This window comes from Serratia sp. CY32780 (genome assembly GCF_052169135.1).
In the GTDB taxonomy this organism is placed as follows: Bacteria; Pseudomonadota; Gammaproteobacteria; order Enterobacterales; family Enterobacteriaceae; genus Serratia; species Serratia sarumanii.
In genome coordinates, this window is sequence record NZ_JBJNLI010000002.1 from 56,073 (window position 1) to 171,415 (window position 115,343).

Below are 115,343 nucleotides of genomic sequence, written 5' to 3' on the forward strand. Positions count from 1 at the left end.
GGGTTGGCGAATTCAGCGGCGACTTCACGGATGATATGGATACTCTCCGCCTCCAATTGCCGCAAATGAGTGAGTCGTTTTTCGTCCATAACAGATCCTTAAAAGCCTTGCCTATGCCAAATTCACGACGGCCGGGCGCGCGGCCCCTTCCGTCTGCGAGTGATGCCCGAACCAGGCGATTTGATGGTGCAGTTCCACCACTTCGCCAATCACCAGCAGCGCCGGCAGCGGCGCCCGTTGGGCCAGATGTTCCAGTTGATCCAGCGTGCCGATCTGCACCTGCTGATCGGCGCGCGTGCCGCGGCTGATCACCGCCACCGGCGTATCGGCAGCGCGGCCGTGGGCGATCAGGCGTTGGCTGATGTCCGCCGCCTTCATGGTGCCCATATAGATAGCCAGCGTCTGCCGCGCCCGGGCCAGATCGGCCCAGTCCAGGCCATCGCCGTCGGGGCGGCAGTGGCCGGTGATAAAGGTCACGCTCTGCGCGTGGTCGCGGTGCGTCAGCGGAATGCCAGCGTAGGCGGTCGCCCCCGCGGCGGCCGTGACGCCCGGCACCACTTGGAACGGGATGCCGGCGGCGGCGGCCACCTGCAGCTCTTCGCCGCCGCGGCCAAAGATGAACGGATCGCCGCCCTTCAGGCGCACCACGCGTTTGCCCTGCTGCGCCAGCTCCACCAGCAGCCGGTTGGTCTCTTCCTGGATCACCGAGTGCGCGCCGGCGCGCTTGCCCACGCAGATGCGTTCGGCGTCGCGGCGCACCAGATCGAGGATCTCGCCGCTGACCAGGTGGTCATACAGCACCACGTCCGCCTGCTGCATCACCTGCAGCCCGCGCAGGGTCAACAGCCCCACGTCGCCTGGCCCGGCGCCCACCAGGGCTATCTCGCCCTGCGCGCCTTCATCGCCTGCAGCGAAACTTTGCAAATCCTGCTCCAGCTGCCGCTCCGCCTGCGCCGTCTGGCCGTTGGCCACCAGCGTGGCGAAACGGCCGCCGAAGGTTTTCTCCCAGAAACGACGACGTTCGCCGATCGAGGCCAGCCGCTGTTTGGCCTGGCCGCGCCAGCGGCCCGCCACCTGCGCCATCTGCCCCAAACTGGCGGGCAGCAACGCCTCCAGCTTTTCGCGCAGCAACCGCGCCAGCACCGGAGCCTGGCCGCTGGACGACACCGCCACCACCAGCGGCGAGCGATCGATGATCGACGGGAAGATGAACGAACAGCGCGGCTGATCGTCCACCACGTTGGCCAACACCCGGCGTTTATCCGCCTCGGCGAACACCGCGGCATTCAGCGCGTTGTCGTCCGTGGCGGCGATCGCCAGAAACACGTCGTCCAGCTGCGGCGGGTCAAAGGTTTTCCCCAGCCAGAGCAGTTGCCCTCGCTGACGTTGTTGTTCCAGTTCCGGTGAGAGCGACTGCGCAACTATCCGTATTTCAGCCCCGGCGCGCTGAAGCAGATCGACTTTGCGCGCAGCCACGTCACCGCCGCCAACGACCAGCACCGGACGTTGTTTCAGGTCGGCAAATATTGGTAGATAGTCCACAACAGCCTTTTCATATAACAGAAAGATAGTGTGACTATACGGGCTGAGATTTAGCCTCTGAAATGACGAAAAGGAATGATTAGTTCCTTTATGGAATATAGGTCGCAACGCCAGAGGCAAACGGTGATAACTGCGGCGACGGTTTGCGCATTCGCGCGAAAATTAAGAGACGGGGAAATTGTGTAATGCCGCCCGGCGTCTCATACTGGGTGCCGAAGAAAAATGATCGGCAGCGCCGATAGCAAAGAAGGATTTTTCGGTATGTTTTCCCGTTTTTACCTGAAGACCAGCCTGCTGGCCCTCGCACTCGGCGGCGTCTTCAGCGTTTGTGCCGCACAGCCCGCAAAAGACGCGCCAATGGGCCGTTTCGCCGCCGAACAGACCCGCCACATCGCCACTTACTTCCCCGGCCGCATGGCGGGCAGCCCGGCCGAATTGCTCACCGCCGACTACCTGAAGCAGCAGTTCAGCAAGATGGGTTATCAAAGCGATATTCGCAGCGTCAACACGCGCTATCTCTACACCAGCAAAGACGGCAAGAAGAATTGGAACAACGTCACCGCCAGCTCGGTGATCGCCGCCCGCAACGGCGCCAGCCCGAAACAAATAGTGATCGTCGCCCACTTCGACACCTACACGCCGCAGAGCGACGAAGACCTGGATAACAACCTCGGCGGCCTGACGCTGCAGGGCGTCGACGACAACGCCTCCGGCATCGGCGTGATGCTGGAACTGGCGGAGCGCCTGAAAAGCATCCCCACCGCCTACGGCCTGCGCTTCGTCGCCACCAGTGCCGAAGAGATCGGCTCGCTGGGCGCACAAAACTACCTGCAACGCATGAGCGCGGAAGAGAAAAGCAACACCGTGCTGGTGATCAACCTCGACAGCCTGATCACCGGCGATCGTCTGTACTTCAACGCCGGGCGCAACACGCCGCCGCAAATGGCGAAACGCTCCCGCGATCGCGCGCTGGATATCGCCCACCGCTACGGCATCGCCGCCGCCAGCAATCCGGGCAGCGCCCAGCATCCGAAGGGCACCGGCTGCTGCTCCGATCAAGAGGTATTCGACGCCGCAGGCATCCCGGTGCTGTCAGTGGAGGCCACCAACTGGTCGCTGGGCGACAAGGACGGCTACCAGCAGCGCGCCGTCAGCCCGCACTTCCCGCAGGGCATCACCTGGCACCGCCCGCAGTATGACAACCTGCAGTACCTGGATCGCTACCTGCCAGGGCGGATCGACAAACGCAGCCGCGAAAGCGTGCAGATCCTGCTGCCGCTGATCAAAGAGCTGGCGCAGGCGCACCCGCCGAAAGCACAGAAGAAAAAGTAGCCCGCAAAAAACAGGGCCCAGCATTGAACTGAGCCCTGTCATGTTGATCGCGCCGTTTAGCCTTCGTGTAGACCGCACTCGCGCTTCAGGCCGAAGAAACGCGTCTCTTCCTCGCTCATGCCCGGCTCCCACTTCTGGGTGGTGTGGGTATCGCCTACCGACAGGTAGCCCTGCTCCCACAGCGGGTGATAGCTCAGCCCATGTTCGGTCAGGTACTGGTAAATCTTGCGGTTGTCCCAGTCGATGATCGGCAGGATCTTGAACACCCCGCGCTGCACCGCCAGCACCGGCAGATTGGCGCGACTGCCGGACTGCTCGCGCCGCAGGCCGGCAAACCAGCTCTGCGCCCCCAGCGTCTCCAGCGCGCGGTTCATCGGCTCGACCTTGTTGATCTGGTTGTACTTCTCAATCCCTTCCACGCCCTGCTCCCACAGTTTGCCGTAGCGCGCCTCTTGCCAGGCGGGAGACTGTTCGGCGCGGAACACCTGCAGATTCAGCTTCAGCTGGTCGGTCAGTTGATCGATAAAGCGGTAGGTTTCCGGGAACAGGTAACCGGTGTCGGTCAGGATCACCGGGATATCCGGCCGGATGCGCGTCACCAGGTGCAGGCATACCGCCGCCTGAATGCCGAAACTGGACGAGAGTACGAACTCGCCGGGCAGATGCTCCAGCGCCCATGCAACGCGCTGTTCGGCGCTGAGGGTCTCCAGTTGGCCGTTGACCACCGCCAATGCCAGCGCCTGCCCGGATTTGGGCAACGCGTTCAGCGCCGCCAGATCGAATTCAGCCATGTTGTCTCTCCTGCTACTTGAAATTACCTGTGCGGCCCCTCTGCCCCAGGGGCCGCCCGGCCTCACTCCCAGAAATCTCGCGCCGGATCCAGCACCGGTTTGACGATGCCCGCGCGGATGGTGAAGTCGCCGAAGCCTTCGCCGGCGTTGCGCTCCTTCGCCCAGCGCCCCACCAGCAGGTCGATCTCGCTCAGGATCTCGTCTTCGTTGATGTTCTCGCGGTACATACGCGGAATGCGCGTGCCTTCGCGGTTGCCGCCCAAATGCAGGTTATAGCGGCCGACCGCCTTGCCCACCAGCCCCAGCTCCGCCAACAGCGCGCGGCCGCAGCCGTTTGGGCAGCCGGTGATGCGCAGCACGATATGCTCGTCACCCACCCCGTGCCGATGCATGATCCCTTCCACCTTGGTGACGAACTGCGGCAGGAAGCGCTCGGCCTCCGCCATCGCCAACGGGCAGGTCGGGAACGATACGCAGGCCATCGAGTTCTTGCGTTGCTCGCTGATCTCGTCGTCGATCAGGCCATGATCGCGCGCCAGGGCTTCGATCTTCGCCTTCTCGCTTTCCGGCACGCCGGCGATGATCACGTTTTGGTTCGCCGTCAGACGGAAGTCGCCTTTATGGATCTTGGCGATCTCCGCCATGCCGGTCTTCAGCGGACGCCCCGGATAGTCCAGCAGGCGGCCGTTCTCGATAAACAGCGTCAGGTGCCATTGATCGTCGATGCCCTTCACCCAACCGATGCGATCGCCGCGGCCGGTGAATTCATACGGCCGGACCGGCGCGAAGGTGATACCGGCGCGCTTTTCCACTTCGGCGCGGAAAACGTCCACCCCGACGCGCTCCAGCGTGTATTTGGTTTTGGCGTTCTTGCGATCGGTGCGGTTGCCCCAGTCGCGCTGCGTGGTCACCACCGCTTCCGCCACCGCCAGCGTATGCTCGAGCGGAATGTAGCCGAATTCGCTGGCCTGCCGCGCGTAGGTCTTCTTGTTGCCGTGTTCGATGGACAGCCCGCCGCCCACCAGCAGGTTGAAGCCTACCAGCTTGCCGTTTTCGGCGATCGCCACGAAGTTCATGTCGTTGGCGTGCAGATCGACGTCGTTCTGCGGCGGGATCACCACCGTGGTTTTGAATTTGCGCGGCAGGTAGGTCGGCCCCAGAATCGGCTCTTCGTCGGTGGTGGCCACCTTCTCCTGATCCAGCCACACCTCAGCGTAGGCGCGGGTGCGCGGCAGCAGGTGTTCGGAGATCTTCTTCGCCCACTCGTAGGCTTCCTGATGCAGCTCGGATTCCACCGGGTTGGAGGTGCACAGCACGTTGCGGTTGACGTCGTTGGCGGTCGCCAACGCGTCCAGCCCCAGGCGGTTCAGCAGCTGGTGCACCGGTTTGACGTTGCCTTTCAGAATGCCGTGAAACTGGAACGTCTGGCGGTTGGTGATGCGAATGCTGCCGTACAGCGTGCTCTCCTGCGCGAACTTGTCGATGCCCAGCCACTGCTGCGGGCTGATGATGCCGCCCGGCAGGCGGCAGCGCAGCATCATGGCGTGGCGCGGCTCCAGCTTCTGCTCGGCGCGTTCGGCGCGAATATCGCGGTCATCCTGCTGATACATGCCGTGAAAACGGATCAACAGGAAGTTGTCGCCGTTGAAGCCGCCGGTCAGGCCGTCGTTCAAATCTTCGGCGATGGTGCCGCGCAGGAAGTTGCTCTCCTTCTTCATGCGCTCCGCATCGGCCAGTTTGCCTTCGACTACCAAAGGCCCGGGGTGTTTATCACTCATCAGTAAACATCTCGCTGATAACGGCGCTCAAGGCGCAGCTCACTTAAAAATTCATCCGCCTGCTCGGTATCCATGCCACCGTGCTCGGCCACCAGTTCCAGTAATGTGTTTTCCACGTCTTTCGCCATGCGATTGGCATCGCCGCAGACGTAAATGTGCGCGCCTTCCTGAATCCAGCGCCACACTTCCGCGCCCTGTTCGCGCAGTTTGTCTTGTACGTATATTTTATGTTGCTGGTCGCGGGACCAGGCCAGATCGATGCGGGTCAGCAGGCCGTCTTTCACGTAGCGCTGCCATTCGACCTGATACAGGAAATCTTCGGTGAAGTGCGGGTTGCCGAAGAACAGCCAGTTTTTGCCGCCGGCGCCGTCGGCGTCGCGCTGCTGCATAAAGGCGCGGAACGGCGCGATGCCGGTGCCCGGGCCGATCATGATCACCGGCGTTTCCGGGTTGGCCGGCAGGCGGAAGTTGTCGTTGTGTTCGATAAACACCCGCACGTCGCCGTCTTCCTCCAGGCGATCCGCCAGGAAGCCGGAGGCGCCGCCGCTGCGGGCGCGCCCGTCGATGTCGTAACGCACCACGCCCACGGTGATGTGGACTTCGCTTTCGTTCTCCGCCTGCGAAGAGGCGATGGAGTACAGACGCGGCGTCAGCGGGCGCAGCAGGCCGACCAGCTGTTCGGCGCTCAGATCCGCCGGCGCCTGACGCACCATGTCGACGATCGGCGTGTTGTGCGCGTACTGCTGCAGCGCGGCTTTATCCGCCAGCAGGCCGATCAGCGTTTCGTCGCGCGACAGCGCGGCGTATTTATCGACGATCGGCGTGGTGTTCTGCGTCAGCTCGAAATGGCTGCGCAGCGCCTGCGCCAGCGGCAGGGTTTGCCCTTCCACCTCGACCGGCTCGTCGCCTTTCAGCCACAACAGCTGCACCAGTTCGTCCACCAGCGCCGGATCGTTGTCGAACCATACGCCGAGCGCATCGCCCGGCTGATAGCGCAGGCCGGAGTCGCCCAGATCGATTTCGATATGACGCACGTCTTTATCCGACGCGCGGCCGGTAATTTTCTGATTGACCGCCAGCTGGGCGGTAAGCGGTTGTTCCTTGCTGTACGGGCTGCTGTCGATCAGATCGACCGCGCCGCTGGCCAACACGCCCGGTGCGGCGCTTTCCGCCGGCGCGCGCGCCTTCAGCACCGACACCACCTGTTTACGCCAGGCGACGGCCAGTTCCTGGTACTCCACGTCGGCGTCCACGCGCTCCACCAGGCGCTCGGCCCCCAGCTCGGCCAGCTTGCCGTCGAAATCCTTACCAGACTGGCAGAAATTCTCATAAGAGGTGTCGCCCAGCCCGAACACCGCAAAAGCGGTGTCATTCAGCTTCGGCGCCTTCTTCGAGAACAGGAATTTATGCAGCGCCACCGCTTCTTCCGCCGGCTCGCCTTCCCCCTGCGTAGAGGCGACGATCACCAGCAGGCGCTCTTGAGCTATCTGCTTGAACTTGTAGTCGCCGGCGCTGATCAGCGTGGCGCTCAGATTGGCGGCCAGCAGATCGTCGCGCAGCTGCTCCGCCAGGCGGCGCGCATTGCCGGTCTGCGAAGCGGAAATGATGGTGATGCCGGCGGCAGCCGCAGGGGCGACAGGCGCAATGGCCACGGCTCCGGGCTGTTGATTGACCATGCCCCAAAAATAGCCGGACAGCCACGCCAGCTGCGTCGGCGAATAGTCGCCGATCGTCGCCTGCAAGCGCGCCAGCTGTTCGGGCGTCAGCGGGAGCAAAGATGTTGGAGGAGCCTGAGTCGTCATTGCTGTACTTATTTCCTATACTTAGCGCCTTTCCTGCCAGGCGCGCGCCAGTGTCAGTCGCTGTCTCTTCGCTGCGTCGGGTGTGCGGAAAAGATCAGGAGAGTTTGTAAGGTTACCGAGCAGAATAGCAACGATTAAATAAGGGATAGCAATAAATCATAACCAAAATGACTAAGCTGTTTTTCCGGTAAGGGATAACGCTTAAACCGTTAAACAAAGTTTTTTATCCAGATGAAATTAAAGCGCTTTTTTTCATCGTTTTTTCACCGTTCAACATTTCGGCTCATTACCCCAGCCGATAGGTGCCGCAAACACCAAACAAAAAAAGTGTTAACCGGGCGCGGTTATCGCGGCGCTAGACCATAACGGTATAAATGGCAAGCAGACGCGCTTTCCGGTACTATGCGGCGGTTTTTGAGTCAATGAGGCCGTAATAATGGCAACCACGCTGTTTAAAGATTTTCAGTTTGAAGCCGCACACCGTTTGCCCCACGTGCCGGAGGGCCATAAATGCGGCCGTCTGCATGGGCATTCGTTTATGGTGCGTCTGGAAGTGACCGGTGAAGTGGATCCCCACACCGGTTGGGTGATGGATTTCGCCGAGCTCAAGGCTGTGTTTTCCCCGATCTGGGAGCGGCTGGATCACCATTATCTGAACGATATTCCAGGATTGGAAAATCCCACCAGCGAAGTGCTCGCCGCCTGGATTTGGCAGCAGCTCAAGCCCCAGTTGCCGGAACTGACTGCGGTGATGGTGAAAGAGACCTGTACTGCGGGATGCGTATATAAAGGTTAAAAGAAAGGGCGCCCAAGGGCGCCCTGATTTTAGGCGATGTTCAGATACTTGTGGGTCTGCATCGACAGCCGCCAGTTGCGCGCGATGCAGGTTTCGATGCACAGGCGGGTCGCCTCTTCTTTCTGGCTGATCGGCTGCAGCGCAATAATGCGCGCCTTGTCGTCCTGCAGCGTCGCCAGCAGCGCGTCCAGCGCCTCGATGTCGCGCTCGCGCGCCACCGGATGCTTCACCTCGTCGGCGCGCCGCAGCGCCTGATCCAGCACCTTCATGCCGCCGCGCATATTCACCTTCGGCGAAACCGTCACCCAGGTGTTGGCGGAACAGCGCACCTCGTGGGTGCCGCTGGTCTCAATCTGGCAGCCATAACCATGCTGTTCGAACAGCTCGGTCAGCGGCGCCAGATCGTAGATGCAGGGTTCGCCGCCGGTGATCACCACATGGCGCGCGGTGTAACCTTGTTGGCGCATCACCGCCAACAGCTGCTCGGCGCTGGCGTTGCCCCAGGCGTCGCTCTCTTCTGTTTTGACCAGGATCCGTTGCAGGTCGACTTCCCGATTGGCTTCCTTTTCCCAGGTATGTTTGGTATCGCACCAACTGCACCCTACCGGACAGCCCTGCAAGCGGATAAAAATGGCCGGCACGCCGGTGAAAAAGCCTTCGCCCTGCAAGGTTTGGAACATCTCATTGATCGGGTACTGCATCGGTTTCTCAATCTGGAAAAGTAAAAAGCGATTATCGCAGATTCCGGCCCGGCGACCAAACGGCCAACATTGTATTAAATTTTATTCTCCGCGCCGCCGCCAGCATATCTCACCACCCACGGCGTTCATTTAATTTGTGAGTCGGGCTTTGGCCTTTCATTCACGGTGTAACCTGCTTCGCAAAAACAACATTTATTTAACGCATAAGATAAATATATTTGACATAAAGCGCCGACGCGCAGATGTATATACAAGCAAACACAAGCCGAGCGTCAGTTTCGGCCACGTTCCATCCATCACGACTACATCTGCGTTTAGAGGGTGCCATGACTCATTCCACCAGCGAGTTGAACATTCAGCAGGCCATCGACGACAGCAAGTTTTCGCTGTTTCACTGGACCCTGATCATTCTCGGATTCCTGATCCTCGCCATCGACGGTTTCGATACCGCCGCCATGGGCTATATCGCCCCCTCGGTCGCCAAAGACTGGGGCATCATCAAACAGGATCTGGGGCCGGTGCTGAGCGCCGCGCTGCTGGGGCTGTCGCTCGGCGCGCTGATCGCCGGGCCAATCTCCGATCGCATCGGCCGCAAGCGCGTGCTGGTGTTTTCCTGTCTGTTCTTCGGCCTGTCGAGCCTGGCCACCGCCTACGCCGGCTCGCTCAATAGCCTGACGCTGTGGCGTTTCCTCACCGGCCTCGGGCTGGGAGCGGCGATGCCCAATGCCATCACGCTGATCTCCGAATACGCGCCGCAGCGCTGCCGTTCGCTGGCGATCAACACCATGTACTGCGGTTTCCCGCTGGGCGCGGCCGGCGGCGGCGCCATTTCATCGTGGCTGATCCCGAGCTACGGCTGGCACAGCGTGCTGCTGCTCGGCGCCATTGCGCCGCTGGCGTTGACGGTTTTGCTGATCCTGCTGCTGCCGGAATCAGTCAAATACATGGTCAACCGCGGGCAGGATGCGGCGAAGATCAAGCGCATCGCACAGCGCTTCGTCAGCCAGAGCCTGGACGGCGTGACGCGTTTTTACCTGTACGAAGAGAAGCTTACGCACACCAAGACCAGCGTCGGCCTGCTGTTCAGCCGCCCTTACCTGCTCGGCACGCTGATGCTGTGGCTGACCTACTTTATGGGGCTGGTGATCTACTACGTGTTGCTGAGCTGGATGCCGATCCTGATGCAGGGACTGGGTTACCAGCTGGAGCAATCGGCGATGCTCACCTCGCTGTTCACCTTCGGCGGCACGCTCGGCATCCTGGTGGCCGGCTGGCTGATGGATCGCTGGAACGCGCATAAGGTGGTCTCGAGCGGCTTTGTCGCCACTGCCCTGCTGATCGTGGCGATGGCGACCGAAGACAAACACATCGTGCTGCTGGGCGCCTTCATCTTCCTGATGGGCGTCACCATGAACGGCGCGCAGTCCGGGCTGCAAACGCTGGCGGCCACCTTCTACCCCACCCACAGCCGCGCCACCGGCATCGCCTGGATGCAGGGCATCGGCCGCTTCGGCGGCGTCGCCGGCACCATGATGGGCGCCCAACTGCTGGCGATGCAGTGGGAGGTGCAGAGCATCCTGATGTTCCTGTGCGTGCCGGCGCTGATCGCCGCCATCGCCACGGTATGCAAAATGAGCCGCAAACCGACGCTACAACCGGCGGCCTGACCCTGGCAAGCCCGCCACCGACGGCGGGCTTTTTCCCCTGCGGCGATAGGGTTTGTTTATCCCCTGGCCGCAACTGTAATCAGTCTGTAAAAATATTGTGACTAGCCGCCCAAAAATGAGTCATTTTTAATTCATTTTTGCCGAACAGCTCACTTTTCTCCGGCTTTCCATACATGAAGCCGGCGATAAAAAATCGCATATCAGACTGATATAAAAAGAAAATAACTTTTTCTTATGCCACTTTTAAGCGGCAACTGGTCAGTGTTGCATATGCTTGTACATACAAGTATATGTTAATAAACCCTACGCATTGTTATGCCGTGGTACTCATCCCCCACCGCGGCATGGAATCTGCACCGATACTGTTTGAGGAAACTGCTGTGACTACAAATAACAAAGTTCGCAATGTCGATGTACGCGCGCCACGCGGCACACAATTAAACGCAAAAAGCTGGCTGACCGAAGCGCCGTTACGCATGCTGATGAACAACCTCGATCCTGAAGTTGCGGAGAACCCACACGAGCTGGTGGTGTACGGCGGCATCGGCCGCGCCGCGCGCGACTGGGATTGCTACGACAAGATCGTCGAAACGCTGAAAACGCTGGAGGAAGACGAAACCCTGCTGGTGCAGTCCGGCAAGCCGGTCGGCGTCTTCAAAACCCACAGCAACGCACCGCGCGTGCTGATCGCCAACTCCAACCTGGTGCCCCACTGGGCAACCTGGGAACACTTCAACGAGCTGGACGCCAAAGGCCTGGCCATGTACGGCCAGATGACCGCCGGCAGTTGGATCTACATCGGCAGCCAGGGCATCGTTCAGGGCACCTATGAGACCTTCGTCGAAGCGGGCCGCCAGCATTACGACGGCAGCCTGCAGGGGCGCTGGGTGCTGACCGCCGGTCTGGGCGGCATGGGCGGCGCGCAGCCGCTGGCCGCGACGCTGGCGGGCGCCTGCTCGCTGAACATCGAATGTCAGCAGAGCCGCATCGATTTCCGTCTGAAAACCCGCTACGTCGATGAGCAGGCCAAAGATCTGGACGACGCGCTGGCCCGCATCAAGAAATACACCTCAGAAGGCAAAGCCATCTCCATCGCCCTGTGCGGCAACGCGGCGGAAATCCTGCCTGAGCTGGTGCGCCGCGGCGTGCGCCCGGACATGGTCACCGATCAGACCAGCGCCCACGATCCGCTGAACGGCTACCTGCCGAAGGGCTGGAGCTGGGAAGAGTATCGCCAGCGCGCCCAGACCGAGCCGGCCAAGGTGGTCGCCGCCGCCAAGCAGTCGATGGCCGATCACGTCAAAGCCATGCTGGCGTTCCAGCAGATGGGCGTGCCGACCTTCGACTACGGCAACAACATTCGCCAGATGGCGAAAGAAACCGGCGTCGACAATGCCTTCGACTTCCCGGGCTTCGTGCCGGCCTACATCCGTCCGCTGTTCTGCCGCGGCATCGGGCCGTTCCGCTGGGCGGCGCTGTCCGGCGATCCGCAGGACATCTACAAAACCGACGCCATGGTGAAAGAGCTGATCCCGGATGACGAACACCTGCATCGCTGGCTGGACATGGCGCGCGAGCGCATCAGCTTCCAGGGCCTGCCGGCGCGCATCTGCTGGGTTGGCCTCGGCCAGCGCGCCAAGCTGGGTCTGGCGTTCAACGAGATGGTTCGCCGCGGCGAACTGTCCGCCCCGATCGTCATCGGCCGCGACCACCTGGATTCCGGCTCCGTTTCCAGCCCGAACCGTGAAACCGAAGCGATGAAAGACGGTTCCGATGCGGTTTCCGACTGGCCGCTGCTGAACGCCCTGTTGAACACCGCCAGCGGCGCCACCTGGGTTTCCCTGCACCACGGCGGCGGCGTCGGCATGGGCTTCTCCCAACACTCCGGCATGGTGATCGTCTGCGACGGCACCGACGAAGCCGCCGAGCGCATCGCCCGCGTGCTGCACAATGACCCGGCTACCGGGGTCATGCGTCACGCCGACGCTGGTTACGATATCGCTATCGACTGCGCCCGCGAGCAAGGCCTGAACCTGCCGATGGTTGCCGCGACCCAAGGAGAAAAAGCATGAAAGCGCTGACTATTCGCCCGGGCAAACTGACTCTGGCCCAGCTACGCGACGTCTATCAACACCCGGTGACGCTGACGCTGGACGACAACGCCTACGCGCCAATCCAGCAGAGCGTGGCCTGCGTGGAACGCATCGTTGAAGAAAACCGCACCACTTACGGCATCAACACCGGGTTTGGCCTGCTGGCTTCGACACGCATCGCCCGCGACGATCTGGAAAACCTGCAGCGTTCGATCGTGCTGTCGCATGCCGCCGGCGTGGGCGAGCCGACCGACGACAACCTGGTGCGCCTGATCATGGTGCTGAAGATCAACAGCCTGTCGCGCGGCTTCTCCGGCATTCGTCTGGAAGTCATCCAGGCGCTGATCGCGCTGGTCAACGCCGAAGTTTATCCGCATATTCCGCTGAAGGGCTCGGTCGGCGCCTCCGGTGACCTGGCGCCGCTGGCGCACATGAGCCTGGTGCTGCTGGGCGAAGGCCAGGCGCGCCATCAGGGCCAATGGCTGCCGGCGACTGAAGCGCTGGCCAAGGCCGGCCTGAAACCGCTGACGCTGGCGGCGAAAGAGGGCCTGGCGCTGCTGAACGGCACCCAGGTCTCCGCCGCCTTCGCGCTGCGCGGCCTGTTCGATGCCGAAGACCTGTTCGCCGCCGCGACCGTGGCGGGCAGCCTGACGGTGGAAGCGGCGCTGGGCTCTCGCAGCCCGTTCGATGCGCGCATCCACGAGGTGCGCGGCCAGCGCGGCCAGATCGACGCCGCCCTCGCCTACCGCCACCTGCTCGGCGCGCGCAGCGAAGTCTCCGACTCGCATCGCAACTGCGAAAAAGTGCAGGATCCTTACTCCCTGCGCTGCCAGCCGCAGGTGATGGGCGCCTGCCTGACGCAGATCCGCCAGGCCGCCGAGGTGCTGGAAATTGAAGCCAACGCCGTCTCGGATAACCCGCTGGTGTTCGCCGAACAGGGCGACGTGCTGTCCGGCGGCAACTTCCACGCCGAGCCGGTGGCGATGGCCGCCGATAACCTGGCGCTGGCGTTCGCCGAAATCGGTTCGCTGTCCGAGCGCCGCATCTCGCTGATGATGGACAAGCACATGTCGCAACTGCCACCGTTCCTGGTGGAAAACGGCGGCGTGAACTCCGGCTTCATGATCGCCCAGGTGACCGCCGCGGCGCTGGCCAGCGAAAACAAAGCGCTGGCGCACCCGTCGAGCGTCGACAGCATTCCGACCTCCGCCAACCAGGAAGACCACGTTTCCATGGCGCCGGCCGCCGGTCGCCGCCTGTGGATCATGGCGGACAACGTGCGCGGCATTCTGGCGGTCGAATGGCTGGCCGCCTGCCAGGGCCTGGATTTCCGCAACGGCCTGAAGACCTCGGAAGGTCTGGAGCAGGCGCGCCGTCTGCTGCGCGAGCATGTCAGTTTCTACGACAAGGATCGTTTCTTCGCCCCCGACATTGAAGCCGCCAGCCAACTCTTGGCGGCCGGTCACCTGACATCGCTGCTGCCTGCGGCGCTGCTGCCTAGCCAGGCATAATCATCACACACTGAATCACGCAGTTTGTTCTGCCCCGCCGGGTGCGTTCCACCCGGCGCGGGCAGCGCGTGCCTGTTCGGCAAACACTTAACGGGAAGCAACATGCGTAACGAAACAACACAACTCAGACGCGGACTAAACGCGCGGCACATCCGTTTCATGGCTCTCGGCTCGGCGATCGGCACCGGCCTGTTCTACGGCTCCGCCGGCGCCATCCAGCTGGCCGGCCCGGCCGTGCTGCTGGCCTACCTGGTGGGCGGCGCGGCGGTGTTCATGGTGATGCGCGCGCTGGGTGAAATGGCGGTGCACCAGCCGGTTTCCGGCTCGTTCGGCCACTACGCCAGCCACTATCTCGGCCCGCTGGCCGGGTTCCTCACCGGTTGGACCTACACCTTCGAAATGGTGATCGTCGCTTTGGCGGACGTCACCGCCTTCGGCATTTATATGGGGTTGTGGTTCCCGGACGTCGCCCAGTGGGTCTGGGTGCTCAGCATCATTCTGTTTATCGGCGCGCTCAATTTGTGCAGCGTCAAGGTGTTCGGTGAGCTGGAGTTCTGGCTGTCGCTGGTCAAGGTCGCCGCCATCGTGGCGATGATCGTCGGCGGCGCGGCGGTGATGCTGTTCGGCTTCGGCCAAGCCCAGCACGCCACCGGTATCAGCAATCTGTGGCAGCACGGCGGCTTTATGCCTAACGGCATCGGCGGCGTGGTCGCGTCATTGGCGGTGGTGATGTTCGCCTTCGGCGGCATCGAGATCATCGGCATTACCGCCAGCGAGGCGAAAGACCCCGCCAAAGTGCTGCCGAAAGCGATCAACGCCGTGCCGGTGCGCATCCTGCTGTTTTACGTGCTGACGCTGACGGTGCTGATGGCGATCTACCCGTGGAACAGCATCGGCCAGAACGGCAGCCCGTTCGTTGAGATCTTCAGCAACCTCGGCATCAGCTCCGCCGCCAACGTGCTGAACGTGGTGGTGATCACCGCCGCCATCTCGGCCATCAACAGCGACATCTTCGGCGCCGGCCGCATGATGTACGGCATGGCGCAGGACGGCCAGGCGCCGCGCAGCTTCACCAAACTGACCGCCAGCGGCGTGCCGTGGATGACGGTGCTGGTGATGTCGGTCGCCCTGCTGCTGGCGGTGGTGCTCAACTACCTGATCCCGGAGAAGGTCTTCATGATCATCGCCTCGATCGCCACCTTCGCCACCGTCTGGGTGTGGCTGATGATCCTGCTGTCGCAGATCGTCATGCGCCGCACGCTGTCGCCGGAAGAAACTCGTCAGTTGAGCTTCCCGGTGCCATGGTGGCCGGTGGCGCCGGCGCTGGCGACCGCCTTTATGGCATTCGTCATCGGCCTGCTCGGCTACTTCGAAGAGAGCCGCATCGCGCTGTACGTCGGGCTGGTGTGGATTGCTTTACTCACCGTGGCTTACTGGCTGTGGGTGCGCAAGAAAGGCGGGGGTTCGCCGGTGACCGCGGCAACGCAGCAGATGTAACGCTCGCTTCTGATAAAACCCGCTGCGGCGGGTTTTTTAATGCGCTTTTGGCCAAACGCTGGCCATAAAAAAACCCGCCGCAGCGGGTTTTTATTTAGCAACCGAATCGGTCGAACTTACTGGCCTTTAACTTCTTTCAGGCCGTTGAATGGCGCACGGTCACCCAGCGCTTCTTCGATACGGATCAGTTGGTTGTACTTGGCAACGCGGTCAGAACGGCTCATGGAACCGGTTTTGATCTGGCCAGCCGCAGTCCCTACCGCCAGGTCGGCGATGGTCGCGTCTTCGGTTTCACCGGAACGGTGAGAGATCACCGCGGTGTAGCCGGCGTCTTTCGCCATCTTGATAGCCGCCAGAGTTTCGGTCAGAGAACCGATCTGGTTGAATTTGATCAGGATGGAGTTAGCGATGCCTTTCTCGATGCCTTCTTTCAGGATCTTGGTGTTGGTAACAAACAGATCGTCGCCCACCAGCTGGATTTTGTCGCCCAGAACTTTGGTCTGGTAAGCGAAGCCCGCCCAGTCGGATTCATCCAGGCCGTCTTCGATAGACACGATTGGGTACTGTTTGGTCAGATCTTCCAGGAAGTGAGTGAACTCTTCGGAAGTGAAGGCTTTGTTGCCTTCGCCGGCCAGCACGTATTTACCGTCTTTGTAGAATTCGGAAGCCGCGCAGTCCATCGCCAGAGTGACGTCTTTGCCCAGCTCGTAGCCCGCCGCTTTTACCGCTTCAGCAATAACCGCCAGCGCTTCGGCGTTGGAACCCAGGTTTGGCGCGTAGCCGCCTTCGTCGCCCACGGCGGTGTTCATGCCTTTGGCTTTCAGAACTTTCGCCAGGTGGTGGAACACTTCAGAACCGATGCGCACCGCTTCTTTCAGGGTTTTCGCGCCAACCGGCTGAATCATGAATTCCTGAATATCGACGTTGTTGTCAGCGTGCTCGCCGCCGTTGATGATGTTCATCATCGGCAGTGGCATGGAGAATTTGCCTGGGGTGCCGTTCAGTTCAGCGATGTGCTCGTACAGCGGCATACCTTTAGAGGCTGCAGCCGCTTTCGCTGCTGCCAGGGAAACCGCCAGAATGGCGTTGGCGCCGAAGTTGGATTTGTTTTCGGTGCCGTCCAGCTCGATCATGATCTTGTCGATGTTCGCCTGGTCTTTGGCATCTTTACCCAGTACTGCCTGAGCAATCGGACCGTTTACTGCAGCAACGGCTTTCAGTACGCCTTTACCCAGGAAACGAGACTTGTCACCGTCACGCAGTTCCAACGCTTCGCGGGAACCGGTAGAAGCACCTGACGGCGCAGCAGCCAAGCCGACGAAACCGCCTTCCAGATGAACTTCGGCTTCAACAGTCGGGTTACCGCGGGAGTCGATGATTTCACGACCGATGACTTTAACGATTTTGGACATTAGGTTTTCCTCAGTACAAGTTAAACTAAAACTCCAGACAAACAGCGCGCGGTTCTCACCGCGCGCCGCCTACCAAATATTTTATTTCACCTGGCGCTTCTGATGCTCGCCTGCGGCTTTCACGAAGCCGGCGAACAGCGGATGCCCATCACGCGGCGTAGACGTAAATTCCGGGTGGAACTGACAGGCTACAAACCACGGGTGATTCGGCAGTTCAATGATCTCGACCAGCTTGTTGTCGGCGGAACGACCGGCGACACGCAGCCCTGCGGCTTCGATCTGCTTCAACAGCATGTTGTTAACTTCGTAACGGTGACGGTGACGCTCGACAATGGTCGGTTCGCCATACAGCTGACGCACCAGGCTGTTGTCGATCAGGTTGCACTGTTGGCCACCTACGCGCATCGTGCCGCCCAAATCGCTTTCTTCGCTGCGCACTTCGACGTTGCCGTCTTCGTCGCGCCATTCGGTGATCAACGCCACCACCGGGTACTTACAGTCTGGCATAAACTCGGTGGAGTTGGCGTTTTCCATGCCCGCCACGTTGCGAGCGAACTCCATCAGCGCCACCTGCATGCCCAGGCAAATGCCCAGGTAAGGAATGTTGTTCTCGCGCGCATAGCGTGCGGTCATCACTTTGCCTTCCACGCCGCGGTAACCGAAGCCGCCCGGGATCAGGATCGCGTCCAGCCCTTTCAGCACTTCCACGCCGCGGGTTTCCACGTCCTGCGAGTCGATCAGCTTGATGTTCACGGTCAGACGGTTTTTCAGCCCGCCGTGCTTCAGCGCTTCGATCACCGACTTGTAGGCGTCCGGCAGCTCAACGTATTTGCCGACCATGCCGATGGTCACTTCGCCGCCCGGATTGGCTTCTTCGTAGATCACCTGTTCCCATTCGGCCAGGTTGGCTTCCGGTGCGTTCAAGCTGAATCGTTTACAAATATAATCGTCCAGCCCCTGAGATTTCAATAGGCCTGGGATTTTATAAATAGAATCAACGTCTTTCAGAGAGATAACCGCTTTTTCCGGCACGTTGCAGAAAAGCGCGATTTTAGCGCGTTCGTTAGCAGGAACTGCGCGATCGGAACGGCAAATCAGCACATCAGGCTGAATACCGATGGAAAGCAGCTCTTTTACGGAATGCTGGGTCGGCTTGGTTTTCACTTCGCCGGCCGCCGCCATGTACGGCACCAGCGTCAGGTGCATATACAGAGTGTGCTCGCGGCCCACTTCCACCGCCATCTGACGGATAGCTTCGAGGAACGGCAGCGATTCGATATCGCCGACGGTGCCGCCGATTTCCACCAGCACCACATCGTGGCCTTCGCCACCTTCGATGATGCGCTCTTTGATCGCGTTGGTGATGTGCGGAATGACCTGCACGGTCGCACCCAGATAGTCGCCGCGGCGTTCTTTACGCAGCACGTCGGAGTAGATGCGGCCGGTGGTGAAGTTGTTGCGACGCGACATTTTGGTGCGGATGAAGCGCTCGTAGTGACCCAAATCCAGATCGGTTTCTGCGCCGTCTTCGGTGACGAAAACTTCCCCATGCTGAATCGGGCTCATGGTGCCCGGATCCACGTTGATGTACGGGTCCAGTTTCATGATGGTAACGTTGAGGCCACGGGCTTCAAGAATAGCCGCCAGAGAGGCTGCGGCAATGCCTTTACCCAGAGAGGATACGACCCCGCCGGTCACAAAAATATAATTAGTTGTCATGCTGAACCTGAGAGTTTAGGTTTAAAGACGATGGAAGAACCAGGACGGGAAAGTAGTATACCCGAACCTCTCCTGACCTACAAACGATCGTTTTGCTGTCCATCATCTCGGCCGCCCTCCCGTGTTCATCAGGGTTTACTCCGCCGGCGGCGCCTAAACCCTCCAGGTAAAACAAAGAGTTAGCAGAGAAAATTTCTTTTTACCGCCCCTCAGGAGCGATAAAACGCCTTAGATTTCAGTTTGTTGCCCTTTTGCTGCCGCCGGCAGCCATGCGCCTCTAACCTGACCGAAAGCTTAACCGTTTCAGCTTGAGCGAACCTTGTCGGCGATCAACATTGTCGCGGCGATTCAACTTTCCTGACGTTTCACCTGCTGCCAGGCCTCTTCCATCTGCTCCAGCGTGGCGTCTTCAAGCCGCAGCCCGCTTTGCTGGACAATCTCTTCCACCTGGCGGAAGCGGCGCTCGAACTTGCGGTTCGCCGCCTGCAGCGCGTTCTCCGCCTTGTGGCCTAAATGGCGCGACAGGTTCACCGTGGCGAACAGCAGATCGCCGATCTCCTCTTCCAGCTTGCTCTCGTCGACCACCGCCTGGCGGGCTTCGTGCATCACTTCGTCGATCTCTTCGTACACTTTGTCCAGCACCGGGCCCAGGGTATTCCAGTCGAAGCCGACCGAGGCGCAGCGTTTCTGGATCTTGTGCGCTTTCATCAACGCCGGCAGCGCCTGCGGAATGTCGTCCAGCACCGAGTGCAGCGCTTTTTCGGCGCGCTCGCCGGCCTTCAGCTGCTCCCAGCGCGCCGCCACGGCTTCGCTGTCTCCGCCCTCGGCGTCGCCGAAGATGTGCGGGTGACGGCGCTCCAGCTTGTCGCTGATGGCGGTGCACACCTCATCGAAATCGAACAGCCCCTGCTCCTGCCCCATCTGGGCGTAGAACACCACCTGAAACAGCAAATCGCCCAGCTCGTCGCGCAGATCGGCGTAATCCTGCCGCTCGATGGCGTTCAGCACTTCGTAAGTCTCTTCCAACGTATAAGGCGCAATGGTGGCGAAGGTTTGCTTGCGGTCCCACGAGCAACCGATCTGCGGGTCGCGCAGCGTTTTCATGATGTTCAGCAGACGCTGCAGCGGAGTGGATTGGGTCATAAAAAATCTCTGAGAAAGAATGGAAGCGCATGGGGGCGCACGCCGAATTCGGGCCGTATCCGCTATCGATACGGCCCGAAGGCGATGTGAGCTTAGTTGCCGTGCAGACGCTTGGCGTCTATCACGTCCGGCAGCTGGTTCAGCTTCGCCAGCACCCGGCTCAGCACCTGCTGGTTGTAGATTTCGATATCCATGTCGATGGTGGCCAACTGCTTCTTGGTGTCGCTGCGGCTGGCGACGCCCAGTACGTTGACCTTTTCGTTGGCCAGAATGGTGGTAATGTCGCGCAGCAGCCCGCTGCGATCGTTGGCCATCACGCGCACCACCAGCGAATAACCGCTGGAGTAGCTTTCACCCCATACCGCGTCGACGATGCGCTCCGGCGCGTGCGATTGCAGATCGACCAGCTGATCGCAGTCCGCACGGTGGATCGAAATACCGCGCCCCTGGGTGATAAAGCCGACGATGTCGTCGCCCGGGATCGGCTGGCAGCAGCGGGCGATGTGGTGCATCAGGTTGCCCACGCCCTCCACCACCACCCGGCCATTGTCCTTGTTGCGGGCCGGCGGCGGCGCTTTCTGCTGCACCAGCTGGCGCAGCGCCTCGCGATCCTGCTCTTCGGCGCTCGGCTTGTTGAACTTGCCCTGCAGGTAATTCACCATCTGGTTCAGGCGAATGTCCCCACCGCCGATCGCCGCCAACACCTCGTCCAGCGAGTTCATGTTGTAGCGCGGGATCAACAGCTTCTCGGCCTCTTTCAGGCTGATGCCGAGATGCTCCAGTTCGTTGTCCAGCATCTGACGACCGGCGAGAATGTTCTTGTCGCGATCCTGCTTGCGGAACCAGTTATGGATCTTCGAGCGCCCGCGGCTGGTGGTGACATAGCCCAGGTTCGGGTTCAGCCAGTCGCGGCTCGGGTTCGGCTGCTTCTGGGTGATGATCTCAATCTGATCGCCCATCTTCAGCTGATAGGTAAACGGCACGATGCGGCCGCCGATCTTGGCGCCGATACAGCGGTGACCGACGTCGCTGTGAATGTGGTAAGCGAAATCGAGCGGCGTGGAGCCGGCCGGCAGATCCACCACGTCGCCTTTCGGCGTAAACACATAGACCCGATCGTCGAACACTTGGCTGCGCACTTCGTCGAGCATCTCGCCGGAGTCCGCCATCTCTTCCTGCCAGGCGATGAGCTTACGCAGCCAGGCGATGCGTTCTTCGTAGCCGGAGCGCACGGTCACGCCCGCGCCCTCTTTGTACTTCCAGTGCGCGGCCACGCCCAGCTCGGCGTCTTCATGCATTTGCCGGGTGCGGATCTGAATCTCGACGGTTTTGCCGCGCGGCCCCAGCACCACGGTGTGGATCGACTGGTAGCCGTTGGGTTTCGGGTTGGCGACGTAGTCGTCGAACTCGTCCGGCAGATGGCGGAAATGGGTATGCACGATGCCCAACGCCGCATAGCAATCCTGCAGGCGCTCCGCCACGATGCGCACCGCGCGCACGTCGAACAGTTCGTCGAACGCCAGGTGCTTTTTCTGCATCTTGCGCCAGATGCTGTAGATGTGTTTCGGCCGGCCGTAGATCTCCACCCGAATGCCTTCGCTGGCCATCTCGGTGCGCAGCCCGGCGACGAAATCGTCGATGAACTGTTCGCGATCGATGCGGCGCTCATGCAACAGCTTGGCGATGCGCTTGTATTCTTCCGGATGCAGGTAGCGGAAGCAGAAATCCTCCAGCTCCCACTTCAGCTGGCCGATGCCGAGCCGGTTGGCCAGCGGGGCGTAGATGTTGGAACATTCCTTCGCCGCCAGCACGCGTTCGTCTTCCGGCGCGTCTTTCACCTCGCGCAGATGGGCGATGCGCTCCGCCAGCTTGATGACCACGCAGCGGAAATCCTCCACCATCGCCAACAGCATGCGGCGCACGTTGTCGACCTGCTCGGAGGCCATCGAATCGTTTTGGGTGGCTTTCAGTTGGCGAATGGCGTCCATGTCGCGCACGCCGTGCACCAGCGCGACGATGCCCTTGCCGAACGCTTCGGTCAGGGTCTCTTCCTGCACGATGCCGGCGTCCACCAGCGGGAACAGCAGCGCGGCGCGCATGCTGTCGTTGTCCATGCTCAGCGTCGAGAGGATTTCCACCATCTCCAGACCGCGCCACAGCAGCAGCGAGGCGTCGGGATGGTTCTGGGTCTGCTGCTCACAATAACGCCAGGTTGCGGCCAATCGCTCACATGACTGCGGGTTAGGTAGCCCCAAGCCAGCGATCCACTCATCGAGAGCGAATTCACCCGCCGTATTCAGATGTGCACTTCTTACCGCAACCATAACTTCTCCCTACTTTGCAGCGACCTCTGGCGCGCGCTCGTTGATAAACAGCGCCATTGATTCAAGATGCCCCGTGTGCGGAAACATATCCAACATCCGCACGCGCGCAAGACGATAACCGGCGCTCAACAGCACTTTGCTGTCGCGAGCCAGCGTGGTGGGGTTACAGGAAACATACACCACCCGCGCCGGCGCCAGTTTTACAATGTGTGACATCACCCCGGCCGCACCGGCACGGGCGGGATCCAGCATCACCTTATCAAACCCTTGTGCTGCCCAAGGTTGCCGCGCAACGTCGTCCTCCAGATTCTCGTGGAAGAACGATGCATTATTCAGCTTATTCTTATGTGCATTATATTGCCCATTCGCTACCAGCGTGGCAACACCTTCGATGCCCACCACCGCAGCGGCGCGGCGCGCCAACGGCAGGGTGAAGTTACCCATGCCGCAGAACAGGTCCAGCACCCGATCATTGGGTTGAATATCGAGCCATTCAAGGGCCTGCGCCACCATTTGTTGGTTTACGACGTCATTGACCTGAATAAAGTCGCGCGGACTGAAGTCTAAGCGTAGCCCGTCAACCTGATAATACGGCGTGTCACCGCACAGTTTCTCCACGCGATCGCTGTCCGGCGCCAGATAGACGGCGACGTTTTCCCGCTCGCCAAACGCCAACAGCGCCTGCCGATCCGCCTCTTTCAGCGCGTCGAGATGGCGCAGCACCAGCAGCGGGCCGTTGTCCGCCAGCACCAGCTCCACATGCCCCAGCCGCCGTACCGCCTGCAGCCCGCTCAGGCAGGCGCGCACCGGCGCCAGCAGCTGTTCCAGCTCCGGCCGCAGCACCGGACAGTGCTCCACCGCCACCAGCTCGCTGGAGGCCGCCTGTCGAAAACCCATCATCAGGCGCTGCAACTTCGGCTGCCATGCCAGGCTCAGGCGAGCGCGGCGGCGATAGCCGTATTCCGGGCCGGCGATCACCGGTTCCTGCTGCGGGGTCACCCCGGTTTCGCGGGCGATCATGCGCACCAGCGCCGCCGCCTTGCTCTGCTGCTGCAGCGCTTCATCCGCATGCTGCTGCTGGCAGCCGCCGCAGACGCCGAAATGCGGGCAACGCGGCGCCACCCGCTGCGGGCTGCGGCTCAGTAAGCGTTTGAGCTTGCCTTTGGCGAACTGGCGCTTGTCTTCGGTCAGCTGGATTTCCGCCTGCTCGCCCGGCAATACGCCCGGCACGAACACCGCTTTGCCGTCGTGGCGCGCCACGCCCTGGCCGAAAGGATCGAGATCGCTCACCGTCACGGTGAAGATTTGTGAGCTCTGCCGGGTCGTCACGCGGCGTTTGGGAGAGTAGAATTGCGCCATATTTGTCGATTGTGTGCTGGTTCATTAAGCTAGTGTCAGCTGTCAATTCTCCCACATTGGAATCCCATGACCAAATACAGCCTGCGTGCGCGCATGATGATCCTGATTCTGGCCCCGACCTTGCTGATTGGTTTGCTGCTCAGCACCTTCTTCGTGGTGCACCGCTATAACGAGCTGCAGGAGCAATTGGTCGACGCCGGCGCCAGCATCATCGAGCCGCTGGCGGTGGCCAGCGAGTACGGCATGACGTTCCGCAGCCGCGAATCGGTCAGGCAGCTGGTCAGCCTGTTGCACCGCCGCCATTCGGACATCGTGCGTTCGATCACCGTGTTCGATGCGCAGAATAATTTGTTCGTCACCTCCAATTATCATCACAACTTCGCTCAGCTACAGCTGCCGAAAGGCGTGCCGTTGCCCACCGAGCTGATGCTCACCCGACGCGGCGATTCGCTGATCCTGCGCACGCCGATCCTGTCGGAAAGCCAGTATCCGGATGAAACCGCCGACGGCGGCAGCCACCCCGACAACAACCTGGGCTATGTGGCGATCGAGCTGGATCTGCAGTCGGTGCGGCTGCAGCAATATAAAGAGGTCTTCGTCTCCACCCTGCTGCTGTTGCTGTGCATGTGCATCGCCATCCTGTTCGCTTACCGCCTGATGCGCGACGTGACCGGCCCGATCCGCAACATGGTGAACACCGTCGACCGCATCCGCCGCGGCCAGCTCGACAGCCGCGTGGAGGGTTACATGCTCGGCGAACTGCACATGCTGAAGAACGGCATCAACTCGATGGCGATGTCGCTCACCGCCTATCACGAAGAGATGCAGCAGAACATCGATCAGGCCACCTCCGACCTGCGTGAAACCCTGGAGCAGATGGAGATCCAGAACGTCGAGCTGGATCTGGCGAAAAAACGCGCGCAGGAGGCGGCGCGCATCAAGTCCGAATTCCTGGCCAACATGTCGCACGAGCTGCGTACACCGCTCAACGGCGTGATCGGTTTCACCCGCCAGATGCTGAAAACCGATCTGAGCGCGACCCAGACCGATTATTTGCAGACCATCGAACGCTCGGCCAACAACCTGCTGACCATCATCAACGACGTGCTGGACTTCTCCAAGCTGGAAGCCGGCAAGCTGGTGCTGGAGCATATTCCTTTCGCCCTGCGTGAAACGCTGGACGAAGTGGTGGTGTTGCTGGCGCCCAGCGCCCACGACAAGGGGCTGGAGCTGACGCTGGATGTGCACAACGACGTGCCGGAGCAGGTGATCGGCGACTCGCTGCGCCTACAGCAAATCATCACCAACCTGCTGGGCAACGCCATCAAGTTCACCGAAACCGGCAATATCGATATTCGCGTCGAGCTGCGCAAACGGCTGGATCGCCGGGTGGAAGTGGAAGTGCAGATCCACGACACCGGCATCGGCATCTCCGAACGCCAGCAGTCGCAGCTGTTCCAGGCGTTTCGTCAGGCAGACGCCAGCATCTCCCGCCGCCACGGCGGCACCGGGCTGGGGCTGGTGATCACGCAAAAACTGGTGAAAGAGATGGGGGGCGATATCTGCTTCCACAGCCAGTTGAACCGCGGCTCGACCTTCTGGTTCCACATCACGCTGGATCTGAACGAGGGCATGCTGTCGCTGGCGCCGAGCCTGCCGGATCTGAACGGCAAAACGCTGGCCTATATCGAGTCCAACCCGACGGCGGCGCAGGCGACGCTCAACATGCTCAGCGTCACGCAGCTGGTGATCACCCACTCGCCGACGCTGGCCCAGCTGCCGCCAGGCCACTATGACTTCCTGCTGGCCGGCGTGCCCATCCCGTTCCGCGACAACATGGCGCAGCACGAGGACAAATTGCTGGCCTCGCTGAAGCTGGCCGATCGGGTGATTCTGGCGCTGCCGTGCCAGGCGCAGATCGACGCCGAGCTGCTCAAGCAACAAGGCGCGCTCGGCTGCCTGATCAAGCCGATCACCAGCACCCGGTTGTTCCCGCTGCTCAGGATGGAGACACCGACACGCCTCACCGCGCCGCCTGAGCGTAAACGCCTGCCGCTGACGGTGATGGCGGTTGACGACAACCCGGCCAACCTGAAGCTGATCGGCACGCTGCTGGGGGAACAGGTAGAAAAAACCCTGCTGTGCGAGAGCGGCGAGGAAGCGCTGGCGCTGGCGCGCGACAACGTGCTGGATCTGATCCTGATGGACATTCAGATGCCGAAGATGGACGGCATTCACGCCAGCGAGCTGATCCGCCAACTGCCGCATCACAACTCCACGCCGATCGTCGCCGTTACCGCCCATGCCGCCAGCGGCGAGCGCGAGCACCTGCTGCAGGCCGGGATGGACGACTATCTGGCCAAGCCGATCGACGAGAAAATGCTGACCCGCGTGCTGTCGCGCTACCACAGCGGCGACGTGGAAAACGCCGTCGCCGACGACGCGCCGCTGTCGCTCGACTGGCCGCTGGCGCTGCGTCAGGCGGCCAATAAACCGGATCTGGCGCGCGATCTGCTGCAAATGCTGCTCGATTTCCTGCCGCAGGTGCGCGAGCGGGTGCAAGCGCTGCTCGACGGCCAGCATGACGACGAGATCCTCGATCTGGTCCATAAGCTGCACGGCAGCTGCAGCTACAGCGGCGTGCCGCGCCTCAAGCAGCTGTGTTTCTACCTCGAGCGGCAGCTGCGCCAGGGCGTCACCAACGACGAGCTGGAGCCGGAGTGGCTGGAGCTGTTGGATGAGATTGAACTGGTGATCCACGCGGCGCGCGCGCATCTGACGCAACCGGCCTGAATCCTCAGGCCATAACGCAAAAAGGCACGCCGCAGCGTGCCTTTCTTTTTAACGCCAGACGCCTATCACTGCGCCAGCAGGTACAGCTGGCTCTCGCCGCGCTGGATATTCAACGCCAGCACCGACGGCTTGCTGTCGAGGATTTTACGCAGCTCGCCCAGGTTCTTGATCGGCTGCTGGTTCACGCCCAGGATCACATCGCCCTTTTTCAGGCCGATACGCGCCGCGGCGCTGCCGGCTTTCACGCTGTCGACCTTGACGCCCTTCACATTGCCGACCTGGGTGTTGCTCAGCTCGGCGCCTTCGATGCCGGTGTAGATATTGCCCGAGGCCACCTGAGTCTGCGCGCTTTGCTCCAGCGTGACGTCAATCGTCACCGGTTTGCCGTCGCGAATAATGCCCAGCGACATCTTGCTGCCGACCGGCAGCGTGCCGATCTCCGCCCGGAACGAGGCGAAGCTGGAGATGGCCTTGCCGTTCATGGTGACGATCACGTCGCCGGCCTTGATGCCCGCCTTCGCGGCGGAAGACTTCGGCATCACTTGGCTGACGAAGGCCCCGCGCTGCGCGTCGACCTTCATCGCCTTGGCCAGCTCAGAGTTCAGCTCGGTGCCCATGATGCCCAGCTCGCCGCGTTTCACCTGGCCATATTCGACCATTTGCGCCGTCAGATTTTTCACCATGTTGCTCGGAATGGCGAAGCCGATACCGATGTTGCCGCCGTCCGGCGCCAGGATCGCGGTGTTGATGCCGATCAGCTCGCCGTTCAGGTTAACCAGCGCGCCGCCGGAGTTACCGCGGTTGATCGCCGCATCGGTCTGGATGAAGTTTTCGTAGTTTTCGATGTTCAGGCCGCTGCGCCCCAGGGCGGATACGATGCCCGAAGTGGCGGTTTCACCCAGCCCGTACGGGTTGCCGATCGCCACGGTGTAATCGCCGACGCGCAGCTGATCGGAATCCGCCATCTTGATCGCCGTCAGATTCTTGAAGTCTTTCAGCTGGATCAACGCGATATCGGATCGCGGATCCTTGCCGATCACCTTGGCGTCGAAACGGCGGCCGTCGCTCAGCTGCACCTGGATCTTGTTGGCGTTGTCCACCACGTGGTTATTGGTCACCACATAGCCCTTGGCGGCATCGATGACCACCCCGGCACCCAGCGCCTGGAATTTCTGCTGCGTGCCCTGCGGCTGGCCATCCGGCCCTGGCTGTTCGCCGCCCTGACACATCGGCGAGCCCTGGAACGGCGAACCGTCCTGGCAGAACGGCGAATCTTCGCCGAAGAACTGTTGGAACTGCTGCGGCATGCGCGGCGTATTGACCGTGGTGCTGCCCTCAACGTTAATGCTCACCACGGAAGGCATCACCTTTTCCAGCATCGGCGCCAGGCTCGGCAGCTGTTGGGTGTTGGAAGAGGCGGTTTCAGCGGCGCTGGCCGTGACCGGGCCCATCGCCATACCGATACTGAATGCCAGTGCGCTCAGAACTAATGCGGTTTTTTTCATCTGTGTGTCTCTTATAAAGTCGTTCAAAAGAAGGGCCGTCTTGCGTGCTTATTCAGAGTTAATTAATAGCCCGAAGTTCCGGCACAGATGATTGGCAATAGTAAACAAATATTGTCCGTCTTTACAAAAGTCGAGACAGCCAACCGGTTGGAATTGCTGACAATTATTCTTCAGTTGAATTATTCCGCCGCCATCAATCGACGATATTCATCATAGGCGTAAAGGTCGGTCATTCCGCTGATATAGTCCTGCAATAAACGGGCGCGGAAATAATATTCCCGAATGGCTTGCTGCTCCGGCGATAAATGCTGCAGCCCCTCTACCGCCTCCGCATACGCCAGCCGATGCTTGATGGACAGCTTGTGGAACAGGCGCGTTTCGATCGGGTAAGCGCGGTGACTGTCCTCGCGCACCAGCTGGCTGAAGTCCGCCAACGACATCGCCAGCAGCGGGCTGTAAATGTCCAGCAGGCCGCTGATCACCCGGTAGCCTTGCAGCTCGAGCTGCTCGACCTCCGGGTGGTTGAACACGTGCTTGAACGCCACATTTTTAAATATTTTCAGCAGCCGGTACGCCGGGGTGGAATCCTCCAGCAGCGCCTGATTGAAACTGCCCTGATAGACCGCGTCCAGATTGTCGATAAAGCGTTGCGCCGCATGCGGCACCAGCCGCGCCACGGTAAACACCCGCAGATACATGAAGAACTGATCTTCCGCGCTGCGCCGCGCGCCGCCGCGATCGATCTTGCGAAACGCGCTGGCGACGGTCTTGTCGAACAGATCGCCCGGCACCACCTCGCCCCACTCCTGAATCAGGTGCTGATACAGCTGCTCGACGGTGAAAATGCTCTTCTCCACAGCGTCTTCCAGATCGGCCACGCAGTACGAGATATCGTCGGCGGCCTCCATGATGTAGGTCAGCGGGAAACGATCGAACTCGCCCATGTGCAGCTCGCGCCGCAGCCGATCGACGAAGGCCTCTTCCGCCAGATAGTAGCCGGGCTTTTTCATCAGATAGCTGTGGCTGGCGGGGATGTCGCTCGCCCAGTAGGCCGGGCGGGTGTATTTCAAAATGCAGCCGACCTGCGCGTAGGTCAGGTTGAGCTTCAGCAGGCTGTACACCATACGGATCGCCTGGGCGTTGCCCTCGAAGTGGCTGAGATCCTGACGGATCCGGCTGCGCAGCCGGTTCAGATCGCTCTCCCCTTCATGCAGGCGCAGCGTCACCACCTGGCAGCGATCGTGGCTGCCCGGCTCGCTGCCGCAGCTGGCGGGATCGAGCCGCTGGGCGAACCAGTCGTTGATCGCCGACTCGCCGAAATGACCGAACGGCGGGTTGCCGATGTCGTGCATCAGGCAGGCCATTTCCACGATGCTTTCAAACGGATCGAGCAGCCGGGTGAGGCCGAGCTCATCAATTCTCCCCGCCTGTTTGAAGCGGTTGAGGATCTCTTTGGCGATGTGGCGCCCGACCTGCTGCACCTCCATCGAGTGCGTCAGGCGGCTGCGCACCGCCGCGTTGCGCTCCAGCGGAAACACCTGGGTTTTTTGCTGCAGACGGCGAATGGCGGCCGAGTTGACGATGCGCCCGCGATCGCTCTCGAACTGCCGCACGATGTCGTACTCTTCCTCGGCCTCGATCGGTTTGCTGAAAGGCCGTTGGAAGCTGATTTTTTGCTTGAAGTCGATCCCGGACATCTGTTTCTCCGCCGTTGCGCCCTGCCCCCGTGATAACAATTCCCGGCGGCGGATGCAACGCATTATCTCTCTCACACAGCCATGATAGACTATGCCGCAATTCTCACGGCCAATCAGCGAGTGTTATTTATGAAAGTAGGCATCATCGGCGCAATGGAGCAGGAAGTCACCCTGCTGCGCGATCAAATCGAAAACCGTCAAACCATCCAGCGCGCGGGCTGCGAAATCTACACCGGCCAGATCGGCGGCGTTGAGGTGGCCCTGCTGAAATCCGGCATCGGCAAAGTTTCTGCGGCCATGGGCACCACCCTGCTGCTGGAACACTGCAGCCCGGATCTGGTGATCAACACCGGTTCCGCCGGCGGCCTGGCCAGCACCCTGCGCGTGGGCGATATCGTGGTGTCGGAAGAAGTGCGCTACCACGACGCCGACGTCACCGCCTTCGGCTACGAGCCGGGCCAGATGGCCGGCTGCCCGGCGGCGTTCGTCGCCGACGACGCGCTGATCGCGCTGGCGGAAGGCTGCATCAAACAGCTGGATCTGCACGCGGTGCGCGGCCTGATCTGCAGCGGTGACGCCTTCATCAACGGCGCCGAGCCGCTGGCGCGCATTCGCGCCACCTTCCCGCGCGTCGCCGCCGTGGAAATGGAAGCCGCGGCGATCGCCCACGTCTGCCATCTGTTCGGCACGCCGTTCGTGGTGGTGCGCGCCATTTCCGACGTCGCCGACAGCGAGTCGCACATGAGCTTTGACGAGTTCCTGGTGGTAGCGGCCAAACAGTCCACGCTGATGGTCAACGCCATGCTGCAAACCCTGGCCAAGCGCGGTTGATGTGAGGCTGCGCTTTACCTCGATGCTCTGTCTGTTGGCGCTCTGGCTGGCCATGCCGGCCGGCGGCGCCCAGCGGGTGATCAGCCTGGCGCCCAACGCCACCGAACTCGCCTATGCCGCCGGCATGGGCGATGTGCTGGTGGCGGCGAGCGCCTATTCCGATTATCCGCCGCAGGCCGCCAGGCTGGAGCAGGTGGCCACCTGGCAGGGCATCAATCTGGAGCGGGTGCTGGCGCTCAAGCCGGACCTGATCCTCGCCTGGCGCGGCGGCAATCCGCAGCGCGTGCTGGATCAGCTCGCCGCGTTCGGCATCCCAATTTTCTATGCGGACGCCGACAATCTCGAAGGGATCGCCGGCTTGCTGGATAAGCTGGCGCAATACAGCCCGCACCCGGAGCAGGCGCATCAGGCAGCGGAAGGCCTTCGCCGCCAGTTCGCCGCTCTCAAACAACAGTACGCCGCTAACTCGCCACGGCGCGTGCTGCTGCAGTTCGGCACCCAGCCGCTGTTCACCAGCGCCGGCGCCACATTGCAAAGCCAGGTGCTGGCGCTGTGCGGCGGGCAGAACGTCTTCGCCGACAGCCGCACCCCTTGGCCGCAAATCAGCCGCGAGCAGGTGCTGGCGCGTCGGCCGCAGGCCATCGTCATCACCGGCGGCGCGAAAGAAGCCGCCAATGTGAAAGCCTTCTGGGCGCCGCAGCTGCAGGTGCCGGTGATCGCGCTGAACGAAGACTGGTTCAACCGCGGCGGGCCGCGCATCCTGTTGGCGGCGCAGCAGCTGTGCCGCCAGCTGGCGGAGATCCGCTGATGCTGGTGTTCTGGTTGGATATTCTCGGTACGGCGGTGTTCGCCATCTCCGGCGTACTGCTGGCCGGCAAGTTGCGCATGGATCCGTTCGGCGTGCTGGTATTGGGCGTGGTCACCGCGGTCGGCGGCGGCACCATCCGCGACATGGCGCTGGCCAACGGCCCGGTGTTCTGGGTCAAGGATCCCACCGATCTGGTGGTGGCGATGATCACCTGCGTCTTGACGCTGCTGCTGGTGCGCCAGCCGCGCCGTCTGCCGCAGTGGGTGCTGCCGGTGCTGGACGCCGTCGGACTGGCGGTGTTCGTCGGCATCGGCGTCAACAAGGCCTTCGCAGCCGGCACCGGCCCGCTGGTGGCAATCTGCATGGGGGTGATCACCGGCGTCGGCGGCGGCATTATCCGCGACGTGCTGGCGCGCGAGATCCCGATGATCCTGCGCACCGAGATTTACGCCACCGCCTGCATCATCGGCGGCATCGTGCACGCCACGGCGTTTTACACCTTCAGCATGCCGCTGCAACAGGCCATGATGCTGGGCATGATCATCACCCTGGCCATTCGGTTGGCGGCCATCCGCTGGCACCTCAAATTGCCCGCCTTTATTCTCGAACGCTGAGCCGTCGCCCTGTGGGGCGGCGCTTGGCAACGCCGCATTTAGTGATTCATTAGACTAAAAACGGGCTTGGTGGTATTATTTTCACCCAATAAATAGCGTAGTGACGATGTAAAATTCTGTTATCCGCAGGTTAATCCCCTCCCCGCGCTGTTAAACCTTTTTAACTTTTTGCCGATAAGTCATCACAAGATTGCTTACGGATGGCTATTCCCGCAATGATGAAAAAAATCCTGCTTGCCTGCTGTGGCGCCCTGCTGAGTGGCGCCGCGCATGCCGATGCCGTCAACGGCCGGATCGGCGTTACTCTGACCATTGAACCGCAATGCGCCGTGCGCCTCGAGGCCGCCGCCCCACGGGCCGAATGCAGCCATGCGGCGGCGCAGCCGAACATTACCCGCCAACCGGCGCTGGAGAACGGGGCGGAAGTGATCCTCGTGGAATGGTAGGCATAAAAAAACCCGCCGGCCGTAAGGCGAGCGGGTTGACATTCTGACAGGCAAACTCAAATGCTGAACGACGAACCGCAACCGCAGGTGGTTTTGGCATTCGGGTTGGTCACCACGAAGCGCGACCCTTCCAGCCCTTCGGTGTAGTCCACCGAACCGCCGACCAGATACTGCAGGCTCATCGGATCGACCACCAGCGCCACGCCCTGCTTCTCGATGGTCATATCGCCATCGTTGACCTTGTCGTCAAAAGTGAAGCCGTACTGGAATCCGCTGCAGCCGCCGCCGGTAATGTAAACCCGCAGCTTAAGGTTCGGGTTTTCTTCGTCAGCAATCAGGAACTTAACCTTGTTTGCTGCTGCCTCGGTAAATTGCAGGGGCAGTGCCGTTTGATCACTCATACTCTTTACTCCCAACATTGTTCAGCATCAGATCGCTACTATGGCTGCCTGATTAATATTAACGATTATCCGATACCTGAGTGTTGCGTTCAAGTATTCACCGCATTTGTTGTATTTTCCTTACCTGTTTTCTCCGCCGCTTCCCGCGCCAGCTGCGCCTCCTGCCTTTGCAGCGTGCGGGCCAGGATCGACGAATACAGCGGCTTGCCGCCGAGCAGCTGCGCCACCACCGTGGCGCCGAGGCAGGTGATGATCATCGGTAAAATGAGTTGGTAGTTGTCGGTCATTTCCAGCACCAGCACGATGCCGGTCAGCGGGGCGCGCACCGTGGCGGCGAACAGCGCCCCCATGCCGGCGATGGCGAAGGTGCCCGCCTCGATGCCGTACTGCGGGAACAGGTGCGCCCCCGCCAGCCCGAAGGCGGTGCCGAACAGCGTGCCCAGCGCCAGCATAGGCGCGAAGATGCCGCCCGGCGCGCCGGAGCCGAAGCACAGCAGCGTAGTGAAGATGCGGGTGATAAAGATAAACATCAACATGCCGACGCTGTAATTGCCCGCCGCGGCGATCGGGATCAGCCCAAAGCCGCCGCCCGCCGCCTCCGGCTGGATCAGCCCCAGAATGCCGCACACGCCGCCGAGCAGCCCGCCCATCAGCAAGACATTGCGCATTCTGCCGCCGTGCAAACGCGCGAACATGTCTTGAGTGCGGAAGATCAGCGCGTTGAACCCCACGCCCACCGCGCCGAATATCGCCCCCAGCACCAGATAGAGCCACAGGGTATTGATGGGCGCCGAAGAAAGTTTGTCGACCGCGATCACCGAGCCCTGGCCGTTAAACAGCTGGAACACCACGCTCGACATGATCACGCCGATAAACACCGCTTTAATCGAGATCAGGTTGTAGCGGAACTGCGGCCGCATCTCTTCGATGATGAACAAGATGCCGGCCAGCGGCGCGTTGAACGCAGCGGACAACCCGGCGGCAGCCCCGGTCGCCAGCAGCGTATGACGCGCCTCGGCGCCGCGAATGCGCAGCACGTCCAATACCATGCGCCCGACGTTGCCACCCATTTGCACCGTGGGCCCTTCGCGCCCCAGCACCATGCCCGCCCCCAGCGTGCCCATGCCGCCGATGAATTTTACCGGGATCACGCGCCACCAGCGCACCGGCCGCAGCTCCTCCAGCGCGCCTTCGATCTCCGGAATGCCCGAGCCGCCCGCCTCAGGGGCAAAGCGCCGCACCAGGTAATAGCCCAGCGCCGCCAGCGCGGCGGACAGGATAAACGCCAGCGGCCACACCAGGATCCAGGAGTCGGCGACCTGCGCCAGCGAAGCCAGCCGCTGCTGCTGCACCCACTCCACCGCCTTATCGAAGGCCACGCCGAGCAAACCGGCCAGCGTCCCCACCAGCGCGGCCATCACCAGGATCGCCACCGGCGTTTTATCGCGGCGAATAAACTGACGCACCGCATCGCTGCGGCTAAGACGCGGGCTCAACGTCCCGACTGGCTGTGATTGTGATTCCGTCATCGCGAGTAATTCGTTAGGTAATTTGTAATACAAATAGGCAAGGCGGTTATTCTACCCCAACCCGGCGGCGGGCGCTGCCGTTAATGGTATCTGACTGTGATCGTTTCATAACGCGGCGCTCTCCTCTAGAATAGCGCGGTCAAATCATTCAAAAGAGAATCCAGGAGCCGATTTATGAGCCTACACAGCAAGTCCGAAAGTCTGTACGCCCAGGCGCAACAGTTGATCCCCGGCGGGGTGAACTCTCCGGTGCGTGCATTCACCGGCGTAGGCGGTGTGCCGCTGTTTATCGAGCGGGCAGACGGGGCTTACCTGTTCGATGCCGACGGCAAGGCCTATATCGACTATGTCGGTTCCTGGGGGCCGATGGTGCTGGGGCATAACCACCCGGCGATCCGCGACGCGGTGATCGAAGCGGCGCAGCGCGGCCTGAGCTTCGGCGCGCCAACCGAGATGGAAGTCAAAATGGCGCAGTTGGTCACCGAGCTGGTGCCTACCATGGATATGGTGCGCATGGTGAACTCGGGCACCGAAGCCACCATGAGCGCCATCCGCCTGGCGCGCGGCTACACCAACCGCGATAAAATCATCAAGTTCGAAGGCTGCTACCACGGCCACGCCGACTGCCTGCTGGTGAAAGCCGGTTCCGGCGCGCTGACCCTCGGCCAGCCGAACTCACCGGGCGTGCCGGCCGATTTCGCCAAGCACACCCTGACCTGCACCTATAACGACCTGGATTCGGTGCGGGCCGCCTTCGAGCAGTACCCGTCCGAGATCGCCTGTATCATCGTCGAGCCGGTCGCCGGCAACATGAACTGCGTGCCGCCGCTGCCGGAATTCCTGCCGGGCCTGCGCGCGCTGTGCGACAAGTACGGCGGGCTCTTGATCATCGATGAAGTGATGACCGGCTTCCGCGTGGCGCTGGCCGGCGCACAGTCCTATTACGGCGTCGAGCCGGATCTGACCTGCCTCGGCAAAATCATCGGCGGCGGCATGCCGGTGGGCGCCTTCGGCGGCCGCCGCGACGTGATGGACTCGCTGGCGCCGACCGGCCCGGTCTACCAGGCGGGCACCCTGTCCGGCAACCCGATCGCCATGGCGGCGGGCTATGCCTGCCTGACCGAAGTGTCGCAGGTGGGCGTGCACCAGACGCTGACCGAACTGACCGAGATGCTGGCCGCTGGCCTGCTGCACGCGGCGCAGGAAGAGAATATCCCGCTGGTGGTCAACAACGTCGGCGGCATGTTCGGCCTGTTCTTCACCGACGCGCCGGCGGTCACCTGCTACCAGGACGTGATGCAGTGCGACGTGGAACGCTTCAAGCGCTTCTTCCATCTGATGCTGGAAGAAGGGGTGTATCTGGCTCCGTCCGCCTTCGAAGCGGGCTTCATGTCCGTGGCGCACAGCAAGGAAGACATTCAGCGCACCATCGACGCCGCGCGTCGCTGCTTCGCCAAGCTGTAATCCCGGCCGAATGGCCAAAAAAACGGGTGCCTCGGCGCCCGTTTTGCTTTTCGCTGCCGCTTAAAGCAGCGTGCCGTAAATGGTCAACAGCGCCACCACCACCACGATGATCATCGTCACCTTGCGCGCCAGCGTCACCGCCGCCCGCGGCGTTTGCACCGGATCCATATGCGGATCGCGCGCCAGCGAGAACTGCGCCAGCCGCGTCAGCACCTGATACGACGATGAATGCCGATCCCCCAGCGAGGCGAACCAGGCCGGCAGCGCCCGCTCGCCGTGGCCAAACAGCGCGTAGGCCACCCCGGCCAAACGCACCGGGATCCAGTCCAGCCAGTTCAGCAGGTGATCGATGCCCGATTGCGAACGCTCCAGCGGCGTATTGTGGCGCGCCAGCCAGGTTTGATAGGCGCGCAGGAAGGCATACCCCGCCAACGCGATCGGCCCGTAAGGCCCAAAGACCACGAACCAGAACAGCGGCGCTAGATAATAACGGAAGTTGATCCACAGCAGCGCGTTTTGCAGCTCGCGCAGGCGCAGCTCTTCGCTGCAGTCCACCGGCAAACCGTGGATCAACGCCAGCTCTTCCGCCATCTGATCGCTGGCGTGGGTATCGCCCTGCCGCGCCGCTTTCAGGTAGGCGCGGTAGTGTTTGCGCTTGATGCCGGCGCCGACGCACAGCAGATCGATGACGATCCACAGCAGCAGCGTCACCACGCCGAAGAACAACCCGTGCGACAGCCACAGAACGCCCCAGACGACCACCATCCAGGCGGCGGTCATCGCCAGCGTCTGCGCCAGCGAAACCCGATGCAGCCGCTGAAACACCACTTCGAGACGGTGATCCAGCTGCCAGTGTTCTCCCAGCTTAAACAGGCGCTCCCAGGCCAAAACCAGCAACAGCGTAAACAGCGTCATTAGCGATTCCTCTCCCTATTTCTTGTCTCAAGCATAGCGTCGGCGGGCGCGCCGCGTTGTTCCAGAGATGCCAGATAGCGATCCCAATCGAACGCCGGCCCGGGATCGGTCTTGCGGCCGGGGGCGATATCGCAATGCCCGGCGATATTGGCCACCAGCGGCGGATAATGTTCGGCCAGCAGCGCGGTGACCGCCTGCAGCGCGCGGTATTGCGCCTCGGTGTAGGGTAACTGATCGGTGCCTTCCAGCTCGATGCCGATGGAGAAATCGTTGCACCGGTCGCGCCCCTGATACAGGGAAACGCCCGCGTGCCAGGCGCGCTGGTCGAAGGGCACGTACTGCACGATCTCCCCGTCGCGGCGGATCAGGCAGTGCGCCGACACCCGCAGCTGATGGATCTCGGCAAAATAGGGATGCTGTGCGGGATCGAGCGTGCCGGTAAACAACTGGTCGATATAGGGGCCGCCGAACTCGCCGGGCGGCAGGCTGATGTTGTGGATGACCAGCAGCGACGGCGGCTCGTCATCCGGGCGCCGATCGCAGTGCGGCGAGACCACTCGCGTCACCCCGATAATCCAGCCATTTTCCAACTGCATCAGACACCTCTCTGCGGTGGTACTTATTCCTGCAACAGAGTAGCATGTTCCCCTACGATCTAACCGTCCATTTCGGAGTTTTCCATGCCGACACGCCGCTACAGTGCCGACAGTCGCCGCACCGAGCTTCTTGAACGAATTGAAAGTGATATTCCCTATGCCGTCGCCCAGGCGCTGCGCGAAGACCTGGGGGGTGAAGTCGACGCCGGGCGCGATATTACCGCGCAACTGTTACCGGCGGACAAGCAGGCCGAAGCCACCGTCATCACCCGCGAAGCCGGCGTATTCTGTGGCCGCCGCTGGCTGAATGAGGTCTTTATTCAGCTGGGCAATCAGGTGCAGGTGGAGTGGCTGGTGGCGGACGGCGACCGTCTGACGCCGAACCAACCGCTCTGCCGGCTGCGCGGCCCCGCGCGGGTGATGCTGACCGGCGAGCGCACCGCGCTGAACTTCGTGCAGACGCTCTCCGGCGTGGCGACCGAGGTCAGCCGCTATGTGGCTCTGCTGGAAGGCACCCGGACTCGCCTGCTCGATACCCGCAAGACCCTGCCCGGCCTGCGCACCGCGCTGAAATACGCCGTGCTGTGCGGGGGCGGCAGCAACCACCGGCTGGGGCTGTCCGACGCCTTCCTGATCAAGGAAAACCACATCATCGCCTCCGGCTCTATCAAGAACGCGGTGGAAAAAGCCTTCTGGCTGCACGCCGACGTGCCGGTGGAAGTGGAAGTCGAATCGCTCGATGAACTGCAGCAGGCGCTGGACGCCGGCGCCGACATCATCATGCTGGACAACTTCAGCGTCGAGATGATGCGCCAGGCGGTCGCCCAAACCCAGGGCCGCGCCCAGCTGGAAGTATCCGGCAACGTCACCAGTGAGACGCTGCGCACCTTCGCCGAGACCGGCGTGGATTACATTTCGGTCGGCGCGCTGACCAAGCATGTGACCGCGCTCGATCTGTCGATGCGCTTCAAATGATCCCCTCGCCCCCGGCCGCTGCCGGGGGCGTTACCGTAAAATTGCGAAGCCCCTCGCACCCTTTTATTCACCGCTGCAAACAACGTCATTACTGATGGAAGCGCGCCGAGAAACGCGCAAAAGCCCCTCGCCGTGCCCCCGCGCAAACCGCTACCGTTGCCTTCCACACCCTTATGGAGGAGACAACGCATGGAAACGCAACGCGGCTTTACCCTGATAGAACTGATGGTGGTGATCGCCATCATCGCCATCCTCAGCGCCATCGGCATTCCCGCCTACCAGCGCTACATCCAGAAAGCGGCGATGACCGACATGCTGCAAACCATGTCGCCGTACAAACTGGCGGTCGAGCTGTGCGTCCTGGACGAAGGCGCCCCCACCGGCTGTGAAGCCGGCAGCAAAGGCATTCCCACCGGCGGCACGTCGCGTTACGTCAGCGGGGTGAAAGTCGTCAAAGGCGTGATCACGCTGACCGGCACCCAAACGCTGCAGGGGCTGGCGGTGGCATTAACCCCCAAAGCGAACGCCGATGGGCTGACCCGCTGGAGCCGACTGTGCAGCAGCGAAAACGCAACGCTGGTTGAAGTGTGCCAGGAAGTCTTCCGCTTCGACAACGCGGCGGAGTAACGGCGATGAACGCGCAAATCAGCGAAGAAGTTCACGCCCTGTGCCGGCGCTATCAGGCGCTGGCGCTGAACGAAGATCCAACCACCCTGACGATCGCCCTCAACGAAGAGGCGCCGCAAGGGCTGCTGGCGGCGCTGCGTTTCGCCACCGGCAAGCGCATCCATCTGGAGCAATGGCCGGCGGCCAGGCTGGAGCAGGCGCTGAACCAACGCCAGGAACCGCTGCCGGCGCCGCTGGCGGCCGAAGAAGACAGCGCCGACATCGCCTACCCCGACGACGGCGACGCGCCGGTGGTGCAGTTCATCAACCAGACGCTGCGCCTGGCCATTCAGCGTCGCGCCTCGGACGTCCACTTCGAGCCCTTTCGGCAGCATTTTCGCATTCGCCTGCGCATCGACGGCGTGCTGCAAACCCTCGCCTCGCCGTCACCCCAGCTGACCGCACGCCTCATCGCCCGGCTGAAGATCCTCGGCCAGCTGGATATCGCCGAGCGCCGTCAGCCTCAGGACGGGCAGCTCAGCCTGACGTTGGACGGCGCGCGCTATGCCATGCGTATCGCCACTCTGCCGACGCTACACGGCGAAAAGGTGGTGCTGCGCGTTCAGCAGGGCGAACAGCAGGAGCTGCCGCTGGATCAACTGGGCATGAGCCGAGCGGATCTGGCGCGCTACGCGGCGGCGCTGGCCTGCCCGCAAGGTTTGATCCTGGTGACCGGCCCGACCGGCAGCGGCAAGACGGTAACGCTGTACAGCGGCCTGCGCCAGTTGAACGATGCGCAAAGCAACCTGTGCAGCGTCGAAGATCCTGTCGAGATACCGCTGTTCGGCGTCAATCAAACCCAGATCAACGCCAAAACCGAGCTGAGCTTCGCCCGGGTGCTGCGCGCCCTGCTGCGCCAGGATCCGGATGTCATCATGATCGGCGAGATCCGCGATGCGGAAACCGCCGAGATCGCGGTCAAGGCCGCGCAAACCGGCCACCTGGTGCTGTCGACGCTGCATACCAACTCCACCGGCGAAACCCTGACGCGCCTGATGCACATGGGTATCCCCGGCTACCTGCTCGCCGGCTGCCTGAAGCTGGTCATCGCGCAGCGGCTGGTGCGCAGGCTGTGTCGCCACTGCCGCTACCCGCACAGCCAGCCGACGCATTTTCCTGCCTCGGTCTGGCCGGAGCCGCTGACCGCCTGGCGCGCCGACGGCTGCGAGCATTGCTTCGGCGGCTACTATGGGCGCATCGGCGTGTATGAGCTGTTGGCCATTACGCCGGAAATACAGGCGGCGTTGCTGGCGAACGCCGCGCCCAGCCGGCTGGCGGATATCGCCCGCGAACAGGGGCAGCTTTCGCTGCTGCAGGCGGGCCTGGCGCTGGCCAGCGAAGGCGCGACCTCGCTGGAAGAGCTGTACCGCGTGATCGACGTCGTCCAGCTCGGCGTAACCGCGCCATGAAAGCGCGCCGGCTGTTTCTGTGGCAGGCTTTCGACGCCCAGGGTGCCCTGCGCCACGGCGAACTGATGAGCGATGAAAAACGGCAGGTGAGCCGGTTACTGATTGAGCAAGGTATGCAACCCTGGCGGATCGGGCACGGCAAACGCGTCACGCCCGGCCAGTGGCGCGGAGAACCTTTGATCCACTTCACCCGCCAACTCGCCACCCTGCTGCAGGCCGGGTTGCCGCTGGTCAATACGCTGCAGCTTCTGGCGGCAGAGCACCCTTCGGCGGCCTGGCGTTGCCTGTTGCGCCAGTTGGCAGAACAGGTGCGCGAAGGGCAGCCGCTCTCCGAAACCCTTGCCGCGCAGCCAGGCGTTTTTCCACTTATCTATCGCCAACTGATCGCCATCGGCGAGCTAACCGGCAATCTCGATCGCTGCTGCCTGCAGCTGGCGCAGCAGCAGGAAGCCCAATTGCTGCTGCGCCGCAAAGTGACCAAAGCGCTGCGCTATCCCCTCTTCATCTGTGCGGTTGCGCTGCTGGTCAGCGTGCTGATGCTGGTGATGGTGCTGCCGGAATTCGCCAAGGTTTATCAGTCGTTCGATGCGCCGCTACCCTGGTTTACCCAAGGGTTATTGGGGTTGTCCGCGCTGCTGATCGCCGTTGGCCCCTATTTGGCGCTGCTGCTCGGTGCGTTGCTGTTCGGCTATTGCCGCTGGCTGCATCCGCGCCCGCCGTGGCGCCGACGTGAGCAGGCCGCCTTGCTGCGCCTGCCGCTGATCGCCCGGCTGGTGAGCGGCGGCGCGCTGAGCCAAACGTTTCGTATTCTGACCATGACCCAACGCGCGGGGCTGACGCTGGTGGAAGGCTTGAACGCGGCGGCGCTGGCGGCTGACCATCTGCTGTACCGGCAGGCGCTGGAGCAGGTGCAGCGGCAGCTCGCCGAAGGCGAGGCGTTTCATCACGCCCTCGCCCTGCAACCGCTGTTTCCGCCGCTGTGCCGGCAGCTGGTGCGGGTGGGCGAAGAATCGGGCTCGCTGGACGTCTTGCTGGATAAATTGGCGCAGTGGTATGAACGGCAGACGCACGAGCTGGCCGATACGCTGGCGCAAACACTGGAGCCGCTGCTGATGCTGGTGGTGGGCGGGATTGTCGGCGCTTTGGTGATCGCCATGTACCTGCCTATCTTTCAACTGGGCAGTGTGCTGGGATAAAGGAGAGGTATAGCGGGCGTGGCGGTGCGCTACGCCCGAATGCAAGGTGCGGCTTATTTGCTGCCGAAGACGCGGTTTTCCTGCTCCGCCACGCGGATAAAGGTGGTGCGCTTGGTCAGCTCTTTCAGGCGCTCGGCGCCAACGTAGGTGCAAGCAGAGCGCAGGCCGCCGAGGATATCGCGCACGGTAAACTCCACCTCGCCGCGCAGCGGCAGTTTGACGGTTTTGCCTTCGGCCGCGCGATACTCCGCCACGCCGCCGACGTGGCGCTTCATCGCCGACTCGGAGCTCATGCCGTAGAACAGCATGAACTTTTCGCCGTTCTCTTCCACCACGGTGCCTTCACACTCGTCGTGGCCGGCCAGCATGCCACCCAACATCACGAAGTCAGCGCCGCCGCCGAAGGCTTTAGCGACGTCGCCCGGCACCGAGCAGCCGCCGTCGCTGACGATTTGGCCGCCCAGCCCGTGGGCCGCATCGGCGCATTCGATCACCGCCGACAGCTGCGGGTAGCCCACGCCGGTCTTCACGCGGGTAGTACAGACTGAGCCCGGGCCGATGCCAACCTTAACGATGTCGGCGCCGGAGAGGATCAGCTCTTCCACCATCTCGCCGGTCACTACGTTGCCGGCGCAGATCACGTGATTCGGGCAGGCTTCGCGCGCTTTCTGCAGGAAGGCGACGAAATGTTCAGAGTAGCCGTTGGCCACGTCGATGCAGATGAATTTCAGCGCCGGAGACAGGGCCAGGATCTGCTGCATTTTGGCGAAGTCGGCTTCGGAGGTGCCGGTGGACACCATCACGTGGCGCAGCACCGATTCCGGCATGCGCTGCACAAAGTCAGCCCATTGCTCGACGCTGTAATGTTTGTGTACGGCGGTGAGAACGTCGAAAGAAGCCAGGGCCTCGGCCATGCGGAAGGTGCCCACCGTGTCCATGTTGGCGGCGATAATCGGCACGCCGGACCAGCTGCAACCTGAATGCTTGAAGGTAAACTGACGTTCCAGTTCAACCTCGGAACGGCTTTTCAGCGTGGAGCGCTTAGGGCGGATCAACACGTCTTTAAAGCCCAACTTCAAATCTTCTTCAATACGCATGACTTATGATTTCCTGGTTAATGGCGACGGATCGCAAGGAGGATGTTCGAATCTCTGCCCGACGGCTTTCCAGTGGCGCAAAAAGACGGCGGCGAGATTAATGCCAGTTCCAGTGACGTTATAATACGCGCTAATAATCGCCGAACAAGACTGCGAATTCGCCTTTATTTACGCTACAATCCGACAAATTTACCTGCATAATCGCAGTGTGATTGCCCGCTCATTTTTGCCGTGCCGCTGCGCTTTTTCTCGCCGCCCGAACGGTGCCGACGCGCAAGCGCCGCCTGCCGACTTGCACTTCTGCGCGATCGCTTTATGATTCGACTATTATTTTTTTATGAACATCGGATGCACCTAACACCATGGCCTACATTGTTGCGTTGACCGGGGGCATAGGCAGCGGCAAGACGACCGTCGCGAACGCCTTTGCGCGCCACGGCGCAACCCTTGTCGATGCCGACGTGATCGCCCGTCAGGTCGTCGAGCCGGGCACCCCTGCCTTGGCCGCGATCGCCGAACGATTTGGTAATGAAATGTTGCTGCCGGACGGCGCGTTGAACCGTGCTGCGCTGCGTCAGCGCATCTTCAGCCATCCCGATGACAAAACCTGGCTGAACCAGCTGCTGCATCCGCTGATACACCGTGAAACCCAGCGCCAACTGGCGCAGGCCGCCAGCCCGTACGCGCTGTGGGTGGTGCCGTTGCTGGTGGAAAACGGCCTGCAGGATCGCGCCGATCGGGTGCTGGTGATCGACGTCGACGCCGAAACCCAGCTGGCTCGCACCATCGCGCGCGACGGCGTCAGCCGTGAGCAGGCGCAAAGCATTCTCGCCGCCCAGGCCACGCGCCGGCAGCGCCTCGCCGTGGCGGATGACATTATTGACAACAGCGGCGCCGCTCAGGGGATAGAGCCACAGGTCGCCGCACTGCATCGTCGCTACCTTGAACTGGCGGCAACAGCGCCCCAACAGGATTAAACTGCATGAGTGATGTTTCCCCAACCGTTCTCTTTGAACACCCGCTGAACGAAAAAATGCGTACCTGGCTACGCATCGAATTTCTGCTGCAACAGCTGCACGGCCAACGCGCCCTGAGTGAAACCGCCATCGCCCTCACCTTCTTTCGCACCGTCTCCGACTTGCTGGACGTGCTGGAGCGCGGCGAAGTGCGCACCGAACTGCTCAAAGAGCTGGAGCGCCAGCAGCAAAAACTGCTGGCCTGGGCCGATGTGCCGGGCGTGGATATGGCGCTGATCGACCAGTTGCGCGGCCAGTTGAAGTCGCGCTCATCGGCGCTGATGGCGGCGCCGCGCCTCGGCCAGGCGCTGCGCGAAGACCGGCTGATCGGCCTGGTGCGCCAGCGGCTGAACATTCCCGGCGGCTGCTGCAGCTTCGATCTGCCGACCCTACACATGTGGATGCACGCGCCGCAGCAGGATCGCGATGCCGACGTCGCCGCCTGGCTGCAGTCGCTGGATCCGTTGAACCAGGCGCTGACCATGGTGTTGGATCTGATCCGCCAGTCGGGGCCGTTCCGCAATCAAATCAGCCTGAACGGCTTTTTCCAGGATAATGCCGAAGGGGCAGATCTGCTGCGCCTGCGTCTCCATCTGGCGCCGCAGCTTTATCCGCAGATTTCCGGCCACAAGACGCGTTATGCCATTCGTTTCCTGCCGCTGGACAGCGAAAATGGCGTGGTGCCTGAACGCCTGACGTTCGAACTGGCCTGTTGTTGAACTTGTGAAAGAAAGCCTTCTCAGCACTGACAGAAGGCGTAAGGAACCGTTATGACGACCGTAGTAAAATGCCCAACCTGTGGCACCGGCGTGGTTTGGGGTGAAGTCAGCCCGTTCCGGCCGTTTTGCAGCAAGCGCTGCCAGCTGATCGATCTCGGCGAGTGGGCCGATGAAGAGAAGCGCATTCCGAGCAACAGCGATCTGTCGGAAAGCGAAGACTGGAGTGAAATGGACGATCGCTGATCGCCCACGGTTGGCCTGGCGGGCGCCAGGCCACGCTTGTCATTGCGCGGCGTTCGCCTGCGCCACCAGCAGTCGGATGATGCCGACGTTGGCTTCCGGGAATTCGTCTTCACGCAGCTCCGCCTGTTTTACCCAGCGCATCGGTTGCCCTTCACGGCCGAACGGCTCGCCTGCCCAGGCCTCCACCAGATAAAAATTCAGCGTCACGATGCGATCGCTGAAGCGATGCTCCACCACCTCCAGCAGCTCGGCGCGTTCGGCTTCGATACCGGTCTCTTCCCGCAGCTCGCGGCTCAGCGCCTGTTCCGGCGTTTCACCCTGTTCGATCTTACCTCCGGGAAACTCCCAGAACCCGGCCATGTGCGCGTCGGCGGCGCGGCGGGTAATAAAGATCTCCCGTTGCGCATTGCGGATGATGCCCACGGCGATATTCAGATGTTTCATCTCACCCTCCTGATGGGTGTCAAAAAACAGGGGCTCAGCAAGCTGAACCCCTGGTGTTATCGGTTAACCGCGGCCGGCATTACTGCAGGCGGCCGTGGCACTGCTTGTATTTCTTGCCGGAGCCGCATGGGCATGGATCGTTGCGGCCCACTTTACGCTCGGCGGTCGCCGGCGCGTTCGGATCTTCGGTCACCAGCGCGTTCTCGTCGTGGTGGCTCAACTGTTGGTGCTGCGCCAGGCGCTCGGCCTCTTCACGGCGCTGCTGTTCCAGCGCTTCCACCTCTTCCGGCATCCGCACCTGAACCTTGCTCAGCACGCTGATCACTTCATATTTCAGCGATTCCAGCATGGTGGCGAACATGTTGAAGGATTCGCGCTTGTACTCCTGCTTCGGATCCTTCTGCGCATAGCCGCGCAGGTGGATACCCTGACGCAGGTAGTCCATCGCCGCCAGGTGCTCTTTCCACAGGGAGTCCAGCGTCTGCAGCATCACGCCCTTCTCGAAGTTGCGCATCATTTCGCTGCCGACCACGTCTTCCTTACGCTGGTACTGCTCTTTGGCGTTCTCCAGAATGCGTTCGCGCAGCGTCTCTTCGTGCAGCTCCGGCTCTTTGTCCAACCATTGTGCGATCGGCATCTCCAGATCGAAGTCGTTCTTCAGGCGCTCTTCCAACCCCTGAATGTCCCACTCTTCTTCCAGCGACTGCGGCGTGATGTAGTTGTCGATGGTGCTCTTGAACACGTCCTCGCGGATGCTGGCGATGGTTTCGCTCACGTCGGACACGTCCAGCAATTCGTTACGCTGGCTGTAGATGGCGCGGCGCTGATCGTTGGCGACGTCGTCGTATTCCAGCAGCTGCTTACGGATGTCGAAGTTGCGGCTCTCTACCTTGCGCTGGGCGTTGGCGATCGCCTTGGTCACCCACGGGTGCTCAATCGCTTCGCCTTCTTTCATACCCAGTTTACGCATCATGCCGGACACGCGATCCGAAGCGAAGATACGCATCAGGGCATCTTCCATCGACAGGTAGAAGCGGGATGAACCGGCATCGCCCTGACGACCGGAACGGCCGCGCAGCTGGTTATCGATACGGCGCGATTCATGGCGCTCGGTGCCGATGATATGCAGGCCGCCTGCCGCCAGCACCGCGTCGTGGCGTTCTTTCCAGGCGGCTTTGATGGCTTCAATCTGCTCTTCGGTCGGCGCTTCCAGCAGCGCTACTTCGGCCTGCCAGCTGCCGCCCAGCACGATATCGGTACCACGGCCCGCCATGTTGGTGGCGATGGTCACCGCGCCGCTCTGGCCGGCCTGGGCGACGATATCCGCTTCCATGGCGTGGAACTTGGCGTTCAGCACCTTGTGGTCGATGCCCGCTTTGGTCAGTTCGCGGGAAACCACTTCGGATTTCTCGATCGAGATGGTGCCCACCAGCACCGGCTGGCCTTTGGCGGTACGCTCGCGGATGTCTTCGATGATGGCGCCGATCTTCTCTTTCTCGGTCATATATACCAGATCCGGCATGTCCTTACGGATCATCGGACGGTTGGTTGGCACCACGATGGTGTCCAGCTTGTAGATCGAGCTGAATTCGAAGGCTTCGGTATCGGCGGTACCGGTCATCCCCGCCAGCTTCTCGTACAGGCGGAAGTAGTTCTGGAAGGTGATCGAAGCCAGCGTCTGGTTCTCGTTCTGGATCTCCACGCCTTCTTTGGCTTCCACCGCCTGGTGCAGGCCGTCGGACCAACGGCGGCCCTGCATGGTACGGCCGGTGTGTTCGTCGACGATGATCACTTCGCCGTCTTTCACGATGTAGTCAACGTCGCGGGTGAACAGCACGTGGGCGCGCAGCGCGGCGGTAACGTGGTGCATCAGCATGATGTTGGTCGGTGAGTACAGCGACTCGCCCTCATCCATGATGCCGGCTTCCACCAGCATCTCTTCGATCAGGATCAGGCCGCGTTCGGTCAGGTGAACCTGGCGCGCCTTCTCATCCACCGAGAAGTGCCCTTCACCCTTGAAGGTGTCGGAGTCTTCTTTTTCCTGGCGGATCAGTTTAGGGATCAGCTTGTTGACCTTGATGTACATCTCGGAGCTGTCTTCGGCCGGGCCGGAGATGATCAGCGGCGTACGCGCTTCATCGATCAGGATGGAGTCCACCTCATCCACCAGCGCATAGTGCAGTTTGCGCTGCACGCGCTCTTCTGGGCTGAACGCCATGTTGTCGCGCAGGTAGTCGAAGCCGTATTCGTTGTTGGTGCCGTAGGTGATGTCGGCGGCGTAAGCTTCACGCTTGGCCGGCGCCGGCATGCCCGGCAGGTTGATACCGATGCTCAGGCCGAGGAACTCGAACAGCGGACGGTTGTTTTCGGCGTCACGCTGCGCCAGATAGTCGTTGACGGTCACGACGTGCACGCCGCGGCCGCTCAGGGCGTTCAGGTAAGCCGGCAGCGTGGCGGTCAGGGTTTTACCTTCACCGGTGCGCATCTCGGCGATGCAGCGATCGTTCAGCACCATGCCGCCCAGCAGCTGCACGTCGAAGTGACGCATGCCGAACACGCGTTTGCTCGCCTCACGCACTACGGCGAAGGCTTCCGGGATCAGGCTTTCCAGCGATTCGCCCTTCTCCAGGCGCGCGCGGAATTCGTTGGTTTTCGCTTTCAGCTCATCATCGGACAGTTTTTCCATGTCCGGTTCCATGCGGTTGATCTGCTCAACCACTTTGCGCATGCGGCGCAGGGTACGATCGTTACGGCTGCCAAAAACTTTGGTTAATAATTTCACTAACATGATGTTTGATATCTCTGTCATGACGGCCTGACACGGCAGTCAACTTGCTATTATTTATGGTTTTTGTGCCCGAAGGGCGGAGTCAGACGAGCGCGGCAGGCCCGGCGCGAATGCCCTGTACCTGCGCCACCCACAGGCCGGTCTGGTGCCTTGCCAGCGTTGGCAGCACCTCAAGGTGGGTATGGCGAATGATGGTCGGCGGCTTCGGCTCGTGCGTCAGCAGCGCGTTGAGGGTGGACAGCAGCGCCAGTTGCGCCACCTGCAAAGGGGGTTCCGCTTGGGTTTCGCTCTCCTGCACCCGCGCATAAACCGCCTGCGGCGCCAGCGCGAAAGAAAGGTGACGAATGACGGTGCGCAGCGCATGTTGCTGCCAATAATCTACGCTGAAGGTAGGACGGCGGTGCGCGTCCTGCAGCAGGGCCAGGCTGTTGAAGGTACCATTGGCCGCATTTTGCCGGTTAAGGCTGGACGACGTATTCGGCAGTGCGGCCTGATCGGGGGCGCCGGACAAACTGGAAGACGCGCCAAGCGTGGCCGCAACCATCCCTAACAGGAGATGGGGCCAGAAATAACGTCTGCCAAATTGTCGCCAACGATTTAGAATACCGATCACGAGTTTATAATCCGCCGGAGCCCATTATGCGCGATAGCCGTCCACAATTATTAGATGTCCTGTTCGACGACGCGTCTGCCAGCAGCAAAGGGCCGCTGCATAACGTCCAGCAACGCGCGGTGGCGCTGCTCAAGCTTAACCGTGCAGTGAAGGGCCTGTTGCCCGCTCCCCTGCATCCCTGGTGCCGCGTCGCGAATTTCCGACAGGGTATTTTAGTGCTCGAAACGGCAAATGCCAGTTGGATGATGCGCTTGCGCTACGAACACCCCGCTTTGCTGTCTGCACTACGAGCGCAAATTCTACCATCATTGTCGTCGATCGACATCAGGATTAATCCGGCCTTGATGGCGAAAGGCAGCCACCAGGTGCAAAACGCAGAGAAAGCGCCGGAAAAACCGGTGCCGATGCGGCATTTGAGTCTGGAAAGTGCGGAAGAACTGAGAGGATTGGCGAGCCGTAGCCCGGAAAAACTGCGCAAGATATTGGAACGGCTGGCTGCATTGGCCGGAGAGGGTACCAACACAACCAGTCGTGATAAGTAATCAGCGACACAACTGCAAAACATCAGACCGCATCACGAGCCTGAATGCTCAGGCTCTCAGAGGATGCGCCTGCCGTTATTCGCAGCGGGCGAGGAATTCAGACCTTACGCCAATACGGTAGACGGTGCCTTGAATGCCAACGGCATTTCGGCTTCGTCCTGGAAGGTCACGTATTCCCACGCTTCCTGCTTGGCCAGCACGGCCTGCAGCAGTTTGTTGTTCAACGCGTGGCCAGACTTGTACGCGGTAAACGCGCCAATGATGTTGTGGCCGCACATGAACAGGTCGCCGATGGCGTCCAGCATTTTGTGACGTACGAATTCGTCTTCGAAACGCAGGCCGTCTTCGTTCAGCACGCGGTAGTCATCCACCACGATGGCGCAGTCGAAGCTGCCGCCCAGGGCCAGGCCGCGGGACTGCAGGTATTCGATGTCGCGCATGAACCCGAAGGTGCGCGCGCGGCTGATTTGACGCACGAACGACTCAGCCGAGAAATCAAGACGATAGCGTTGAGAGCTGGCGTCGATAGCCGGGTGGTTGAAGTCGATGGTGAAGTCCAGGCGGAACCCGTTATGCGGGGACAGCTCGGCCCATTTGTCGCCATCTTCAACACGCACGGCCTCTTTCAGACGCAGGAATTTCTTCGCCGAGTTCAGCTCTTCGATGCCGGCATCCAGCAGCAAGAACACGAACGGACTGGCGCTGCCGTCCATGATTGGGATTTCAGCGGCGTCGACTTCGATAACGATGTTGTCGATGCCCAACCCAGCCAGCGCGGCGTTGAGGTGCTCAACGGTCGAAATACGCACGTCATGCTCATTCACCAGGCAAGTACAGAGCATGGTATCACGCACGGATTTTGCATCAGCCGGAAAATCAACCGGTGGATTCAAGTCAGTGCGACGATAGATGACCCCGGTATTAGCCGGCGCTGGGCGCATTGTCAGCGTGACTTTCTTGCCGGTATGCAAACCGACGCCAGTCGCCTGAACAATACGTTTTAATGTCCTTTGTTTGATCATCGTTTTATCTCGCAATGTTATCCATCCTACCAGCCAAGCATACAGCATGGCTGGCGGGACAGTTTAGCACAAAGAGCGGAGATTCCAAATTCTCAGGATATTCTTAGTCTGCCTGTTTACGCAGGAAGGCTGGAATATCAAGATAGTCGGGCTCTTTATTCGGTTGCGCAGCTTGGTCGTTGACCACCTTGGCGGCAGGTTTCACTTCCTGCGGCAGAGGCGACATGCCGTGCTGCTGATAACGGTGATCCATCACCGGCTGGCTGGCCTGCTTATTGGTCACCAGGGTGATTTCAGGACGTTTGTCCATACCGATACCGGTTGCAACCACGGTAACGCGCAGTTCGTCGTTCATTTCCGGATCCAGCGAGGTACCGATAACCACGGTCGCGTTGTCGGAAGCGAACGCACGGATGGTGTTACCCACGGTTTCGAACTCATCCAGACGCAGGTCGAAGCCGGCGGTAATGTTGACCAGCACGCCGCGCGCGCCGGACAGGTCGATGTCTTCCAGCAGTGGGCTGGAGATCGCCATTTCGGCAGCTTCTTCGGCACGGTCTTCACCGCAAGCCACGCCGGAACCCATCATCGCGTAGCCCATTTCGGACATCACGGTGCGCACGTCGGCGAAGTCGACGTTCATCAGGCCCGGACGGGTGATCAGCTCGGCGATACCCTGCACCGCGCCTTTCAGCACGTCGTTGGCCGCGCCGAACGCGTCCAGCAGAGAGATGCCGCGCCCCAGAACTTTCAGCAATTTGTCGTTCGGGATGGTGATCAGCGAGTCCACGTGTTTGGACAGCTCAGCGATACCCTGCTCCGCGAATGCCATGCGCTTCTTGCCTTCGAAGTTGAAAGGCTTGGTCACCACGGCCACGGTCAGAATACCCAAATCTTTAGCCACTTCAGCCACCACTGGCGCCGCACCGGTACCGGTACCGCCACCCATGCCGGCCGCGATGAAGACCATGTCTGCGCCGTCCAGCGCTGCGCGCAGGGCTTCGCGGTCTTCTTCCGCTGAATTGCGACCCACTTCCGGGTTCGCGCCCGCACCCAGACCTTTGGTAATACCGCTACCGATCTGGATGGTTTGGCCAACCGCCGTTTTGCGGAGCGCCTGGGCGTCCGTGTTCACAGCGAAGAATTCAACACCTTCGATGCGCTCGCGCACCATGTGTTCAACGGCGTTGCCACCGCCGCCGCCGACGCCGATGACTTTAATCACCGCGTCATTGGTTAGTTCCATTGGTTCAAACATAGTTTCTCTCCGTTTTGTGCCTGTCGCTGCGAGATCATAAAAAGATTACTCAGCATGATCTCTTTGTTGAAACATTAAAACTCTTTTCTCAGCCAGCTATTGATGCGTTTAAACCAATTGCCCACCGAGGCGCGTTTTTCTACTTCCGTCTCACCGCTCAGGTGAGACTCTTTTCCATAGTGCAGCAGACCTACCGCCGTCGAGTAGTAAGGCTCCTGCGCATAATCCGTCAGACCCGTGATGTTCAAGGGTTGGCCGATGCGTACCTGAGTGTGGAACACCCGTTGCGCACAGGCTGCCAGGCCATCAATCTGGGCGGCGCCACCGGTCAGCACGATACCTGCCGCCAGATGATGCTTCACCCCTTGCTGACGCAGTTGCTCCTGCAATTGCAAAATTTCATCGTTAACCAGATTCAACAGTTCGGTGTAGCGTGGCTCAATGACTTCAGCCAGCGTCTGTCTTTGCAGACTGCGCGGAGGACGTCCCCCGACGCTAGGCACCTCTACATTCTCATCCTTGCTAACAATCGACCCAAGCGCACAGCCGTGTCGAACTTTAATCGCTTCCGCGTCGGTCGGCGGCGTGCCGAAGGCGTAGGCGATATCGCTGGTGACCACGTTCCCGGCATAAGGGATCACTTTGGTGTGGCGCAGCGCACCGCCGGTGTACACCGCCATATCCATGGTGCCGCCGCCGATATCCACCACGCAAACGCCGAGTTCGCGTTCATCTTCGGTCAGCACCGCGTAGCTCGCGGCCAGACCGGCGAAAATAAGTTGGTCAACTTTCAGGCCGCAACGTTCCACGGCCTTGACGATGTTCTTCGCCATATCGTTATGGCAGGTAATCAGATGCACCTTGGCCTGCATGCGCACGCCGGACAGCCCAACCGGGTTTTTGATGCCTTCCTGATAATCGATGGCGTATTCCTGAGGAATCACGTGCAGGATGCGGTGTTCGTCGCGCACGCGCACCGATTTGGCGGTGTGCACCACGTTCTCCACGTCGTCCTGCGTCACTTCCTCTTCCGAAATCGGCACCATGCCGATTTCGTTCTGGCAGCTGATGTGTTTGCCCGACAGCGCCAGATACACCGAGGAGATCTGGCAGTCCGCCATCAGCTCGGCCTGATCGATGGCGCGCTGTACGCACTTCACCACCGACTCCAGGTCGTTTACGCCACCCTTATCCATGCCGCGAGACGGGCAGCTGCCCACCCCGATAATGTTGACCATGCCATCGGGCAGAACTTCCCCTACCAACGCGGAGACTTTTGCAGTACCGATCTCCAGTCCAACTACCAGTTTTCTGTCCGTCGACTTGATCATTGTTGTTTTGCCTGTGCCTGATTCTGTTGCTGATTACTGTTTTGCTGACCGCCAAGCGCCTGCGGATCGACCAACACCGGAGCCCACCCTACCGAAGCGCCGGACTCGTAGCGCAGATCGACATAGCTGACACGCTTGCTCTCCGCCTGGCCCTGCTGCTGCAATACCGGGTAAAGCTCGATAAACCGCTGCAAACGCCCATTGCGGTCATCGCGCCCCAGCTCAAGCCGGACATCGTTGTCCAGCGCCAGCTGCCAGGAATGGCGCGCGGTCATCGCCGCCATTTTCAGCGTATATTTACTGGCCGCCAACGAAGCGCTCATCGCCCGATAGCCTTCCAGCACATCCTGCTCGCTCCCTTCCGGCCCGTAGAGCAGCGGCAACTTCTGCTTGCCCGCCCGCTCCGCCGGCACGCTGAACGCTTTACCTTCGGCGTCCACCATGTGCAAATCGTTCCAGCGCGCCACCGGGACGTACTCCACCAGATGGATCTTCAGCTCATCCGGCCATTGTTTGCGCACGCTGGCCTGCTTGATCCACGGCAGACGCTCGATCTGCTGCTGGATAACGTCCACATCCTGCGTCATAAAGGTGCCGGGCGCGCCCAGCGCCAGGATCGCCTGACGAATATCATCGTTGGTGGTGTAGTGGCGTTCGCCGGTCACCACCAGCCTTGAGAGCGGCAGGCGACTGGCGTCTTTCATCCAGCCAAGCACCGCCCAACCGCTCCACACGACCGTTCCCAACACCATCAGCAGGAAAATCATTCCCGCCAACTGGGTTCCATTGCTGCGGCGCGGGCCGTTATCCACCTCGCGATCGCGCGCATTCAGGGCAGCTTGCGACATATCAGTCGGCCAACTCCAAAATTCTCGCCACCAACTGCGAGAAGCTTAATCCAAACTGGCGCGCCGCCATCGGCACCAGGCTATGACTGGTCATGCCCGGAGAGGTGTTCACCTCAAGCAGATAGAAGCTGCCATCGCTGTCTTGCATCACGTCGACGCGGCCCCAGCCGCTGCAGTCCAGACCGCGGTAGGCGCGCAGCGCCAACGCCGCCATCTCGGCTTCCTGCTCGGCGCTCAAACCGCTCGGGCAGAAGTACTGCGTATCGTCCGAAATGTACTTGGCCTGGTAGTCGTAAAACACGCCGGCCGGCTGGATGCGGATCGACGGCAGCACCTGGTCGCCCAGCATCGCTACGGTGTATTCCGGGCCGCTCAGCCACTTCTCCACCAGCACATCGTCGTCATGACGGAAGGCCTCTTCCAGCGCGGCTTCCAACGCGGCGCTCTCGGTGACCTTGCTCATGCCGACGCTGGAGCCTTCGCGGCTCGGCTTGACGATCAGCGGCAGGCCGAGATCCGCCACGCGCGCCAGCAGCGCTGCTTTTTCAGCGCCGAGATACAGCTGGCGATTCAGCGCCACGTAAGGCGCCACCGGCAAGCCCATCGACTGCCACACCATCTTGGTGCGCCATTTGTCCATGGTCAGCGCCGAGGCCATCACGCCGCTGCCGGTATAAGGCAGCTCGAGGAACTCCAGCAGCCCCTGTAGGGTGCCGTCCTCGCCGCCGCGGCCATGCAGCGCGATAAACACTTTGGTGAACCCCTGCTCTTTCAGCTGGGTCACCGGGAAATCGCGGGTATCGACGCCGTGCGCATCGATACCGGCTTCGCGCAACCCGGCCAGCACCGCGGCGCCGGATTGCAGGGAAACGTCACGTTCAGCGGAGGTGCCGCCCAGCAGAACTGCAACTTTATCAGCCATGGTGCTCCTCCTCTTTCTTCGGCGGCTGCAGCTTCAGCTCGGCCAGTTTACGGGCGATTTTGCCCACGTTGCCGGCGCCTTGCACCAGCACCAGGTCTTCATCCTGCAGCAGCTGCGCCAGGGTTTCCGGCACGGTATCGGCATCGGAAACCAGGATCGGATCCAGCTTGCCGCGGCTGCGGATGGTGCGGCACAGCGAACGGCTGTCCGCGCCCGGGATCGGCGCTTCGCCGGCGGCGTACACGTCGAGCATCAGCAGCACATCCACCTGCGACAGCACGTTGGCGAAATCGTCGTACAGATCGCGGGTGCGCGTATAACGGTGCGGCTGGAAGATCATCACCAAACGCTTGTCCGGCCAGCCGGCGCGCGCCGCTTTCAGCGTGGCGTCCACCTCGGTCGGATGGTGGCCGTAGTCGTCCACCAGCATCGCGCTGCCCGCTTTGCCGTTGACCGGCTCCAGCGGGAACTCGCCGAGGAAATCGAAGCGACGCCCGGTGCCCTGGAAGCCCGCCAGCGCGCGCAGGATATCTTCGTCGTCGATGCCTTCTTCGGTCGCCACCGCCACCGCCGCCGCCGCGTTCAACGCATTGTGGCGGCCCGGCGCGTTCAGCGTCACCGTCAGCAACGGCTTGTCCTGACGGCTCAGGGTAAAGTGCCCCTGCGGCCCAATCTGCCGGTAGTCTTCGATGCGCACATCGGCATCGTCACTGAAGCCGTAGGTGGTGATATGGCGACCCACGCGCGGCAACAGCTCACGCACTACCGGATCGTCGATGCACATCACCGCGCGGCCGTAGAACGGCAGGTTGTGCAAGAAATTGATAAACGTCTGCTTCAGGTTCTCGAAGTCGCCCTGGTAGGTGTCCATGTGGTCGGCTTCGATGTTGGTGACCACGGCCACCATCGGCTGCAGATGCAGGAACGACGCATCGCTCTCATCCGCTTCCGCGATCAGATAACGGCTGGACCCCAGTCGCGCGTGGGTGCCCGCCGCCTTCACCAGCCCGCCGTTGACAAAGGTCGGGTCCAGGCGGGCTTCGGCGTAAATGCTCGAGACCATCGCCGTGGTGGTGGTTTTGCCGTGCGTGCCGGCGATAGCGATGCCGTGGCGAAAACGCATCAGCTCCGCCAGCATTTCAGCGCGGCGGATCACCGGGATGCGCGCTTCTCGAGCGGCGACGATCTCCGGGTTGTCGGCGGAGATGGCGGTAGACACCACCACCACGCTCGCATCCAGCACGTTTTCCGGACGGTGATTGAAGTAAATCGTCGCCCCGAGCGCGCTCAACTGTTGGGTGACCGGATTCGGCGCCAGGTCGGAGCCGCTGATCTGATACCCTTCGTTTGCCAACACTTCGGCGATACCACCCATGCCGGCACCACCGATGCCGACAAAGTGAATGTGCCGGACGCGACGCATCTCGGGCACGATAGTACGTAGTTTCGCCAGTTGTTGTGTATTCATCACTCTCTCTAATCCGGATCCGGTACCCCGGCCCTACATCACATTGCTTTTATTCAGGTTCGGCGCACCGAACCCCTGCACTCGTTACTTGGCGAGCCGCACCAGTTCCGCCGCCACGCGCTCGGTGGCGTCCGGAATGGCGACCGCGCGCGCTTTCTCGGCCATGGCCAGCAGCGTTTTGCGATCCCAGCTCGCCAGCAGTTCGGCCACCACATCGGCGTTGAACTGCGGCTGTTCGATAATCTTCGCCGCGCCAGCTTCTTCCAGCGGGCGCGCGTTCCAGTACTGCTGACGATCCTTATGCATGAACGGCACGAAGATCGCCGGCAGCCCCGCCGCCGCGATTTCGCTGACGGTCAACGCGCCGGAGCGGCAGACCACCACGTCGGCCCAGGCGTAGGCGGCGGCCATGTCGTCGATGAACTCGGTCACCTTGTGCTGCGTCTGCCCTACCCTTTCGTAGTCTCGCAGCACCGTTTCCAGCGCGCCCTTGCCAACCTGATGCCAGAGCGTAATTCTATCGCCCAAACGCGCCGCGACTTCAGGAACTGTCTGATTCAGCACGCGCGCGCCCTGACTTCCGCCAATCACCAGCACGCGGATCGGGCCTTCGCGCCCTTGCAACCGCTCCGCCGGCAGCGGCAGCGCCAACACGTCGGTGCGCACCGGGTTGCCCACCACCTCGGCGTTCGGGAACGCGCCGGGGAAGGCCTGCATCACTTTGGCGGCGATGCGCGCCAGCCAGCGGTTGGTCAAGCCGGCGATGCCGTTCTGCTCGTGCAGCACCACCGGGATGCCGCACTGCCAGGCCGCCAGGCCGCCGGGGCCGGAAACGTAACCGCCCATCCCCAGCACCACATCCGGCTGATAGCTGCGCATGATGGCTTTCGCCTGGCGCACCGCCTGCCAGATCCGCAGCGGCGCAGTCAGCTGGGCCTTCAAGCCTTTGCCGCGCAGGCCGGAGATGCGGATAAAATCAATCTCGATCCCGTGCTTCGGCACCAGATCGGCTTCCATTCGGTCTGCGGTTCCGAGCCAGCGCACCTGCCAGCCCTGCGCCATCAGATGATGCGCGACCGCCAGCCCCGGGAACACGTGCCCGCCGGTACCGCCTGCCATCACCATTAAACGCTTAGGTTTCCCGCTCATCCCTTACCTCTTCACAAACGCCTGAGCCTTGGTCAGGCGCGTTTCATAATCAATTCGCAGCAACAGCACGATGGCCGTCGACATAATCAGCAAACTTGAACCGCCGTAACTGATCAGCGGCAGCGTCAGACCTTTGGTCGGCAGCATGCCCGCCGCGGCGCCGACGTTAACCAGCGCCTGGAAGCTGAACCATACGCCGATCGCGCAGGCCAGGAAGCCGGAGAAGCGTTGGTCGATCTCCAGCGCGCGGCGCCCGATGGACATCGCGCGAAAAGCGACGAAGAATACCATTAACAGGGCTAAAACCACACCGATATAGCCCAGTTCTTCACCCAAAATGGAGAAGATGAAGTCGGTGTGCGCTTCCGGCAAATACTCGAGTTTCTGCACCGAGTTGCCGAGCCCCTGCCCCCAGAACTCGCCGCGGCCAAACGCCATCAGCGACTGGGTCAGCTGGTAGCCGCTGCCGAACGGATCGGCCCACGGGTTCCAGAACGAGGTCACGCGGCGCATACGGTACGGTTCCGCGATGATCAGCAGCACCACGGCGAACACGCCGGAGCCGATGATCGCCAGGAACTGCCACATTTTCGCGCCGGCCAGGAACAGCATCGCCAGCGTGGTGATGAACAGCACCACCACGGTACCGAGGTCCGGCTGCGCCAGCAGCAGCACCGCCAGCACCACCATCACGCCCATCGGCTTGCAGAAGCCCCAGAAGTTGCTGCGCACCTCTTCCACCTTGCGCACCAGATAGCTCGCCAGGTAGCAGAACAGCGACAGCTTGGACAGCTCCGCCGGCTGAATACGCAGCGGGCCGAGCGCGATCCAGCGCGAGGCCCCGTTTACCGAGCTCCCCACCACCAGCACGATCAGCAGCATCACTATCGACATCAGCAGCATCACGTTGCTGTAACGCTGCCAAACTTCCATCGGGATACGCAGCGTCACCAGCGACAGACCGAACGCCAGGCCGAGGTACAGCGCGTCACGTTTGGCGAACAGGAACGGATCGTCCGCCAGGCGTTGGCCGATCGGCATCGACGCCGAGGTCACCATCACGAAGCCGATGATCGCCAACCCGAAGGTCAGCCACAGCAGGGTGCGATCGTACAGCACCATGTTGACCGCATCGTTGTCGCGCGCGCCGGTCACCCAGTCTTTCATCCGTTCTGTCAGCCCGAAGTTCGGCAAGCGTAGTTTCATCCGCCAAGCTCCTGCGCCAGGCGGGCGAACTCATCGCCGCGCACTTCAAAATTACGGAACTGATCGAGACTGGCGCAGGCCGGCGACAGCAATACCATGTCGCCGGGCTGTACGCGGCCGGCGATGGTGCGCATCGCCTGCTCCATGGTCTCGGTCAGCGTCGCCACCTCCGGCCGCAGCTGTGCCAGCTGGGCGCCATCGCGGCCAAAGCAGTACAGACGCACGTTGTCGCCCTGCAGATAGCGCGCCAGCGGCGAGAAATCGGCGGACTTGCCGTCGCCGCCCAGCAGCAGATGCAGCGTGCCGTCTACCTGCAGGCCGTTCAGCGCCGCTTCGGTGCTGCCGACGTTGGTGGCTTTGGAATCGTTGATCCAACGCACGCCGTTGTTCTCCCAAGCCAGCTGGAAGCGGTGCGCCAGGCCGGTGAAGGTGGTCAGCGCCTTCAGGCTGGACGCGCGCGGAATATTGACCGCATCCGCCAACGCCAGCGCCGCCAGGGCGTTGGTGTAATTGTGGCGGCCGGTCAGTTTCATCTCGCGCGTATTCAGCACTTTCTCACCGCGCACCCGCAGCCAGGTTTCCCCCTGCTGACGGTTCAGGTGATAGTCGCCCACGTCGGCGCCGAAGCTGACGCAGCGCTCGTCGGCGCCGCGCACCGGCATGGTCAGCGCATCGTCGGCGTTCACCACGCACACCGCGGCGTTTTCATACACGCGCAGCTTGGCGCCGCGATACTGCTGCAGGCCGAACGGATAGCGATCCATATGATCTTCGGTCACGTTCAGGATGGTCGCCGCCGCCGCCCGCAGGCTATACGTCGTTTCCAGCTGGAAGCTGGACAACTCCAGCACGTAAAGCTGGCATTCCTGGCGCAGCAGGCTCAGCGCCGGCAGGCCGATATTGCCGCCCACGCCCACCGCCCAACCGGCGGCTTTCGCCATCTCGCCCACCAGGGTGGTGACGGTGCTTTTACCGTTAGAGCCGGTGATCGCCACGATCGGCGCCTGCGCTTCACGGCAGAACAGTTCGACGTCACCGACGATTTCCACGCCGGCGTCCGCCGCGGCGCTCAATGCCGGGGTCGCCAGCGCGACGCCCGGACTGGCGACGATCAGATCCGCCGCCAGCAGCCAGTCCTGATTCAGATCGCCCAGATGGCGCTCCACGCTTTCAGGCAGTTTGTCCAACCCTGGCGGCGCGATACGGGTATCCATCACGCGCGGCGTCACGCCGCGCGCCATGAAGAAATCGACACAGGACAGGCCGGTGAGGCCCAACCCGATGATGACGACTTTTCTACCCTGATAGTCTGCCATGATTAACGCACCTTCAGCGTTGCCAGGCCAATCAGCACCAGCATCAGTGAAATGATCCAGAAGCGCACGATAACGCGCGGCTCCGGCCAGCCTTTCAATTCATAGTGGTGGTGAATCGGCGCCATGCGGAAAATGCGTTGCCCGCGCAGCTTGAACGATCCCACCTGCAGGATCACCGACAGCGTCTCCACCACGAACACGCCGCCCATGATCACCAGCAAGAACTCCTGACGCAGCAGCACCGCGATGGTGCCCAGCGCGCCGCCCAGCGCCAACGAACCGACGTCGCCCATAAACACCTGGGCCGGGTAAGTGTTGAACCACAGGAACCCGAGGCCGGCGCCGACGATGGCGGTACACACGATCACCAGCTCACCGGCATGACGCAGATACGGAATATGCAGGTAGTTGGCGAAGTTCATGTTACCGGTCGCCCAGGCCACCAGCGCGAAGCCGGCCGCCACGAATACCGTCGGCATGATCGCCAGGCCGTCCAGGCCATCGGTCAGGTTGACCGCGTTGCTGGTGCCGACGATGACGAAATAGGCCAGCAGGATATACAGCAGGCCCAGCTGCGGCATCACGTCCTTAAAGAACGGCACAACCAGCTCGGTGGCTGGCGTGTCTTTTCCTACGGCGTACATGGCGAATGCGACAATCAGCGCAATCACCGACTGCCAGAAATACTTCCAGCGGGCGATCAGCCCTTTGGTGTCCTTACGCACCACCTTGCGGTAGTCGTCGACGAAACCGACGATGCCGTACCCCACCAGCACGAACAGCACGCACCAGACATACGGGTTGGACGGGTAAGCCCACATCAGCACCGAAATGGTGATGGAGGTCAGGATCATGATGCCGCCCATGGTCGGCGTGCCGCGCTTGCTGAAGTGCGACTCGGGGCCGTCGTTACGCACCACCTGGCCGAAGGACATTTCTTGCAGGCGCTTGATCACCCGCGGGCCCATCCACAGCGACAGGAACAGCGCGGTCAGCAGGCTGACAATGGCTCGGAACGTCAGATAAGAAAAGACGTTGAAGCCTGAGTAATACTTGACCAAATGCTCGGCCAGCCAAACTAACATGGTGCTTTCTCCTGTAACGCGCGTACTACCTGCTCCATTGCGGCACTACGTGAACCTTTGATTAACACGGTAATGACCGCATGTTCCGACAGTAATTCCGCCACGCGCGCGATCACTGCAGTCTTGTCCTGATAATGTTCGCCGTTGCCGGAGGCTTCGCTCAGCACGCGGCTCAAACCGCCGACGCTGATCACTTTGTCGACCCCGGCCAGACGGGCGGCTTCGCCCACCTGACGGTGACACTCTTCCGCTTCCGCACCCAGCTCGGCCATATCGCCGACCACCATCACGCGGTAGCCCGGCATCTCTGCCAGCACCTGCGCCGCCGCGGTCATCGACCCGACGTTGGCGTTATAGCTGTCGTCCAGCAGCAGCTTGCCTTCGGCCAGCGCCACCGGGAACAGGCGCCCCGGCACCGCCTGCAGCTGTTTCAGCCCCTGACGCACCGCTTCGAGGGTGGCGCCCACCGACATCGCCAGCGCCGTCGCCGCCAGCGCATTGGCCACGTTGTGGCGCCCCGGCAGCGGCAGCGCGATCTCGGCGGTGCCGAACGGGCTGTGCAGCGTGAACTGCGTGCCCGCGCCGTTTACCCGCACGTCGTCCGCGAAGAAGTCCACGCCTGCGGCGGCCTGCGGCGAGAAGCGCCAGACGGTTTTGCCGCCCAGCATGCTCTGCCAGTGCGGCCAGTCGTTGTTATCGGCGTTGATGATCGCCACGCCGTCGGCCGGCAGGCCGGTAAAGATTTCACCTTTCGCCTGGGCGACGCCGGCCAGCGAGCCAAAGCCTTCCAGGTGAGCCGCCGCCAGGTTGTTCACCAAAGCGGTCTGCGGCCGCGTCAATGCGGTGGTGTAAGCGATTTCGCCAATATGGTTAGCGCCCAGCTCAATCACGGCAAAATCATGTTGCGGTTCCAGACGCAGCAACGTCAGCGGCACGCCGATGTCGTTATTGAAGTTGCCGGCGGTATATAGCACTTCGCCGCATTCGCGCAGAATGGCGGCGGTCATTTCTTTCACCGAGGTCTTGCCCGAGGAACCGGTCAGCGCCACCACGCGCGCCGGCACCTGCTGACGCACCCAGGCGCCAAGCTGCCCCAGCGCCAGACGGGTGTCTTGCACTACCAGCTGCGGCACGTCCACCAATAAGCGCTTACTGACCAGCAGCGCCCCGGCGCCTGCGGCTACGGCATCCGCCGCGAAGTCGTGGGCGTCGAAACGCTCGCCTTTCAGCGCCACAAACAGGCAACCGGCGGTCACCTTGCGGGTGTCTGTCGTCACCTCGACAATTTGGCAATCGGCGCCAATCAGCTCAGCGCTCAATACCTCAGCCAGTGTCTGAAGAGAGACAGGGATCATGCCAGCACCCCCAGCAGTCGGGCGACCGTCGTGCGGTCGGAGTAATCCAGGCGGCGGTTGCCTACCAATTGGTAATCTTCGTGGCCTTTGCCCGCCACCAACACCACATCCTGTTCCTGCGCCTGCATGATGGCGCTGGTTACCGCTTCGGCGCGGCCGTGGATCACCAGCGCCTGCCCGGCGTCCAGCAATCCGGTCAGGATATCGTTGATAATCGCGCGCGGCTCTTCGGTACGCGGGTTGTCATCGGTGATCACCACGCGATCGGCGAACTGTTCGGCGATGCCGCCCATCAGCGGGCGCTTGCCCTTGTCGCGATCGCCGCCGCAGCCGAACACGCACCACAGCTGCCCCTGGCAGTGCAGGCGTGCGGCTTCCAGCGCTTTCTCCAGCGCATCCGGCGTGTGGGCGTAATCCACCACTACCGTCGGTTTGCCCGGCGCGTTAAACACTTCCATGCGGCCGCAGACCGGCTGCAGGCGGCTGCCGGTTTCCACCAGCGCCTCCAGCGGATAGCCCAGCGACAGCAGCGTCGCCAAGGCCAACAGCAGGTTGCTGACGTTGAACGCGCCCATCAGGCGGCTTTCGATCTCGCCGTCGCCCCAGCTGGAGCTGAAGCGAACCGTGGCGCCGTTGTCGTGATAGTCGATCGCCGTGGTTTTCAGCCAGCGGCCGTGGCAGCCCGGCTGCAGGTTGCCCTGCATCGTCACCGCCACCGCATCCGGCAGCTTGCTCAGCCAGCGCTGACCGACTTCATCGTCGGCGTTGATGATCGCCTGCCCCACGCTGTGGGCGGCGAACAGCGACCATTTGGCCGCCTCGTAATTGGCCATATCACCGTGGTAATCCAGGTGATCGCGGCTCAGGTTGGTGAAGACCGCCGCGGCGAACGGCAGCGCCGCCACCCGGTGTTGCACCAGACCGTGGGAAGAAACTTCCATGGCGGCGAAGGTCGCGCCTTGTTCCGCCAGCTCGTTTAATACGTGTTGAACATCCACCGCAGAACCGGTGGTATTCTCGGTCGGGCACACCTGGCCCAGCAGGCCGTTGCCGACGGTGCCCATCACCGCGCTGGTTTCGCCCAGCAGTTGGCTCCACTGCGCCAGCAGCTGCGTAGTGGTGGTTTTGCCGTTGGTGCCGGTCACGCCGACCAAACGCAGACGCTCGCCCGGCTGGTGGTAAAAACGCCCGGCCAGCGCGGAAAGGCGCTGGTTCAGTTGGCTCAGGTAGATCACCGGCACGCCGTGCATTTCAACGATGGCGCCGTCTTCGGCCTGACCGTCAGCTTCGGCGATCACGGCGGCGACGCCCTGCGCGATGGCCTGCGGAATATAGCGGCGTCCATCCGTTTGATGGCCGACAACGGCGACAAACAGATCCCCGGCAGCCGCCACACGGCTGTCTAATGTCATTTCCCGCAGCGCGCGCCCGGGTGCCGTCGGCACCCACGGGGCGAGTAAGTCGCGCAAATTACGATCTGCCACCTGAACCCTCTTTCTTGTTAATCACTAATTCGCTTTTGTCACCGGTAGGCAACGCGTCAGGCTCGACGTTCATGGTGCGCAATACGCCGCCCATGATGGCGCCGAACACCGGCGCGGAGATTGCGCCACCATAGTATTTCCCACCCTGCGGGTCATTGATGACGACCACCAGGGCAAAACGGGGGTTACTTGCCGGCGCGACGCCGGCGGTATAAGCGATGTATCGGTTGACGTATTTGCCGTCCGGGCCCACTTTTTTCGCGGTACCGGTTTTGATGGCGATACGGTATCCCTTGATGGCGGCTTTCACGCCGCCGCCGCCCGGCAGGGCCACGCTTTCCATCATGTGCACCACGGTGCGCACCAGAGGTTCAGGGAAAACGCGCTCGCCGGCGACCGGAGGGTCAACCTTGGTGATCGACAATGGGCGATACACGCCCAGGCTGCCGATCGTTGCATAGACTCGCGCCAACTGTAACGGAGTTACCATCAGCCCGTAGCCGAAAGAGAAGGTGGCCCTCTCTATGTCAGACCACCGTTGTTTTTTTGGGTATATGCCACTGCTTTCTCCGACCAGCCCCAAATTGGTCGCTTTTCCCAGCCCAAAACGAGAGTAAGTATCTACTAACGCTGAGGACGGCATCGCTAACGCCAGCTTTGAAACACCGACGTTACTCGACTTCTGCAAGATCCCGGTCAATGACAGCTCCGAGTACCGCGCCACGTCTTTGATCTCGTGGCCCTGAATGCGGTACGGGATGGTGTTCAGCACGCTGTTTTCTCTCACCACGCCGTTTTGCAGCGCGGTCATCACCACCATCGGCTTCACGGTTGAACCGGGTTCAAAAATATCGGTGATAGCGCGGTTACGCATGGTCTCTTTCGGCGTACCGGCCATGTTGTTCGGGTTGTAAGACGGGCTGTTGGCCATCGCCAGCACTTCGCCGGTGTTCACGTCGATCAGCACCGCAGTGCCCGACTCGGCCTTGTTGAACGCCACCGCGTTGTTCAGCTCGCGATACACCAGCGCCTGCAGGCGTTCATCGACGCTCAGCACCAGGTTGTGCGCCGCCTGGCTGTCGACGGAGGAAATATCTTCGATCACCCGGCCGAAGCGGTCCTTACGCACCGTTCTCTCGCCCGGTTGCCCGGTCAGCCAGCGGTCGAAGCTCTTCTCGACGCCTTCAATGCCTTGTCCGTCGATGTTGGTCACGCCGATGATGTGCGACGTCACCTGTCCCGCCGGGTAGTACCGGCGCGACTCCTGCCGCAGGTAGATCCCCGGCAGCTTGAGCTTGTGGATGTAGTCGCCGATCGCCGGGTTCACCTGGCGCGCCAGATAAACGAAGCGCCCTTTCGGGTTGGCGTTGATGCGGTTGGAGAGTTGGTCCAGCGGGATGTTCAGCGCATCAGAAAGCGCTTTCCAACGGCTGTCCAGCGTGATACCGCCGCGCTCGTTCAGCTCTTTCGGATCCGCCCACACCGCATTGACCGGCACGCTGACCGCCAACGGACGGCCGGCGCGATCGCTGATCATGCCGCGCGCGGTCGGCACTTCCTGCACGCGCAGCGAACGCATGTCGCCTTCTTTCACCAGACGATCGGGGTTGATGACCTGCAGGTACGCGACGCGCAGCATCAGGCCAACCATCGCCAGCAAAATGCAGCCGCACAGCAACGCAAAACGCCAGCTGACAAAGCTGGCCTGATCTTCCTGGCGTCTCAACTTACCGGGGCGCGCTGCTTTCATGCGTTTCCTTTCTACTCCGTGTCATTATTCCGGTTAAACCATTCATTGTTTAACGATGATATTTTCCTGCGATGGATCAACGTGTTGCATCTGCAGTTTTTCTGTCGCGATACGTTCAACCCGGCTGTGATCGCCGAGGGCGTTCTCTTCTAAAATCAGGTTGCGCCACTCGATATCCAGCGCATCGCGCTCCAGAACCAGCTGTTCGCGCTCGGCGGTCAGCAGGCGGGTGCGGTGCGCGGTGGTCACCACGAAAATCGCGGAGACCAGTGACGCAATCAGTAAAATCATGGGGATCTTGGCGTTGCGCAGCAGGTCGCCGCCAATAACCCCGACCAAACCGTGGCGTTCGTTGCCGATCACGCGGGCATCCTCTCAGCAATACGCAGCACCGAGCTGCGCGCACGCGGGTTGTCCGCCACTTCCGCTTCCGAAGGCATCATTTTGCCCAGCGCTTTCAGCGTTCGCCCGCCCATGCTGCGCAGTTGCTCTTCGGTCAACGGAATGCCCGCCGGCACCTGGGCGCCGCGGCTATGGTGACGCATAAAGCGTTTGACGATGCGGTCTTCCAGCGAGTGGAAGCTGATGATCGACAAACGGCCCTGTGGGGCCAGCACTTCCAGCGCGCCGTCGAGCGCACGCTCGATCTCTTCCAGCTCGCTGTTGATATAGATACGAATCGCCTGGAAGCTGCGCGTCGCCGGATGCTTGTGCTTTTCACGGAACGGACTGGCATCGGCAATCAGATCCGCCAACTCTTTGGTGCGCGTCATCGGCTCCACGCGGTTTCTTTCCACGATGGCGCGTGCGATGCGCTTGGCGAAACGCTCTTCGCCAAAGGTTTTCAGCACCCAAGCGATGTCGTCCGCTTCGGCCTTCATCAGCCACTCTGCGGCGGACAGGCCGGTGGACGGATCCATGCGCATGTCCAGCGGACCGTCGCGCATAAAGGAGAATCCGCGCTCTGCGTCGTCAAGCTGCGGCGAAGAAACGCCCAGATCGAGCAGAACGCCGTCGATCTTGCCCACCAATTCACGTTCCCGCACGTAGTGCGACAACTCGGAGAATGGGCCGTGTACGATGGTAAAACGAGGATCTTCAATAGATTTGGCGGCTGCAATCGCCTGAGGGTCACGGTCAATCGCCAGCAAGCGCCCTTCCGGCCCCAGCTGGGACAGAATCAGACGAGAATGGCCACCGCGACCAAAAGTACCGTCGATATATATGCCGTTGCTGCGGATGTTGAGGCCGTTGACGGCTTCGTCCAGCAGGACGGTGGTGTGTTTATAGTTTTCCAACATGCTTATAGCGACAAGTCCTGTAGCCGCTCAGACAACGGTTCCTGAGTCGACTGTTCAGCGTCAATATCATCCTTGACTTGTTGATACCAGGTCTGTTCATCCCACAGTTCAAACTTGTTGAACTGACCGACCAGCATCACTTCTTTCGTGAGCCCGGCGTGTTGCCGCAGCGTATTGGCTAACAGCAAACGACCGGCACTATCCATCTGACACTCACTGGCATGCCCCAGCAGCAGGCGCTGAACGCGGCGCTCGGCGGGATTCATGCTCGACAGACGTGATAATTTTTGTTCAATAATTTCCCATTCGGGCAAAGGATAAAGCAGCAGGCAGGGCTGATGGAGGTCAATGGTACAGACCATTTGGCCTTGCGATTCCTCGTTGAGCAATTCCCGATATCGGGTAGGTACGGCAAGCCGCCCTTTGCTGTCGAGGTTGACCATCGTCGCTCCACGGAACATTCCTGAGCTACCCCTTAGTGACCGTTTTCACCACTTTACCCCACAAATTCCCACACAATGGAGTTTACGGAGGGTATGAAAACCTTGTCAAGCCAGAGCGCCAGCGCTTTGGCAATATTTCTCTGGTCATTTTGGGAGCTGACTCGCGAAAGAAACTCTGATTATTCGACGATTAAAAATTAACACCATGATAAACGGAGAGAATTTTCTAAGCGGAAAGAATCTGATTAAAAACCTGACGAACTGGCGATTAATTAACTCATTACTTCCTTCTGCAAGCCATGTCTCATTTTTCAGCTCGGCAATCTCAGTGCGGTAACCGCTGGCGAGCCGCGCCCGCCAAGGCTCGGCGTTGGGCGAACCGATCGCGGAATAAGGCCATAACTCCTTGAGTTAATAACGCTCAATCGTTATTCACCGTAAAACCGGGCGCTATTTTACTTCAATTTGCACGGCCGTGATGCGGCCGCGATAAAAATAAATGGTTCGGATATTACGAGCAGAAGTAATTTCGATTTAAATCAATTTGGTAAGATTATTCCCAAAATACCTGTTTACAATTATGGTTTCATTTTCTTACACCTTTATTTCCACAATTTTTGCCGGAAAAAATCCCCATTCGACGCCCAAAATCGCAACCGTATGTTTTTAATGAATTTATTTTAAATTGCCGATTTTAATCTCTCTACCCTCTCCTATCGCCCGGTTCTGCGGGACAAAAACCGAACAAATGTTAAAAATAAAAATATAAATCTAGTTAAAAAACACAATGCAGATTAGTACACTATATAAAAAGCAAAAAAGCAGCTTTAACAGCCAACAATTAATAAATTAACAGAATTTTAACCAAATGGAGATAACACATGCTTTCGCCCGCCGCTCACTGGCGTAGCGCCGCTGCCGATACGTTCGCACTGGTGGTGTACTGCTTTATCGCCGGCATGGCGATAGAAGTGTTGATCTCCGGCATGAGCTTCCAGCAATCCCTCTCTTCGCGCCTGCTGTCGATCCCGGTCAACATCCTGATCGCCTGGCCTTACGGTCGCTATCGCGATCTGTTTATCCGCACGGCGCGCCGCTGTCCACGCGGCCAGTTCGTGCTGCGCAACCTCGCCGACCTGCTGGCCTACGTCAGCTTCCAATCGCCGGTTTATGCCGCCATTCTGTGGAGCGTAGGCGCCGACGGTCAACAAATGCTGGCGGCGGTCACCAGCAATGCGCTGGTCTCCATGGCGATGGGCGTGGTGTATGGCTATTTCCTGGAATATTGCCGGCGGCTGTTCCGGGTGGTGGGCTACGTCTAAACCAGGAGCCCGACATAGCGGGCTCCTGTAGAGCGGACTATTTGCGGCTCAGGCTGCCGCGGCGGAACAGATTGCGGCGGATACGCGTCAACCCCGGTTTGGGTTTACGCGGTTCGTCCAGGCTGGCCAACACCAGCTCCAGCACGCGTTCGGCTACGTCACGATGGCGCTGCGCCACCGCGAGCACCGGGCACTCGAGGAAATCCAACAGTTCATGGTCGCCGAAGGTGGCAATCGCCAGATCGGTCGGCAAACGGCCACGTTGCTTCAGCGTCACGTCCATCACGCCCTGCAACAGCGAGAATGAGGTGGTGAACAGCGCCTGCGGCATCGGGTGCGTTTTCAGCCATTCGGCAAACAGCGCGCCGGCGGCTTCACGTTCATAGCTGTTGGCGTACAGATAATCGACGTGGCGGGGATCTTCTTGCCAGGCCTGACGGAAGCCCTGCTCACGCAGGAAGCTCACCGAAAGCTCCGGCAAGGCGCCCAGATACAGCACCGATTCAGCCGGGAAGGTGCGCAGCTCCTGCGCCAGCGCAAAGGCGTCTTCCTGATCGGCCCCGACGACGCTGATGAAATGCTCGCGATCCAGCGCGCGGTCCAGCGCGATGATCGGCAGCGGATCGTTGGCCCAGCGTTGATAGAAAGGATGCTCCGGCGGCAAGGCGGTGGAGACGATGATGGCGTCCACCTGGCGCTGCAGCAGGTGCTCGATACAGCGCATTTCGTTGTCCGGCTGATCTTCGGAACAGGCGATCAGCAATTGGTAACCACGCTGGCGCGCCTGGCGTTCCAGGTAGTTGGCGATGCGGGTATAGCTGGTATTTTCCAGATCCGGGATCACCAGACCGATAGAACGGGTACGCCCGGCGCGCAGCCCCGCCGCGACGGCATTCGGGTGATAGTTATGCTCCCTGACCACGGCCATCACTTTCTCGACGGTTTTATCGCTGACACGATACTGCTTCGCCTTGCCGTTGATGACGTAACTGGCCGTCGTGCGCGAAACGCCCGCGAGACGCGCGATTTCATCCAGTTTCACATTAACCCCTTAATGACGCTGAAAATAGAAGTGAAGGCTGTGCTCGGATTAACCATGACATCCCGTACGGTTATTCAATCCAGCCTCTGCGATCTAACAGCAGAAAACACTGCCTAGCAACCGCTTTTGCCGAAAGGTGCCAGCAATCGGGCAAAAAATACCGAAAAACAAAGGGCGCAGCCACGCCGCGCCCCCGATTATTCGCCGCCAGACCGCGCTCAGCGCATGATTTTGTCGCCGCGCGACACGCCAACCACGCCGGAACGGGCCACTTCCACGATCTCCGCCACTTCACGCACTGCGCTCAGGAAGGCGTCGAGCTTGTCGCTGGTGCCGGCCAGCTGTACCGTGTACAGCGTCGCCGTCACATCGACGATCTGGCCGCGGAAAATGTCGGCGCAGCGCTTCACCTCTTCACGGCCGTAGCCGCTGGCCTGCAGCTTCACCAGCATGATCTCGCGCTCGACGTGAGCGCCCTGCACCAGCTCGCTGACGCGCAGCACATCCACCAGCTTGTGCAGCTGTTTCTCAATCTGCTCCAGCACTTTCTCGTCGCCGACGGTCTGGATAGTCATGCGCGACAGCGTCGGATCGTCGGTCGGTGCCACCGTCAGGCTCTCGATGTTATAACCGCGCTGGGAAAACAGCCCGACCACGCGCGACAAAGCGCCGGATTCGTTTTCCAGCAAGACAGATAAAATACGGCGCATGATCAGGTCCTCTCCGTTTTGCTAAGCCACATTTCGTCCATGCTTCCACCGCGGATCTGCATCGGGTAAACATGTTCGGTTTCATCGACGGTCACGTCGACGAACACCAGCCGCTCTTTTTCCGCCAGCGCCTGCGCCAGCTTGCTTTCCAGCTCATCCGGCGTGCGGATGGCGATACCGACATGGCCGTAAGCCTCGGCCAACTTGACGAAGTCCGGCAGAGAATCCATGTAGGACTGCGAGTGACGGCCGGAATAAATCATGTCCTGCCACTGCTTCACCATGCCCAGATAGCGGTTGTTGAGGTTCACCACCACCACCGGCAGGTTATATTGCAGCGCGGTGGACAGCTCCTGAATGTTCATCTGAATGCTGCCATCGCCGGTCACGCACACCACGGTTTCCTCAGGCAGCGCCAGCTTGACGCCCAATGCCGCCGGCAAACCGAAGCCCATGGTGCCGAGGCCGCCGGAGTTGATCCAGCGGCGCGGTTTGTCGAATGGATAATAGAGCGCGGCGAACATCTGGTGCTGGCCCACGTCCGAGGTGACATAGGCGTCGCCTTTGGTCAGTCGATGCAGGGTTTCGATCACCGCCTGCGGCTTGATGGTGCCGCTGTGCTTGTCGTAACCCAGGCAGTCGCGGGCACGCCACTGCTCGATAGACTGCCACCAATCGCGCAGCGCGTCGTGATCCTGCGCTTTCTCGTCCTGCGCCAGCAGCTCCAGCATCTGAACCAACACCTGCCTGGCATCGCCGACGATCGGAATATCGGCGTCCACCGTTTTGGAGATCGAAGTCGGATCGATATCGATGTGCAGCACGGTGGCGTCCGGGCAGTATTTAGCGAGGTTATTGGTGGTGCGATCGTCGAAGCGCACACCGACGGCGAAGATCACGTCGGCATGGTGCATGGTTTTGTTGGCTTCATAGGTGCCGTGCATGCCGAGCATGCCGACGCTCTGGCGATGGGTGCCGGGGAAAGCGCCCAATCCCATCAGGCTGCTGGTCACCGGCAGGTTCAGCTGCTCCGCCAACGCCAACAGTTCGGCCTCGCAACCGGCGTTGATCGCGCCGCCGCCGACGTACATCACCGGCTTTTTGGCCGCCAGAATGGTTTGTAACGCGCGTTTGATCTGCCCGCGGTGGCCCTGCACCGTCGGGTTATAAGAACGCATGCTCACGTCCTGCGGGTAGGCATAAGGCATCCGCACCGCCGGGCCGACGATATCTTTCGGCAGATCGATCACCACCGGGCCGGGGCGGCCGCTGGAAGCCAGGTAGAACGCCTTCTTCAACACCGCCGGGATGTCTTCGGTGCGTTTTACCAGGAAGCTGTGCTTCACCACCGGGCGAGAAATCCCCACCATATCGCACTCCTGGAAGGCGTCGTAGCCGATCAGCGAGCTGGGCACCTGCCCCGACAGCACCACCATCGGGATCGAGTCCATATAGGCGGTAGCGATGCCGGTAATGGCGTTGGTGGCGCCGGGGCCGGAGGTCACCAGCACCACGCCCACTTCACCGGTGGCGCGCGCGTAGCCGTCGGCCATGTGCACCGCCCCCTGCTCGTGGCGCACCAGAATATGATCGATCCCTCCTACCGTATGCAGGGCGTCGTAGATATCGAGCACCGCCCCGCCGGGGTAGCCGAATACATGCTTAACGCCCTGATCGATCAACGATCGGACGACCATCTCGGCTCCTGACAACATCTCCATGGGTTTGCCTCCAGGCTTGCTTATTCTTCTCTGGCGCCGGAACGTAGCGCCTGCTGCGGGGCAATGCCCCAAAGTTTTTATGGGTTGTCGCTATCGAATTAACATAACGTCAGAATATGGGGCAGGCAAACGGCAAAATGGCTTAACGGTAGCGGGGTTATTGCCAAGCGGCTGGAGATCGCGGCTTTATAAAAACAATGCGCTAGCCTCGAGGTTGTCAGGCTAGGCATTGTTTCGAACAGGGGGGAAATTACAGAACTAAATCAGGTGAAGGATATGCCGCTTTTTTGGCCGGGTGCATGGCCCGGCGGCAGCGTCAGGCCTGTTCCTGGTACATCGAGTCGATTTCACGCTGATAGCGCTGCAGGATCACTTTACGGCGCAGCTTCAGCGTTGGCGTCAACTCCCCCAGCTCCATCGAAAAGGCCGCCGGCAGCAGCGTGAACTTCTTCACCTGTTCGAAGCGCGCCAGCTCCTTTTGCATCTCGCGCAGGCGCTTTTCGAACATCTCGAGGATTTCGCCGTTGCGCAGCAGTTCCAGGCGATCTTGGTATTTCAGGTTCACTGACTTCGCGTACTCTTCCAACGACTCAAAGCACGGCACGATCAGCGCGGAAACGAATTTACGCGCATCGGCGATGATCGCCACCTGCTCGATAAAGCGATCCTGCGCCAGCGTGCCTTCCAGCATCTGCGGCGCGATATATTTGCCGCCGGAGGTTTTCATCAAATCCTTCAGGCGTTCGGTGATGAACAGGTTGCCCTCTTCATCGATCGCCCCGGCGTCGCCGGTTTTCAGCCAGCCGTCCTCGGTAAAGGTCGCGGCGGTTTCCAAAGGTTTGTTGAAATAGCCGCGCATCACGATCGGCCCGCGCACCTGGATTTCATTTTCCTCGCCAATGCGCACCTCGACCTCCGGCAGCGGTTTGCCGATGGAGCCGAAGCGGAAATGCCCCTCTTCCCAGCAGGAGACGGTCGCACAGGTTTCGGTCATGCCGTAACCGTACTTGATGTTGACGCCCATCGCCTGGAAAAACAGGATCACATTGTCGTCCAGCTTGGCGCCCGCCGCCGGCAAAAAGCGCACCCGGCCGCCGAGGATACCGCGCAGCTTGCTCAACACCAGCTTATCGGCCCAGCGGTGGGTGAAGTCGAACACTTTGCCCAACGGTTTGCCGGCACGCTCCTGCAGGAATTTGCGCTCGCCGCAGACGATCGCCCAGTGGAACAACGCACGGCGCAGCCAAGGGGCGCGCGCCACTTTTTCGTGCACCGCGCTGAAAATCTTCTCGTAGAAACGCGGCACCGCACACATCAGCGTCGGGCGGACCTGCCCCATCGCTTCCCGCACCCAGTCGGTGTTCGGCAGGAAAACGTTCTGCGCGCCGGAATGCATCACAAAGAAGCTCCAGGCCCGCTCAAAAACGTGCGACAGCGGCAGGAAGCTGAGCGACACATCTTCTTCGCCGACCGTCAGCCTTTCATCATGCAGGTAGAGCTGCGCCGCCAGGTTGCGGTAGTCCAGCATCACCCCTTTCGGCTCGCCGGTAGTGCCCGAGGTATAGATCAGGGTGAAGAGATCCTGCAGGTCGCACTCTTCAATACGCTGCTGGCGTTGAGCGGCAAAAGCCGCCGGATCGGCAGCGCGCTCGAAGGCGCTCAGATGCTGTGCGATCTCGCAGCCGCGCAGATCGGCCCCCTCGTCGAAGACAACAATATGGCGCAGCTGCGGGCAGACGCCGCGCAGCGCGATGGCGGCGTCAAGCTGCGCCTGCTCGCCGACGAACAGTATACGGATGTCGGCGTCGTTGGTGACGAACGCCGCCTGTGCCGGCGTGTTGGTGGAATAAAGCGGAACGCTGATGCCGCGCAGGTGAAGGATAGCGAGATCGGTCAACGCCCAGGCCATCGTGTTATTGGCGAAAATACCGATGCGTTCTTGTACTTCGACGCCCAGCCCCAGCAGCCCGGCGGCAATGCGGTCAATACGAGTGGCGGCCGCTCCCCAGGTCAGCTGCAACTCGCCGTTGGGCGACCATTGGCGAAAAGCTGTGCGATCGGCGCGGTGGATGATTTGATGCTGTATACGATGGATCAAATGGTATTGCAGCAGATTAGTGATCATAGTGCTCTAAGCCTGAAATGAATCAAACAGTTAAGCCGGAACGACGCCTTACGGCCCTCATCTCAGCTTACACGTGTTTACTTTTTTCTGCGCAGTCTACCTAGTCTCAGACAGGGGGAAAAGCGATTTCAGCGTAGAAGTGTGAGCCAAAACTCAGTCCGGCTTCCGCACTTTCATTGGTTGGACAAAACGGGGAGGAAAAGGTTTGCTGATGGCAATAAAACGCGGCCCATCCGGGCCGCCGCATCGAGTTAGTTTAAAATACCAGCCGGAAAGTAAAAATCAGAATATTAATTTATATTAATTATTTTTGCTGAACGAACAAACTCACTCTGAAAATAAGTTATTTTATCGCCGTAAAACCAAGAAACATCTTAATAAAAACACAGATAGTTCTTAGTTTTTATCATGAGAAAAAAACGCTCAGTTGAATATTATCTTTATGTGGCTCCCATTCTTTATCGCTTTACTTTGGGTTACCTGCCTCAATCAGGACGGATTTCATCCACTGGTGGCCTTTATCCCGCTCGGAGGATTCATGCCAGGAGAGATAGCAGGTGGCTTTATTCTCGTTGCCACATAAAGGAACCGCCTTTATTTTCAACGCTTCCGTCTGCTGTCGCACCAACCAAGCGGGCGCAATCGCCACCATTTCCGTTTGCGACACCATATTCAACACGCTGTAGAGATCCGTGCACTGTTGCGTCACGGCGCGCAGCATCGGCTCCTCTAAATAAAAAGGTTTACTGAACGATCCAAAACTCTCCAGGGAAACCGCAGCGTGCTGCTCGGCCAGCATGTGCTCCGGCGTCACCTCCTCGCCTATTCTCGGATGCGCCTGCGCAACCGCCAGCACTAATTCGTCGTCGAACATCGCCAGGCTGCGAAACTCCGCCGATTCGAAACGGCTGTAGCCGATGACAAACTCGACGTCCTGATAACGCAATTGATGCTCAATATTATTGTTGATGTACGACTTTATTTGCAGGTTAAGCTGCGGCGCGATCTGTTTGACGTGATTGATTATCCCGGCGCCCAGACGCAAATCGAGCGGGCTGCACAGCGACAGGGAGAACGCTCGCGTGCTGGTCAGCGGTTCGAACTCGGCGCCCGGCAACTCATTTTGCACCAGCTGCAGCGCTTGCCGCACCGGCCCAAAAAGCTGCCTGGCCCGCATGGTGGGCTGGATCCCGCGCCCACAGCGCACGAAAAGCTCATCGTTGAACATCACCTTCAGGCGCGCCACCGCGTTGCTCACCGCCGGCTGCGACATCCCTAACGAATTAGCGGCTCGCGTAATATTTTGCATTTGCATCACGGCGTCAAACACCGTCAGCAAATTAAGATCGACGCTGCGCAAATGAATGTCCGCCGGCTCTTTGACCATGGCGATTTCTGAATCATATTCAGCCATATTTCACTCCACTAAATCCTGTGTAGATAATCTAATCCTTATGCTCGACAAACAATGAAACGCCGCATTGTCTTATCTTTGCACGACAAATCCTGCCATTACCGCCATCAGCCGATAAAAAACCTCGTGTTATCGTCACGATATAAGTCGTATGTGGAATACATGTCAGAAGCATCTCCCGTCAGCGGGAAGAATGCCACCTGGGTGGTACTAATAATTAGGTATCAACAATGATTAAGACAATTAAACAACCTAACCGCACAGTATGAGACAAACTATAGAAACACATCATAAGCAATCAAACCATCTAAAAACACCGCTCACTTTGTGTAAAAACGCATTATTTTGTTATATTATGACTAAAACAATCGATTAATCATATGAATTCAATTTAAATCATTTGTATTAAAAATGTTATTTTATTGCCCCCCGTGATTAATTCCTCTTATTTTTTCATCACAAATCTTAACGCAACGAAATCCAGAAGCAATTAGCGCAGTATATATTCGATTCGTTTATGCTAAGCAGCACGCAAACTGGCCCCGTTTTTTCTCTAGGGCGTCGCTTTTTTGCCGCATGATCCTCTGTTCGGCCGATTCGCCGATGCATTGTCCCCGCATTCAATCAGGTGTTGACATCGCCAGGGCAATCACGTATCAAATTAGGCAGACACCCCATTTAAGAGAAGCTGAACCCTTATGATCCGTACTCACCGTCTACTAGGCCTACTACTTAACGCATCTTGTTTGCGCGGTATGCCTGTGGACGAAGTTCGGAGCTGACTCAGCCGATCACCCATAAGAAACCCGCGCTACTGCGCGGGTTTTTTTTTGCCCGCTTAGCGTGAAATCAACACGATAAGGAATGCACCGATGAGCCAACAAGTCATTATTTTCGATACCACGCTGCGTGATGGCGAACAGGCATTGCAGGCCAGCCTGAGCGTAAAAGAGAAGATTCAGATTGCGCTGGCGCTGGAGAGAATGGGCGTCGACGTGATGGAGGTCGGCTTCCCGGTCTCCTCGCCGGGCGACTTCGAATCGGTGCAAACCATCGCGCGCCAGATCAAGAACAGCCGCGTCTGCGGCCTGGCCCGCTGCGTAGACAAAGACATCGACGTGGCCGCCGAAGCGCTGCGCGTCGCCGAAGCGTTCCGCATCCACGTATTCCTGGCCACCTCGACCCTGCACATCGAATCGAAGCTGAAACGCTCGTTCGACGAAGTGTTGGAGATGGCGGTGCGCTCGGTCAAACGCGCCCGCAACTACACTGACGACGTAGAGTTCTCCTGTGAAGACGCCGGCCGCACGCCGATCGACAATCTGTGCCGCGTGGTCGAAGCCGCCATCAACGCCGGCGCCACCACCATCAATATTCCGGACACCGTCGGTTACACCACGCCGAACCAGTTCGGCGGCATCATCACCACCTTGTATGACCGCGTGCCAAACATCGACAAAGCCATCATTTCCGTGCACTGCCACGACGATTTGGGCATGGCGGTCGGCAACTCCATCGCCGCGGTTCAGGCCGGCGCCCGTCAGGTTGAAGGCACCCTGAACGGCATCGGTGAGCGCGCCGGCAACTGTTCGCTGGAAGAGGTGATCATGGCGATTAAGGTGCGCCAGGACATCATGAACGTGCACACCAACATCAATCATCAGGAAATCTTCCGTACCAGCCAGATCGTCAGCCAGCTGTGCAACATGCCGATCCCGGCCAACAAGGCGATCGTCGGCTCCAACGCCTTCGCCCACTCCTCCGGCATTCACCAGGACGGCGTGCTGAAAAACCGCGAAAACTACGAAATCATGACCCCGCAGTCGATCGGCCTGAAGGACGTGCAGTTGAACCTGACCTCCCGCTCCGGCCGGGCGGCGGTGAAACACCGCATGGAAGAGATGGGCTACCAGGAGCAGGACTATAACCTGGATACCCTGTACGCCGCCTTCCTGAAGCTGGCCGACAAGAAGGGCCAGGTGTTCGACTATGACCTGGAGGCGCTGGCCTTCATCAACAAACAGCAGGAAGAGCCGGAGCACTTCAGCCTGGGCTACTTCAGCGTACAGTCCGGCAGCAGCATCATGGCCACCGCCTCGGTGAAACTGATCTGCGGCGGCGAAGAGAAAGCCGAGGCCGCCACCGGCAATGGCCCGGTCGATGCGGTTTATCAGGCAATCAATCGCATCACCGACTACCCGATCGAGCTGGTGAAGTACCAGTTGACCGCCAAGGGCCATGGCCGCGACGCGCTGGGCCAGGTGGATATCGTGGTCTCTTACAACGGCCGCCGCTTCCACGGCGTGGGTCTGGCGACCGACATCGTCGAATCTTCCGCCAAGGCGATGGTGCACGTGTTGAACAATATTTGGCGCTCACAGCAGGTAGAAAAAGAAAAGCAGCGCCTGCAGCAAAACAAACATCAAAATAATCAGGAAACGGTGTGAACATGACGAAGACTTATCACATTGCCGTCTTGCCCGGAGACGGCATCGGCCCGGAAGTAATGGCTCAGGCGCGCAAAGTGTTGGACGCGGTGCGTCAACGCTTTGACATTCGCATCACCACTGCCGAATACGACGTCGGCGGCATCGCCATCGATCGCCACGGCAGCCCGCTGCCGCCGGCGACCGTCGCCGGCTGCGAGCAGGCCGACGCCATCCTGTTCGGTTCGGTAGGCGGCCCGAAATGGGAACACCTGCCGCCGGCCGAGCAGCCGGAACGCGGCGCGCTGTTGCCGCTGCGCAAGCACTTCAAGCTGTTCAGCAACCTGCGCCCGGCACGCCTGTATCAAGGGCTGGAGGCATTCTGCCCGCTGCGCGCCGACATCGCCGCCCGCGGCTTCGACATTCTGTGCGTGCGCGAACTGACCGGCGGCATCTACTTCGGCCAGCCGAAGGGCCGCGAAGGCCAGGGCATGCAGGAGCGCGCTTTCGATACCGAGGTGTATCACCGTTTCGAGATTGAACGCATCGCGCGCATCGCCTTCGAATCCGCCCGCAAGCGCCGCCACAAGGTGACGTCGATCGACAAGGCCAACGTGCTGCAAAGCTCCATCCTGTGGCGTGAAGTGGTCAATCAGGTCGCCAAGGATTACCCGGACGTGTCGCTGTCGCACATGTATATCGACAACGCTACCATGCAGCTGATCAAGGATCCGTCCCAGTTCGACGTGCTGCTGTGCTCCAACCTGTTCGGCGACATTCTGTCCGACGAGTGCGCGATGATCACCGGCTCGATGGGCATGTTGCCGTCCGCCAGCCTGAACGAGCAAGGCTTCGGCCTGTACGAACCGGCGGGCGGTTCCGCGCCGGATATTGCCGGCAAAGGCATTGCCAACCCGATTGCGCAGATCCTGTCCGCCACCCTGCTGCTGCGTTACAGCCTGGGCGCCGATGAAGCGGCCGACGCCGTGGAGCGCGCCATCAACCAGGCGTTGGAACAGGGCTACCGCACCGCCGATCTGGCCGGTGACGGCAAAGCCGTCAGCACCGATGAAATGGGCGACATCATCGCTCGCTTTGTAGCTCAGGGGGCATAACATGGCCAAGACCTTATACCAGAAGCTGTACGACGCCCACGTAGTGCACGAAGCGCCGAACGAAACGCCGTTGCTGTATATCGACCGTCACCTGGTGCACGAAGTCACTTCGCCGCAGGCGTTCGACGGCCTGCGCGCCATGGGCCGCAAGGTGCGCCAGCCCGGCAAAACCTTCGCCACCATGGATCACAACGTGTCGACCCAGACCAAAGACATCAACGCCAGCGGCGAGATGGCGCGCATCCAGATGCAGGAGCTGATCAAGAACTGCGCGGAATTCGGCGTTTCGCTGTATGACCTGAACCACCCGTTCCAGGGCATCGTGCACGTGATCGGGCCTGAGCAAGGCATGACGCTGCCGGGCATGACCATCGTTTGCGGCGACTCGCACACCGCCACCCACGGCGCTTTCGGCTCGCTGGCGTTCGGCATCGGCACCTCCGAAGTGGAACACGTGCTGGCGACCCAGACCCTGAAGCAGGGCCGCGCCAAGACCATGAAGATTGAAGTCACCGGCGACGCCGCCGAGGGTATTACCGCCAAAGACATCGTGCTGGCGGTGATCGGCAAAACCGGCAGCGCCGGCGGCACCGGCCACGTGGTGGAGTTCTGCGGCAAGGCGATCGAAGCGTTGAGCATGGAAGGCCGCATGACCCTGTGCAACATGGCGATCGAAATGGGCGCCAAAGCCGGGTTGGTCGCGCCGGACGACACCACCTTCGCCTACCTGAAGGGGCGTCAGTTCGCGCCAACCGGAGAAAACTGGGAGCAGGCGGTCGCCTATTGGCGCACGCTGAAGTCCGATGCCGAAGCCCAATTCGATACCGTGGTGACGCTGCGCGCCGAAGAAATCGCGCCGCAGGTCACCTGGGGCACCAACCCCGGCCAGGTGATCGCCGTCAATCAGGCGATCCCGGCGCCGGAATCGTTCAGCGATCCGGTCGAGCGCGCCTCCGCGGAAAAAGCCTTGGCCTACATGGACTTGAAACCGGGCATCAAATTGACCGACGTGCCGATCGACAAAGTGTTCATCGGCTCCTGCACCAACTCGCGTATCGAAGATCTGCGCGCGGCGGCGGCGATCGCCAAGGGGCGCAAGGTCGCCAGCGGCGTGCAGGCCATCGTGGTGCCGGGCTCCGGCCCGGTGAAGGCCCAGGCGGAAGCCGAAGGGTTGGACAAAATCTTTATCGAAGCCGGTTTCGAATGGCGTTTGCCGGGCTGCTCGATGTGTCTGGCGATGAACAACGATCGCCTGAATCCGGGCGAACGCTGCGCGTCCACCAGCAACCGTAACTTCGAAGGGCGTCAGGGCCGCGGTGGGCGCACCCACCTGGTCAGCCCGGCGATGGCCGCCGCGGCCGCCGTTGCCGGTCACTTCGCCGACATCCGTGATATTCACTAAGGGGCTAACGTGGCTAAATTTACTCAACATACCGGCTTAGTGGTGCCTTTGGATGCGGCCAACGTCGACACCGACGCCATTATTCCCAAGCAGTTTTTACAGAAGGTCACCCGCACCGGCTTCGGCCAGCACCTGTTCAACGACTGGCGCTTCCTCGACGACGCCGGCCAGCAGCCGAACCCGGAATTCGTGCTGAACAAACCGCGCTATAAAGGCGCCAGCATCCTGTTGGCGCGCGAGAACTTCGGCTGCGGCTCCTCGCGCGAACACGCGCCCTGGGCGCTGACCGATTACGGATTCAAAGTGGTGATCGCGCCGAGCTTCGCCGATATCTTTTACGGCAACTCGTTCAACAACCAGCTGTTGCCGGTGACGCTGAGCGAACAGCAGGTGGATGAGCTGTTCAAGCTGGTGGACGCCAACGAGGGAACGGAGTTCGTGGTGGATCTGGAGAACCAGACGGTCAACGCCGGCGGCAAAAGCTATCCGTTCGAAATCGACAGCTTCCGCCGCCACTGCATGATCAACGGGCTGGACAGCATCGGCCTGACGCTGCAGCACGAAGCGGACATCTCCCGCTACGAAGCGCAGCAGCCGGCGTTTTTGAATTAATCCCCTTCACCCGCCGCCCGGCGGGTGAGTTTTTTTCCTCACCAGTAGCCCAGCAGCTTCCACCATGCTCCGCCGATCACTATCCAGATCAGCAAGTTAACCACGCTCATCACCCATCCCGCTTTCCACCATTCCCCCAGCGTCACGTAGCCGGAGCCGAAGACGATCGGCGCGGTGCCGGTGCCGTAATGCGTCAGCGACATCATCAGCGAGGAAGAGAACGCCAGGATCAGGCCCAGCAGCGCCGGTGGCGCGCCGAGCGCGATGCCGGCGGCGAAGAAAGCGGCGAACATCGCCGTCACGTGCGCGGTGGTGCTGGCGAAGAAATAGTGCGAATACAAATAGATGAGAGTCAGCAAGATCGTGCCGCCCACCCAGCTCATGCCCATATGGTCGATGCCGTTGCCCACGGTTTGCGACAGCCAGCCGATCAGCCCCAGTTTGCCAAGGAAGCTGGCCATCATCACCAGCGCCGAGAACCACACCACGGTGTCCCAGGCACCTTTATGCTTGAGCACATCCTCCCAGCTCAGCACTCCGGTGGCCAGCAGCACCGCCAGGCCGATCAGCGCCGCGGTGGTGGGATTGACCGCCAGCGCCGGGCCGAAGATCATCGCCGGGATGCCGGCCCACAGCACCAGCAACAGCGCGAACACCCCGAGGGTGATTTTCTCCGGCAGCGTTACCGGCCCCAGCGCCTGCAGTTTTTCGCGCGCGAAGCGCGGCGCGTCCGGGGTACTTTTCACCTCCGGCGGATACAGCAGATAGATGACCAGCGGCATCACGATCAGCGAGCACAGCCCCGGCACCAGAGCGGCGACTGCCCACATCGACCAGGACAGCTCGAAGCTGCCGTGTGTGCCTTTGGCGATCAGGCTGACAATCAGCGGGTTAGGCGCGGTAGCGGTGATAAACATCGCCGAGGTGACCGGGTTGATGTTGTAGTTCACCAGCGACAGGTAGCGGCCGATTTTGCCGGAGGTATTGAGCTCGGGTTTGGAGCCGAAGCTGTCGGCGATCGACTTCATGATCGGGTGAATGATGCCGCCGCCGCGCGCGGTGTTGCTCGGCGTCACCGGCGCCAGCGTGGTTTCCGCCAGCGTCAGCGCATAGGCGATGCCCAGCGTTTTTTTGCCGAACAGCGAAATAAAGTAATAGCCTATGCGCGCGCCCAGCCCGGTTTTATTCAGGCTGAGGGAGATCATGATCGAAAAGCCGATCAGCCAGATCAGCTGGTTGGAAAAGCCGCTGAGCGCGTCGTCCAGCGCGGCGCCCGGCTTGCCGGGATTGGTGACGCCGGTCACCGCCACCAGGGCGATGGCGATCACCGAAACTGCGCCGATCGGCATCGCCTTGCCGATAATGGCGATGATGGTGCCGATAAACAGCGCCAGCAGCTGCCAGGCATTAGGCGCGACGCCCTCCGGCACGGGAATGAGGAACCAGATAATCAGCGTGGCGGCAAGGGCGCACAGGGAAGGAAGCGGTTTGAGCGGTGTGAGTTTATCCATAACGTTCCCACTGTTCTAAACGACAAGGCGGCATCTCAATAGCGAGATGGGCGTGGGCGCAACGATCGCGCGCCATATGTCTTCAGCTTGGGCGTCCGGTTCAGCCTTCTCAATGACTTGCATCAAGAATGCCGTCGTTTGACCTCACACTTCACGCACTTTGGCGCTCATCCCGAGCGCCGCCAGCGCCAACAGCGCCGCCATCCAATACACCGAGCCATGACCGAAATTCTCCACCAGCGCGCCCTGCAGCACCCCGGCCAGGATCACCCCGGTAGAGATGCTGTTGGTGAACAGCGTGGTGGCGGCGCCCGGCCGGCCCGGCATCAAATCCTGAAAATAGAGCATGCCGATACCGGCGACGATGCCGATAAACACCGCGTTGAGCAACTGCAGCGCGATCAGGGCCGGCTTGCTCTCCAGCACCGTCAGCCCGAGATAAAACAGCACGCCCGCCGCCACCGCCAGCAGCATCATGTTGCGTTTGCCGAAGCGTTGGACGTAATAACCGGCCAACAGCATCGCCGGGATCTCTAACCCGGCGGCGGTGCCCATCAGCACCCCGGCCAGCCCCTCCGGCAGGCCGAGATCGGCGGTGATATACAGCGGCATATCGATGATGTACAAGGTATTGCAGGTCCACATCAGCATCGAGGCGATGAACAGCAGCCGCACATCGCGATTGCGCCAGGCGCTGGCGGGCGCAATCGGCGCGGAAGCGCCTTCCCGCAACCCTTCGCCATCCGCCGCGCGCGGCACCGAAGGCAGCATGAATCCTACCAGCAGCACGCAGACCGCGAAGGTGGCGGCGGCGATCAGGAACATCACGGTGAACCCGTAGCTGAGCGCCAGCGCAAACGACAGCGGCGGGCCAATCACCCACGCCAGCGATAGCTGGGCGCGCATCACCGAGCTGAACATCACCACTTCACGCGCCTCGCTGTCGGCGTATTCCCGCGCCAGCGCGAAAATCTGCGGCATGGCGGTGTTGGCAACGGCGGACATCAGCACCCCGGCGGTGATCAGCGTCAGGTAGTCGCGGTTAAAGGCAAACAGCAGACAGTTGCCGACCGCCATCAGGCAGCACAGCAGGATCAGCCTGCGCCGATCGCCGCGGGTATCGGAGCGTTTGGCCAGCAGAAAACTGACGACGATGCCGGCCACCGCGTTGGCGGTGTAAAACAGCCCGACCCACAGCGGCCGCACCTTGACCTCGGTGGTCAGAAACAGGCTGAGCGTCGGCGTCAGCAACGCGCCGGCGATGCCGGAAAGAAAAGCAATCAGCAGGAATGCGGCAAAGATGGGATTGATGCGCTGTGACAACCGGCTCAGGCGTTGCATATCGTCTTCCCTGACCTCAAAGCAGAAGAAAGAACCTTAGGCCACGGCGAGAAAAATGCAAGCGCATCGCCATGACCACGCATAAAAAAACCAGTGGGTCACCCCACTGGCTGGTGAAACAGCACCATTACTCAGAAATTGGTTGCCGCGGCCCCTACAGGTGCTCGCGATACTGCTTATCGGTCATCTCTTTGATGTCCCATTGCGTCAGGTGCGCCAGCATCGCCAGCCGCGCCTGTTCGGGCACCACGCTCAGCCAGTCGGCGCGCTGGCGGCGCACCGCGCTGAAGTAGCGCTGATAGAACTGTCTGGACAAGAAAGCTTTCATGATTACGCCCTCCCCTTTCACTGATGAAAATTATCGGCGTAATATAGGGAAAGAAAAATTGACGAGTTGAGGCAGGAGCGTTCCTCTTTTATGTCCACGTCCCGATTGCAGCAGCAGTTCATCCGTCTGTGGCAACGCTGCCACGGTGAAACCACCGACACCACGCTGCAGGCGCTGGCGGAGGTGCTCAGCTGCTCGCGGCGCCACGTGCGCTCCCTGCTGAGCGCCATGCAGCGGGAAGGCTGGCTCACCTGGCAGGCGGAGTCGGGGCGCGGCAAGCGTTCGCGGTTAACCTTCCACTACACCGGCCTGGCGCTGCAGCAACAGCGGGCCGAGGAGCTGTTGGAACAGGACCGCATCGATCAGTTGGTGCAGCTGGTGGGCGACAAAAACGTGGTGCGCCAGATGCTGCTGTCGCAGTTGGGGCGCAGCTTCCGCCAGGGAAAACATATCCTGCGGGTGCTCTACTACCGGCAGCTGTACAACCTGCTGCCCGGCTCGGCGCTGCGGCGTTCGGAAACCCATTTGGCGCGCCAGATCTTCAACGGCCTGACGCGCATAAATGAGGAAAACGGGGAACTCGAGTCCGATCTGTCTCACCATTGGCAGGCGCTGACGCCGCTGCACTGGCGGTTTTACCTGCGTCCGGCGATCCATTTTCATCACGGCCGCGAGCTGGAGATGGCGGACGTCATCACTTCCCTCTCACGTCTGACCTCGCAACCGCTGTTCTCGCATATCGAGAGCGTCACCTCGCCGACGCCGTTCGTGATCGACGTTCAGCTGCGCAGCCCCGACCACTGGCTGCCCTGGCTGCTGGGCAGCGTGCAGGCCATGATCCTGCCGCGCGAATGGCGCGAACTGCCTGATTTCGCCCGCCATCCGGTCGGCACCGGCCCCTACCGCATGGTGCGCAACCATCCCAGCCAGATGAAGATCCACGCCTTCGACGACTATTTCGGCTACCGGGCGCTGATCGACGAGGTGAACATCTGGGTGCTGCCGGAGTTTTCCGAAGAGCTGGTGCACTCCGGCGTGCAGCTGCAGGGCGATGAAACCGGCAACAGCGAGCTGGAAAGCCGGCTGGAAGAAGGCTGCTATTTCCTGCTGTTCGATCAGCGCTCCCCGCTGGCCGCCGATCCCGCCATTCGCAGTTGGCTGTGCGAATTGATCAACCCCATTTCGCTGCTGAGCCACGCCGGGCCGCTCTACCAGCGCTATTGGTCGCCGGCGTACGGCCTGCTGCCGCGCTGGCACCACAACCGCACGCTGGCGCAGCAGCCCAAGCCCGCGGGCCTGACCGAACTGACGATGACCCACTTCAATGAGCATTCGGAGTTTCACGCCATTCGCCAGGCGATCGAACCGCTGCTGGCGCAGCACGGCATCCGCCTGATTGTGCAAAGCGTGGATTACGCCACCTGGCACCAGGGCGACGCGCGCAGCGATCTGTGGCTCGGCAGCGCCAACTTCTATCTGCCGCTGGAGTTTTCGCTGTTCGCCACGCTGTACGAACTGCCGCTGGTGCAGCACTGCATGAACGAAGATCTGGCGCAGGACGCGGCGCTGTGGCGCGCCAACCGCTTGCCGCTGGCGGAGTTCTGCCAGCGTCTGGTCAGCAACCACCAGCTGCATCCGCTGTTCCATCACTGGCTGCAGTTGCACGGCCAGCGCAGCATGCGCGGCGTGCGGATGAACACCCTCGGCTGGTTCGACTTCAAGTCCGCCTGGTTTGCCCCGCCGGAGGCATAAGCGCCTTTCGCCCGGGTCGGTTAATCTTTACAATAGCGCCGTCTCAACGGGGTGCGGTAAGTCGGGCCGCATGATAAGCCCGATTTTCCGCTGAGAGCACACCCGTCGAACCTGATCCGGTCAATACCGGCGGAGGGATTTGAGCCCAGCGAACCGGCGACGCCGCCTCGCCCCCTCAGATGCCCTTGCCCCCTTATTTTTCAGGAGTGCAACGTGGTCAAAACATATCTGCCCTGCTTATTGCTGCTGTGCGCCGCGCCGGTGTTCGCCAAGCCGACGCTGACGGTTTACACCTACGATTCCTTCGCCGCCGACTGGGGCCCCGGCCCGGCGGTGAAAAAAGCCTTCGAAGCCGAGTGCGACTGTGAATTGAAGTTCGTCGCGCTGGAAGACGGCGTCTCGCTGCTGAACCGTCTGCGCATGGAAGGCAAGAACAGCGCCGCCGACGTGGTGCTGGGGCTGGACAACAACCTGTTGCAGGCGGCGCAGCAAACCGGCCTGTTCGCGCCGAGCGGCGTCGACACCGCCAAACTGACGGTGCCGGGCGGCTGGCAGGACGCGACCTTCGTGCCTTACGACTACGGCTACTTCGCCTTCGTCTACAACAAAGAAAAACTGAAGAACCCGCCGAAAAGCCTGCAGGAGCTGGTCAGCAGCGATCGCAACTGGAAAGTGATCTACGAAGATCCGCGCACCAGCACGCCGGGCCTCGGCCTGCTGCTGTGGATGCAAAAAGTGTATGGCGACAAGGCGCCGGCCGCCTGGCAGCAGTTGGCGAAAAAGACCGTCACCGTCACCAAAGGCTGGAGCGAAGCCTACGGCCTGTTCCTGAAAGGCGAAGGCGATCTGGTGCTCAGCTACACCACCTCTCCGGCCTATCATCTTATCGAAGAGAAGAAAGACAGCTACGCCGCCGCCACGTTCAGCGAAGGCCACTACCTGCAGGTGGAAGTGGCGGGCAAGCTGAAGGCCGCCAAACAGCCTGAGCTGGCGGAGCGCTTCATGCAGTTCATGGTGACGCCGGCCTTCCAGAATACCATCCCGACCGGCAACTGGATGTATCCGGTGATCAACACCCCACTGCCCGTCGGCTTTGAGCAGATGAACGTGCCGCATACTGCATTGCAATACAGCGCCGAAGAGGTGGCCAAACAACGCGGCGGTTGGATCCGGGCATGGCAAACCGCCGTCAGCCGCTGATCCCCCGCTGGCTCTGGCCGGGGCTGCTGGCCGCCGGCGTGATCCTGCTGGTCGCCGCGCTGGCGATGGGCTCGCTGTGGCGTCACGCGCCGGACAGCGACTGGCGCGGCCTGTGGCAGGACAGCTACCTGTGGCACGTGGTGCGCTTCACCTTCTGGCAGGCGCTGCTGTCGGCGCTGATTTCGGTGCTGCCCGCCGTTCTGCTGGCGCGCGCGCTCTATCGCCGCCGTTTCCCCGGCCGGCAGCTGCTGCTGCGGCTGTGCGCTATGACGCTGGTGCTGCCGGTGCTGGTGGCGGTGTTCGGCCTGCTCAGCGTCTATGGGCGCCAAGGCTGGCTGGCGACGCTGTGCGGCTGGCTGGGCATCGAGTATGGCTTCTCGCCCTACGGCCTGCAGGGCATTCTGCTGGCGCACCTGTTCTTTAACCTGCCGCTGGCCACCCGCCTGTTGCTGCAGGCGCTGGAGAATATCCCGGTGGAACAGCGCCAGCTGGCCGCCCAGTTGGGCATGAACGGCTGGCAGCAGTTCCGTTTCGTCGAATGGCCGGCGCTGCGCCGCCAGATCCTGCCGAGCGGCGCGTTGATCTTCATGCTGTGCTTCGCCAGCTTCGCCACCGTGCTGTCGCTGGGCGGCGGGCCGCAGGCCACCACCATCGAACTGGCGATCTACCAGGCGCTGAGTTACGACTACGATCTGGGTCGCGCCGCCATGCTGGCGCTGATCCAGTTAAGCTGTTGTCTGGGGCTGGTGTTGATCAGCCAGCGGCTGAGTCAGGCGCTGCCGGTGGGCCATACCCACGCCCAGCGCTGGCGCAACCCGGAAGACAGCCTGTGGCGGCGCGTCGGCGATTTTCTGCTGATCGCCGCCGCGCTGCTGCTGCTGCTGCCGCCTCTGCTGGCGGTGATCGCCGACGGCGCCAATCAGGCCGTCGTCAGCGTGCTGCGCCAGCCGGTGCTGTGGCAGGCGCTGTTCACGTCGCTGCGCATCGCCCTCGGCGCCGGGGTGCTGTGCGTGGCGCTCACGGTGATGCTGCTGTGGAGCAGCCGCGAACTGAAGCTGCGGCAGCATCTGCGCGGCGGCCAGGCGCTGGAGCTGAGCGGCATGGTGATCCTGGCGATGCCGGGCATCGTGCTGGCCACCGGCTTCTTCCTGCTGCTGAGCGATACGATCGGGCTGCCGCAGTCGCCCTATGCGCTGGTGATCCTCACCAATGCGCTGATGGCGGTGCCTTATGCGCTGAAGGTGTTGGAGAATCCGATGCGCGACCTCGCCGAACGTTACAACCCGCTGTGCCTGTCGCTGGATATCCACGGCTGGCAGCGGCTGCGGCTGATCGAACTGCGCGCGCTGCGTCGCCCGCTGGCGCAGGCGCTGGCCTTCGCCTGCGTGCTGTCGATCGGCGATTTCGGCGTGGTCGCCTTGTTTGGCAACGAGCATTTCCGTACCCTGCCTTTTTACCTGTATCAGCAGATAGGCGCCTACCGCAGCAACGACGGGGCGGTGACCGCGCTGCTGTTGCTGCTGTTGTGTTTCCTGCTGTTTACCCTGATCGAACGCTTACCGGGGCGCCATGCTGACGCTTGAAAAACTGACCTATCTGTATGAACACCTGCCGATGCGCTTTGATCTGCGCATCCAGCCGGGCGAGCGCGTCGCGGTGCTCGGCCCCAGCGGCGCCGGTAAAAGCACCCTGCTGAGTTTGATCGCCGGTTTTCTGCCGGCGGCCAGCGGCCGGCTGCTGCTGAACGACGAAGACCACACCGCCACGCCGCCGGCCAAACGGCCGGTGTCGATGCTGTTTCAGGAGAACAACCTGTTCGCGCACCTGACGGTGGCGCAGAACATCGGGCTGGGGTTGGATCCCGGTCTGCGCTTGACTGAACAGCAGCGCCAACGGCGGGCGCATATCGCCCGTCAGGTCGGCCTGGAGGAGCACCTGGAGCGCCTGCCGTCGCAGCTTTCCGGCGGCCAGCGTCAGCGCGCCGCGCTGGCGCGCTGTTTGATTCGCCAACGGCCGATCCTGCTGCTCGACGAGCCCTTCTCGGCGCTCGATCCGGCGCTGCGCAACGAGATGCTGCAGCTGCTGCAGACGGTGTGCGAACAGCGCAACCTGACGCTGCTGATGGTGTCGCACAACCTCGACGACGCCGCGCGCATCGCGCCGCGCACGCTGCTGGTGGTCGACGGACGCATCTACTACGACGGCCCGACGCAGGCCCTGCTGGACGGCAGCGCGCCCGAAGCGCGCGTGCTGGGCATTTCGGGTAAAGCGTGATCTGACGCGCGTTTTTTATGCTGCGCCAATAAACCTGTTGTGCGAATTTTGCGCCTGTGCTTTTATAAAAACCTGACTTTTTTTACTGATGATAAGGTTCCCTGTGATCGCATCCTCGCTGACTTCGACCCTACTAGTTACCGCGCTACCAGCCGCGGTGGTCGTCGTGCGTGTGGTGGTGGTCGTCGGCAATGCGCCGTAGGGTCCGAATCAACGCATCGATTCCCAAACCCCGCCGGCGCAAACCGGGCGGGGTTTCTTGTTTTAGCACCCTGCCCAGAAAAGCTCACCGGCCTTGAGAAAGGACAGGAACATGGCAACTTCGGGCACGCCTCAGCCGGGCACCAGCTTCACCGGCGCACAATTGATCGTTCATCTGCTGGAGCGGCAGGGCATCACCACCGTCGCCGGCATTCCCGGCGGCGCCGCGCTGCCGCTGTATGACGCGCTGAGCCAAAGCACCCGCATTCACCACGTGCTGGCGCGCCACGAACAGGGCGCGGGCTTTATGGCGCAGGGCATGGCGCGCGCCAACGGCAAAGCGGCGGTGTGCATCGCCTCCAGCGGGCCGGGCGCCACCAACCTGGTCACCGCCATCGCCGACGCCAAGCTCGACTCCATTCCGCTGGTGTGCATCACCGGGCAGGTGCCCTCTTCGATGATCGGCACCGATGCGTTCCAGGAAGTGGACACCTACGGCATTTCCATCCCGATTACCAAGCACAACCATCTGGTGCGCGATATCCGCGAGCTGCCGCAGGTGATCGGCGACGCGTTCCGCATCGCCGAATCCGGCCGCCCAGGCCCGGTCTGGATCGATGTGCCGAAAGACGTACAAACCGCCACCATCACCCTGGAAGAGCTGCCGCCGATCGCCGTGCCGGACGCCGCCCCAACCTTCGATCCGGCGCTGGTTGCGCAGGCCGCCGCGATGATCAACCAGGCGAAACGCCCGATCCTCTACCTGGGCGGCGGCATCATCTGCGCCGAGGCTCACCGGCAGGCGCTGGAACTGGCCGAGCGCGCCGGTCTGCCCACCACCATGACGCTGATGGCGCTGGGGGCGATGCCGGTGGAACACCCGCTGTCGCTGGGCATGTTGGGCATGCACGCGGCGCGCAGCACCAACTTCATTCTGCAGGAGGCCGATCTGCTGATCGTGCTGGGCGCGCGCTTCGACGATCGGGCAATCGGCAAAACCGAGCAGTTCTGCCCTAACGCCGCCATCATTCACGTGGATATCGATCGCGCCGAGCTGGGCAAGGTCAAACAGGCCAACGTGGCGATCCATGCCGACGTCGGCCAGGTACTGCAACAGCTGCTGCCGCAGATCGACACGCAGCCGCGCAGCGCGTGGCTGAGCACCGTCAACGACCTGAAGCGCGAGTTCCCGTTCAACATGCCGAACGCCGACGATCCGCTGAGCCATTACGGCCTGGTGCTGGCCGCCGCGCGCTGCGTGGACGACAGCGCCATTATCACCACCGACGTGGGCCAGCATCAGATGTGGGTGGCGCAGGCCTATCCGCTGAGCCGGCCGCGCCAGTGGCTGACGTCGGGCGGCCTGGGCACCATGGGCTTCGGTCTGCCGGCGGCGATCGGCGCGGCGCTGGCGGAGCCCGAGCGTAAAGTGCTGTGCTTCTCCGGCGACGGCAGCCTGATGATGAACATTCAGGAAATGGCCACCGCGGTCGAACACGATCTGGACGTGAAAATCATTTTGATGAACAACCAGGCGCTGGGGCTGGTGCACCAGCAGCAAACCCTGTTCTACCAGCAGCGCATCTTCGCCGCCGCCTATCCGAAGCGCACCGATTTCCTGAAGATCGCCGCCGGATTCGGGCTGGATACCTGCGATTTGAACGCCGCGGAAGATCCGCAGGCCGCACTGGCCGAAGCGATCCAACGCCCGGGCCCCTGCCTGATCCACGCGCTGATCGACATCAACGAAAAAGTGTTCCCGATGGTGCCGCCGGGCGCCGCCAACATCGACATGATTGGAGAATAAGCCATGCTGCAACCACAAGATAAACCCCAGGTGATCCTGGAGCTGGCCGTGCGCAACCATCCCGGCGTCATGTCGCACGTTTGCGGGCTGTTCGCTCGCCGCGCGTTCAACGTCGAAGGCATTCTGTGTCTGCCGCTGAAGGACGGCCAGCAGAGCCGCATTTGGCTACTGGTGGCCGACGACCAACGGCTGGAGCAGATGATAAGCCAGGTGGAAAAGCTGGAAGACGTGCTGCAGGTGAAGCGCCACAGCGAAGACGTGCGGGTATTTGAACAGCTGGAAGCGTTCTTCCAGTAAGGCGAACGGGGGCTGACGCCCCCTATCCATTATGATGATTGCCCGGACAGCACCTGCCACAACAGGTGCCGATACACCGGCATCAGCGGCTGCTGGCTCAGCAGATAACCGACCGACAGCGCCGCCAGCCAACTCACGGCGCACACCACGCGCAGCCGCAGCGGCGTCAGCCAACGGCTCAACCGATCGGCGTTGCGCTTGCCCTCACGCCACCAGCGCCAGCTCAGCCACACCGCCAGCCAGAGGGTGAGCGCCGCGGCGAGCAGCAACCACTTGAACATCGCGCTGTTGGCGCCGGCGGGAATGTCGATCGCCACGCCCGCCAGGATGCCGGGGAAAAAATAGACCGGCGGCCAGGTCAGGCAGCCGATGATGTTCGGCAAGGCAAACTTGTACGGCGGCAGATCGAGCATGCCGGCCACCATCGGCACCAGCGGGCGCGTCGGGCCAACGAAGCGGCCGATCAGAACGGTCGCCATGCTGTGCTGGTGCAAGGCGTGTTCGGTTTTGTCGAGCAGCGCTTTGTTCTTCTTCAGGAACGACCAGCGGTGCAAGGGCCCTTTGAAGGCGCGGCCGACGAAATAGGAGATCCAGTCGCCGAGCAGGCAGCCGACGATCCCCGCCGCCCAGGCGTAGTAGAAGTCCACCTTGCCGCTGCCGATCAGGGCGCCGATGCTGGCCATCATCACCGTGCCGGGCAGCAGCAGCCCCACCAGCGCCAGCGACTCGAGAAAAGCGACCAGCAGGACGACCATCAGGGTGAAAGCCAGTGACTGGGTGATCAAATCTTGTAAATAGGCTTCCATTACACCTCTGCGGATTATTCGGCCAAACGGGGCGAAGGATTTTCCAGTGCAGCCGCAGACGAGTCAATCGATGAATTGTATGCGTATTTGGCAGCGCCGAACGCCGATGGACAATGACTGTATAAAAACACATACTATAATTTATCTATATTAGCGCCAAAACCGACATCTCGCTGAATGTCGCGCACGCCGCCCGGCGGAAGACGAAGGGGTTATGACAGCACTGCAACAGGGTTTCCTGCTCACTCGCCACTGGCGCGACACGCCCGCCGGCACCGAGGTCGAATTTTGGCTGGCGACCGACGCGGGCCCGCGTCAGCTGCGCTTGCCGCCGCAAACCTCGGTGGCGTTTATCCCCGCCGAACAAAAGCCGCGCGCGGAACTGCTGCTGCGCGAAGAACGGCAGGTGGAACTGAAACCGCTGGCACTGACGGATTTTCATCACCGCCCGATGCTGGGGCTGTACTGCCGCCAGCACCGTCAGCTCATCAAGCTGGAAAAACTGCTGCGGGAAGGCGGCGTTACGGTCTACGAGGCCGACATTCGCCCGCCCGAACGCTATCTGATGGAGCGCTTCATCACCGCGCCGGTGTGGTTCAACGGCCAGGCCAACGGCGGCGGGCCGTTGCTCAATGGCCAGATGAAGCCGGCGCCGGACTACCGCCCGACGCTCAGGCTGGTGTCGCTGGATATCGAAACCACCGCCCACGGCGAGCTTTACTCCATCGCACTGGAAGGCTGCGGCCAGCGGCAGGTCTACATGCTGGGGCCGGCCAACGGCGGCGATGCGCCGCTGGATTTCGATCTGGAATACTGCGCCAGCCGCCCCCAACTGCTGGAACGACTCAACGCGTGGCTGGAGCGCCACGATCCCGACGCCATCATCGGCTGGAACCTGGTGCAGTTCGATCTGCGGGTGCTGCAAAAGCACGCCGAACGCTACCAGATCCCGCTGCGGCTGGGGCGCGGCGGCAACCTGCTGGAGTGGCGCGAGCACGGCTTCAAGCAGAATCACTTTTTCGCCGCCGCCGCCGGCCGCCTGATCATCGATGGCATCGAAGCGCTGAAGTCCGCCACCTGGAACTTTCCCTCCTTCAGCCTGGAATACGTTTCGCAGGAACTGCTGGGTGAAGGCAAGGCGATCGACAACCCTTATCAACGCATGGCGGAGATCGACCGGCGCTTCGCCGAAGACAAGCCGGCGCTGGCCCGCTACAACCTGAAGGACTGCGAGCTGGTGACGCGCATCTTCGCCAAGGCCGATCTGCTCAACTTCCTGCTGGAACGCGCCACCGTCACCGGGCTGGCGGCCGATCGCAGCGGCGGATCGGTGGCGGCCTTCAGCCACCTTTATATGCCACGCATGCACCGCCTGGGCTTTGTCGCCCCCAACCTCGGCGAACAGCCGGAGGAACACAGCCCCGGCGGCTTCGTGATGGACTCCCGGCCCGGCCTGTACGATTCGGTGCTGGTGCTGGACTATAAAAGCCTGTACCCGTCGATCATCCGCACCTTCCTGATCGATCCGGTCGGGTTGGTGGAAGGCATGCGCCACCCAAACGACGCCGATTCGGTGCCCGGCTTTCGCAACGCCCGCTTCTCGCGCAGCAAACACTGCCTGCCGGCGATCGTCGAGCAGATCTGGCAGGGACGCGAGGCCGCCAAGCGCCAACACAACAAGCCCCTGTCGCAGGCGCTGAAGATCATCATGAACGCGCTGTACGGCGTGCTGGGATCGAGCGGCTGCCGCTTCTTCGATCCGCGGCTGGCGTCGTCGATCACCCTGCGCGGCCACGAGATCATGCGTCAAACCCGCGAGCTGATCGAAGCCGAAGGTTATCAGGTGATTTACGGCGATACCGACTCCACCTTCGTGTGGCTGAAACAGCCGCATGACGAGCAGCAGGCGGCGCAGATCGGCCGGACGCTGGTGCAGCGGGTCAACGCCTGGTGGCAGCAGCATCTGCAGCAGCAGTTCGGGCTGGAGAACGCGCTGGAGCTGGAGTTCGAAACCCACTATTCCCGCTTCCTGATGCCGACCATTCGCGGCGCCGAACAGGGCAGCAAGAAGCGCTACGCCGGCCTGATCGCACGCGGCGGCGGCGAGGAAGAGATGGTGTACAAAGGCCTGGAAACGGTGCGCACCGACTGGACGCCGCTGGCGCAGCAGTTCCAGCAGCAGCTCTATCAGCGCATCTTCAAACGGCAGCCCTACCAGGACTATGTGCGCGACTACGTCGGCAAAACCCTGAACGGCGACTTCGACGATCAGCTGGTGTACCGCAAGCGCCTGCGCAGGAAACTCGACGACTATCAGCGCAACGTGCCGTCGCACGCCCGCGCCGCGCGCATCGCCGACGACTACAACCGCAGCCAGGGGCGGCCGCTGCAGTATCAGAACGGCGGCTGGATCAGCTACGTGATGACCGTCGCCGGGCCGGAACCGCTGGAAACGCGCCATTCGCCCATCGACTATCAGCATTACCTCGAACGCCAGCTGCAACCGGTGGCAGACGCTATACTCCCTTTCTTGCACGACGATTTCACCACGCTGGTCACCGGGCAGATGGGGCTGTTTTGAGATTGCGCCAGGTTAAGAAAAATCATCCGGTTTTGCAGGTGACGAACGCGCCGCCTTCCATTACCATAGCGCCCTTCCCAAAACTGAACCACGCTTAGCCCTGCCGTCTCACGACGTCTGCATGGCGTGAACGGCTATTGCCCGTCAAATTTAAAACAAACCGGGATAGCAGACGTTCAGTACAGGTGCCGCGGCCCTTCCCGCCCGGTAACAAGACTTACTTACAAAGAATCGAGCCGACAATATATGCCTTTTACTCTTGGTCAACGCTGGATCAGCGACACGGAAAGCGAATTAGGACTGGGCACCGTCGTGGCGCTGGACGCGCGCATGATTACCCTGCTTTTCCCCGCCACCGGTGAAAACCGCCTCTATGCCAGAAACGATTCGCCGATCACCCGCGTGATGTTCAACCCGGGCGATACCGTCAGCAGCCACGAAGGATGGCAGCTGCAGGTGGAAGAGGTGAAAGAGGAAAACGGTCTGTTGACCTATATCGGCACCCGCCAGGACACCCAGGAGAGCGGCGTGGCGATGCGCGAAGTCCTGCTGGACAGCAAGCTGACCTTCAGCAAGCCGCAGGATCGTCTGTTCGCCGGCCAGATCGACCGCATGGACCGTTTCGCGCTGCGTTTTCGCGCGCGCAAGTACCAGAGCGAGCAGTATCGCCTGCCGTTCGCCGGCCTGCGCGGCATGCGCGCCAGCCTGATCCCGCACCAGTTGCACATCGCCCATGAAGTCGGCCAGCGCCATGCGCCGCGCGTGCTGCTGGCGGACGAAGTCGGCCTCGGCAAAACCATCGAAGCCGGCATGATCATCCACCAGCAGCTGCTGGCGGGCCGCGCCGAGCGCGTGCTGATCGTGGTGCCGGAAACGCTGCAGCACCAGTGGCTGGTGGAGATGATGCGCCGCTTCAACCTCTACTTCTCGCTGTTCGACGACAGCCGCTACGCCGAAGCCAAGCTCGACAGCAGCAACCCGTTCGAAACCGAACAGCTGGTGATCTGCTCGCTGGACTTCGTGCGCCGCAACAAGCAGCGCCTGGAAGAGCTGGCGGACGCCCAGTGGGATCTGCTGGTGGTTGACGAAGCGCACCACCTGGCCTGGAGCGAAGAAGCGCCGAGCCGCGAATATCAGGTGATCGAACAGCTGGCCGAGCATATCCCCGGCGTGCTGCTGCTGACCGCCACCCCGGAACAGCTGGGCCAACAGAGCCACTTCGCGCGCCTGCGCCTGCTCGATCCAAACCGTTTCCACGACTACGGCGAGTTCGTCGCCGAGCAGCAGAAATACCGCCCGGTGGCCGACGCCGTCACCCTGCTGCTGAGCGGTAAACGCCTGGCCGACGACAAATTGAACCTGTTGGGCGAGCTGATCGACGAGCAGGACATCGAACCGCTGCTCAAAGCCGCCAACAGCGAAGGCGACAACGCCGAGCAGGCGCGCCAGGAGCTGGTTTCCATGCTGATGGATCGCCACGGCACCAGCCGCGTGCTGTTCCGTAACACCCGCAACGGCGTGAAGGGCTTCCCGCACCGCAACCTGCACCAGATCAAGCTGCCGTTGCCGACCCAGTATCAGACTGCGATCAAAGTGTCCGGCATCATGGGCGCCAAGAAGTCCGTCGAAGCGCGCGCGCGCGACATGCTGTACCCGGAGCAGATCTACCAGGAATTCGAGGGCGAAAACGCCACCTGGTGGAACTTCGACCCGCGCGTCGAGTGGCTGCTGGACTACCTGCTGGCCAACCGCAACGAAAAAGTGCTGGTGATCTGCGCCAAGGCCGACACCGCGCTGCAGCTGGAGCAGGTGCTGCGCGAGCGTGAAGCGATCCGCGCCGCGGTGTTCCACGAAGGGCTGTCGATTATCGAGCGCGACCGCGCCGCCGCCTACTTCGCCTCCGAAGAGGAAGGCGCGCAGGTGCTGCTGTGTTCCGAGATCGGCTCCGAAGGCCGCAACTTCCAGTTCGCCAGCCAGCTGGTGATGTTCGATCTGCCGTTCAACCCGGACCTGCTGGAACAGCGTATCGGCCGTCTGGACCGTATCGGCCAGATGCACGATATCCAAATCATGGTGCCTTACCTGGAGCACACCGCGCAGGCGGTGCTGGGTCGCTGGTTCCACGAGGGGCTGGATGCCTTCGAACACACCTGCCCGACCGGCCGCACCATCTACGACAGCTGCTACGAGCAGTTGATCGGTTATCTGGCCGCGCCGACCGAACAGGAAGGCTTTGACGAATTCATCCACGCCTGCCGCCAGCAGCACGATCAGTTGAAAGCGCAGCTGGAACAGGGCCGCGACCGCCTGCTGGAGATGCACTCCAACGGCGGCGACAAAGCCCAGGCGCTGGCTGCCGCCATCGCCGAGCAGGATAACGACGTCAATCTGGTGGGCTTCGCGCTCAACCTGTTCGACATCGTCGGCATCAACCAGGAAGACCGCAGCGACAACCTGATCGTGCTGACGCCGTCCGACCATATGCTGGTGCCGGACTTCCCGGGCCTGCCGCAGGACGGCTGCACCGTCACCTTCGATCGCGATCGGGCGCTGTCGCGCGAAGACGCGCAGTTCGTCAGTTGGGAACACCCGATCATCCGCAACGGCCTGGATCTGATCCTGTCCGGCGATACCGGCAGCTGCGCGGTGTCCCTGTTGAAAAACAAAGCGTTGCCGGTCGGCACCCTGTTGGTTGAGCTGGTGTACGTGGTGGAGGCTCAGGCGCCGAAGCACCTGCAGCTGACCCGCTTCCTGCCGCCGACGCCGATCCGCATGCTGATGGATCGCAAGGGCACCAATCTGGCGGCGCAGGTCGAGTTCGAAAGCTTCAACCGCCAGCTGAACGCGGTCAACCGCCACACCTCCAGCAAGCTGGTCAACGCCGTGCAGCAAGACGTGCACGCCATGCTGCAGCAGGCGGAAAGCCTGGTGGAAGCGCAGGCGCGCACGCTTATCGAACAGGCGAAGCAAGAGGCGGACGACAAGCTGAGCGCCGAGCTGGCGCGTCTGGAAGCGCTGAAGGCGGTCAACCCAAACATCCGCGACGACGAAGTCGAAGCGCTGGAGTTCAACCGCCGTCAGGTGCTGGCCAACCTTAATGAAGCCGGCTGGCGTCTCGACGCCATTCGTCTGGTGGTGGTCACCCACCAGTAACCGGCGCGACGCGGGGCGGCAACCGCCTCCCCGTTCGGCCCTTTTCGCGGAGCCAAGATGGAACCCTACAATCCCCCGCAGGACCCGCTGCACATCCTGTATCAGGATGAACACATCATGGTGGTCAACAAGCCCAGCGGCTTGCTGTCGGTGCCCGGCCGCGCGCCGGAAAACAAAGACAGCCTGATGACCCGCATTCAGGCCGATCATCCGGCCGCCGAATCGGTGCACCGGCTGGACATGGCCACCAGCGGGGTGATCGTGGTGGCGCTCAACAAGGCCGCCGAGCGCGAGCTGAAGCGTCAGTTCCGCGAACGCGAACCGAAGAAATCCTATATCGCCCGCGTTTGGGGGCATATGGCGCATGACGAAGGGTTGGTGGACTTGCCGCTGATCTGCGACTGGCCGAACCGGCCGCTGCAAAAGGTGTGTTTTGACACCGGCAAAGCGGCGCAGACGGAGTATCAGGTGCTGTCGCGCGACGCCGACGGCAGCACGCGCGTAAAGCTGACGCCGATCACCGGCCGCTCGCACCAGCTGCGGGTTCACATGCTGGCGCTGGGGCATCCGATCCTCGGCGACGGTTTCTACGCCCCGCCGGAGGCCAAGGCGATGGCGCCGCGGCTGCAGCTGCATGCGCAAGAGTTGCGCATCACCCACCCCGCCTTCCAGACGCCGATGCACTTTCGCGCCGAACCGGATTTCTGAGGCTAATCTCAGGGATACCCTAAATAATTCGAGTTGCAGGAAGGCGGCAACTAAGCGCAGCCCCGGGAGCGTACAAAAAGTACGTGACCGGGGTAAGCGCAGGCAGCCAACACACCTGCAGCTCGAAGTATGACGGGTATCGTTATTTGAAGCCTTTCTCGCGTTTGATCAGATCGTACGCCGCCTGAATTTCCTGCGCTTTCTGCTTGGCCATTTCCATCATCTGCGGCGGCAAGCCCTTCGCCACCAGCTTATCCGGATGGTGTTCGCTCATCAATTTGCGGTAGGCGCGTTTGATGGTGGCGGCATCGTCGCTGCTGCGCACGCCGAGCACCTTGCACGCATCGTCGAGCGTCGGGCCGCGCTGAGCCTGCTGATAGCCGCCCTGCGAATACCCGCCCTGCTGACCGCCGCCGAACTGACGCCCGCCCTCCATCATGCTGAGAAATTGATCGAACTGCGCATGCGAAATGCCCAGCTCTTCGGCGATGACATACAGCACCTGGCGTTCATTCGGGTGCAGCGAGCCGTCGGCGAACGCCGCCTGAATCTGAATTTCCAGAAACATCCGAATCAAATCGAAGCGGCCAAAACAAATGCTGCGGAACTGCTGCAGCGTCTCACGCAGCGGGAACTGGCTCTGTTTCCCCTCGCGGAACGCCTGCTGCGCCGCGGTGCGCGCTTCGCCGTGCAGCTGCAGGCGATCCATGAACAGGCTGGCGATCTGGATATCTGCCTCGGTAACGCGTCCTTTGGATTTGGTCAGGTGGCCCATCACCTGAAAAGTGGTGCGGAAAAACAGCGTTTGCCGCGTTTGCTGGTCGGTGAAGAAACCCCGGCTGCGCTTATTGCTGCGCGCCGTATCGATCATATGACCGATAATCAGCCCCAGAACTACACCCCAGAATCCCGCGCCAGACCAAATGGCGACGATGACGCCGAGCAGTTTTCCCCAATACTGCATATACTCCTCAATTATCATGCCGAAAGCCGCCCGCCCCCTTCGCTTCAGGAAAGGGCGCAGGCGATTTTTCCCAGAATTTGGATTATCATACCTGTCATTTATCTTTGCGCCTAACGACGACGCAAGTAAACGGCTGGATTTAGCACTAGCGCAACGCAGATGAGTAATATAGTCTCTGACCGTTTGCCGGACATGACGCCTCTGATGACGGAACACCAAAACCGCGTATGAAAAAAAGTTTCCCAACACTGCTGGCCACGATGATTTGGACGGCACTCTACAGTCAGCACGCGCTGGCTGATCTGGCCGAGCAATGCATGCTTGGCGTTCCCGTTTACGACAAACCTTTGGTCAGCGGCGATCCAAACAGCCTGCCGGTCACCATCAATGCCGATGACTCGCGCGCCGACTATCCGAAAAGCGCCCTGTTCAGCGGCAACGTGCATATCGAGCAGGGCAACAGCACCCTGACCGCCAAAGAAGTCGAGCTGAACCAGACGCAAGACCCTGGCCAGGCGGAGCCGGTGCGCACCGTCACCGCCACCGGCGACGTGCACTACAGCGACAATCAGATCAAACTGAAAGGCCCGAAGGCCTGGTCGAACCTGAACACCAAAGATACCGACGTCTATGAAGGCGACTACCAAATGGTAGGCCGTCAGGGGCGTGGCGACGCCGACAAGATGAAAATGCGCGGCGCCAACCGTTACACCATTCTGGAAAACGGCACCTTTACCTCCTGTCTGCCGGGCGACGACAGCTGGAGCGTGGTCGGCTCCGAAGTGATCCACGATCGCGAAGAGCAGGTGGCGGAAGTGTGGAACGCCCGCTTCCGCATCGGCGGCGTGCCGGTGTTCTACAGCCCGTACCTGCAATTGCCGGTCGGCGACAAGCGCCGTTCCGGCTTCCTGATCCCGAACGCCAAGTACGGCAGCAACAACGGCTTCGAGTTCATGTTGCCGTACTACTGGAACATCGCGCCGAACTACGACGCCACCATCACGCCGCACTATATGTCCAAGCGCGGCCTGCAGTGGCAGACCGAGTTCCGCTATCTGGTGCAGCCGGGCCTCGGCCTGATGGAGTTCGACTGGTTGCCGGACGACAAGGAATACGGCAAAGATCATGACGACAGCAAGCGCTGGCTGTTCTACTGGAACCACAACGGCGTCATGGATCAGGTGTGGCGCTTCAACGTCGACTACACCAAGGTCAGCGATTCCAAATACTTCACCGATCTGGACTCCAAGTACGGTTCCACCACCGACGGCTACGCCACGCAGAAATTCAGCCTCGGCTACGCCAACGAGAACTGGAACGCCACGCTGAGTTCCAAGCAGTTCCAGATTTACGACGATACCGATCGCTCGCAGTCGGAATCGTATAAAGTTCAGCCGCAGCTGGATCTGAACTACTACAAAAACGACCTCGGCCCGTTCGACTTCCATATTTACGGCCAGGCGGCCAAGTTCACCAGCGTCAACCCGTACAGCCCGGACGCCACCCGTCTGCATATGGAGCCGACGCTGAGCCTGCCGCTGACCAACGGCTGGGCCAGCCTGAACACCGAAGCCAAGGTGATGGCGACCCACTACCAGCAGGATATTCCTGACGGTTTCGCCGCCAACTACCAGAGCCGCAAAGGCGCCGTTGCACCGGAGCTTGATGATTCGGTCAACCGCGTATTGCCGCAGTTCAAGGTCGACGGCAAGCTGGTGTTCGAACGCCCGATGATCTGGGCCGAAGGTGCCACCCAGACGCTGGAGCCGCGCGTACAGTACCTGTACGTGCCGTACCGCGACCAGAGTAACATCTACACCTACGACACCACGCTGCTGCAGACCGACTACTCCGGCCTGTTCCGCGACCGCACCTACAGCGGCCTGGATCGCATCGCTTCGCAGAACCGCGTCTCCACCGGTTTGACCACCCGCATTTATGATGACGCGCTGGTTGAACGTTTTAACGCTTCCGTGGGTCAAATCTACTACTTCAGCCGTTCGCGCACCGGCGATCAGGTAACAGGGTACGACAACAACGACGATACCGGCAGCGTGGCCTGGGCCGGCGATACCTATTGGAAAATCGACGATCGTTGGGGCCTGCGCGGCGGCCTGCAGTACGACACCCGCCTGAACAGCGTCTCGCTGGGCAACGGCGTGGTGGAATACCGCCAGGACGCCGAGCGCGTGGTGCAGTTGAACTACCGTTACGCCACGCCGGAATACATCCAGACGGCGTTGAACACCAAAACGGTTCCGGCCTTCCAGGACGGCATCTCGCAGGTGGGCATCACCGGCAGCTGGCCGATCGCCGATCGTTGGGCGGTGGTCGGGGCGTATTACTACGACACCCGCGCCAAGCAATCCGCCGATCAGCTGGTGGGGCTGAAGTACAACACCTGCTGCTGGGCGGTGACCCTGGGCTATGAGCGCAAGATCACCGATTGGAACAACAGCAACAATACCAGCGTTTACGACAACAGAGTTTCGTTCAACGTCGAACTGCGCGGCCTGAGCAGCGATCATAGTCTCGGCTCCGCAGAAATGCTGCGCTCCGGCATTCTGCCGTATCAGCGCGCATTCTGACGCTTTGCAACACTTTGAAAACGAGAACTTTCACCCGCATTTGCGGATTACATAATGGGAAATGTATGAAGAACTGGAGAACGCTTATTCTCGGATTGGTAGTTTGCGCCAATGCCGCGTTCGCAGCACCCCAAGAAGTGGATAAAGTCGCCGCCGTCGTGGATAACGGCGTGGTACTCGAAAGCGACGTCAACGGTCTGTTGCAGTCAGTGAAGCTCAACGCCCAGCAGGCCGGCCAGCAATTGCCGGACGACAAGACGCTGCGCCATCAGATCATCGAACGCCTGATCATGGATAACATCCAGCTGCAGATGGCCAAGAAAATGGGCATCACCGTGTCCGACGCCGATCTGGACAAGGCGATCGCCAACATTGCCGCGCAAAACAAGATGAGCGTCGATCAGCTGCGCAGCCGCCTGTCGTACGAAGGGTTGAACTACAACACCTACCGTTCGCAGATCCGCAAAGAGATGCTGATCTCCGAAGTGCGTAACAACGAAGTGCGCCGTCGCGTCACCATCCTGCCGCAGGAAGTGGACGCGCTGGCCAAGCAGGTGGGCGCGCAGAACGGCAGCGACACCGAAATGAACATCAGCCACATCCTGATCCCGCTGCCGGAGAATCCGTCGCAGCAGCAGGTCGACAAAGCCGAAGAGCTGGCCAAACGCCTGGTGGGTGAGATCAACAGCGGCGCCGACTTCGGCAAGCTGGCGATCACCTACTCCGCCGATTCTCAGGCGCTGAAAGGCGGCAACATGGGCTGGGGCAAGCTGCAAGAGATCCCGACCCTGTTCGCGGAACGTCTGGTGAGCGCCAAGAAAGGCGACGTCGTCGGCCCAATCCGTTCCGGCGTCGGCTTCCACATCCTGAAAGTGAACGACATCCGCGGCGCCAGCCAGTCGGTGTCGGTCACCGAAGTGCACGCCCGTCACATCCTGCTGAAACCTTCAGTGGTGCTGACCGACGATCAGGCGCGTGCCAAGCTGCAATCCGTGGCGGAAGCGATCAAGAGCGGCCGCGCCAAGTTTGCCGACGAAGCCAAACAGCTGTCGCAGGATCCGGGTTCTGCCATGCAGGGCGGCGATCTGGGCTGGGCTTCCCCGGACATCTACGATCCGGCCTTCCGCGATGCGTTGCTGAAGCTGAGCAAGGGTGAAATCAGCGCGCCGGTCCACTCTTCCTTCGGCTGGCACCTGATCCAGCTGCTGGATACCCGCCAGGTGGATAAGACCGACGCCGCGCAGAAAGATCGCGCTTACCGCATGCTGTTCAACCGTAAATTCGCCGAAGAAGCGCAGACCTGGATGCAGGAACAGCGCGCCCAGGCTTACGTGAAGATCCTCGATGGCAGCGATGCACAGCAATAAACGCGTCGTCATTACCCCCGGCGAACCCGCCGGGGTAGGGCCGGATTTGGTGGCAGCGCTGGCGCAACAGGATTGGCCTGTTGAGCTGGTGGTGTGCGCCGATCCGGCCCTGCTGCTTGAACGCGCCAAGCGTTTGGGCCTGCCGCTGACGCTGCGCGACTACCAGCCGCAGCAACCGGCCGAAGCGCAACGCGCCGGCACGCTGACCGTGCTGCCGGTGCCGCTCGCTCACCCGGTCACCGCCGGGGAGCTGAACGTCGGCAACAGTGCCTACGTGGTGGAAACCCTGGCGCGCGCCTGCGACGGCTGCCTCAACGGCGAATTCGCCGCGCTGATCACCGGCCCGGTGAACAAGGGCGTGATCAACGACGCCGGCGTGCCGTTTATCGGCCATACCGAATTCTTTGCCGATCGCAGCCGCTGCGATCGCGTGGTGATGATGCTCGCGACCGAAGAGCTGCGCGTGGCGCTGGCGACCACCCACCTGCCGCTGCTGGCGGTGCCGGGCGCCATCACGCAACAGAGCCTGTTCGAAGTCATCCGCATCCTCGACCACGATCTGAAAACCAAATTTGGCATCGCCCGGCCGCACATTTACGTCTGCGGCCTGAACCCCCACGCCGGGGAAGGCGGCCATATGGGGCACGAAGAGATAGACACCATCATCCCGGCGCTCGACGCGCTGCGCGCTGAGGGCATCCATCTTGTCGGCCCGCTGCCGGCGGACACCCTGTTCCAGCCCAAATATCTGCAAGATGCCGATGCGGTGCTGGCGATGTATCACGATCAGGGGCTGCCGGTGCTAAAATACCAAGGGTTCGGCCGCGCGGTGAATATCACCCTCGGTTTGCCTTTCATACGCACCTCGGTCGACCACGGTACCGCTCTGGAGCTGGCCGGCACCGGCACCGCCGATGTCGGCAGTTTCCAAACGGCCCTGAATCTCGCCATTAAAATGATAATTAATTGTAATGAATAACAGAGTCCACCAAGGGCACTTTGCCCGCAAACGCTTTGGACAAAACTTTTTAACCGATCAGTTTGTCATCGATAGCATTGTCTCCGCCATTCACCCGCAGCCGGGCGAAGCGGTGGTCGAGATCGGCCCCGGCCTCGGCGCCTTGACCGAGCCGGTCGGTGCGCGCATGGACCGCATGACGGTGATCGAACTGGACCGCGATCTGGCCACCCGGCTGGAGAACCACCCGCGGCTGAAAGACAAGCTGACCATCCACCAGCAGGACGCCATGACGGTGAATTTCGCCGAACTGGCCGAGGAAGCTGGCCAACCGCTGCGCGTATTTGGTAACCTGCCGTACAATATTTCGACGCCGCTGATGTTCCACCTTTTCAGCTATACTCAGGCAATCCGCGACATGCATTTTATGTTGCAAAAAGAGGTGGTCAACCGTCTGGTGGCCGGCCCGAACAGCAAGGCCTACGGGCGTTTGACCGTGATGGCGCAGTACTACTGCAACGTCATTCCGGTGCTGGAAGTGCCGCCGACCGCGTTCGCGCCGCCGCCGAAGGTCGATTCCGCCGTGGTGCGTCTGGTGCCGCACAGCGTGCTGCCGAATCCGGTGGGCGACGTGCGCATGCTGAGCCGCATCACCACGCAGGCGTTCAACCAGCGGCGGAAAACCATCCGCAACAGCCTGGGCGACCTGTTCACGCCGGAGCAGCTGACGGAGCTGGGCGTCGATCCTTCGCTCAGAGCAGAAAATATTTCTGTGGCGCAGTACTGCAAGCTGGCGAACTGGCTGTCAGCCAATCCGGCGCCGCAGCAATAAGGAGTTGTTGTCATGATTGATTCGCCCCGCGTGTGTATTCAGGTTCAGAGCATCTATGTGGAATCACAGTCGATCCCTGAAGAAGAGCGTTACGTCTTCGCCTATACCATCACCATCCGCAATCTGGGGCGGACCGACGTGCAACTGCTGGGCCGTTACTGGCTGATCACCAACAGCAACGGCCGCCAAACCGAAGTTCAGGGCGAAGGCGTGATCGGCGAACAGCCCGTCATTCCGCCCGGCGGAGAGTTTCAGTACACCAGCGGCGCCATTCTGGAAACGCCGCTGGGCACCATGGAAGGCCATTACGAAATGGTTGACCACCAGGGTCAGCCGTTCCGCACCGCTATTCCCGTGTTTCGCTTAGCCATTCCAACGCTGATCCATTAATTATGTCGACATACCTTATCGGCGACGTTCACGGCTGTTTCGATGAACTGAAGTCGCTGCTGGCTCAGGTTGCGTTCGATCCCGAGCGCGATCAACTGTGGCTGACCGGCGATCTGGTGGCGCGCGGCCCCGCCTCGCTGGACGTGCTGCGCTTCGTGCGCTCGCTCGGCCCGGCGGTGCGCATGGTGCTGGGCAACCACGATCTGCACCTGCTGGCGGTTTACGCCGGCATCAGCCGCAACAAACCCAAAGATCGCATCACCCCGCTGCTGGAGGCGCCGGACGCCGACGAGCTGATCAACTGGCTGCGCCGCCAACCGGTGCTGCAGGTGGACGATGAGCAAAAGCTGGTGATGGCGCACGCCGGCATCACTCCGCAGTGGGATATCGACACCGCGAAAATGTGCGCGCGCGAAGTGGAAGCGGTATTAAGCAGCGACAGCTACCCGCTGTTCCTCGACGCCATGTACGGCGATATGCCGAACAACTGGACGCCGGAGCTGAGCGGCCTGGCGCGCCTGCGTTTCAGCACCAATGCGCTGACGCGCATGCGTTATTGCTTCCCCAACGGCCAGCTCGACATGATCTGCAAAGATGCGCCGGGCACCGCACCCGCGCCGCTGAAACCGTGGTTCGAGCTGCCGCGCCTGGTGGATCCGGAATACACCATCGTCTTCGGCCACTGGGCCTCGCTGGAAGGCAAGGGCACGCCGGAAGGCGTGATCGGGCTGGACACAGGCTGCTGCTGGGGTGGCGATCTGACGATGCTACGCTGGGAAGACCGCCGTTACTTCACGCAGTCCGCTAATCGCGGCGAAGCGCCCGACCACGCCGGCAGGCTGGCCGCGTTCTGAAAACATCAAGGCGGCCCCAGGCCGCCTTTGCTCTCTTTAGCGCCTTACGCCCCAATCACCCCGCCATCTTCACGCGTGATCATCAACACCGATGAACGCGGGCGCGGGCTGTTGTTTGGGAAGTGCGAATCGCCCTCTTCTCCCGGATGCTGCACGTTGACGAACATCGTCTTGTAGTCCGGGGTGAAGGTGATGCCAGTCAGTTCGCAGGACTTCGGCCCCACCATGAAACGGCGAATTTCGCCGCTGATCGGATCGCCCACCAGCATCTGGTTGTTGCCCTGCCCGGCGTAATCGCCCTTGTTGCTGTACTTGCCGTCGGTGAGGATCCACAGGCGGCCGGCGCGATCGAAGCCCAGCCCATCCGGGCTGTTGAAGGTATTTTCCGCCGTGATGTTCGGCGTGCCGCGGTTGACGCCTTCCGGGTGGGCGATCGGGTTGCCGCACAGCGCATAGATGTCCCAGGCGAAGGTGCCGGCGGTGGCGTCGCCGCCCTCGTCCCAGCGAATGATCTGGCCATAGATATTGTTCGGCCGCGGGTTGGCGGCGTTCAGCGGCATCCCTTCCTCGCCGCGCTTGCTGTTGTTGGTCAACGTGCAGTACGCGCGGCCGTCATGCGGGTTCACCGCGATCCACTCCGGGCGATCCATTTTGGTGGCGCCGACCTGCTGCGCCGCCTTGCGGGCGAAGATCAGCACTTCAGCCTCGTCGCGGAAACCGTTCTCCGGCGTCAGGCCGTTCTTGCCGAACTCGAGCGCAATCCAGCGCCCTTTGCCCTTCAGCGGCGTGCCGGCCTCATCGCCGTCGAACTGCGCCACGTACAGCGTCCCTTCGTCCAGCAGCGTGCGATTGTTGGCCGGATTGGCGGCGTCGACCACGCCTTTGGAAACGTACTTATAGATATGTTCGCCGCGTTCATCGTCACCCATGTACACCACCAAACGGCCATCTTTGGCCACGGTCACCGCCGCGTTCTCGTGCTTGAAGCGGCCCAGCGCGGTGTGCTTGATGGGCGTCGAGGTCGGATTCAGCGGGTCAATCTCGACGATCCAGCCGTGGCGGTTGAATTCGTTGGGGTTCTTCGCCACGTCGAAGCGCTCGTCATAGTCCGGCCAGTTGCGCTCCGGTTCGCTGGCCTTCAGCGTGTAGCGCTTCTGTTCCGGCGTGGTTTTGTAATCAGCCTGATGAGTGCCAAAGTAGGTATCGAAGTTTTCTTCGCAGGTCAGGTAGGTGCCCCACGGCGTCTTGCCGTTGGCGCAGTTGCCGAAAGTGCCCAGCACCTTGCGCCCGCTCGGATCGGCGGCGGTCTGAAGCAGCGGGTGCCCGGCGGCCGGGCCGCTGAACTGCATTTCGGTATTGGCGGTGATGCGGCGGTTATAGCGCGACGGGCGCTCCACCTCCCAGCGCTGGCCGTCGCCGACGCGCTTTACCGCCACGATGGAGACGCCGTGCGCCGCCTGCGATTTACGCACCTCTTCCAGGCTGGTGGCCTTGGCGCCGCCGTGAGCGAACAGGTACTGCTCGTTAACGTATTCGTTATTGATGGCCATCACGCCGTGATTGTCATCGATCGGGAAGAAGCTCATGCCGTCGTTATTGTCGCCGAACTGTTTTTCCTGATCGGCGGCGCTGTTGTTGCCCTGCGGATCGAAGGCCGGCGCGCCGTCCACCAGCGGCTCGCCCCAGGAGATCAGCACCTCGGCGCGGTAGCCCGGCGCGATGGTCACCTCATCGGCGGTAGACGCGGCGATGCCCTGAAAGCCCAACAGCTTGTTCGGCGGCAGATCCTCGGCCAACGCCTCACTGGAGACCGACCAGATGCCGCCGCCGAGAAAACCGGCCAGGCCGACGGCGCCGGCGCTGCCGAGCAGCAGTTTGCGGCGAGTGGGATCGATCAGGCGGTCGGCGTCTAATTGCTCAATTTGCTTGGTCATAGCGTGGTTACCTTTTTAGTTATGGCGCCGCGGTCAAAATTCACCAGAGTTGCCGTGGCGCTCGGAGTTGGGCTTCATACTAATCAGGTAATGTGACGGAAAGGTTACAAACGACGGGCGCAAAAAGGCCGGGGGCGCAATTGCTTGCGCCCCCGGGGAGAGTTGGCTAACGCGCTTAAATCAGCGGCGCTGCAGGATTTCGAAGCAGTAGCTGTGCGAGTTCAGATCGTCGGCGTCGTGGAATTCGCTGAACGTGGTTTCCCACTCGTCCGGCTCGTAATCCGGGAAGTGGGTATCGCCGCCGACTTCGGCGTCGATGTGCGTCAGGTACAGACGATCGGCGCGCGGCAGCAGCTGGGTATAGATGCGCCCACCGCCGATCACCATCACTTCTTCCACCTCGCCCGCGGCGGCCAGCGCTTCATCCAGCGAGGTCACCCAGGTCACCCCGGCGGCATTGCCCGGGCGGCTGCTCAAAACGATATTGTGGCGGCCCGGCAGCGGGCGGCCGATGGACTCGAAGGTCTTGCGGCCCATAATAACCGGCTTATTCAACGTGTTGCGTTTAAACCACGCAAGGTCCGCCGGCAGGTGCCACGGCATGGCGTTTTCCATGCCAATAACGCGATCCGCCGCCAAGGCAGCGATCAGGCTGATAATCATTGTTTAACCCTGTGTAGGCAGCAAAATTGGTGACACTATACGTAAAGGCCTGAGTGCCGTCGATAGGCTAATCAAGCAAGATGAATATATAAGATAGCTCTTATCAGTATATCTAATAACCAACGATCTCCCGCCAGGTCATTTCACACGCCGGGGCGTTTGCGGTACAGCCACAGGCCCGGCAACGACAGGCCGATCGACAATGCGCCAACGATAAAACTGGCCTTGAGGAAGTTGGTGATCATGGTCTCCATCAGGGCTTCGCTGTAGCCCAGATGCGAGATCTCCACCACCGTTATCATCGCGGTATAGGCGGAAATGCCGGGGAACATCGGGATCACCGCCGCCACGGTGAACACCTTCGGGTGCGCCAGCAGCCAGCGCGACCAGTAGATGCCGATGATACCGATCAGGATCGCCGCCAGCAGCGAGGCCCACTCGATGTTCATGCCGCCGTGCATCATCAGCATGCGCGAGCCGCGCCCGATAGCCCCGAGCAACGCGCAATAGCGCAGCGCGCGCAGCGGCACGTTGAACACCATGGCGAAGCCCAGCGCCGGCACCGCCGCCAACAGCATCTCCTGCAACAAGGCCCACAGCAGACTCATGACCACCCCCGCAGATCCCACAGCGACATCGCCATCACCACCCCGATGCAGGTCGCCAGCGTCAGCAGGCTGGCCATCGCCCAACGCGCCAGCCCGGTATTGACGTGCCCCTTGAACATGTCTGCCACCGCGTTGATCAGCGGGAAGCCCGGCACCAGCAACAGCACGCTGGCGGCCATCGCCACGCTCGAGGTGTCTTTAAACGCCGGCAGGCGCAGCAGCAGTCCGGAGATCGACGTAGCGACAAACGCCGTCAGGCAAAAATTGATCAGCGGATTCATATGGCGGGCGGTGAGGATTTGGCGCACCAGCATCGCCGCGCCGCTGGCGATAAAGGTCACCAGGAAAGCATCGCCGCCGCCGCCGTTGAGCATGCTGAAACACCCGCAGGACAACCCCACCATCAGCACCACCAGCCAGCGCGGGTAACGCAGCGGCCGGATCCTGTCAAAGCGGCGCGCCACGTCGTGCGCATCCGCCAGGCGATGCTCGGCGAGGATCACGATATGCTGCACTTCGGTCACCACCTGCATATTGATGCCGCGATCGACGTTCTTGCGGGTGGTGGTCAGACAGGCGCCTTGGCTGAGGGTGGTCAACACCACCGCATTGGCGGAGATCGAGCTTTCCACGCTGTCCATCCCCAGCGCCAGCCCCAGGCGGGTCGACAGCTGTTCCACCACCGTACTCTCGGCGCCGTGCTGCAACAGCAGCAGCGCGCATTGAATGCACAGGCGGGTAATTTCACGCTGTTGCCGGTGCGGCTCCGGCCGGTCTGTGGCGTTAGTCTGCTGCATGGTGCTCCGTTGCTGGCGGTAGATGAATTATTATCATAGAGCCTAACAATACCTCATTGGGTTGATGCGCATCAGAGGAAGCGGCGTTATTATCGCCAGAACTCTGTCTTTTGCGCGAGACGCTCCCATGCTTGAAACTTCACTGTTCGTCGCCGGCATTGCCGCCCTCGGCATGCTCTCCCCCGGCCCGGATTTTTTCCTGGTGATCAAAAATGCCGCCCGCTATCCGCGGCTGGCCGCCATGATGACCGCCTTCGGCGTGATCTGCGGCGTCGCCACCCACATGTCCTACTGCGTCGCCGGGCTGGCGGTGGTGATCACCACCACGCCGTGGCTGTTTAACCTGCTGAAATACGCCGGGGCGGTCTATCTGGTGTGGATCGGCATCCAGGCGCTGCTTTCGCGCGGCGGCGGCAAGATGAACGTCAGCAATCTGCCGCAGCAGCAGGTCAGCCTGAAGAGCGCCTTTGCGCAAGGCTACCTGTGCAACCTGCTGAACCCGAAGGCCACCCTGTTCTTCCTGGCGGTGTTCACCCAGGTGCTGCAGATCGATTCCGGTCTGGGCGACAAGCTGTGGTACGCGGGGATTATTCTCGGCCTGTCGGTTATCTGGTGGCCGCTGCTGGTGTTCCTGATCCAGAGCGGGCCGGTGCGCCGCGGGTTGGAAAAGACCCAGAAGATCGTCGACAAGCTGCTGGGCGGCATGCTGATCGCCTTGGGCATCAAGGTCGCGCTGAGCTAAGCAAAAGAAGGGGCGCCGATCTGGCGCCCCTACTCTTATCCTTTGGCTTCCACCACCTCGTCCTCCGGCGCCTTGCCGTCGATACTGCCGCGCCAGCCGGTCTGCTGCACCCGCGCCAGCCGATTCTGATCCTGCTCGATGGCCGCGCTGAGCATCTCCTTGGCCCGCTGCAGGCTGGCGATGCGGAACTCGGTGTCCTGATAATTCTCCAGCGTGTCTTCCAGCATCTTCAGGTTATAGCGGCGGAACGTGTCCGCCTTCTCGCGCGCCTCATAGGCGTCCAGCCCCAGCAGCTCCAGCGTTTCACGGCCGACGCGCAGCGAGCTTTCGAAGGTTTCGCGCTCCGGTTTTTCCACCCCTAGCTGCCGCAGCTGATACCAGTGATCGACGTCGCGCGCCCGTGCCACCACCTTCAGATGCGGGAAGTGCTGCCTGGCCAGCTCGGTTAGCGCCAGGCTGTCTTCCACGTCATCGATGGCGTTGATCAGCACCTTGGCGTGGGCGGCGCCAGCGGCCTCCAGCAGATCGGCGCGCGTGGCGTCGCCGTAGAACACCTTGGTGTCGAATTTGCGCAGCGTTTCGATATGGTCCGGATCGTGATCCAGCACCACGGTGTGTACGCCGTTGGCCAGCAGCAAGCGGCCGGCGATCTGGCCGAAACGGCCGAAGCCGGCGATGATCACGCTGGCATTTTCGTCGTCGATGACGTCCGCCGGGCGCTCCTCTTTCGGCGCATTTTTCTCCAGCTGCGCGGCGATCACCAACAGCAGCGGCGTGGCCGCCATCGACAGCGCCACCGCCAGCGTCAGCGACTTGGCCCATTCGACCGGCAGTACGCCGGCCAGCTGCGCGGCGCTGAAGATCACGAAGGCGAATTCACTGCCCTGCCCCAGCAGAATGGCAAACAGGCCGCGCTGGCGCTTCGGCACGCCGAGCAGCGGCCCAATCAGCCACAGCAGCGCCGCCTTGATCAGCATAAAGCCCAGCAGCAGCGAGGCGATCAGCAGCGGGTGATGGAACAGCGTGCCGAAGTCGATCGACATGCCGACGCCGATAAAGAACAGCCCCAGCAGCAGCCCTTTGAACGGCTGAATATCGCTCTCCAGCGCGTGGCGGTATTCCGAGCTCGCCAGCAGCACCCCGGCGAGGAACGCCCCCATCGCCATCGACAGCCCGGCCATCTCCAGCAGGATGCCGAAGCCGAACACCAGGAACAGCGCCACGGCGCTGAACACCTCGCGCATGCCCGAACGGGCGACGAAGTGCAGCAGCGGGCGGGTGACGTAGCGGCCGAGCAGCACCACCATCGTCAACGCGCCCACCACCTTGGCCGCCGACAGCACGAAAGCGCCCAGCGTGGTGGTGGCGCCGCTGCTGGCCAGCAGCGGGATCATCGCCACCAGCGGGATCGCCGCGATATCCTGGAACAGCAGCACCGCAAACGCGCTGCGGCCGATCGGCGACGGCGTCAAATTGCGTTCGCTCATCGCCTGCATGGCAATGGCGGTGGATGAGAGGGCCAGCGTCAGGCCGATCAGCAGCGCCACCTTCCAGTTGAGGCCGAGGAAGTAACAGAAGGCGCTCAACGCCAGGCCGCAGCCCACCATCTGAATGCTGCCGCCGCCGAACACCGAGGCGCGCAGCGTCCACAGCCGCTTGGGATCCAGCTCCAGGCCGATGATAAACAGCATCAGCACCACGCCGATCTCGGCGAAGGTCAGGATCGACTCGGCGTCCGACACCAGCTTCAGCCCCCAGGGGCCAATGATGCAGCCGGCGATCAGGTAGCCGAGCACCGAGCCCAGCCCCAGACGCACCGCGATCGGCACGAACAGCGCGGCGGAGCCGAGGTAGATCAGCCCCTCGATCATCATGTGGTGATTATCCATGGCTGGCCTCCCGAGTTTCCGCTTCGGCATGTTCCATCAGATAGTCGACCAACCGCTGCCGGTAGGCTTCGCCGGCGGCGAGCAGCGCCGGTTCGTTGCAGGTAAAAGTATTATGTACGGCAAAATAGGGTTGCCAGTTCATGCCGCAGTAGATCGCCGTGGCCTGCAGCGGCTGCGCCAGCGCAGCGAAGTTGGGAAAGTCGCCCAGCTCGAAGTGGTGCTCGTCGCCGCCGCTGGTCACCGCCCACAGGCAGTCTTTACCCACCAGCGCGTTGCCGTCGTGGCCGTAGGCCCAGCCGTGCTCCAGCACTTTGTCGATCCACAGCTTCAACAGCGGCGGGAAGCTGTACCACTGCATCGGATGCTGCAGCACCACCAGGTCGGCGCGCTCCAGCGCCCGCTGCTCGGCGTTGATATCGATATTGAAATCGGGGTACAGCTCATACAGCGAGCGCACCTCTACCTCGGGGAGATCCCTCACCGCCTGCAGCAGGCGCTGATTGGCATGCGAATGCCGGGGATACGGGTGAGCGTAAATTATCAGAATCATTGTTATCGTCGTTCCTTCGTTCCTTGCCAATACACCAAGCATATACCAATCACACAGGGTGACAGTTTGGCCACTGATTGATAGCGGAAATTTTTAACGCCTGCCGACAAATTCGCTGAATAAAAAAAGGGCGCTGCATTGAACTGCAGCGCCCCTGGCGTAGTGTTATCGCGCGGTTACTTGCCGATGCGCGCGTGCATTTCCTGCACCGACGTCACCTGCTCGGTCGGATCCGCTTTCAGCGCCATCGCGGTGGCGAAGCCGCCGTTCAACGTGGTGTCGTAGTGCACCTTGTACTGCAGGGCGCTGCGGCGAATCAGCTTGGAGTCCTCAATCGCCTGACGGCCGGCCGTGGTGTTGACGATGTAGGTGTACTCGCCGTTCTTGATACGATCCTGAATGTGCGGACGCCCTTCGTGCACCTTGTTGACCAAGCGCGGGTTGATGCCCGCTTCGCCCAGCACCACCGCGGTGCCGTGGGTGGCGTCCAGCTCGAAGCCTTGCTTCAGCAGGCTGGCGGCCAAATCGACCACGCGAGCCTTGTCGCCTTCACGCACCGACAGCAGCGCGCGGCCCTGTTTCTTCATGCCCGAGTTGCTGCCCAGCATCGCTTTGGAGAAGGCTTCCGCAAAGGTGCGGCCCACGCCCATCACTTCCCCGGTAGAGCGCATTTCCGGCCCCAGAATCGGGTCGACGCCCGGGAATTTGTTGAACGGCAGCACCACTTCTTTCACCGAGTAGTACGGCGGGATAATTTCTTCGGTCACGCCCTGCTCGACCAGCGTTTTGCCCGCCATTACGCGCGCGGCCACCTTGGCCAACGGCACGCCGGTCGCTTTGGAGACGAACGGCACGGTGCGCGCGGCGCGCGGGTTGACTTCAATCAGGTAGACTTCGTTGTCTTTCACCGCGAACTGCACGTTCATCAGGCCGCGTACCTGCAGCTCGAACGCCAGTTTTTCCACCTGGCGACGCATCACGTCCTGAATTTCCTGGCTCAGGGTGTACGCCGGCAGCGAACACGCGGAGTCGCCGGAGTGCACGCCCGCCTGCTCGATGTGCTCCATGATGCCGCCAATCAGCACGCGCTCGCCGTCGCAGATGGCGTCGACGTCCACTTCCACCGCGTCGTCCAGGAAGCGGTCCAGCAGCACCGGCGCATCGTTGGACACGCTGACCGCAGTCTGGAAGTAACGGCGCAGGTCGGTTTCGTCATAGACGATTTCCATCGCCCGGCCGCCCAGCACGTAGGAAGGGCGCACCACCAGCGGATAGCCGATGCCCGCCGCCTTCTCCACCGCCTGCTCGATGGCGGTGACGGTGGCGTTGGCCGGCTGCTTCAGGCCCAGACGGTTAACCGCCTGCTGGAAGCGCTCGCGGTCTTCGGCGCGGTCGATGGCGTCCGGGCTGGTGCCGATGATCGGCACGCCCGCGGCTTCCAGCTCACGCGCCAGCTTCAGCGGGGTCTGGCCGCCGTACTGCACGATCACGCCCTTCGGCTTCTCTATGCGCACGATTTCCAGCACGTCTTCCAGCGTTACCGGCTCGAAATACAGACGGTCGGAGGTGTCGTAGTCGGTGGAGACGGTTTCCGGGTTGCAGTTGACCATGATGGTCTCGTAGCCGTCTTCGCGCAGCGCCAGCGAG

Annotated in this window: 96 protein-coding genes and 1 riboswitch (2 of these 97 cut by a window edge); of the genes, 42 read left to right on the plus strand and 54 right to left on the minus strand. The window is 61.4% G+C overall.

The window, feature by feature from the left end; translation table 11 throughout:
* Together cysD and cysG are read right to left on the minus strand one after the other, a co-directional pair.
* Positions 1-89: the start of a sulfate adenylyltransferase subunit CysD gene (gene cysD, locus ACJ8HH_RS13855; RefSeq protein WP_004932620.1), read on the minus strand. 820 nt of this gene lie to the left of the window's left edge; only the first 89 of its 909 coding nucleotides appear in the window; its start codon is at positions 87-89; the stop codon falls past the left edge of the window.
* 22 nt (positions 90-111) lie between these two features.
* A complete protein-coding gene (cysG, locus tag ACJ8HH_RS13860; RefSeq protein WP_039568889.1) occupies positions 112-1,542 on the minus strand; it encodes a siroheme synthase CysG in 1,431 nt (476 codons plus the stop codon).
* A 261-nt stretch (positions 1,543-1,803) separates the two neighbouring features.
* Here cysG and ACJ8HH_RS13865 point away from each other — a divergent pair, with 261 nt between their 5' ends.
* Entirely contained in the window at positions 1,804-2,874 is a 1,071-nt protein-coding gene (locus tag ACJ8HH_RS13865) for an aminopeptidase (protein ID WP_039568964.1), read from the plus strand.
* Between the two features lie 56 nt (positions 2,875-2,930).
* Here ACJ8HH_RS13865 and ACJ8HH_RS13870 read toward each other — a convergent pair whose 3' ends face one another.
* The 3 genes from ACJ8HH_RS13870 to cysJ all read right to left on the minus strand — a co-directional run bounded on the left by ACJ8HH_RS13870 (position 2,931) and on the right by cysJ (position 7,245).
* On the minus strand, positions 2,931-3,665 hold the full coding sequence (locus ACJ8HH_RS13870) for a phosphoadenylyl-sulfate reductase (protein WP_016929052.1): 735 nt from the start codon (positions 3,663-3,665) through the stop codon (positions 2,931-2,933).
* 62 nt (positions 3,666-3,727) lie between these two features.
* Positions 3,728-5,443 (minus strand): assimilatory sulfite reductase (NADPH) hemoprotein subunit, encoded by a 1,716-nt coding sequence (cysI, locus tag ACJ8HH_RS13875; protein WP_049196052.1) that lies wholly within the window; start codon positions 5,441-5,443, stop codon positions 3,728-3,730.
* Positions 5,443-7,245: an NADPH-dependent assimilatory sulfite reductase flavoprotein subunit gene (gene cysJ / locus ACJ8HH_RS13880; protein ID WP_043148129.1), complete on the minus strand. Its 1,803-nt coding sequence runs from the start codon at positions 7,243-7,245 to the stop codon at positions 5,443-5,445. The genes cysI and cysJ overlap by 1 nt, the downstream gene beginning before the upstream one ends.
* 436 nt (positions 7,246-7,681) lie before the next feature.
* On the opposite strand from cysJ, the gene queD reads away from it, so the two are divergent.
* Positions 7,682-8,041 carry a 6-carboxytetrahydropterin synthase QueD gene (gene queD / locus ACJ8HH_RS13885; protein WP_004932638.1) on the plus strand — a complete coding sequence of 120 codons (360 nt, stop codon included), beginning with the start codon at positions 7,682-7,684 and terminating at the stop codon, positions 8,039-8,041.
* A 29-nt stretch (positions 8,042-8,070) separates the two neighbouring features.
* On the opposite strand, the gene queE is transcribed toward queD, so the two are convergent.
* Positions 8,071-8,742 carry a 7-carboxy-7-deazaguanine synthase QueE gene (queE, locus tag ACJ8HH_RS13890; RefSeq protein WP_041033308.1) on the minus strand — a complete coding sequence of 224 codons (672 nt, stop codon included), beginning with the start codon at positions 8,740-8,742 and terminating at the stop codon, positions 8,071-8,073.
* 326 nt (positions 8,743-9,068) lie between these two features.
* On the opposite strand from queE, the gene ACJ8HH_RS13895 reads away from it, so the two are divergent.
* The 4 genes from ACJ8HH_RS13895 to ACJ8HH_RS13910 all read left to right on the plus strand — a co-directional run bounded on the left by ACJ8HH_RS13895 (position 9,069) and on the right by ACJ8HH_RS13910 (position 15,510).
* The gene (locus ACJ8HH_RS13895; RefSeq protein WP_049213101.1) at positions 9,069-10,409 is read left to right on the plus strand and encodes an MFS transporter; all 1,341 of its coding nucleotides are present in this window, start codon (positions 9,069-9,071) and stop codon (positions 10,407-10,409) included.
* 380 nt (positions 10,410-10,789) lie between these two features.
* Positions 10,790-12,481, plus strand: coding sequence for a urocanate hydratase (gene hutU / locus ACJ8HH_RS13900; protein WP_025159649.1), 1,692 nt, complete (start codon positions 10,790-10,792; stop codon positions 12,479-12,481).
* Complete coding sequence (gene hutH / locus ACJ8HH_RS13905; protein ID WP_033637148.1) at positions 12,478-14,013, plus strand: histidine ammonia-lyase; 1,536 nt, start codon at positions 12,478-12,480, stop codon at positions 14,011-14,013. The genes hutU and hutH overlap by 4 nt, the downstream gene beginning before the upstream one ends.
* A gap of 102 nt (positions 14,014-14,115) precedes the next feature.
* Entirely contained in the window at positions 14,116-15,510 is a 1,395-nt protein-coding gene (locus ACJ8HH_RS13910; protein ID WP_033652933.1) for an amino acid permease, read from the plus strand.
* A gap of 116 nt (positions 15,511-15,626) precedes the next feature.
* Here ACJ8HH_RS13910 and eno read toward each other — a convergent pair whose 3' ends face one another.
* The 5 genes from eno to rlmD form a co-directional block, all read right to left on the minus strand.
* Complete coding sequence (gene eno / locus ACJ8HH_RS13915) at positions 15,627-16,922, minus strand: phosphopyruvate hydratase (protein ID WP_033637140.1); 1,296 nt, start codon at positions 16,920-16,922, stop codon at positions 15,627-15,629.
* Positions 16,923-17,003: 81 nt separating this feature from the next.
* Entirely contained in the window at positions 17,004-18,641 is a 1,638-nt protein-coding gene (gene pyrG, locus ACJ8HH_RS13920) for a glutamine hydrolyzing CTP synthase (protein ID WP_033637139.1), read from the minus strand.
* A 348-nt stretch (positions 18,642-18,989) separates the two neighbouring features.
* A complete protein-coding gene (gene mazG / locus ACJ8HH_RS13925; protein WP_197766266.1) occupies positions 18,990-19,784 on the minus strand; it encodes a nucleoside triphosphate pyrophosphohydrolase in 795 nt (264 codons plus the stop codon).
* 92 nt (positions 19,785-19,876) lie between these two features.
* On the minus strand, positions 19,877-22,108 hold the full coding sequence (gene relA / locus ACJ8HH_RS13930; RefSeq protein WP_038873545.1) for a GTP diphosphokinase: 2,232 nt from the start codon (positions 22,106-22,108) through the stop codon (positions 19,877-19,879).
* Between the two features lie 9 nt (positions 22,109-22,117).
* Positions 22,118-23,467 carry a 23S rRNA (uracil(1939)-C(5))-methyltransferase RlmD gene (gene rlmD, locus ACJ8HH_RS13935; RefSeq protein WP_197757207.1) on the minus strand — a complete coding sequence of 450 codons (1,350 nt, stop codon included), beginning with the start codon at positions 23,465-23,467 and terminating at the stop codon, positions 22,118-22,120.
* Between the two features lie 66 nt (positions 23,468-23,533).
* On the opposite strand from rlmD, the gene barA reads away from it, so the two are divergent.
* On the plus strand, positions 23,534-26,260 hold the full coding sequence (barA, locus tag ACJ8HH_RS13940) for a two-component sensor histidine kinase BarA (protein ID WP_039568857.1): 2,727 nt from the start codon (positions 23,534-23,536) through the stop codon (positions 26,258-26,260).
* A 65-nt stretch (positions 26,261-26,325) separates the two neighbouring features.
* Here the strand turns inward: barA and degP are convergent, their stop codons facing one another.
* Positions 26,326-27,765 (minus strand): serine endoprotease DegP, encoded by a 1,440-nt coding sequence (gene degP, locus ACJ8HH_RS13945; protein WP_060451841.1) that lies wholly within the window; start codon positions 27,763-27,765, stop codon positions 26,326-26,328.
* A 179-nt stretch (positions 27,766-27,944) separates the two neighbouring features.
* A complete protein-coding gene (dgt, locus tag ACJ8HH_RS13950) occupies positions 27,945-29,462 on the minus strand; it encodes a dGTPase (protein ID WP_060451840.1) in 1,518 nt (505 codons plus the stop codon).
* A 129-nt stretch (positions 29,463-29,591) separates the two neighbouring features.
* On the opposite strand from dgt, the gene mtnN reads away from it, so the two are divergent.
* From mtnN to ACJ8HH_RS13970, 4 genes are all read left to right on the plus strand, one after another.
* Positions 29,592-30,293: a 5'-methylthioadenosine/S-adenosylhomocysteine nucleosidase gene (gene mtnN / locus ACJ8HH_RS13955; protein WP_033637132.1), complete on the plus strand. Its 702-nt coding sequence runs from the start codon at positions 29,592-29,594 to the stop codon at positions 30,291-30,293.
* 22 nt (positions 30,294-30,315) lie between these two features.
* On the plus strand, positions 30,316-31,101 hold the full coding sequence (gene btuF / locus ACJ8HH_RS13960) for a vitamin B12 ABC transporter substrate-binding protein BtuF (RefSeq protein ID WP_033649279.1): 786 nt from the start codon (positions 30,316-30,318) through the stop codon (positions 31,099-31,101).
* Positions 31,101-31,715 (plus strand): TRIC cation channel family protein, encoded by a 615-nt coding sequence (locus ACJ8HH_RS13965; RefSeq protein WP_033637131.1) that lies wholly within the window; start codon positions 31,101-31,103, stop codon positions 31,713-31,715. Before btuF ends, ACJ8HH_RS13965 begins: the two co-directional genes overlap by 1 nt.
* A 215-nt stretch (positions 31,716-31,930) precedes the next feature.
* Positions 31,931-32,161 carry a hypothetical protein gene (locus tag ACJ8HH_RS13970; protein ID WP_050438977.1) on the plus strand — a complete coding sequence of 77 codons (231 nt, stop codon included), beginning with the start codon at positions 31,931-31,933 and terminating at the stop codon, positions 32,159-32,161.
* Between the two features lie 56 nt (positions 32,162-32,217).
* Here the strand turns inward: ACJ8HH_RS13970 and erpA are convergent, their stop codons facing one another.
* A complete protein-coding gene (gene erpA, locus ACJ8HH_RS13975) occupies positions 32,218-32,562 on the minus strand; it encodes an iron-sulfur cluster insertion protein ErpA (RefSeq protein WP_004932708.1) in 345 nt (114 codons plus the stop codon).
* Positions 32,563-32,651: 89 nt separating this feature from the next.
* A complete protein-coding gene (clcA, locus tag ACJ8HH_RS13980) occupies positions 32,652-34,091 on the minus strand; it encodes a H(+)/Cl(-) exchange transporter ClcA (protein WP_033637129.1) in 1,440 nt (479 codons plus the stop codon).
* Between the two features lie 174 nt (positions 34,092-34,265).
* Between clcA and hemL the strand changes: the two genes are divergently transcribed.
* Positions 34,266-35,555 (plus strand): glutamate-1-semialdehyde 2,1-aminomutase, encoded by a 1,290-nt coding sequence (hemL, locus tag ACJ8HH_RS13985; protein WP_060451839.1) that lies wholly within the window; start codon positions 34,266-34,268, stop codon positions 35,553-35,555.
* A 60-nt stretch (positions 35,556-35,615) separates the two neighbouring features.
* Here the strand turns inward: hemL and ampE are convergent, their stop codons facing one another.
* Both ampE and ampD read right to left on the minus strand, forming a co-directional pair.
* Entirely contained in the window at positions 35,616-36,470 is an 855-nt protein-coding gene (gene ampE / locus ACJ8HH_RS13990) for a beta-lactamase regulator AmpE (protein WP_025301586.1), read from the minus strand.
* Positions 36,470-37,066 (minus strand): 1,6-anhydro-N-acetylmuramyl-L-alanine amidase AmpD, encoded by a 597-nt coding sequence (gene ampD / locus ACJ8HH_RS13995; protein ID WP_033652921.1) that lies wholly within the window; start codon positions 37,064-37,066, stop codon positions 36,470-36,472. The genes ampE and ampD overlap by 1 nt, the downstream gene beginning before the upstream one ends.
* Positions 37,067-37,150: 84 nt before the next feature.
* Between ampD and nadC the strand changes: the two genes are divergently transcribed.
* The 4 genes from nadC to hofC all read left to right on the plus strand — a co-directional run bounded on the left by nadC (position 37,151) and on the right by hofC (position 41,312).
* Entirely contained in the window at positions 37,151-38,041 is an 891-nt protein-coding gene (gene nadC, locus ACJ8HH_RS14000) for a carboxylating nicotinate-nucleotide diphosphorylase (protein ID WP_019455086.1), read from the plus strand.
* A 189-nt stretch (positions 38,042-38,230) separates the two neighbouring features.
* On the plus strand, positions 38,231-38,668 hold the full coding sequence (gene ppdD, locus ACJ8HH_RS14005) for a prepilin peptidase-dependent pilin (protein ID WP_033649215.1): 438 nt from the start codon (positions 38,231-38,233) through the stop codon (positions 38,666-38,668).
* Between the two features lie 5 nt (positions 38,669-38,673).
* Positions 38,674-40,116, plus strand: coding sequence for a type II secretion system protein GspE (gene gspE / locus ACJ8HH_RS14010; protein ID WP_060451838.1), 1,443 nt, complete (start codon positions 38,674-38,676; stop codon positions 40,114-40,116).
* Entirely contained in the window at positions 40,113-41,312 is a 1,200-nt protein-coding gene (gene hofC / locus ACJ8HH_RS14015) for a protein transport protein HofC (protein ID WP_049213093.1), read from the plus strand. The genes gspE and hofC overlap by 4 nt, the downstream gene beginning before the upstream one ends.
* A 53-nt stretch (positions 41,313-41,365) precedes the next feature.
* Here the strand turns inward: hofC and ACJ8HH_RS14020 are convergent, their stop codons facing one another.
* Positions 41,366-42,409: a GMP reductase gene (locus tag ACJ8HH_RS14020; protein ID WP_015376656.1), complete on the minus strand. Its 1,044-nt coding sequence runs from the start codon at positions 42,407-42,409 to the stop codon at positions 41,366-41,368.
* A gap of 362 nt (positions 42,410-42,771) precedes the next feature.
* Here ACJ8HH_RS14020 and coaE point away from each other — a divergent pair, with 362 nt between their 5' ends.
* Genes coaE through yacG form a run of 3 tightly spaced genes read left to right on the plus strand, consistent with a single transcriptional unit; the run spans position 42,772 to position 44,387 of the window.
* Positions 42,772-43,386, plus strand: coding sequence for a dephospho-CoA kinase (coaE, locus tag ACJ8HH_RS14025; protein ID WP_033637119.1), 615 nt, complete (start codon positions 42,772-42,774; stop codon positions 43,384-43,386).
* A gap of 5 nt (positions 43,387-43,391) precedes the next feature.
* The gene (gene zapD, locus ACJ8HH_RS14030; protein ID WP_033649209.1) at positions 43,392-44,144 is read left to right on the plus strand and encodes a cell division protein ZapD; all 753 of its coding nucleotides are present in this window, start codon (positions 43,392-43,394) and stop codon (positions 44,142-44,144) included.
* Between the two features lie 51 nt (positions 44,145-44,195).
* Positions 44,196-44,387: a DNA gyrase inhibitor YacG gene (gene yacG, locus ACJ8HH_RS14035; protein ID WP_004932737.1), complete on the plus strand. Its 192-nt coding sequence runs from the start codon at positions 44,196-44,198 to the stop codon at positions 44,385-44,387.
* A gap of 39 nt (positions 44,388-44,426) precedes the next feature.
* Here yacG and mutT read toward each other — a convergent pair whose 3' ends face one another.
* The 3 genes from mutT to secM all read right to left on the minus strand — a co-directional run bounded on the left by mutT (position 44,427) and on the right by secM (position 48,232).
* Positions 44,427-44,831 carry an 8-oxo-dGTP diphosphatase MutT gene (mutT, locus tag ACJ8HH_RS14040; RefSeq protein ID WP_049196040.1) on the minus strand — a complete coding sequence of 135 codons (405 nt, stop codon included), beginning with the start codon at positions 44,829-44,831 and terminating at the stop codon, positions 44,427-44,429.
* Positions 44,832-44,910: 79 nt separating this feature from the next.
* Positions 44,911-47,619 (minus strand): preprotein translocase subunit SecA, encoded by a 2,709-nt coding sequence (secA, locus tag ACJ8HH_RS14045; protein WP_033637114.1) that lies wholly within the window; start codon positions 47,617-47,619, stop codon positions 44,911-44,913.
* 82 nt (positions 47,620-47,701) lie between these two features.
* Entirely contained in the window at positions 47,702-48,232 is a 531-nt protein-coding gene (secM, locus tag ACJ8HH_RS14050; protein WP_049213090.1) for a secA translation cis-regulator SecM, read from the minus strand.
* A 26-nt stretch (positions 48,233-48,258) separates the two neighbouring features.
* Here secM and ACJ8HH_RS14055 point away from each other — a divergent pair, with 26 nt between their 5' ends.
* Positions 48,259-48,774 carry a DUF721 domain-containing protein gene (locus ACJ8HH_RS14055; protein ID WP_060451837.1) on the plus strand — a complete coding sequence of 172 codons (516 nt, stop codon included), beginning with the start codon at positions 48,259-48,261 and terminating at the stop codon, positions 48,772-48,774.
* Positions 48,775-48,878: 104 nt separating this feature from the next.
* On the opposite strand, the gene lpxC is transcribed toward ACJ8HH_RS14055, so the two are convergent.
* From lpxC to mraZ, 16 genes are all read right to left on the minus strand, one after another.
* Positions 48,879-49,796 carry a UDP-3-O-acyl-N-acetylglucosamine deacetylase gene (lpxC, locus tag ACJ8HH_RS14060; protein ID WP_060451836.1) on the minus strand — a complete coding sequence of 306 codons (918 nt, stop codon included), beginning with the start codon at positions 49,794-49,796 and terminating at the stop codon, positions 48,879-48,881.
* A gap of 103 nt (positions 49,797-49,899) precedes the next feature.
* Entirely contained in the window at positions 49,900-51,054 is a 1,155-nt protein-coding gene (gene ftsZ, locus ACJ8HH_RS14065; RefSeq protein WP_004932757.1) for a cell division protein FtsZ, read from the minus strand.
* Positions 51,055-51,128: 74 nt separating this feature from the next.
* Positions 51,129-52,385 carry a cell division protein FtsA gene (gene ftsA, locus ACJ8HH_RS14070; RefSeq protein ID WP_004932758.1) on the minus strand — a complete coding sequence of 419 codons (1,257 nt, stop codon included), beginning with the start codon at positions 52,383-52,385 and terminating at the stop codon, positions 51,129-51,131.
* Positions 52,382-53,233 (minus strand): cell division protein FtsQ, encoded by an 852-nt coding sequence (gene ftsQ, locus ACJ8HH_RS14075; RefSeq protein ID WP_033637108.1) that lies wholly within the window; start codon positions 53,231-53,233, stop codon positions 52,382-52,384. Before ftsQ ends, ftsA begins: the two co-directional genes overlap by 4 nt.
* Position 53,234: 1 nt before the next feature.
* Positions 53,235-54,155 (minus strand): D-alanine--D-alanine ligase, encoded by a 921-nt coding sequence (locus ACJ8HH_RS14080; RefSeq protein WP_033641257.1) that lies wholly within the window; start codon positions 54,153-54,155, stop codon positions 53,235-53,237.
* Positions 54,148-55,623: a UDP-N-acetylmuramate--L-alanine ligase gene (gene murC, locus ACJ8HH_RS14085; RefSeq protein WP_033637105.1), complete on the minus strand. Its 1,476-nt coding sequence runs from the start codon at positions 55,621-55,623 to the stop codon at positions 54,148-54,150. Before murC ends, ACJ8HH_RS14080 begins: the two co-directional genes overlap by 8 nt.
* A gap of 84 nt (positions 55,624-55,707) precedes the next feature.
* The gene (gene murG, locus ACJ8HH_RS14090) at positions 55,708-56,772 is read right to left on the minus strand and encodes an undecaprenyldiphospho-muramoylpentapeptide beta-N-acetylglucosaminyltransferase (RefSeq protein WP_004932773.1); all 1,065 of its coding nucleotides are present in this window, start codon (positions 56,770-56,772) and stop codon (positions 55,708-55,710) included.
* Between the two features lie 3 nt (positions 56,773-56,775).
* Complete coding sequence (gene ftsW / locus ACJ8HH_RS14095; RefSeq protein WP_004932776.1) at positions 56,776-57,978, minus strand: cell division protein FtsW; 1,203 nt, start codon at positions 57,976-57,978, stop codon at positions 56,776-56,778.
* A complete protein-coding gene (gene murD, locus ACJ8HH_RS14100) occupies positions 57,975-59,294 on the minus strand; it encodes a UDP-N-acetylmuramoyl-L-alanine--D-glutamate ligase (protein ID WP_033641855.1) in 1,320 nt (439 codons plus the stop codon). The genes ftsW and murD overlap by 4 nt, the downstream gene beginning before the upstream one ends.
* 2 nt (positions 59,295-59,296) lie before the next feature.
* Complete coding sequence (mraY, locus tag ACJ8HH_RS14105) at positions 59,297-60,379, minus strand: phospho-N-acetylmuramoyl-pentapeptide-transferase (protein ID WP_004932782.1); 1,083 nt, start codon at positions 60,377-60,379, stop codon at positions 59,297-59,299.
* Positions 60,373-61,734 (minus strand): UDP-N-acetylmuramoyl-tripeptide--D-alanyl-D-alanine ligase, encoded by a 1,362-nt coding sequence (murF, locus tag ACJ8HH_RS14110; protein ID WP_033649202.1) that lies wholly within the window; start codon positions 61,732-61,734, stop codon positions 60,373-60,375. The genes mraY and murF overlap by 7 nt, the downstream gene beginning before the upstream one ends.
* Positions 61,731-63,218, minus strand: coding sequence for a UDP-N-acetylmuramoyl-L-alanyl-D-glutamate--2,6-diaminopimelate ligase (gene murE / locus ACJ8HH_RS14115; RefSeq protein ID WP_060451835.1), 1,488 nt, complete (start codon positions 63,216-63,218; stop codon positions 61,731-61,733). The genes murF and murE overlap by 4 nt, the downstream gene beginning before the upstream one ends.
* On the minus strand, positions 63,205-64,968 hold the full coding sequence (locus ACJ8HH_RS14120) for a peptidoglycan glycosyltransferase FtsI (RefSeq protein ID WP_004932790.1): 1,764 nt from the start codon (positions 64,966-64,968) through the stop codon (positions 63,205-63,207). Before ACJ8HH_RS14120 ends, murE begins: the two co-directional genes overlap by 14 nt.
* Before the next feature lie 42 nt (positions 64,969-65,010).
* The gene (gene ftsL / locus ACJ8HH_RS14125; RefSeq protein WP_033651674.1) at positions 65,011-65,331 is read right to left on the minus strand and encodes a cell division protein FtsL; all 321 of its coding nucleotides are present in this window, start codon (positions 65,329-65,331) and stop codon (positions 65,011-65,013) included.
* Entirely contained in the window at positions 65,328-66,269 is a 942-nt protein-coding gene (gene rsmH, locus ACJ8HH_RS14130) for a 16S rRNA (cytosine(1402)-N(4))-methyltransferase RsmH (protein ID WP_049200285.1), read from the minus strand. Before rsmH ends, ftsL begins: the two co-directional genes overlap by 4 nt.
* Positions 66,270-66,271: 2 nt before the next feature.
* Entirely contained in the window at positions 66,272-66,730 is a 459-nt protein-coding gene (gene mraZ / locus ACJ8HH_RS14135; RefSeq protein WP_025159638.1) for a division/cell wall cluster transcriptional repressor MraZ, read from the minus strand.
* An 863-nt stretch (positions 66,731-67,593) separates the two neighbouring features.
* On the opposite strand from mraZ, the gene ACJ8HH_RS14140 reads away from it, so the two are divergent.
* Positions 67,594-68,034: an L-alanine exporter AlaE gene (locus tag ACJ8HH_RS14140; RefSeq protein ID WP_084826854.1), complete on the plus strand. Its 441-nt coding sequence runs from the start codon at positions 67,594-67,596 to the stop codon at positions 68,032-68,034.
* 37 nt (positions 68,035-68,071) lie between these two features.
* Here the strand turns inward: ACJ8HH_RS14140 and cra are convergent, their stop codons facing one another.
* From cra to leuO, 5 genes are all read right to left on the minus strand, one after another.
* Entirely contained in the window at positions 68,072-69,076 is a 1,005-nt protein-coding gene (gene cra, locus ACJ8HH_RS14145; RefSeq protein ID WP_004932801.1) for a catabolite repressor/activator, read from the minus strand.
* A gap of 218 nt (positions 69,077-69,294) precedes the next feature.
* The gene (gene ilvN / locus ACJ8HH_RS14150; RefSeq protein WP_004932806.1) at positions 69,295-69,786 is read right to left on the minus strand and encodes an acetolactate synthase small subunit; all 492 of its coding nucleotides are present in this window, start codon (positions 69,784-69,786) and stop codon (positions 69,295-69,297) included.
* Positions 69,787-69,788: 2 nt separating this feature from the next.
* Positions 69,789-71,507: an acetolactate synthase 3 large subunit gene (gene ilvI / locus ACJ8HH_RS14155; protein ID WP_043148148.1), complete on the minus strand. Its 1,719-nt coding sequence runs from the start codon at positions 71,505-71,507 to the stop codon at positions 69,789-69,791.
* A gap of 316 nt (positions 71,508-71,823) precedes the next feature.
* Positions 71,824-73,632: an AMP-binding protein gene (locus tag ACJ8HH_RS14160; RefSeq protein ID WP_197766265.1), complete on the minus strand. Its 1,809-nt coding sequence runs from the start codon at positions 73,630-73,632 to the stop codon at positions 71,824-71,826.
* Between the two features lie 466 nt (positions 73,633-74,098).
* A complete protein-coding gene (gene leuO / locus ACJ8HH_RS14165) occupies positions 74,099-75,046 on the minus strand; it encodes a transcriptional regulator LeuO (protein ID WP_060422459.1) in 948 nt (315 codons plus the stop codon).
* Positions 75,047-75,918: 872 nt separating this feature from the next.
* Between leuO and leuA the strand changes: the two genes are divergently transcribed.
* From leuA to leuD, 4 genes are read left to right on the plus strand one after another with little or no spacing between them, the layout of a single operon-like run.
* Positions 75,919-77,493: a 2-isopropylmalate synthase gene (leuA, locus tag ACJ8HH_RS14170; protein WP_004932820.1), complete on the plus strand. Its 1,575-nt coding sequence runs from the start codon at positions 75,919-75,921 to the stop codon at positions 77,491-77,493.
* 2 nt (positions 77,494-77,495) lie between these two features.
* The gene (gene leuB, locus ACJ8HH_RS14175) at positions 77,496-78,587 is read left to right on the plus strand and encodes a 3-isopropylmalate dehydrogenase (protein WP_033649192.1); all 1,092 of its coding nucleotides are present in this window, start codon (positions 77,496-77,498) and stop codon (positions 78,585-78,587) included.
* A 1-nt stretch (position 78,588) separates the two neighbouring features.
* Entirely contained in the window at positions 78,589-79,989 is a 1,401-nt protein-coding gene (gene leuC / locus ACJ8HH_RS14180; RefSeq protein WP_041033249.1) for a 3-isopropylmalate dehydratase large subunit, read from the plus strand.
* Positions 79,990-79,998: 9 nt separating this feature from the next.
* Positions 79,999-80,601 carry a 3-isopropylmalate dehydratase small subunit gene (gene leuD, locus ACJ8HH_RS14185; RefSeq protein ID WP_025159634.1) on the plus strand — a complete coding sequence of 201 codons (603 nt, stop codon included), beginning with the start codon at positions 79,999-80,001 and terminating at the stop codon, positions 80,599-80,601.
* Positions 80,602-80,639: 38 nt separating this feature from the next.
* Here the strand turns inward: leuD and ACJ8HH_RS14190 are convergent, their stop codons facing one another.
* The 3 genes from ACJ8HH_RS14190 to sgrT all read right to left on the minus strand — a co-directional run bounded on the left by ACJ8HH_RS14190 (position 80,640) and on the right by sgrT (position 83,781).
* On the minus strand, positions 80,640-82,112 hold the full coding sequence (locus ACJ8HH_RS14190; RefSeq protein WP_033649188.1) for a DASS family sodium-coupled anion symporter: 1,473 nt from the start codon (positions 82,110-82,112) through the stop codon (positions 80,640-80,642).
* Positions 82,113-82,256: 144 nt separating this feature from the next.
* Complete coding sequence (locus tag ACJ8HH_RS14195) at positions 82,257-83,453, minus strand: sugar efflux transporter (protein ID WP_033652907.1); 1,197 nt, start codon at positions 83,451-83,453, stop codon at positions 82,257-82,259.
* Positions 83,454-83,607: 154 nt separating this feature from the next.
* Positions 83,608-83,781 carry a glucose uptake inhibitor SgrT gene (gene sgrT, locus ACJ8HH_RS14200; protein ID WP_004932838.1) on the minus strand — a complete coding sequence of 58 codons (174 nt, stop codon included), beginning with the start codon at positions 83,779-83,781 and terminating at the stop codon, positions 83,608-83,610.
* A 90-nt stretch (positions 83,782-83,871) separates the two neighbouring features.
* Between sgrT and sgrR the strand changes: the two genes are divergently transcribed.
* From sgrR to ilvN (ACJ8HH_RS14235), 7 genes are all read left to right on the plus strand, one after another.
* The gene (gene sgrR, locus ACJ8HH_RS14205) at positions 83,872-85,533 is read left to right on the plus strand and encodes an HTH-type transcriptional regulator SgrR (protein WP_197766264.1); all 1,662 of its coding nucleotides are present in this window, start codon (positions 83,872-83,874) and stop codon (positions 85,531-85,533) included.
* 37 nt (positions 85,534-85,570) lie between these two features.
* Positions 85,571-85,689, plus strand: a riboswitch (TPP riboswitch).
* Positions 85,690-85,746: 57 nt separating this feature from the next.
* On the plus strand, positions 85,747-86,733 hold the full coding sequence (gene thiB / locus ACJ8HH_RS14210; protein WP_060443688.1) for a thiamine ABC transporter substrate binding subunit: 987 nt from the start codon (positions 85,747-85,749) through the stop codon (positions 86,731-86,733).
* Positions 86,709-88,316 carry a thiamine/thiamine pyrophosphate ABC transporter permease ThiP gene (gene thiP / locus ACJ8HH_RS14215; RefSeq protein ID WP_060426329.1) on the plus strand — a complete coding sequence of 536 codons (1,608 nt, stop codon included), beginning with the start codon at positions 86,709-86,711 and terminating at the stop codon, positions 88,314-88,316. Before thiB ends, thiP begins: the two co-directional genes overlap by 25 nt.
* The gene (gene thiQ / locus ACJ8HH_RS14220; protein WP_060388214.1) at positions 88,303-89,007 is read left to right on the plus strand and encodes a thiamine ABC transporter ATP-binding protein ThiQ; all 705 of its coding nucleotides are present in this window, start codon (positions 88,303-88,305) and stop codon (positions 89,005-89,007) included. Before thiP ends, thiQ begins: the two co-directional genes overlap by 14 nt.
* Before the next feature lie 88 nt (positions 89,008-89,095).
* Positions 89,096-89,209, plus strand: a complete 114-nt coding sequence (ivbL, locus tag ACJ8HH_RS14225; RefSeq protein ID WP_154747116.1) for an ilvB operon leader peptide IvbL — start codon at positions 89,096-89,098, stop codon at positions 89,207-89,209.
* Between the two features lie 111 nt (positions 89,210-89,320).
* The gene (gene ilvB, locus ACJ8HH_RS14230) at positions 89,321-91,015 is read left to right on the plus strand and encodes an acetolactate synthase large subunit (protein WP_060388135.1); all 1,695 of its coding nucleotides are present in this window, start codon (positions 89,321-89,323) and stop codon (positions 91,013-91,015) included.
* Positions 91,016-91,018: 3 nt separating this feature from the next.
* Positions 91,019-91,312: an acetolactate synthase small subunit gene (gene ilvN, locus ACJ8HH_RS14235; protein WP_016929110.1), complete on the plus strand. Its 294-nt coding sequence runs from the start codon at positions 91,019-91,021 to the stop codon at positions 91,310-91,312.
* Between the two features lie 29 nt (positions 91,313-91,341).
* Here the strand turns inward: ilvN (ACJ8HH_RS14235) and ACJ8HH_RS14240 are convergent, their stop codons facing one another.
* Positions 91,342-92,118, minus strand: a complete 777-nt coding sequence (locus tag ACJ8HH_RS14240; RefSeq protein WP_060426871.1) for a DedA family protein — start codon at positions 92,116-92,118, stop codon at positions 91,342-91,344.
* 214 nt (positions 92,119-92,332) lie between these two features.
* On the opposite strand from ACJ8HH_RS14240, the gene ACJ8HH_RS14245 reads away from it, so the two are divergent.
* The 3 genes from ACJ8HH_RS14245 to rluA all read left to right on the plus strand — a co-directional run bounded on the left by ACJ8HH_RS14245 (position 92,333) and on the right by rluA (position 98,560).
* The gene (locus tag ACJ8HH_RS14245) at positions 92,333-94,699 is read left to right on the plus strand and encodes a DNA polymerase II (RefSeq protein WP_060451829.1); all 2,367 of its coding nucleotides are present in this window, start codon (positions 92,333-92,335) and stop codon (positions 94,697-94,699) included.
* A 246-nt stretch (positions 94,700-94,945) separates the two neighbouring features.
* Positions 94,946-97,852: an RNA polymerase-associated protein RapA gene (gene rapA / locus ACJ8HH_RS14250; protein WP_033637081.1), complete on the plus strand. Its 2,907-nt coding sequence runs from the start codon at positions 94,946-94,948 to the stop codon at positions 97,850-97,852.
* Positions 97,853-97,909: 57 nt separating this feature from the next.
* A complete protein-coding gene (gene rluA / locus ACJ8HH_RS14255) occupies positions 97,910-98,560 on the plus strand; it encodes a bifunctional tRNA pseudouridine(32) synthase/23S rRNA pseudouridine(746) synthase RluA (protein WP_033637080.1) in 651 nt (216 codons plus the stop codon).
* Positions 98,561-98,702: 142 nt separating this feature from the next.
* Here rluA and djlA read toward each other — a convergent pair whose 3' ends face one another.
* Positions 98,703-99,524 (minus strand): co-chaperone DjlA, encoded by an 822-nt coding sequence (djlA, locus tag ACJ8HH_RS14260; RefSeq protein WP_033637079.1) that lies wholly within the window; start codon positions 99,522-99,524, stop codon positions 98,703-98,705.
* A 227-nt stretch (positions 99,525-99,751) separates the two neighbouring features.
* On the opposite strand from djlA, the gene lptD reads away from it, so the two are divergent.
* The 6 genes from lptD (at position 99,752) to apaH (ending at position 106,513) form a co-directional block, all read left to right on the plus strand.
* The gene (lptD, locus tag ACJ8HH_RS14265) at positions 99,752-102,112 is read left to right on the plus strand and encodes an LPS assembly protein LptD (protein WP_039568777.1); all 2,361 of its coding nucleotides are present in this window, start codon (positions 99,752-99,754) and stop codon (positions 102,110-102,112) included.
* Positions 102,113-102,177: 65 nt separating this feature from the next.
* Entirely contained in the window at positions 102,178-103,479 is a 1,302-nt protein-coding gene (gene surA / locus ACJ8HH_RS14270; protein ID WP_033637077.1) for a peptidylprolyl isomerase SurA, read from the plus strand.
* Positions 103,466-104,458: a 4-hydroxythreonine-4-phosphate dehydrogenase PdxA gene (pdxA, locus tag ACJ8HH_RS14275; RefSeq protein WP_033649277.1), complete on the plus strand. Its 993-nt coding sequence runs from the start codon at positions 103,466-103,468 to the stop codon at positions 104,456-104,458. Before surA ends, pdxA begins: the two co-directional genes overlap by 14 nt.
* Positions 104,451-105,269 carry a 16S rRNA (adenine(1518)-N(6)/adenine(1519)-N(6))-dimethyltransferase RsmA gene (gene rsmA / locus ACJ8HH_RS14280; protein ID WP_033637076.1) on the plus strand — a complete coding sequence of 273 codons (819 nt, stop codon included), beginning with the start codon at positions 104,451-104,453 and terminating at the stop codon, positions 105,267-105,269. The genes pdxA and rsmA overlap by 8 nt, the downstream gene beginning before the upstream one ends.
* 12 nt (positions 105,270-105,281) lie before the next feature.
* The gene (gene apaG, locus ACJ8HH_RS14285; RefSeq protein WP_016929119.1) at positions 105,282-105,659 is read left to right on the plus strand and encodes a Co2+/Mg2+ efflux protein ApaG; all 378 of its coding nucleotides are present in this window, start codon (positions 105,282-105,284) and stop codon (positions 105,657-105,659) included.
* Between the two features lie 2 nt (positions 105,660-105,661).
* Entirely contained in the window at positions 105,662-106,513 is an 852-nt protein-coding gene (gene apaH, locus ACJ8HH_RS14290; protein ID WP_060426868.1) for a bis(5'-nucleosyl)-tetraphosphatase (symmetrical) ApaH, read from the plus strand.
* Between the two features lie 44 nt (positions 106,514-106,557).
* On the opposite strand, the gene ACJ8HH_RS14295 is transcribed toward apaH, so the two are convergent.
* The 4 genes from ACJ8HH_RS14295 to ACJ8HH_RS14310 all read right to left on the minus strand — a co-directional run bounded on the left by ACJ8HH_RS14295 (position 106,558) and on the right by ACJ8HH_RS14310 (position 110,515).
* The gene (locus tag ACJ8HH_RS14295; protein ID WP_041033219.1) at positions 106,558-108,447 is read right to left on the minus strand and encodes a PhoX family protein; all 1,890 of its coding nucleotides are present in this window, start codon (positions 108,445-108,447) and stop codon (positions 106,558-106,560) included.
* A gap of 180 nt (positions 108,448-108,627) precedes the next feature.
* Complete coding sequence (folA, locus tag ACJ8HH_RS14300; protein ID WP_033637073.1) at positions 108,628-109,110, minus strand: type 3 dihydrofolate reductase; 483 nt, start codon at positions 109,108-109,110, stop codon at positions 108,628-108,630.
* Positions 109,111-109,253: 143 nt separating this feature from the next.
* Entirely contained in the window at positions 109,254-109,718 is a 465-nt protein-coding gene (locus ACJ8HH_RS14305; RefSeq protein WP_033637072.1) for a threonine/serine exporter, read from the minus strand.
* Complete coding sequence (locus ACJ8HH_RS14310) at positions 109,715-110,515, minus strand: threonine/serine ThrE exporter family protein (protein ID WP_049196024.1); 801 nt, start codon at positions 110,513-110,515, stop codon at positions 109,715-109,717. The genes ACJ8HH_RS14305 and ACJ8HH_RS14310 overlap by 4 nt, the downstream gene beginning before the upstream one ends.
* Positions 110,516-110,642: 127 nt before the next feature.
* On the opposite strand from ACJ8HH_RS14310, the gene ACJ8HH_RS14315 reads away from it, so the two are divergent.
* On the plus strand, positions 110,643-111,257 hold the full coding sequence (locus tag ACJ8HH_RS14315; RefSeq protein WP_015376619.1) for a LysE family translocator: 615 nt from the start codon (positions 110,643-110,645) through the stop codon (positions 111,255-111,257).
* A gap of 35 nt (positions 111,258-111,292) precedes the next feature.
* On the opposite strand, the gene kefC is transcribed toward ACJ8HH_RS14315, so the two are convergent.
* The 3 genes from kefC to carB form a co-directional block, all read right to left on the minus strand.
* Positions 111,293-113,146, minus strand: coding sequence for a glutathione-regulated potassium-efflux system protein KefC (gene kefC / locus ACJ8HH_RS14320; protein WP_033637070.1), 1,854 nt, complete (start codon positions 113,144-113,146; stop codon positions 111,293-111,295).
* Positions 113,139-113,696, minus strand: coding sequence for a glutathione-regulated potassium-efflux system oxidoreductase KefF (gene kefF, locus ACJ8HH_RS14325; RefSeq protein WP_033637069.1), 558 nt, complete (start codon positions 113,694-113,696; stop codon positions 113,139-113,141). Before kefF ends, kefC begins: the two co-directional genes overlap by 8 nt.
* 176 nt (positions 113,697-113,872) lie before the next feature.
* Positions 113,873-115,343, minus strand: partial view of a carbamoyl-phosphate synthase large subunit gene (gene carB, locus ACJ8HH_RS14330; protein WP_038873387.1) — the 3' end only. 1,754 nt of this gene lie beyond the right edge of the window; the window shows 1,471 of its 3,225 coding nt (coding positions 1,755-3,225); the start codon falls outside the window, past its right edge; its stop codon occupies positions 113,873-113,875.

Bases quoted from the DNA above. Each gene is read 5' to 3' on its own strand.
- ACJ8HH_RS13865 (WP_039568964.1), top strand. From the start codon at position 1,804: ATGTTTTCCCGTTTTTACCTGAAGACCAGCCTGCTGGCCCTCGCACTC.
- ACJ8HH_RS13870 (WP_016929052.1), bottom strand. From the start codon at position 3,665: ATGGCTGAATTCGATCTGGCGGCGCTGAACGCGTTGCCCAAATCCGGG.
- cysI (WP_049196052.1), bottom strand. From the start codon at position 5,443: ATGAGTGATAAACACCCCGGGCCTTTGGTAGTCGAAGGCAAACTGGCC.
- cysJ (WP_043148129.1), bottom strand. From the start codon at position 7,245: ATGACGACTCAGGCTCCTCCAACATCTTTGCTCCCGCTGACGCCCGAA.
- queD (WP_004932638.1), top strand. From the start codon at position 7,682: ATGGCAACCACGCTGTTTAAAGATTTTCAGTTTGAAGCCGCACACCGT.
- queE (WP_041033308.1), bottom strand. From the start codon at position 8,742: ATGCAGTACCCGATCAATGAGATGTTCCAAACCTTGCAGGGCGAAGGC.
- ACJ8HH_RS13895 (WP_049213101.1), top strand. From the start codon at position 9,069: ATGACTCATTCCACCAGCGAGTTGAACATTCAGCAGGCCATCGACGAC.
- hutH (WP_033637148.1), top strand. From the start codon at position 12,478: ATGAAAGCGCTGACTATTCGCCCGGGCAAACTGACTCTGGCCCAGCTA.
- ACJ8HH_RS13910 (WP_033652933.1), top strand. From the start codon at position 14,116: ATGCGTAACGAAACAACACAACTCAGACGCGGACTAAACGCGCGGCAC.
- eno (WP_033637140.1), bottom strand. From the start codon at position 16,922: ATGTCCAAAATCGTTAAAGTCATCGGTCGTGAAATCATCGACTCCCGC.
- pyrG (WP_033637139.1), bottom strand. From the start codon at position 18,641: ATGACAACTAATTATATTTTTGTGACCGGCGGGGTCGTATCCTCTCTG.
- mazG (WP_197766266.1), bottom strand. From the start codon at position 19,784: ATGACCCAATCCACTCCGCTGCAGCGTCTGCTGAACATCATGAAAACG.
- relA (WP_038873545.1), bottom strand. From the start codon at position 22,108: ATGGTTGCGGTAAGAAGTGCACATCTGAATACGGCGGGTGAATTCGCT.
- rlmD (WP_197757207.1), bottom strand. From the start codon at position 23,467: ATGGCGCAATTCTACTCTCCCAAACGCCGCGTGACGACCCGGCAGAGC.
- barA (WP_039568857.1), top strand. From the start codon at position 23,534: ATGACCAAATACAGCCTGCGTGCGCGCATGATGATCCTGATTCTGGCC.
- degP (WP_060451841.1), bottom strand. From the start codon at position 27,765: ATGAAAAAAACCGCATTAGTTCTGAGCGCACTGGCATTCAGTATCGGT.
- dgt (WP_060451840.1), bottom strand. From the start codon at position 29,462: ATGTCCGGGATCGACTTCAAGCAAAAAATCAGCTTCCAACGGCCTTTC.
- mtnN (WP_033637132.1), top strand. From the start codon at position 29,592: ATGAAAGTAGGCATCATCGGCGCAATGGAGCAGGAAGTCACCCTGCTG.
- btuF (WP_033649279.1), top strand. From the start codon at position 30,316: ATGCTCTGTCTGTTGGCGCTCTGGCTGGCCATGCCGGCCGGCGGCGCC.
- ACJ8HH_RS13965 (WP_033637131.1), top strand. From the start codon at position 31,101: ATGCTGGTGTTCTGGTTGGATATTCTCGGTACGGCGGTGTTCGCCATC.
- ACJ8HH_RS13970 (WP_050438977.1), top strand. From the start codon at position 31,931: ATGATGAAAAAAATCCTGCTTGCCTGCTGTGGCGCCCTGCTGAGTGGC.
- erpA (WP_004932708.1), bottom strand. From the start codon at position 32,562: ATGAGTGATCAAACGGCACTGCCCCTGCAATTTACCGAGGCAGCAGCA.
- clcA (WP_033637129.1), bottom strand. From the start codon at position 34,091: ATGACGGAATCACAATCACAGCCAGTCGGGACGTTGAGCCCGCGTCTT.
- hemL (WP_060451839.1), top strand. From the start codon at position 34,266: ATGAGCCTACACAGCAAGTCCGAAAGTCTGTACGCCCAGGCGCAACAG.
- ampE (WP_025301586.1), bottom strand. From the start codon at position 36,470: ATGACGCTGTTTACGCTGTTGCTGGTTTTGGCCTGGGAGCGCCTGTTT.
- ampD (WP_033652921.1), bottom strand. From the start codon at position 37,066: ATGCAGTTGGAAAATGGCTGGATTATCGGGGTGACGCGAGTGGTCTCG.
- nadC (WP_019455086.1), top strand. From the start codon at position 37,151: ATGCCGACACGCCGCTACAGTGCCGACAGTCGCCGCACCGAGCTTCTT.
- ppdD (WP_033649215.1), top strand. From the start codon at position 38,231: ATGGAAACGCAACGCGGCTTTACCCTGATAGAACTGATGGTGGTGATC.
- gspE (WP_060451838.1), top strand. From the start codon at position 38,674: ATGAACGCGCAAATCAGCGAAGAAGTTCACGCCCTGTGCCGGCGCTAT.
- hofC (WP_049213093.1), top strand. From the start codon at position 40,113: ATGAAAGCGCGCCGGCTGTTTCTGTGGCAGGCTTTCGACGCCCAGGGT.
- ACJ8HH_RS14020 (WP_015376656.1), bottom strand. From the start codon at position 42,409: ATGCGTATTGAAGAAGATTTGAAGTTGGGCTTTAAAGACGTGTTGATC.
- coaE (WP_033637119.1), top strand. From the start codon at position 42,772: ATGGCCTACATTGTTGCGTTGACCGGGGGCATAGGCAGCGGCAAGACG.
- zapD (WP_033649209.1), top strand. From the start codon at position 43,392: ATGAGTGATGTTTCCCCAACCGTTCTCTTTGAACACCCGCTGAACGAA.
- yacG (WP_004932737.1), top strand. From the start codon at position 44,196: ATGACGACCGTAGTAAAATGCCCAACCTGTGGCACCGGCGTGGTTTGG.
- mutT (WP_049196040.1), bottom strand. From the start codon at position 44,831: ATGAAACATCTGAATATCGCCGTGGGCATCATCCGCAATGCGCAACGG.
- secA (WP_033637114.1), bottom strand. From the start codon at position 47,619: ATGTTAGTGAAATTATTAACCAAAGTTTTTGGCAGCCGTAACGATCGT.
- ACJ8HH_RS14055 (WP_060451837.1), top strand. From the start codon at position 48,259: ATGCGCGATAGCCGTCCACAATTATTAGATGTCCTGTTCGACGACGCG.
- lpxC (WP_060451836.1), bottom strand. From the start codon at position 49,796: ATGATCAAACAAAGGACATTAAAACGTATTGTTCAGGCGACTGGCGTC.
- ftsZ (WP_004932757.1), bottom strand. From the start codon at position 51,054: ATGTTTGAACCAATGGAACTAACCAATGACGCGGTGATTAAAGTCATC.
- ftsA (WP_004932758.1), bottom strand. From the start codon at position 52,385: ATGATCAAGTCGACGGACAGAAAACTGGTAGTTGGACTGGAGATCGGT.
- ftsQ (WP_033637108.1), bottom strand. From the start codon at position 53,233: ATGTCGCAAGCTGCCCTGAATGCGCGCGATCGCGAGGTGGATAACGGC.
- ACJ8HH_RS14080 (WP_033641257.1), bottom strand. From the start codon at position 54,155: ATGGCTGATAAAGTTGCAGTTCTGCTGGGCGGCACCTCCGCTGAACGT.
- murC (WP_033637105.1), bottom strand. From the start codon at position 55,623: ATGAATACACAACAACTGGCGAAACTACGTACTATCGTGCCCGAGATG.
- murG (WP_004932773.1), bottom strand. From the start codon at position 56,772: ATGAGCGGGAAACCTAAGCGTTTAATGGTGATGGCAGGCGGTACCGGC.
- ftsW (WP_004932776.1), bottom strand. From the start codon at position 57,978: ATGAAACTACGCTTGCCGAACTTCGGGCTGACAGAACGGATGAAAGAC.
- murD (WP_033641855.1), bottom strand. From the start codon at position 59,294: ATGGCAGACTATCAGGGTAGAAAAGTCGTCATCATCGGGTTGGGCCTC.
- mraY (WP_004932782.1), bottom strand. From the start codon at position 60,379: ATGTTAGTTTGGCTGGCCGAGCATTTGGTCAAGTATTACTCAGGCTTC.
- murF (WP_033649202.1), bottom strand. From the start codon at position 61,734: ATGATCCCTGTCTCTCTTCAGACACTGGCTGAGGTATTGAGCGCTGAG.
- ACJ8HH_RS14120 (WP_004932790.1), bottom strand. From the start codon at position 64,968: ATGAAAGCAGCGCGCCCCGGTAAGTTGAGACGCCAGGAAGATCAGGCC.
- rsmH (WP_049200285.1), bottom strand. From the start codon at position 66,269: ATGTTGGAAAACTATAAACACACCACCGTCCTGCTGGACGAAGCCGTC.
- mraZ (WP_025159638.1), bottom strand. From the start codon at position 66,730: ATGTTCCGTGGAGCGACGATGGTCAACCTCGACAGCAAAGGGCGGCTT.
- ACJ8HH_RS14140 (WP_084826854.1), top strand. From the start codon at position 67,594: ATGCTTTCGCCCGCCGCTCACTGGCGTAGCGCCGCTGCCGATACGTTC.
- ilvN (WP_004932806.1), bottom strand. From the start codon at position 69,786: ATGCGCCGTATTTTATCTGTCTTGCTGGAAAACGAATCCGGCGCTTTG.
- ilvI (WP_043148148.1), bottom strand. From the start codon at position 71,507: ATGGAGATGTTGTCAGGAGCCGAGATGGTCGTCCGATCGTTGATCGAT.
- ACJ8HH_RS14160 (WP_197766265.1), bottom strand. From the start codon at position 73,632: ATGATCACTAATCTGCTGCAATACCATTTGATCCATCGTATACAGCAT.
- leuO (WP_060422459.1), bottom strand. From the start codon at position 75,046: ATGGCTGAATATGATTCAGAAATCGCCATGGTCAAAGAGCCGGCGGAC.
- leuA (WP_004932820.1), top strand. From the start codon at position 75,919: ATGAGCCAACAAGTCATTATTTTCGATACCACGCTGCGTGATGGCGAA.
- leuB (WP_033649192.1), top strand. From the start codon at position 77,496: ATGACGAAGACTTATCACATTGCCGTCTTGCCCGGAGACGGCATCGGC.
- leuC (WP_041033249.1), top strand. From the start codon at position 78,589: ATGGCCAAGACCTTATACCAGAAGCTGTACGACGCCCACGTAGTGCAC.
- ACJ8HH_RS14190 (WP_033649188.1), bottom strand. From the start codon at position 82,112: ATGGATAAACTCACACCGCTCAAACCGCTTCCTTCCCTGTGCGCCCTT.
- ACJ8HH_RS14195 (WP_033652907.1), bottom strand. From the start codon at position 83,453: ATGCAACGCCTGAGCCGGTTGTCACAGCGCATCAATCCCATCTTTGCC.
- sgrT (WP_004932838.1), bottom strand. From the start codon at position 83,781: ATGAAAGCTTTCTTGTCCAGACAGTTCTATCAGCGCTACTTCAGCGCG.
- sgrR (WP_197766264.1), top strand. From the start codon at position 83,872: ATGTCCACGTCCCGATTGCAGCAGCAGTTCATCCGTCTGTGGCAACGC.
- thiP (WP_060426329.1), top strand. From the start codon at position 86,709: ATGGCAAACCGCCGTCAGCCGCTGATCCCCCGCTGGCTCTGGCCGGGG.
- thiQ (WP_060388214.1), top strand. From the start codon at position 88,303: ATGCTGACGCTTGAAAAACTGACCTATCTGTATGAACACCTGCCGATG.
- ivbL (WP_154747116.1), top strand. From the start codon at position 89,096: ATGATAAGGTTCCCTGTGATCGCATCCTCGCTGACTTCGACCCTACTA.
- ilvB (WP_060388135.1), top strand. From the start codon at position 89,321: ATGGCAACTTCGGGCACGCCTCAGCCGGGCACCAGCTTCACCGGCGCA.
- ilvN (WP_016929110.1), top strand. From the start codon at position 91,019: ATGCTGCAACCACAAGATAAACCCCAGGTGATCCTGGAGCTGGCCGTG.
- ACJ8HH_RS14240 (WP_060426871.1), bottom strand. From the start codon at position 92,118: ATGGAAGCCTATTTACAAGATTTGATCACCCAGTCACTGGCTTTCACC.
- ACJ8HH_RS14245 (WP_060451829.1), top strand. From the start codon at position 92,333: ATGACAGCACTGCAACAGGGTTTCCTGCTCACTCGCCACTGGCGCGAC.
- rapA (WP_033637081.1), top strand. From the start codon at position 94,946: ATGCCTTTTACTCTTGGTCAACGCTGGATCAGCGACACGGAAAGCGAA.
- rluA (WP_033637080.1), top strand. From the start codon at position 97,910: ATGGAACCCTACAATCCCCCGCAGGACCCGCTGCACATCCTGTATCAG.
- djlA (WP_033637079.1), bottom strand. From the start codon at position 99,524: ATGCAGTATTGGGGAAAACTGCTCGGCGTCATCGTCGCCATTTGGTCT.
- lptD (WP_039568777.1), top strand. From the start codon at position 99,752: ATGAAAAAAAGTTTCCCAACACTGCTGGCCACGATGATTTGGACGGCA.
- surA (WP_033637077.1), top strand. From the start codon at position 102,178: ATGAAGAACTGGAGAACGCTTATTCTCGGATTGGTAGTTTGCGCCAAT.
- pdxA (WP_033649277.1), top strand. From the start codon at position 103,466: ATGCACAGCAATAAACGCGTCGTCATTACCCCCGGCGAACCCGCCGGG.
- rsmA (WP_033637076.1), top strand. From the start codon at position 104,451: ATGAATAACAGAGTCCACCAAGGGCACTTTGCCCGCAAACGCTTTGGA.
- apaG (WP_016929119.1), top strand. From the start codon at position 105,282: ATGATTGATTCGCCCCGCGTGTGTATTCAGGTTCAGAGCATCTATGTG.
- apaH (WP_060426868.1), top strand. From the start codon at position 105,662: ATGTCGACATACCTTATCGGCGACGTTCACGGCTGTTTCGATGAACTG.
- ACJ8HH_RS14295 (WP_041033219.1), bottom strand. From the start codon at position 108,447: ATGACCAAGCAAATTGAGCAATTAGACGCCGACCGCCTGATCGATCCC.
- folA (WP_033637073.1), bottom strand. From the start codon at position 109,110: ATGATTATCAGCCTGATCGCTGCCTTGGCGGCGGATCGCGTTATTGGC.
- ACJ8HH_RS14305 (WP_033637072.1), bottom strand. From the start codon at position 109,718: ATGAGTCTGCTGTGGGCCTTGTTGCAGGAGATGCTGTTGGCGGCGGTG.
- ACJ8HH_RS14310 (WP_049196024.1), bottom strand. From the start codon at position 110,515: ATGCAGCAGACTAACGCCACAGACCGGCCGGAGCCGCACCGGCAACAG.
- ACJ8HH_RS14315 (WP_015376619.1), top strand. From the start codon at position 110,643: ATGCTTGAAACTTCACTGTTCGTCGCCGGCATTGCCGCCCTCGGCATG.
- kefC (WP_033637070.1), bottom strand. From the start codon at position 113,146: ATGGATAATCACCACATGATGATCGAGGGGCTGATCTACCTCGGCTCC.
- kefF (WP_033637069.1), bottom strand. From the start codon at position 113,696: ATGATTCTGATAATTTACGCTCACCCGTATCCCCGGCATTCGCATGCC.